This window comes from Pseudomonas sp. TYF_14, from assembly GCF_043105275.1.
In the GTDB taxonomy this organism is placed as follows: Bacteria; Pseudomonadota; Gammaproteobacteria; order Pseudomonadales; family Pseudomonadaceae; genus Aquipseudomonas; species Aquipseudomonas alloputida.
This window is the reverse complement of sequence record NZ_JBICLK010000002.1, coordinates 1-110521: the sequence shown is the minus strand read 5'-3', so window position 1 is coordinate 110521 and position 110521 is coordinate 1. Positions and strand designations below refer to the sequence as shown.

99 protein-coding genes and 1 tRNA gene are annotated in these 110521 nt (G+C 62.2%); 45 read left to right on the top strand and 55 right to left on the bottom strand.

The features are described 5' to 3' along the window. Positions 1 to 135: IS66 family insertion sequence element accessory protein TnpB (tnpB, locus tag ACF8O8_RS00635; protein WP_392509108.1), on the bottom strand; the 135-nt coding region annotated here is incomplete at its 3' end. A 199-nt stretch (positions 136 to 334) separates the two neighbouring features. Here tnpB and ACF8O8_RS00630 point away from each other — a divergent pair. The 4 genes from ACF8O8_RS00630 (at position 335) to ACF8O8_RS00615 (ending at position 3069) form a co-directional block, all read left to right on the top strand. Next, the gene (locus ACF8O8_RS00630) at positions 335 to 835 is read left to right on the top strand and encodes an RHS domain-containing protein (RefSeq protein ID WP_392509106.1); all 501 of its coding nucleotides are present in this window, start codon (positions 335 to 337) and stop codon (positions 833 to 835) included. A 28-nt stretch (positions 836 to 863) separates the two neighbouring features. Beyond that, positions 864 to 1430: a hypothetical protein gene (locus tag ACF8O8_RS00625; RefSeq protein WP_392509105.1), complete on the top strand. Its 567-nt coding sequence runs from the start codon at positions 864 to 866 to the stop codon at positions 1428 to 1430. A gap of 325 nt (positions 1431 to 1755) precedes the next feature. After that, the gene (locus ACF8O8_RS00620; protein ID WP_010954880.1) at positions 1756 to 2031 is read left to right on the top strand and encodes a hypothetical protein; all 276 of its coding nucleotides are present in this window, start codon (positions 1756 to 1758) and stop codon (positions 2029 to 2031) included. A 360-nt stretch (positions 2032 to 2391) separates the two neighbouring features. Then, the gene (locus ACF8O8_RS00615; protein ID WP_392509104.1) at positions 2392 to 3069 is read left to right on the top strand and encodes a DsbA family protein; all 678 of its coding nucleotides are present in this window, start codon (positions 2392 to 2394) and stop codon (positions 3067 to 3069) included. A gap of 158 nt (positions 3070 to 3227) precedes the next feature. Here the strand turns inward: ACF8O8_RS00615 and ACF8O8_RS00610 are convergent. The 7 genes from ACF8O8_RS00610 to ACF8O8_RS00580 form a co-directional block, all read right to left on the bottom strand. After that, positions 3228 to 3303: transfer RNA gene (locus ACF8O8_RS00610), tRNA-Gly, on the bottom strand. 63 nt (positions 3304 to 3366) lie between these two features. Continuing rightward, the gene (pgsA, locus tag ACF8O8_RS00605; RefSeq protein WP_010954882.1) at positions 3367 to 3927 is read right to left on the bottom strand and encodes a CDP-diacylglycerol--glycerol-3-phosphate 3-phosphatidyltransferase; all 561 of its coding nucleotides are present in this window, start codon (positions 3925 to 3927) and stop codon (positions 3367 to 3369) included. 33 nt (positions 3928 to 3960) lie between these two features. Then, a complete protein-coding gene (uvrC, locus tag ACF8O8_RS00600; protein WP_010954883.1) occupies positions 3961 to 5784 on the bottom strand; it encodes an excinuclease ABC subunit UvrC in 1824 nt (607 codons plus the stop codon). 6 nt (positions 5785 to 5790) lie between these two features. Beyond that, a complete protein-coding gene (gene uvrY / locus ACF8O8_RS00595) occupies positions 5791 to 6429 on the bottom strand; it encodes a UvrY/SirA/GacA family response regulator transcription factor (RefSeq protein ID WP_003251380.1) in 639 nt (212 codons plus the stop codon). Positions 6430 to 6492: 63 nt separating this feature from the next. Continuing rightward, on the bottom strand, positions 6493 to 6882 hold the full coding sequence (locus ACF8O8_RS00590; RefSeq protein ID WP_010954884.1) for a helix-turn-helix domain-containing protein: 390 nt from the start codon (positions 6880 to 6882) through the stop codon (positions 6493 to 6495). Positions 6883 to 6989: 107 nt separating this feature from the next. Then, complete coding sequence (locus ACF8O8_RS00585) at positions 6990 to 7433, bottom strand: GNAT family N-acetyltransferase (protein ID WP_010954885.1); 444 nt, start codon at positions 7431 to 7433, stop codon at positions 6990 to 6992. 10 nt (positions 7434 to 7443) lie between these two features. Next, the gene (locus ACF8O8_RS00580; protein WP_010954886.1) at positions 7444 to 7830 is read right to left on the bottom strand and encodes a DUF488 domain-containing protein; all 387 of its coding nucleotides are present in this window, start codon (positions 7828 to 7830) and stop codon (positions 7444 to 7446) included. A 128-nt stretch (positions 7831 to 7958) separates the two neighbouring features. Between ACF8O8_RS00580 and ACF8O8_RS00575 the strand changes: the two genes are divergently transcribed. Then, the gene (locus ACF8O8_RS00575) at positions 7959 to 9575 is read left to right on the top strand and encodes an inorganic phosphate transporter (protein ID WP_010954887.1); all 1617 of its coding nucleotides are present in this window, start codon (positions 7959 to 7961) and stop codon (positions 9573 to 9575) included. A gap of 180 nt (positions 9576 to 9755) precedes the next feature. Here the strand turns inward: ACF8O8_RS00575 and ACF8O8_RS00570 are convergent, their stop codons facing one another. The 3 genes from ACF8O8_RS00570 to ACF8O8_RS00560 form a co-directional block, all read right to left on the bottom strand. Next, positions 9756 to 10451, bottom strand: a complete 696-nt coding sequence (locus ACF8O8_RS00570) for a glutathione S-transferase N-terminal domain-containing protein (protein WP_010954888.1) — start codon at positions 10449 to 10451, stop codon at positions 9756 to 9758. 87 nt (positions 10452 to 10538) lie between these two features. After that, positions 10539 to 11036, bottom strand: coding sequence for a PaaI family thioesterase (locus ACF8O8_RS00565; protein WP_003251394.1), 498 nt, complete (start codon positions 11034 to 11036; stop codon positions 10539 to 10541). A 57-nt stretch (positions 11037 to 11093) separates the two neighbouring features. Continuing rightward, positions 11094 to 12476 (bottom strand): amino acid permease, encoded by a 1383-nt coding sequence (locus tag ACF8O8_RS00560; RefSeq protein ID WP_392509103.1) that lies wholly within the window; start codon positions 12474 to 12476, stop codon positions 11094 to 11096. A 255-nt stretch (positions 12477 to 12731) separates the two neighbouring features. Between ACF8O8_RS00560 and gcvA the strand changes: the two genes are divergently transcribed. Then, positions 12732 to 13628: a transcriptional regulator GcvA gene (gcvA, locus tag ACF8O8_RS00555; RefSeq protein WP_392509102.1), complete on the top strand. Its 897-nt coding sequence runs from the start codon at positions 12732 to 12734 to the stop codon at positions 13626 to 13628. A 179-nt stretch (positions 13629 to 13807) separates the two neighbouring features. Further along, the gene (locus ACF8O8_RS00550; RefSeq protein WP_010954890.1) at positions 13808 to 15058 is read left to right on the top strand and encodes an aspartate aminotransferase family protein; all 1251 of its coding nucleotides are present in this window, start codon (positions 13808 to 13810) and stop codon (positions 15056 to 15058) included. 3 nt (positions 15059 to 15061) lie between these two features. Here the strand turns inward: ACF8O8_RS00550 and ACF8O8_RS00545 are convergent, their stop codons facing one another. Then, positions 15062 to 15364: a hypothetical protein gene (locus ACF8O8_RS00545; protein WP_392509101.1), complete on the bottom strand. Its 303-nt coding sequence runs from the start codon at positions 15362 to 15364 to the stop codon at positions 15062 to 15064. A gap of 246 nt (positions 15365 to 15610) precedes the next feature. Here ACF8O8_RS00545 and ACF8O8_RS00540 point away from each other — a divergent pair, with 246 nt between their 5' ends. Both ACF8O8_RS00540 and fusA read left to right on the top strand, forming a co-directional pair. Further along, positions 15611 to 16036 (top strand): hypothetical protein, encoded by a 426-nt coding sequence (locus ACF8O8_RS00540; RefSeq protein ID WP_014755923.1) that lies wholly within the window; start codon positions 15611 to 15613, stop codon positions 16034 to 16036. A gap of 73 nt (positions 16037 to 16109) precedes the next feature. Then, a complete protein-coding gene (gene fusA, locus ACF8O8_RS00535; RefSeq protein WP_010954893.1) occupies positions 16110 to 18221 on the top strand; it encodes an elongation factor G in 2112 nt (703 codons plus the stop codon). A gap of 130 nt (positions 18222 to 18351) precedes the next feature. On the opposite strand, the gene ACF8O8_RS00530 is transcribed toward fusA, so the two are convergent. The 3 genes from ACF8O8_RS00530 to ACF8O8_RS00520 all read right to left on the bottom strand — a co-directional run bounded on the left by ACF8O8_RS00530 (position 18352) and on the right by ACF8O8_RS00520 (position 22816). Next, entirely contained in the window at positions 18352 to 19794 is a 1443-nt protein-coding gene (locus ACF8O8_RS00530) for a SulP family inorganic anion transporter (RefSeq protein WP_049588236.1), read from the bottom strand. An 83-nt stretch (positions 19795 to 19877) separates the two neighbouring features. After that, entirely contained in the window at positions 19878 to 21587 is a 1710-nt protein-coding gene (locus ACF8O8_RS00525; protein ID WP_392509100.1) for a S8/S53 family peptidase, read from the bottom strand. Between the two features lie 53 nt (positions 21588 to 21640). Then, positions 21641 to 22816, bottom strand: coding sequence for a hypothetical protein (locus ACF8O8_RS00520; RefSeq protein ID WP_392509099.1), 1176 nt, complete (start codon positions 22814 to 22816; stop codon positions 21641 to 21643). Positions 22817 to 22941: 125 nt separating this feature from the next. On the opposite strand from ACF8O8_RS00520, the gene ACF8O8_RS00515 reads away from it, so the two are divergent. The 16 genes from ACF8O8_RS00515 to nuoN all read left to right on the top strand — a co-directional run bounded on the left by ACF8O8_RS00515 (position 22942) and on the right by nuoN (position 41812). Then, the gene (locus tag ACF8O8_RS00515; protein ID WP_392509098.1) at positions 22942 to 23706 is read left to right on the top strand and encodes a secretin N-terminal domain-containing protein; all 765 of its coding nucleotides are present in this window, start codon (positions 22942 to 22944) and stop codon (positions 23704 to 23706) included. Positions 23707 to 24196: 490 nt separating this feature from the next. Beyond that, positions 24197 to 25522, top strand: coding sequence for an isocitrate lyase (gene aceA, locus ACF8O8_RS00510; RefSeq protein ID WP_010954897.1), 1326 nt, complete (start codon positions 24197 to 24199; stop codon positions 25520 to 25522). Positions 25523 to 25812: 290 nt separating this feature from the next. Beyond that, the gene (locus ACF8O8_RS00505) at positions 25813 to 26475 is read left to right on the top strand and encodes a lysoplasmalogenase (protein WP_392509097.1); all 663 of its coding nucleotides are present in this window, start codon (positions 25813 to 25815) and stop codon (positions 26473 to 26475) included. Between the two features lie 383 nt (positions 26476 to 26858). Beyond that, on the top strand, positions 26859 to 27272 hold the full coding sequence (locus tag ACF8O8_RS00500) for an NADH-quinone oxidoreductase subunit A (protein ID WP_003251427.1): 414 nt from the start codon (positions 26859 to 26861) through the stop codon (positions 27270 to 27272). A gap of 9 nt (positions 27273 to 27281) precedes the next feature. Next, positions 27282 to 27959 carry an NADH-quinone oxidoreductase subunit B family protein gene (locus tag ACF8O8_RS00495; RefSeq protein WP_003251429.1) on the top strand — a complete coding sequence of 226 codons (678 nt, stop codon included), beginning with the start codon at positions 27282 to 27284 and terminating at the stop codon, positions 27957 to 27959. Positions 27960 to 28038: 79 nt separating this feature from the next. Further along, positions 28039 to 29820: an NADH-quinone oxidoreductase subunit C/D gene (gene nuoC, locus ACF8O8_RS00490; protein WP_010954900.1), complete on the top strand. Its 1782-nt coding sequence runs from the start codon at positions 28039 to 28041 to the stop codon at positions 29818 to 29820. A 2-nt stretch (positions 29821 to 29822) separates the two neighbouring features. Further along, a complete protein-coding gene (gene nuoE / locus ACF8O8_RS00485; protein ID WP_003251433.1) occupies positions 29823 to 30320 on the top strand; it encodes an NADH-quinone oxidoreductase subunit NuoE in 498 nt (165 codons plus the stop codon). Beyond that, positions 30317 to 31678, top strand: coding sequence for an NADH-quinone oxidoreductase subunit NuoF (nuoF, locus tag ACF8O8_RS00480; RefSeq protein ID WP_010954901.1), 1362 nt, complete (start codon positions 30317 to 30319; stop codon positions 31676 to 31678). Before nuoE ends, nuoF begins: the two co-directional genes overlap by 4 nt. Before the next feature lie 132 nt (positions 31679 to 31810). Then, the gene (nuoG, locus tag ACF8O8_RS00475; protein ID WP_392509096.1) at positions 31811 to 34525 is read left to right on the top strand and encodes an NADH-quinone oxidoreductase subunit NuoG; all 2715 of its coding nucleotides are present in this window, start codon (positions 31811 to 31813) and stop codon (positions 34523 to 34525) included. Continuing rightward, a complete protein-coding gene (nuoH, locus tag ACF8O8_RS00470; protein WP_003251440.1) occupies positions 34522 to 35529 on the top strand; it encodes an NADH-quinone oxidoreductase subunit NuoH in 1008 nt (335 codons plus the stop codon). Before nuoG ends, nuoH begins: the two co-directional genes overlap by 4 nt. Before the next feature lie 11 nt (positions 35530 to 35540). After that, on the top strand, positions 35541 to 36089 hold the full coding sequence (nuoI, locus tag ACF8O8_RS00465) for an NADH-quinone oxidoreductase subunit NuoI (protein ID WP_003251442.1): 549 nt from the start codon (positions 35541 to 35543) through the stop codon (positions 36087 to 36089). Positions 36090 to 36099: 10 nt separating this feature from the next. After that, entirely contained in the window at positions 36100 to 36600 is a 501-nt protein-coding gene (gene nuoJ, locus ACF8O8_RS00460; protein ID WP_003251444.1) for an NADH-quinone oxidoreductase subunit J, read from the top strand. 3 nt (positions 36601 to 36603) lie between these two features. Next, the gene (gene nuoK / locus ACF8O8_RS00455; protein ID WP_003251446.1) at positions 36604 to 36912 is read left to right on the top strand and encodes an NADH-quinone oxidoreductase subunit NuoK; all 309 of its coding nucleotides are present in this window, start codon (positions 36604 to 36606) and stop codon (positions 36910 to 36912) included. After that, positions 36909 to 38762, top strand: coding sequence for an NADH-quinone oxidoreductase subunit L (gene nuoL / locus ACF8O8_RS00450; RefSeq protein ID WP_392509095.1), 1854 nt, complete (start codon positions 36909 to 36911; stop codon positions 38760 to 38762). The genes nuoK and nuoL overlap by 4 nt, the downstream gene beginning before the upstream one ends. A 40-nt stretch (positions 38763 to 38802) precedes the next feature. Next, positions 38803 to 40335 (top strand): NADH-quinone oxidoreductase subunit M, encoded by a 1533-nt coding sequence (gene nuoM, locus ACF8O8_RS00445; protein WP_010954904.1) that lies wholly within the window; start codon positions 38803 to 38805, stop codon positions 40333 to 40335. Positions 40336 to 40342: 7 nt separating this feature from the next. Beyond that, positions 40343 to 41812: an NADH-quinone oxidoreductase subunit NuoN gene (gene nuoN, locus ACF8O8_RS00440; protein ID WP_010954905.1), complete on the top strand. Its 1470-nt coding sequence runs from the start codon at positions 40343 to 40345 to the stop codon at positions 41810 to 41812. Positions 41813 to 41902: 90 nt separating this feature from the next. Here the strand turns inward: nuoN and ACF8O8_RS00435 are convergent, their stop codons facing one another. Further along, positions 41903 to 42166: an ogr/Delta-like zinc finger family protein gene (locus tag ACF8O8_RS00435; protein WP_010954906.1), complete on the bottom strand. Its 264-nt coding sequence runs from the start codon at positions 42164 to 42166 to the stop codon at positions 41903 to 41905. 179 nt (positions 42167 to 42345) lie between these two features. Here ACF8O8_RS00435 and ACF8O8_RS00430 point away from each other — a divergent pair, with 179 nt between their 5' ends. After that, positions 42346 to 42723, top strand: coding sequence for a helix-turn-helix domain-containing protein (locus ACF8O8_RS00430; protein ID WP_010954907.1), 378 nt, complete (start codon positions 42346 to 42348; stop codon positions 42721 to 42723). Here ACF8O8_RS00430 and ACF8O8_RS00425 read toward each other — a convergent pair. From ACF8O8_RS00425 to ACF8O8_RS00415, 3 genes are read right to left on the bottom strand one after another with little or no spacing between them, the layout of a single operon-like run. Further along, a complete protein-coding gene (locus ACF8O8_RS00425) occupies positions 42720 to 43082 on the bottom strand; it encodes a hypothetical protein (RefSeq protein WP_014590308.1) in 363 nt (120 codons plus the stop codon). The genes ACF8O8_RS00430 and ACF8O8_RS00425 overlap by 4 nt on opposite strands. Next, positions 43075 to 43422: a head completion/stabilization protein gene (locus ACF8O8_RS00420; RefSeq protein ID WP_064493164.1), complete on the bottom strand. Its 348-nt coding sequence runs from the start codon at positions 43420 to 43422 to the stop codon at positions 43075 to 43077. Before ACF8O8_RS00420 ends, ACF8O8_RS00425 begins: the two co-directional genes overlap by 8 nt. Before the next feature lie 11 nt (positions 43423 to 43433). After that, positions 43434 to 43682: a helix-turn-helix domain-containing protein gene (locus ACF8O8_RS00415; RefSeq protein WP_003251454.1), complete on the bottom strand. Its 249-nt coding sequence runs from the start codon at positions 43680 to 43682 to the stop codon at positions 43434 to 43436. A 220-nt stretch (positions 43683 to 43902) separates the two neighbouring features. Here ACF8O8_RS00415 and ACF8O8_RS00410 point away from each other — a divergent pair, with 220 nt between their 5' ends. Next, positions 43903 to 45975, top strand: a complete 2073-nt coding sequence (locus ACF8O8_RS00410; RefSeq protein WP_392509094.1) for a TonB-dependent receptor family protein — start codon at positions 43903 to 43905, stop codon at positions 45973 to 45975. A gap of 103 nt (positions 45976 to 46078) precedes the next feature. On the opposite strand, the gene chrR is transcribed toward ACF8O8_RS00410, so the two are convergent. Then, positions 46079 to 46639, bottom strand: coding sequence for a class I chromate reductase ChrR (chrR, locus tag ACF8O8_RS00405; protein WP_003251456.1), 561 nt, complete (start codon positions 46637 to 46639; stop codon positions 46079 to 46081). A gap of 156 nt (positions 46640 to 46795) precedes the next feature. On the opposite strand from chrR, the gene ACF8O8_RS00400 reads away from it, so the two are divergent. After that, positions 46796 to 47014 carry a hypothetical protein gene (locus ACF8O8_RS00400; protein WP_010954911.1) on the top strand — a complete coding sequence of 73 codons (219 nt, stop codon included), beginning with the start codon at positions 46796 to 46798 and terminating at the stop codon, positions 47012 to 47014. On the opposite strand, the gene ACF8O8_RS00395 is transcribed toward ACF8O8_RS00400, so the two are convergent. The 4 genes from ACF8O8_RS00395 to ACF8O8_RS00380 all read right to left on the bottom strand — a co-directional run bounded on the left by ACF8O8_RS00395 (position 46998) and on the right by ACF8O8_RS00380 (position 51438). Beyond that, the gene (locus ACF8O8_RS00395; protein ID WP_392509107.1) at positions 46998 to 49247 is read right to left on the bottom strand and encodes an Orn/Lys/Arg decarboxylase N-terminal domain-containing protein; all 2250 of its coding nucleotides are present in this window, start codon (positions 49245 to 49247) and stop codon (positions 46998 to 47000) included. The two genes, ACF8O8_RS00400 and ACF8O8_RS00395, sit on opposite strands and share 17 nt — an antisense overlap. Positions 49248 to 49393: 146 nt before the next feature. Continuing rightward, positions 49394 to 50152 (bottom strand): DNA polymerase III subunit epsilon, encoded by a 759-nt coding sequence (gene dnaQ, locus ACF8O8_RS00390; RefSeq protein WP_392509093.1) that lies wholly within the window; start codon positions 50150 to 50152, stop codon positions 49394 to 49396. Between the two features lie 50 nt (positions 50153 to 50202). Next, complete coding sequence (gene rnhA, locus ACF8O8_RS00385) at positions 50203 to 50649, bottom strand: ribonuclease HI (RefSeq protein WP_003251460.1); 447 nt, start codon at positions 50647 to 50649, stop codon at positions 50203 to 50205. Between the two features lie 15 nt (positions 50650 to 50664). Then, on the bottom strand, positions 50665 to 51438 hold the full coding sequence (locus ACF8O8_RS00380) for a class I SAM-dependent methyltransferase (protein ID WP_003251461.1): 774 nt from the start codon (positions 51436 to 51438) through the stop codon (positions 50665 to 50667). A gap of 85 nt (positions 51439 to 51523) precedes the next feature. Between ACF8O8_RS00380 and gloB the strand changes: the two genes are divergently transcribed. The 8 genes from gloB to ACF8O8_RS00340 all read left to right on the top strand — a co-directional run bounded on the left by gloB (position 51524) and on the right by ACF8O8_RS00340 (position 64764). Next, positions 51524 to 52303, top strand: a complete 780-nt coding sequence (gene gloB, locus ACF8O8_RS00375; RefSeq protein ID WP_392509092.1) for a hydroxyacylglutathione hydrolase — start codon at positions 51524 to 51526, stop codon at positions 52301 to 52303. A gap of 100 nt (positions 52304 to 52403) precedes the next feature. Further along, entirely contained in the window at positions 52404 to 53834 is a 1431-nt protein-coding gene (locus ACF8O8_RS00370) for a transglycosylase SLT domain-containing protein (protein ID WP_392509091.1), read from the top strand. 220 nt (positions 53835 to 54054) lie between these two features. Then, positions 54055 to 55884, top strand: a complete 1830-nt coding sequence (locus ACF8O8_RS00365; RefSeq protein WP_392509090.1) for an extracellular solute-binding protein — start codon at positions 54055 to 54057, stop codon at positions 55882 to 55884. Next, positions 55881 to 57716, top strand: a complete 1836-nt coding sequence (locus tag ACF8O8_RS00360; RefSeq protein ID WP_010954917.1) for an extracellular solute-binding protein — start codon at positions 55881 to 55883, stop codon at positions 57714 to 57716. The genes ACF8O8_RS00365 and ACF8O8_RS00360 overlap by 4 nt, the downstream gene beginning before the upstream one ends. A gap of 1 nt (position 57717) precedes the next feature. Further along, a complete protein-coding gene (locus tag ACF8O8_RS00355; RefSeq protein WP_010954918.1) occupies positions 57718 to 58791 on the top strand; it encodes a microcin C ABC transporter permease YejB in 1074 nt (357 codons plus the stop codon). Position 58792: 1 nt separating this feature from the next. Beyond that, complete coding sequence (locus tag ACF8O8_RS00350; RefSeq protein ID WP_010954919.1) at positions 58793 to 59812, top strand: ABC transporter permease; 1020 nt, start codon at positions 58793 to 58795, stop codon at positions 59810 to 59812. A 1-nt stretch (position 59813) separates the two neighbouring features. Continuing rightward, on the top strand, positions 59814 to 61421 hold the full coding sequence (locus tag ACF8O8_RS00345; protein ID WP_392509089.1) for an ABC transporter ATP-binding protein: 1608 nt from the start codon (positions 59814 to 59816) through the stop codon (positions 61419 to 61421). 412 nt (positions 61422 to 61833) lie between these two features. Next, the gene (locus tag ACF8O8_RS00340; RefSeq protein ID WP_049588229.1) at positions 61834 to 64764 is read left to right on the top strand and encodes an aminotransferase; all 2931 of its coding nucleotides are present in this window, start codon (positions 61834 to 61836) and stop codon (positions 64762 to 64764) included. Between the two features lie 3 nt (positions 64765 to 64767). Here the strand turns inward: ACF8O8_RS00340 and ACF8O8_RS00335 are convergent, their stop codons facing one another. Beyond that, positions 64768 to 65991 (bottom strand): FAD-dependent oxidoreductase, encoded by a 1224-nt coding sequence (locus ACF8O8_RS00335; protein WP_392509088.1) that lies wholly within the window; start codon positions 65989 to 65991, stop codon positions 64768 to 64770. Positions 65992 to 66081: 90 nt separating this feature from the next. Between ACF8O8_RS00335 and ACF8O8_RS00330 the strand changes: the two genes are divergently transcribed. Continuing rightward, complete coding sequence (locus ACF8O8_RS00330; protein ID WP_392509087.1) at positions 66082 to 66987, top strand: LysR family transcriptional regulator; 906 nt, start codon at positions 66082 to 66084, stop codon at positions 66985 to 66987. 60 nt (positions 66988 to 67047) lie between these two features. Here ACF8O8_RS00330 and ACF8O8_RS00325 read toward each other — a convergent pair whose 3' ends face one another. The 14 genes from ACF8O8_RS00325 to ACF8O8_RS00260 form a co-directional block, all read right to left on the bottom strand. Next, positions 67048 to 67743, bottom strand: a complete 696-nt coding sequence (locus ACF8O8_RS00325) for a response regulator (protein WP_392509086.1) — start codon at positions 67741 to 67743, stop codon at positions 67048 to 67050. Further along, complete coding sequence (locus tag ACF8O8_RS00320; RefSeq protein WP_064493156.1) at positions 67740 to 70394, bottom strand: sensor histidine kinase KdpD; 2655 nt, start codon at positions 70392 to 70394, stop codon at positions 67740 to 67742. Before ACF8O8_RS00320 ends, ACF8O8_RS00325 begins: the two co-directional genes overlap by 4 nt. A 149-nt stretch (positions 70395 to 70543) precedes the next feature. Next, complete coding sequence (kdpC, locus tag ACF8O8_RS00315) at positions 70544 to 71101, bottom strand: potassium-transporting ATPase subunit KdpC (RefSeq protein ID WP_003251480.1); 558 nt, start codon at positions 71099 to 71101, stop codon at positions 70544 to 70546. 10 nt (positions 71102 to 71111) lie between these two features. After that, the gene (kdpB, locus tag ACF8O8_RS00310; protein ID WP_049588226.1) at positions 71112 to 73166 is read right to left on the bottom strand and encodes a potassium-transporting ATPase subunit KdpB; all 2055 of its coding nucleotides are present in this window, start codon (positions 73164 to 73166) and stop codon (positions 71112 to 71114) included. A gap of 9 nt (positions 73167 to 73175) precedes the next feature. Continuing rightward, positions 73176 to 74870, bottom strand: coding sequence for a potassium-transporting ATPase subunit KdpA (kdpA, locus tag ACF8O8_RS00305; protein WP_010954929.1), 1695 nt, complete (start codon positions 74868 to 74870; stop codon positions 73176 to 73178). A 9-nt stretch (positions 74871 to 74879) separates the two neighbouring features. After that, positions 74880 to 74969 (bottom strand): K(+)-transporting ATPase subunit F, encoded by a 90-nt coding sequence (kdpF, locus tag ACF8O8_RS00300; RefSeq protein WP_003251485.1) that lies wholly within the window; start codon positions 74967 to 74969, stop codon positions 74880 to 74882. A 176-nt stretch (positions 74970 to 75145) separates the two neighbouring features. Continuing rightward, positions 75146 to 76198 carry an AI-2E family transporter gene (locus ACF8O8_RS00295; RefSeq protein ID WP_019750854.1) on the bottom strand — a complete coding sequence of 351 codons (1053 nt, stop codon included), beginning with the start codon at positions 76196 to 76198 and terminating at the stop codon, positions 75146 to 75148. A gap of 12 nt (positions 76199 to 76210) precedes the next feature. Next, positions 76211 to 77005, bottom strand: coding sequence for a DUF4892 domain-containing protein (locus ACF8O8_RS00290; RefSeq protein WP_010954931.1), 795 nt, complete (start codon positions 77003 to 77005; stop codon positions 76211 to 76213). A gap of 109 nt (positions 77006 to 77114) precedes the next feature. Then, the gene (locus ACF8O8_RS00285; RefSeq protein WP_392509085.1) at positions 77115 to 77969 is read right to left on the bottom strand and encodes an alpha/beta hydrolase; all 855 of its coding nucleotides are present in this window, start codon (positions 77967 to 77969) and stop codon (positions 77115 to 77117) included. After that, positions 77966 to 78754, bottom strand: a complete 789-nt coding sequence (locus tag ACF8O8_RS00280; RefSeq protein WP_049588223.1) for an alpha/beta fold hydrolase — start codon at positions 78752 to 78754, stop codon at positions 77966 to 77968. The genes ACF8O8_RS00285 and ACF8O8_RS00280 overlap by 4 nt, the downstream gene beginning before the upstream one ends. Before the next feature lie 92 nt (positions 78755 to 78846). Further along, positions 78847 to 79221: a hypothetical protein gene (locus ACF8O8_RS00275; RefSeq protein ID WP_010954933.1), complete on the bottom strand. Its 375-nt coding sequence runs from the start codon at positions 79219 to 79221 to the stop codon at positions 78847 to 78849. Between the two features lie 162 nt (positions 79222 to 79383). Beyond that, the gene (gene sixA, locus ACF8O8_RS00270; protein ID WP_010954934.1) at positions 79384 to 79842 is read right to left on the bottom strand and encodes a phosphohistidine phosphatase SixA; all 459 of its coding nucleotides are present in this window, start codon (positions 79840 to 79842) and stop codon (positions 79384 to 79386) included. Further along, the gene (locus ACF8O8_RS00265) at positions 79839 to 80186 is read right to left on the bottom strand and encodes a DUF4389 domain-containing protein (protein WP_003251499.1); all 348 of its coding nucleotides are present in this window, start codon (positions 80184 to 80186) and stop codon (positions 79839 to 79841) included. The genes sixA and ACF8O8_RS00265 overlap by 4 nt, the downstream gene beginning before the upstream one ends. 36 nt (positions 80187 to 80222) lie before the next feature. Next, complete coding sequence (locus tag ACF8O8_RS00260) at positions 80223 to 81248, bottom strand: NAD(P)H-dependent glycerol-3-phosphate dehydrogenase (protein ID WP_010954935.1); 1026 nt, start codon at positions 81246 to 81248, stop codon at positions 80223 to 80225. 227 nt (positions 81249 to 81475) lie between these two features. Between ACF8O8_RS00260 and ACF8O8_RS00255 the strand changes: the two genes are divergently transcribed. The 5 genes from ACF8O8_RS00255 to fabB all read left to right on the top strand — a co-directional run bounded on the left by ACF8O8_RS00255 (position 81476) and on the right by fabB (position 88363). Continuing rightward, a complete protein-coding gene (locus ACF8O8_RS00255; RefSeq protein WP_392509084.1) occupies positions 81476 to 83590 on the top strand; it encodes a TonB-dependent receptor plug domain-containing protein in 2115 nt (704 codons plus the stop codon). After that, a complete protein-coding gene (locus tag ACF8O8_RS00250; protein ID WP_392509083.1) occupies positions 83590 to 84480 on the top strand; it encodes an ABC transporter substrate-binding protein in 891 nt (296 codons plus the stop codon). Before ACF8O8_RS00255 ends, ACF8O8_RS00250 begins: the two co-directional genes overlap by 1 nt. Then, complete coding sequence (locus ACF8O8_RS00245; protein WP_392509082.1) at positions 84477 to 86408, top strand: ATP-binding protein; 1932 nt, start codon at positions 84477 to 84479, stop codon at positions 86406 to 86408. Before ACF8O8_RS00250 ends, ACF8O8_RS00245 begins: the two co-directional genes overlap by 4 nt. Before the next feature lie 207 nt (positions 86409 to 86615). After that, positions 86616 to 87131, top strand: coding sequence for a 3-hydroxyacyl-[acyl-carrier-protein] dehydratase FabA (gene fabA / locus ACF8O8_RS00240; RefSeq protein ID WP_003251509.1), 516 nt, complete (start codon positions 86616 to 86618; stop codon positions 87129 to 87131). Between the two features lie 11 nt (positions 87132 to 87142). Further along, positions 87143 to 88363: a beta-ketoacyl-ACP synthase I gene (gene fabB, locus ACF8O8_RS00235; protein WP_010954940.1), complete on the top strand. Its 1221-nt coding sequence runs from the start codon at positions 87143 to 87145 to the stop codon at positions 88361 to 88363. Between the two features lie 130 nt (positions 88364 to 88493). Here the strand turns inward: fabB and ACF8O8_RS00230 are convergent, their stop codons facing one another. Beyond that, positions 88494 to 89501, bottom strand: a complete 1008-nt coding sequence (locus tag ACF8O8_RS00230; RefSeq protein ID WP_392509081.1) for an amidohydrolase family protein — start codon at positions 89499 to 89501, stop codon at positions 88494 to 88496. 117 nt (positions 89502 to 89618) lie between these two features. On the opposite strand from ACF8O8_RS00230, the gene ACF8O8_RS00225 reads away from it, so the two are divergent. Continuing rightward, the gene (locus ACF8O8_RS00225; protein ID WP_392509080.1) at positions 89619 to 90482 is read left to right on the top strand and encodes a pirin family protein; all 864 of its coding nucleotides are present in this window, start codon (positions 89619 to 89621) and stop codon (positions 90480 to 90482) included. Positions 90483 to 90576: 94 nt separating this feature from the next. Here the strand turns inward: ACF8O8_RS00225 and ACF8O8_RS00220 are convergent, their stop codons facing one another. The 4 genes from ACF8O8_RS00220 to ACF8O8_RS00205 all read right to left on the bottom strand — a co-directional run bounded on the left by ACF8O8_RS00220 (position 90577) and on the right by ACF8O8_RS00205 (position 94295). Further along, positions 90577 to 91302 carry a dienelactone hydrolase family protein gene (locus ACF8O8_RS00220; protein ID WP_010954943.1) on the bottom strand — a complete coding sequence of 242 codons (726 nt, stop codon included), beginning with the start codon at positions 91300 to 91302 and terminating at the stop codon, positions 90577 to 90579. 63 nt (positions 91303 to 91365) lie between these two features. After that, positions 91366 to 93270: a molecular chaperone HtpG gene (gene htpG / locus ACF8O8_RS00215; protein WP_010954944.1), complete on the bottom strand. Its 1905-nt coding sequence runs from the start codon at positions 93268 to 93270 to the stop codon at positions 91366 to 91368. A 69-nt stretch (positions 93271 to 93339) separates the two neighbouring features. After that, positions 93340 to 93822 carry a PaaI family thioesterase gene (locus tag ACF8O8_RS00210; protein WP_003251519.1) on the bottom strand — a complete coding sequence of 161 codons (483 nt, stop codon included), beginning with the start codon at positions 93820 to 93822 and terminating at the stop codon, positions 93340 to 93342. Continuing rightward, the gene (locus ACF8O8_RS00205) at positions 93819 to 94295 is read right to left on the bottom strand and encodes a PaaI family thioesterase (RefSeq protein ID WP_010954945.1); all 477 of its coding nucleotides are present in this window, start codon (positions 94293 to 94295) and stop codon (positions 93819 to 93821) included. The genes ACF8O8_RS00210 and ACF8O8_RS00205 overlap by 4 nt, the downstream gene beginning before the upstream one ends. A 154-nt stretch (positions 94296 to 94449) precedes the next feature. Between ACF8O8_RS00205 and ACF8O8_RS00200 the strand changes: the two genes are divergently transcribed. Further along, entirely contained in the window at positions 94450 to 94722 is a 273-nt protein-coding gene (locus ACF8O8_RS00200) for a hypothetical protein (protein ID WP_019437947.1), read from the top strand. Between the two features lie 67 nt (positions 94723 to 94789). Here ACF8O8_RS00200 and ACF8O8_RS00195 read toward each other — a convergent pair whose 3' ends face one another. From ACF8O8_RS00195 to sdhC, 11 genes are all read right to left on the bottom strand, one after another. After that, complete coding sequence (locus ACF8O8_RS00195) at positions 94790 to 95539, bottom strand: DUF599 domain-containing protein (RefSeq protein ID WP_392509079.1); 750 nt, start codon at positions 95537 to 95539, stop codon at positions 94790 to 94792. Between the two features lie 235 nt (positions 95540 to 95774). Next, positions 95775 to 97088: a branched-chain amino acid transport system II carrier protein gene (gene brnQ / locus ACF8O8_RS00190; RefSeq protein WP_010954948.1), complete on the bottom strand. Its 1314-nt coding sequence runs from the start codon at positions 97086 to 97088 to the stop codon at positions 95775 to 95777. Positions 97089 to 97491: 403 nt separating this feature from the next. Next, entirely contained in the window at positions 97492 to 98376 is an 885-nt protein-coding gene (sucD, locus tag ACF8O8_RS00185; RefSeq protein ID WP_003254203.1) for a succinate--CoA ligase subunit alpha, read from the bottom strand. After that, a complete protein-coding gene (gene sucC, locus ACF8O8_RS00180) occupies positions 98376 to 99542 on the bottom strand; it encodes an ADP-forming succinate--CoA ligase subunit beta (protein ID WP_003254205.1) in 1167 nt (388 codons plus the stop codon). The genes sucD and sucC overlap by 1 nt, the downstream gene beginning before the upstream one ends. 171 nt (positions 99543 to 99713) lie before the next feature. Beyond that, the gene (gene lpdA, locus ACF8O8_RS00175) at positions 99714 to 101150 is read right to left on the bottom strand and encodes a dihydrolipoyl dehydrogenase (RefSeq protein ID WP_003254207.1); all 1437 of its coding nucleotides are present in this window, start codon (positions 101148 to 101150) and stop codon (positions 99714 to 99716) included. A 93-nt stretch (positions 101151 to 101243) separates the two neighbouring features. Next, complete coding sequence (odhB, locus tag ACF8O8_RS00170; protein WP_010954950.1) at positions 101244 to 102467, bottom strand: 2-oxoglutarate dehydrogenase complex dihydrolipoyllysine-residue succinyltransferase; 1224 nt, start codon at positions 102465 to 102467, stop codon at positions 101244 to 101246. A gap of 42 nt (positions 102468 to 102509) precedes the next feature. Beyond that, positions 102510 to 105341: a 2-oxoglutarate dehydrogenase E1 component gene (locus tag ACF8O8_RS00165; protein WP_010954951.1), complete on the bottom strand. Its 2832-nt coding sequence runs from the start codon at positions 105339 to 105341 to the stop codon at positions 102510 to 102512. Positions 105342 to 105587: 246 nt separating this feature from the next. Continuing rightward, positions 105588 to 106292: a succinate dehydrogenase iron-sulfur subunit gene (locus tag ACF8O8_RS00160; protein ID WP_003254212.1), complete on the bottom strand. Its 705-nt coding sequence runs from the start codon at positions 106290 to 106292 to the stop codon at positions 105588 to 105590. 11 nt (positions 106293 to 106303) lie between these two features. Beyond that, the gene (sdhA, locus tag ACF8O8_RS00155; protein ID WP_003254213.1) at positions 106304 to 108076 is read right to left on the bottom strand and encodes a succinate dehydrogenase flavoprotein subunit; all 1773 of its coding nucleotides are present in this window, start codon (positions 108074 to 108076) and stop codon (positions 106304 to 106306) included. A 3-nt stretch (positions 108077 to 108079) separates the two neighbouring features. Further along, positions 108080 to 108448 carry a succinate dehydrogenase, hydrophobic membrane anchor protein gene (sdhD, locus tag ACF8O8_RS00150; RefSeq protein WP_003254214.1) on the bottom strand — a complete coding sequence of 123 codons (369 nt, stop codon included), beginning with the start codon at positions 108446 to 108448 and terminating at the stop codon, positions 108080 to 108082. Next, complete coding sequence (sdhC, locus tag ACF8O8_RS00145; RefSeq protein WP_008091902.1) at positions 108442 to 108828, bottom strand: succinate dehydrogenase, cytochrome b556 subunit; 387 nt, start codon at positions 108826 to 108828, stop codon at positions 108442 to 108444. The genes sdhD and sdhC overlap by 7 nt, the downstream gene beginning before the upstream one ends. 352 nt (positions 108829 to 109180) lie before the next feature. On the opposite strand from sdhC, the gene gltA reads away from it, so the two are divergent. Continuing rightward, positions 109181 to 110470 carry a citrate synthase gene (gene gltA / locus ACF8O8_RS00140; protein ID WP_003254218.1) on the top strand — a complete coding sequence of 430 codons (1290 nt, stop codon included), beginning with the start codon at positions 109181 to 109183 and terminating at the stop codon, positions 110468 to 110470. Positions 110471 to 110521 lie beyond the last annotated feature (51 nt).

Here is a 110521-nt window from a genome sequence, read left to right as displayed (position 1 = left end):
GCGCTCCCAATACAACACCTTGATGCGGTTACGGGCTTTATTGAGGAAGACGAAAAGTACCGGGTCGAACACGGCGACCTTGATGTCCAGTTCGACCAGGGCAGTGAGGCCGTCGATGGACTTTCGAAAGTCCACGGGCTTGGGGTAGAGGTAGACTTTTCGACTTTGCTGTCGGGGCGCATCATGGCGGGCTGGCTCCAGAAAGAAATCGGGAGCACAGCATCGGGAATCAGGTGGACGGTTGGAATGTGGGGATGATGGATCACTTACGGTTTATCAGAGGGAGTATCCAGAGCCGCGTAGGCGGGTGTTGTTTCACTGGCAAGGGTTGCGCTTGCTTCAAGAGGTGCAGAGCGGGCTGGCTAGCTTGTATGTGTATGCCACTCCGGACAGCTATGAGCCGCTAGCACGCATTGACGGAAAATTGGGTAGTGAAACGACACATTACTTTCACACCAACTTGGCAGGTCTACCAGAGCAGCTAACTGACTCTAGTGGCCTGACTATCTGGACCGCTCATGAGTTACTACAAAATGCCTGGTTAAAAAATCACCAATTTATAACAAACAGAAAGTCAGGTATTGCAAATACAAATCCAGCAATAGCATTACAAGAAAACACAATGCACAAAAACATATCGAAGCCACAAGCAAAGTACAGCCTACACAACCCGGAGACTTTGAAAAAACAGAGCGCAATACAAAACATAAATAGAAACACTGCAATAACACGCAGAGGCATATACGAGGATCTAGTAAAAACAGAGGCTGGGACCCTCAAAACGCTAAAATATTTGCCACCGAAAAAGCAATGGAACTCAGACAAAAATCAATAAAATTCACTAACAAACATGGATTAACAAAATGCCCATAAACAACCTAATCGCCAAAATTGATAAAAATTCATTCGACAAGAAAACTGGCAGGATCGGAGGAAACATTCCGACCATCCTCACAGGCATGGAGCAAAGTTTTGAAAACTATAATTTCTACGCATCATTCCAAAACCCTGACGACAAAAATAAGTATATATCAGTTTTAATCCCGAAAGATTACTCAAACATGATTGACAAAAATATATACCCCAACTGCTCAATAAAAGTATTCTCCCACGACTTCTCAGAAGAAAGCGAAAACGAAAACCATACGATAAAGCACCTTAACAAATCATACATTACAGACTATTGCGAAGTAGCCTCGGATGAGTTTAACTTTATAACTCGAGCGGAGACCCCCTTGTTAATACAAGACGAACCATTCTACTATAACGACCTGAGAAGAGATAATTACAGCTTTTTCATACAAATTGATGAAGATTATTATCCAGACAACTTAATTAGCGGAAACTATATATTCGGATATGGCTCACTTTACTTGTATAGAAATAACGATACCGGAATCATAATCGCAGGGTTTTGGCAGTTCTCATAGCCACATGAACTACGTACGTTCGCGAGTCCCTAGAAATATTCCCAAAGAAACGTATGCGACTCATGAACCCCACCTACTACAAAATGGAGCAGTACCAGGTTAAAACTTCCGAACCTATTTCGTCGCTACCCCGCTAAAAAAAATCGTAAGGCACCACGACTCGCCAGCCCATCTCGGGGCATGTATAAAATGCCCGAAACGAACGACCGCCATCCGCCATGACTTCGAGCGGGACGCAATCGGCCGGCTTGTCAGCAAGTGCACTGAAGATGGCACTACCTAACAAAAATTCGAATACCAGCCCCCCGACAATACACGAGAGAGATTGAAAAAATATTCTCTGAAACCAAGCCCTCGTGAGCAAAATGGTCATTCGGCGATGGAGGAAGCGCTGTACGAACCCACCATCCTGCGCCAGTTTGCCCCGTCATCGCCTGGAAAATCCGTTGATTCGTGCGTCAATCCAGATACGCAAGACAAGGCAACAGGACCAGAGAGTAACGCTTCAGCCGCTTGCCCGATTCGCCTTGGCCTACCTGAGGAATCAAACCGTGAATCCCCTCGCCAGCAAAACCGAAGCTCAGAAAAGCAGGCTGATTGAGCAGGGCTTCCAGGTTCAGCCTTGCACCTGCGCTGACGCATGCTGCCTGCAGGCCATGCGTTTCAAGGGGTAGAGGGACATTGTGTGAATTTACTTCCAAACCGCCGCGGCGCCACTTCTATCGAAAGCGTTCAACCCCACAGCGTCCATCGTTGAAACAAAGGAGTAGCCGTTGTTCCGCACCGTGCCACCCGTTCATATCTGGCACTGGCGATGACGGAACCTGAAGAGCAAGCCAGCGTCATAGCCTCATGCAGCAACTCGGCATCAGTGGACTCGATGCCGCCCTCCGCATGACTCAGGATGGAAACGGCGCACCGGTTTCGAGCCGTTCGATCTGGAATTGCCAGGAGCAACAACATGCGCAAACGGATGAGTGCAACCAACCTAAAGTGGGCCTGCGGCTGGCTCGCAGCCGCGGTTTTGGCACTGTGCTGGTGGCTGCCGCTACCTTTTCGTTCCACCGCCGATGATGGCCCGCAGCAGATCTACGGCAACCCCGAAGCGCGCTTCACCATCACCCTCTACGCCGACCTCGAATGCCCGCGCTGCCAGGCCTACCTACCGCAACTGCAACGCTGGATCGTCACCAACGATCACGTCAACCTGGCCTGGCGTCACCTGCCCCTCCCCCAGCATGAACCGGCCGCAAGTCGGGAAGCGCGACTGATCGAATGCATGGGCCAGCGTGGGGGGCGCGAAGGCGTTTGGGGGGCGGTGCTCTGGGTCTACCTGCATGCTCAAGGCAACGGCCGTGGGTTGGCTGCTGGACACGACTATCCGGACATCGGCCCGTCCCTGCAACGCTGCCTGGCCGGCGAACGGGCTGCCCAAGTCGTGGACACGCAAAAAGCGCAAGCCTTGGAGAACGGATTCAACGCCACCCCCACGTTGCGCCTGACCGACAATCACACCCAGCACACCCTGATCCTGGAAGACCCAATCGATCCCGATGCCTTGCTGTCCGCAGTGGACCTGTTGAGCGCACCCGAGATCTTTGAAATGCCCGCTGACGTGATCAGCGATATGTCCAGGTAGCACACGACGTCACGGCCAGGGCGCCGCGTTGTGGTGTTTGTACTTGAATTTCGTGGAGGGCGGGGTATTGAGGCAGAATGCATTCGAACGAAAAAAGGCCCCGAAGGGCCTTTTTTCAACGACTTACAGACTTCGACTGAAACCTGTAGATCTTTATTTGGAGCGGGAAACGAGACTCGAACTCGCGACCCCGACCTTGGCAAGGTCGTGCTCTACCAACTGAGCTATTCCCGCGTCGTGATGGGTGCCATTCTAGCGATTTCTAAAACAGCGTCAACCCCTTGATTCAAAAAACTTTTATTTTTTTTCCGAGCCTTCGCGCAGGTGCGGCCAGGCGGCCAGCAGGTAGTGCACCATCGACCACAGCGTCAGCCCCGCTGCCACCAGCAGCAGCCCGTAGCCCAGGATCACCCAGAAGGTCACCACCGGCGGGTTGCCCAGCAGGATCACCAGCGCCAGCATCTGCGCCGCAGTCTTCCACTTACCGAGGTTGGACACCGCCACATGCGCCCGCGCGCCTAGCTCAGCCATCCACTCGCGCAGCGCAGACACCACGATCTCGCGGCCGATGATGACCGCCGCCGGCAGGGTCAGCCAGAAGTTGGCGTGGGTCTGCACCAGCAGCACCAGGGCCACTGCCACCATCAGCTTGTCGGCCACCGGGTCGAGGAAGGCGCCGAACGGCGTGCTCTGCTGCAGTCGACGGGCCAGGTAGCCGTCCAGCCAATCGGTGGCGGCGGCTACGGCGAATACGCTGCTGGCGGCCATGTAACTCCACTGATAGGGCATGTAGAACAGCAGAATGAAGCACGGAATGAGCAGGACGCGTAGAACGGTGAGCAGGTTTGGAATATTCATCGGTACGACTGGCTGCAAGTTGAGCCCGGCATTCTACTCGCTATGCAGGCTGGCATAAATCGACTCGGCAAGCTTTTTACTGATGCCGGGGGCTTTGGCGATTTCATCGATACTGGCGCGGTTGAGCTCCTGCAGGCCGCCGAAATGTTTAAGCAGGTCGCGGCGGCGCTTGGGCCCTACCCCGGCCACATCTTCAAGGCTGGAGACTCGACGAGCCTTGCCACGACGGGCCCGGTGGCCGGTGATAGCGAAGCGGTGGGCTTCGTCGCGGATCTGCTGGATCAGGTGCAACGCCGATGAATCGCCCTTGAGGGTGAATTCGTGATGCACATCGTTCAGGTACAGGGTTTCGAAACCCGCCTTGCGTGTGACGCCCTTGGCCACACCCAACAGGGTGAGGTCGGTGAAGCCCAGCTCCTGCATCACATCGCGGGCCATGTTCAGCTGGCCCTTGCCGCCGTCCACCAGCAGCACATCGGGCAGCTTGCCCTCGCCGTCCTTGATGCGCCCATAGCGGCGGGTCAGGGCCTGATGCATGGCCGCATAATCGTCACCTGCGGTGACGTCTTCGATGTTGAAGCGGCGGTAGTCGGACTTGATCGGCCCTTCGGGGCCGAACACCACGCAACTGGCCACGGTAGCTTCACCACTGGAGTGGCTGATGTCGTAGCATTCCAGGCGTTGCGGCACTTCATCCAGGCCCAGCACTTCGGCCAGGGCTTCGAAGCGCGCAGCCATGTGCTGGCGGTTGGCCAGGCGGGCATTCAACGCCTGCTCGGCATTGGTCACGGCCAGTTGCTGCCAGCGGGCGCGAGTGCCACGCACCCGGTGGCTGATGGTCAGTTCGCGGCCACGCAGCGTGTGCAGCGCTTCGGTGATGGCGTTGAAATCTTCGTGAACAACATTGACGATCAACTCGCCGGGTAGCTCGCGCTCTGCGTTGCCCAGATAGTACTGGGACAGGAATGCGGCCATGACCTCGGCCACCTCCTCCTCGATGCCCACCTGCGGGAAGAAGTTCTTGCTGCCCAGTACTCGCCCGCCGCGCACGCTGATCAGGTGCACACAGGCACCACCCGGGTTGACGAAGGCGGCGATGACGTCGACATCGCCGCTGCCGCCCTCGATGTACTGTTGGTCCTGCACGCGGCGCAACAAGGCGATCTGGTCGCGCAGCTCGGCGGCTTTTTCGAAATCGAGGGCCATGGCGGCCTTTTCCATCTCGGCGTTCAACTCATTGCCCAGTTGCTGGCTACGCCCTTCCAGAAACATCACCGAATGACGAACGTCCTCTGCGTATTCCTCGGCAGTCACCAGGTCGGTGCAGGGCCCTTTGCAGCGTTTTATCTGGTACTGCAGGCATGGCCGGGTGCGGTTGGCGTAGTAGCTGTCTTCGCACTGACGCACAGAAAAAGCCTTTTGCAGCAGGCTGAGGCTTTCGCGAATGGCCCCGGCGCTGGGGTACGGGCCAAAGTAACGGCCCTTGGCCTTTTTCGCCCCACGGTGAATGCCCAGGCGCGGGAACTCGCCATCGGACAGAAACACGTAGGGGTAGGACTTATCGTCGCGCAGCAGGATGTTGTAAGGCGGCCGCCACTCCTTGATCAGGTTCTGCTCCAGCAGCAACGCCTCAGTTTCGTTGGCGGTGATGGTGGTTTCAACCTGGGCGATGCGCGCAACCAGCGCGGCGGTCTTGGGCGCAAGGCCGGTCTTGCGGAAATAGCTGGCCAGGCGCTTCTTCAGGTTCTTGGCCTTGCCCACGTAAAGCAGCCGGGCTTCGCCGTCGAACATCCGGTAAACGCCCGGGCGACCGCTGCAGGTCGCCAGGAATGCGCTGGCATCAAAGACTTGGGACATGAGGTTTTACAGGCTTGCGTCAACCATACCGTGGCGAACGGCCAGCAAGGTCAGTTCGACGTCGCTGGTGACCGAGAGTTTTTCAAAGATCCGATAACGGTAAGTATTGACGGTCTTGGGCGAGAGGCACAACTTGTCGGAGATGATCTGCACTTTCTGGCAGCCGACGATCATCAGGGCAATCTGGATTTCCCGTTCGGACAACGCGTCGAACGGAGACCCCTGCGGCTGGAACGGTTTCAGCGCCAACTGCTGGGCGATCTGCGGGCTGATATAGCGCTGGCCGGCAAAGGCCAGACGAATGGCCTGGACCATTTCGTCAAGGCCTGCACCCTTGGTCAGGTAGCCGGCAGCGCCGGCCTGCAACAAGCGTGTGGGGAACGGGTCTTCCTCGCACACCGTCACCGCCACTACCTTGATGTCAGGGTGGCTGCGCAGCAGTTTGCGGGTGGCCTCCAGGCCGCCGATGCCGGGCATTTTCACATCCATCAGCACAACGTCCGGTTTCAGCTCCCGGGCCAGTTTCAGTGCCGACTCGCCGGAATCTCCCTCACCCACCACCTGCAGGCCGTCGATGTCGGCCAACATCCGTGTAATACCGGTTCGTACCAGATCGTGATCATCGACCACTAAGACCCTAATCAAGCACACACCTCGTCAGCAGGGCGATTGGATCCCGCCACCTTAACAAAATTTTTCACGGTGGGCCTAACGCATTGCTTCCTTCAGAAACGACTGACGTTCGACAGTAAGCGGCCGCACTATTTGCCGGGGCTTGGCGTCGTTGGCCAACCGCCCCAAAAGGTGCAAGAGCGCCGCCTGATCATCCGACCGCAATTTCCGAAAAGCCCCCAGCAAACCGGACTCATCCGTGTTCAAACCTTCGTGCGCTGCCGGGGTGCGCAGGCCGCTGAGGACATACAACGCATCCACGCCCCGGGTCGCCAATGCCGCCAGGTAATCTAGCCGCGGCGTGCGTTCACCGCTTTCGTACTTGCCTTGAGCGTTGGGCTCGACCCCACCGATATCGCCAAATACACGCTGGGTCATACCCAGCCGCTCACGTTCTTCCCGCAGCCGCATACCGATTCCGTTCATAGGGGCTTCTCCTTTTCCCTTATCTCCTCAAGTACGGGCTGCCCGCCTGCAGACAGCCGTAAAGGTGTGGATCCACTATGCCCATGCTCTGCGGTCGCGACAAGCCATCATTTAGCTACTATGTTGATATCTCGCTGCATCCGTACAAAGCATTCGTCTTCACCCATTTCGACGAAGCCATGACGCTGGTACAGCAGGCGGGCCGGGTTGCTGCGGAACACCATCAGCCGCAACAGGGGAAGGCGCCGCTGCCTGGCCCACAGCGCCAGTTCTTCCAGCACCCAGCTACCGACCCCTCGCCCACGGTGCTCAGGCAACAGGTGCAACTCGCGGATGAACAGCGCCTGGCGGTCCTGGCTGAGGCTGCAAAAACCCAACAGCGTGTCGCCTTCTATCACCAGCCACTGCTCGCGCCAGCCCCAGGCCGCGTCGAAGGCGTCCTCGATCCACAGCAGGTCGAATTCACGGTAGTAGGGCAACATGGCGCGGCGCGTAAGGTCGCGGGCGAAGGTGCAGTGGATGTCTTGGGCGGGAATCAACTGTAAGAACATCGCATCGCACTCATTGGGCATAACAAACTGGCGAACTGCCAGGGCCACTCCTGTCCAGTTCGTTTTCCAACCAGTCGGCCAGCACCCGGGCATTGTTGTGCTCGCTGTCCTTGCCGGCATAAAGCAATGTCAGCGTCCCCTTCCTGGCCAGGTCCAGCAGCGGATACCAGTGCTCGGGGTGGGCCGCCAGCGCTTGCTGGTAACGCTGGGTAAAACCGGCAAAATCCACGTCTCCCTGGTGGAACGCCTTACGCAATTCGTTCGAAGGTGCCACTTCGCGCAACCACTGCCCATGAAGGTCTTCCTTGCGTTTGTTGCGCGGCCACAGGCGGTCGACCAGTACACGCTGGCCATCTTCATCCTCAACCGCATCATAGACACGCTTGCAGCGAATCATGGGTGTCTCCTGCCATTACCGTCCGTCTTGAGCCTAGATAATTCATTGATCGAGGTCACGGCCGGGTTACGAATTGTTTCTATGCTCAAGGCCTTCGGCACTTTCGCCCAACGCCAACCGGAGCCCCCATGGCAACCCCGTCAGTGGCCAGCAGCCCACTACTGGCCAAACACGACGCTCGCCCGCAGCTCTCCCACAAACCTGGGCGTGCCACCTTAACGTTGTTCTTCAGCCTGCTGCTGGCTGGTATCGCCTACACCGCCTGGAGCCTCAAGCAGGATGTGACCGCAAGCGGTACGGTCATCACCACGGCCACACCGTTCCTTCTGCTGGGCCTGGCGCTGCTGATTGCCCTGGGCTTCGAGTTCGTCAACGGCTTCCACGACACCGCCAACGCGGTAGCCACCGTGATATACACCCATTCGTTGCCGGCGCCGGTCGCAGTGGTGTGGTCTGGGCTGTGCAACTTCCTGGGCGTGCTTTTTTCCAGTGGCGCGGTGGCCTTCGGCATCATCGCCTTGCTACCGGTAGAACTGATTCTACAGGTGGGTTCTTCGGCCGGCTTCGCCATGGTCTTCGCCCTGCTGCTGGCGGCGATCATCTGGAACCTTGGCACTTGGTGGCTGGGCCTGCCGGCATCGTCCTCGCACACCCTGATTGGCTCGATCATCGGCGTGGGCGTGGCCAATGCGCTGATGCATGGGCGTGACGGCACCAGCGGCGTGGACTGGGCCCAGGCCAGCAAGGTGGGTTATGCCCTGCTGTTCTCACCGCTGATTGGTTTTGCTTGCGCAGCCCTGTTGCTGCTGGCCCTGCGCGCGCTGGTCAAACGCAAGGCGCTGTACCAGGCACCGGAAGGCCAGACACCGCCACCGTGGTGGATCCGCAGCCTACTGATTCTGACCTGCACCGGGGTCTCTTTTGCCCACGGTTCCAACGATGGCCAGAAAGGCATGGGCCTGATCATGCTGATTCTGGTCGGCACCCTGCCGATGGCTTATGCGCTGAACAAGACCATGCCCAACGGGCAGGCCCTGCAGTTTTCCGCTGTCGCCGAGGTGACCCGCCAGGCACTGGTACGCAGCGACCCGCAAGCGGCCCCGGCTGACCCGCGCCAGGTACTGACCCTGTTCATTGCCGAGCCCAAGGCCAGCCCGCACCTGGTACCGGCGTTGGCGGCGCTGACCGGGATGATCGGCGAAGAGGTCAAAGGCTATGGCTCGCTCAAGCGCGTACCGGCTGAAGCCATGGCCAACGTGCGCAACGACATGTATCTGACCAGTGAAGCCATCCGCCTCATGGAGAAAAACCACCTGGTGACATTCGATGCCGACACCCGCAGCCAAGTGCAGTTGTTCAAGGCCCAGCTGGACGACGCCACCCGCTATATTCCGTTGTGGGTGAAGGTGGCTGTAGCCATCGCGCTGGGGCTGGGGACCATGGTTGGCTGGCGACGTATTGTAGTCACCGTTGGCGAGAAGATCGGCAAGACCCACCTCAGCTATGCCCAAGGCGCATCGGCCGAAGTGGTGGCGATGTGCACCATTGGCGCGGCGGATATGTTCGGGCTGCCGGTGTCGACCACGCATGTGCTGAGTTCGGGGGTGGCCGGCGCCATGGTGGCCAATGGGTCGGGGATTCAGAAACGCACTTTGTTCAATCTGCTGATGGCCTGGGTGCTGACCCTGCCAGCGGCAATGCTGTTGGCTGGCAGCCTGTACTGGCTGCTGAACCACATCTTCTGAACCCGTACGCCGCCTTCTGTAGGAGCGGGTTTACCCGCGAATACGGTAGCGGCGGCAACGGTGAACGGCGGGTGGAGATTGGCCAGCAGGCCCGGCCCTTTCGCGGGTGAACCCGCTCCTACGGGCGACCGCGCAGGCCTTTCAACGTTTGCACAAGGCAGTTGTCCCTACACAGGTTGATCAGCCCGGGATTTTCAGGCCACGCTGCACGGCTGGCCGTTCGAGGAAATTCGCCAGCACGCGCTGCACTTCCTTGAACTGGTCGAAGCCCACCAGGTCACGGGCGTTGTAGCGCTCCACCAGGTTACGCACCCAAGGGAAGATGGCGATGTCGGCGATGCTGTATTCCTCAGCCATCCACTGCCGACCTTTCAAATGCCGATCCAGCACGCCCAGCAGCCGCTTGGACTCGTTGACATAGCGGTCGCGCGGGCGCTTGTCTTCATATTCCTTGCCAGCAAAGAAATGGAAGAACCCGACCTGGCCGAACATCGGCCCGATGCCGCCCATCTGGAACATCAGCCACTGCAGGGTCTGGTAGCGCTGGGCGGGGTCCTGGCTGAGCAGCTGGCCGCTCTTCTCCGCCAGGTACTGCAAGATCGCCCCCGATTCGAACAGCGCCAGCGGCTGACCGCCCGGCCCGTTCGGGTCGAGGATGGCGGGGATCTTGTTGTTCGCGCTGAGCGAGATGAACTCGGGGCTCAATTGGTCGTCATTGTCGAAGCTCACCTTGTGCGCCTCGTAAGCCAAGCCAATCTCTTCGAGCATGATCGACACCTTCACCCCGTTGGGCGTCGGCAACGAGTACAACTGCAGGCGTTCGGGGTGTTTGGCGGGCCATTTGCGGGTAATGGGGAAAGCACTGAGTTCGGTCATGATCAACCTTGCCAAGGGAATGAACCTGTCACTCTAGAGACATCCCCAGCCGCTGACCATCACCGACCACTCATCAGCGTTGGCAGCTCAGGCCTGGCCGTGGGCCTTGAGCTTGAGCTTTTCGGTATCGACGCGGACAAACACGGAGTCGGCAGTCACAGTCAGTACATCCTCTGCCCAGACTTCGCAGATGACCCGGCTCTTGCGCCCCACTTCGCCTTCGACACGCGCCTTGAGCAACAGCTCGACGCCCATCGGCGTAGGTTTCAGGTAGGTCAGGTTGAGCGTGCCGGTAACGCAGTCGATACGCGGCAGGCTGCCCGGTTCTCGGCCTTCGTTACGGTAGTGGTAGGCCATCGCCGTCCAGTTGGAGTGGCAGTCAACCAGCATCGCCAGCAGGCCACCGTAAACCAGGCCAGGCCAGCCAATGAAGGTGCTGTCGGGCGAGTGACGGCACACCAGGTGAACACCGTCGGCGTCCCAGTGGCTTTGCAGGTGCAGGCCGCTGGGGTGGGAACAGCCGCAGCCATAGCAAGTACCCTCAGGGGCCGCGAGGGCTTGAAGGGAAAGTGTGTGATCAGTCATACGCTTCCTGTGCTTGTTGGAATGGGGGCGCGCAACGCCCCCATTAAAGCAGAAACATCAGGCCGTCTGGGCAACCATCTTCGCACGCCGCTGGGTCAGCGAAACCAGCAAAATGAACGCGGTCACCCCGGCAGTCATCAGCGTTTCGTAGCGATAGGCATCGCTGAACAGCATGTAGCCCAGCACCATGACGATGGTGCCTATCACCAGCCAGGTCAGCCATGGGAACAGCCACATCTTCAGTTCCAGCGGACGCCCTTCACGCTCGGCACGGGCACGCATGCGCAGTTGCGACACGGCGATGACCAGGTACACCAGCAAGGCGATGGCGCCGGTGGTCGACAGCAGGAAGCCAAACACTTTGCCCGGGAACACATAGTTGACGAAGCAGCCAGCGAAGCCCGCCAGGGTGGAGAAGATCACTGCCACGGTCGGCACGCCGGAACCGGAGATGCGCTTGGTCACGCTCAGCGCCTGACCACGCGCGCCCAGCGAATAGAGCATGCGCGACGCCGTGTAGAGCCCCGAGTTCATGCAACTTGTCACCGCCACCAGCACCACCAGGTCAACCAGCAACTTGGCGCCCGGCACGTTCAGCACTTCCAGTACACGCTGGAACGACCCTACCGCTTTGAGCCCGGGGTCGTTCCAGGCCACCAGCGACACCACCAGGAAGATCGACGCCAGGTAGAAGATGGCGATGCGGTACACCACCAGGTTGGTGGCGCGGCGAATCTTGTCTTTCGGGTTGGCGGTTTCGTCAGCCGCGATGGTGACAATTTCGGCACCGAAGAACGAGAAGATGGTGATCAGCACGCCCCCAAGCACCGTCCCGAACCCATTGGGCATGAAACCAGCGCTGTCCCACAGCCGGCTCACCCCGGATACCTCTGCCAGCGGCCAGAAGCCGAACACCGCCAAGGTGCAGACCCCGATGAAGCCAATGATCGCGACCACCTTGACCAGCGCGAACCAGTACTCGAAGGCACCGAAGTTCTTCACGCTGACCAGGTTGGTGCCCGACAGCACCAGCATGATCAGGAAAGCGAACAGCCAGGACGGCACGCCAGGGAAGTAGGCATGCAGGATGTCAGCACCGGCAATGGCCTCCACCGGAATGATCAACACCCAGAACCACCAGTACAACCAGCCAATGGTAAAGCCCGCCCAAGGCCCGATGGCCTCCGAGGCGTAGGTGGAAAAAGAGCCGCTATTGGGGTTTGCGATGGCCATTTCACCCAGCATGCGCATCACCAGCAAGACCAGCAGGCCAGTCATGGCGTAGGAGATGAGGATGGCCGGGCCGGCGGTGGCAATGGCGTTGGAGGACCCGATGAACAGCCCGGCGCCGATGATGCCGGCAATGGAGATCATGGAAACCTGACGGGAAGTCAGGCCGTGCTGCAGTGAGCGCTGTTTCTTGTTGTCTTGCGAAGCCATGAAGAACCCTCGAATGGGTCGGCCGCAGCAAAGCGGCTGAAGGTCTGAGCAGAATTCTTATAAATTTCTGATGTGTGTTGTTGTTGTTTTGCAGAGGACCGAAGCGGGTATTGACCTCCTCTTCGCATGACCGGTTGTAATCGTTGATCCAGGTCAGTATTAATCTATAGGCCGGGGTCAACAAACGACCTTTTCGAACCACATAATTCCTTTATGGAATGAACTCCTTCCTTTTTTGCTCGGTATTCGCCCGTCATGTCCAAACGCCTGATGCCTTCGACCACCGCCCTTCAGTGCTTCGAAGCGGCCGCTCGCCACCTCAGCTTCACCCGCGCGGCCCAGGAACTGCACCTGACCCAGAGCGCCGTCAGCAAGCAGGTCGCGCAGCTTGAGGACATGCTCTCGCACTCGCTGTTCCAGCGCATTCGCCGGCGCCTGCACCTGACCCCGGCCGGCGCGCTGTACCTCACCGAAGTGAACAAGATCCTCACCCAGATCGACATATCCAGCCGCTACATCCTCAGCTACGGCGACGAAACCGAAGTGCTGCGCATCGCCACCCAGCCGACCTTCGGCGCCCGCTGGCTGGTGCCCCGGCTCAAGGGTTTTAGTGACCGCTACCCACGCATTCACCTGGATGTGCGCAACGAGCTGGAGCCATTCGACCTGGTACAGGCCAAGGCGGACGTCGCCTTTTTCTTCGGCCAGGGCACCTGGCCCGGGGCGACCTGCATCGAGTTGTTCAGCGAAGAAGTGGTGCCGGTGTGCAGCCCGCAGCTGCTGGCCAGCCACCGTTTCGACAGCGCCCAGGCGCTGACTGAGCACCGCCTGTTGCAATGCGTGTCGCGGCCGGAGGCCTGGCATGAATGGTTCCTGGGGCTTGGGTTGCATAGCCAGAACAGCTACCACGGGCCGCGCTTCGACACGTTCTACCTGTGTATCCGCGCGGCCATCTCCGGCTGCGGCATAGCCCTGATTCCCCGCTATCTGGTGGCCGAAGAGCTGAGCGAAGGCAAGCTGGTGGTGGCCTGGGACCACCCTGTGGCAAGCAACGGGAGGCACTTCATCGCGCATGCCGAGCATGCGGCCGAAGTGCCCAAGATCAGGGCCTTCGTGCAGTGGATCCGGGAGCGGGTGGCTGAAGGCGATTGATTTGACCTGCCCCGGCCTCTGGCAGGAGCGGGCTTGCCCGCGAAGAGGCCGGCACAGCCAACCCAAAAAACCGGCTAGATCACGAATCCATGGAATGATCGCAATCGAATAATTCGTTTGCGGAATAACCCGCCGACACGCTTGGATAATAAGAAACTCGAACAAGGTCCGCGTGCCCCATGAACCAGGAAAGTATCAGCCAATCCATTGCCATCGTTCACCCGATCACACTTTCCCATGGCCGTAATGCCGAAGTCTGGGACACTGACGGCAAACGTTACATCGACTTCGTCGGCGGTATCGGCGTGCTCAACCTGGGCCACTGCAACCCCGCTGTGGTCGAGGCCATCCAGGCTCAGGCCACCCGCCTGACCCACTACGCCTTCAACGCGGCCCCCCACGGCCCGTACCTGGCCCTGATGGAGCAACTGAGCCAGTTTGTGCCAGTCAGCTACCCACTGGCCGGCATGCTCACCAACAGCGGCGCGGAAGCGGCGGAAAACGCCCTGAAAGTGGCCCGTGGCGCCACCGGCAAACGCGCCATCATCGCGTTCGACGGCGGCTTCCATGGCCGCACCCTGGCCACCCTGAACCTCAATGGCAAGGTCGCCCCCTACAAGCAGCGGGTCGGCGAACTGCCCGGGCCGGTGTATCACCTGCCCTACCCCAGCGCGGATACCGGAGTTACCTGCGAGCAAGCGCTCAAGGCCATGGACCGCCTGTTCAGCGTCGAGCTGGCGGTGGAGGACGTCGCGGCGTTCATCTTCGAGCCCGTGCAGGGTGAAGGCGGCTTCCTTGCCCTGGACCCGGCCTTCGCCCAGGCCCTGCGCCGCTTCTGCGACGAGCGTGGCATCCTGATCATCATCGACGAGATCCAGTCGGGCTTCGGCCGCACCGGCCAGCGCTTCGCGTTTCCGCGCCTGGGCATCGAGCCCGACCTGCTGTTGCTGGCCAAGAGCATCGCTGGCGGTATGCCGCTGGGTGCAGTGGTCGGGCGCAAGGAATTGATGGCGGCGCTGCCCAAGGGCGGCCTGGGTGGCACCTATTCGGGCAACCCGATATCCTGTGCGGCGGCCTTGGCCAGCCTGGCGCAGATGACCGACGAAAACCTTGCAACCTGGGGTGAACGGCAGGAACAGGCCATCGTCAGCCGCTATGAGCGCTGGAAGGCTTCGGGCCTGAGCCCGTACATCGGCCGCCTGACCGGCGTGGGCGCCATGCGAGGGATCGAGTTCGCCAATGCCGATGGCAGCCCGGCACCGGCACAACTGGCCAAGGTGATGGAGGCCGCCCGAGCCAGGGGCCTGCTGCTGATGCCCAGCGGCAAGGCGCGGCACATCATTCGCCTGCTGGCACCGCTGACTATCGAGGCCGAGGTGCTCGAGGAGGGGTTGGATATCCTCGAGCAGTGCCTGGCAGAACTGAACTGAGGCTTACAGGCCGAGTTCTTCCGGGGTAAGCATGTCGGACTCGAAGGCGATCCAGCCGCCTTCCAGTTCGGCATGGCCGTTGACGATCGGGCCGTAATAGGTCAGGCCGTTCTGCAGGGTCACGCAAATGTGCGTGGCCGGTTTCTCAGGGGCCGCGAGCGTACCGACGAAATGCACCTTCTTCAGGGTTTCGGTCACCGCTTCCAGGCCCACGCACATCTTGGGGTTTTCCGAAGCCTCGGTATCTCCGCCACGGTCTTCGGCGCTGATGGTCACAGTGGCGATGTACGGGTACTTGGTGCTCAAACGGGGTTACCTCGGTGGGTGTATAGGCGTACGGGCGCGTAGAGTACGGCAGGCCGTCTCTGTTGTCTCTACTGGCCTCTTCGCGGGCACGCCCGCTCCCACAGCGATCGCATGTTGCTTGGGGTATGCAGGGCACCTGTGAGGGGCGGGTCTGCCTGGGAAGAGCCGGGCCTGCAACAGGTGATCTGAATGCCCCGATCTGTTAGGGTGCCCGCCGATGCACGCCACACCACACGAGGATCCCGAGTGAGCGCCGAAGAACCCCTGATCGCCGACCTGTTCGAAGTCGACAAACGCCTGTCCCTCAAGCCCGTCGTGGACTTCAACAGCTACCTGCGCAATGCCTTCGGCGAGGGCCCATGCCGCTGCCACCGCTGCGTAGAAGGCGCCGACCAAAGCACCTACAGCCACGCACATAACTTCACCTTCGAAGGCCGCCAGTGGCACCGCCGGTTCGCCACCACCGCCGGCAGCGACGTCGCCCAGGTGTTGAAAAAAGCCTGGCTGTCGTACACCAAGGCTGATCTCAACCTGGTCGGCGCGCTGGACCTGACCACCCTCAAGACCTTCACCGAGGCCGCCCTGCACACGCGCCTGCTGGCCTTGCTGCCGGCCAGCGGCCTGGCCCGTGAAGTGGATGGCCAGTGGATGCTGCAAGCCCAGGCCGACTGACGGCCCGGTGGCAGGGCAGGATTCCACCGGTCTGCTAACTTGGTGGAATCCGTCCACCCACAGGTAGTCCGCCATGGCCCGCACAACGCCCATCGAGCTGTACCGCAATATCGGCATCGTCGCCCACGTGGATGCCGGCAAGACCACGACCACCGAGCGGATCCTGTTCTACACCGGGGTCAACCACAAGATGGGCGAAGTGCACGATGGCGCGGCGACCATGGACTGGATGGCCCAGGAGCAGGAACGCGGCATCACCATCACCTCGGCGGCGACCACAGCATTCTGGCAAGGCTCGACCAAGCAGTTCGCCCACAAGTACCGTTTCAACATCATCGACACCCCAGGCCACGTCGATTTCACCATCGAGGTGGAGCGCTCATTGCGCGTGCTCGATGGCGCGGTCGTGGTTTTCAGCGGCGCGGACGGCGTCGAGCCGCAGTCCGAGACAGTCTGGCGCCAGGCCAACAAGTACCACGTGCCACGCTTGGCCTACATCAACAAGATGGACCGCCAGGGGGCCGACTTCCTGCGCGTGGTCAAGCAGATCGATCAACGTCTGGGGCACCACCCGGTGCCCATCCAGCTGGCCATCGGCAGCGAAGAAAACTTCATGGGCCAGATCGACCTGGTGAAGATGAAGGCCATCTACTGGAACGATGCCGACCAGGGCACCAGCTACCGCGAAGAAGAAATCCCCGCCGAACTGAAGGCTCTGGCCGACGAATGGCGCGCGCACATGATCGAAGCTGCGGCCGAGGCCAATGACGAGCTGACCATGAAGTTTCTCGATGGCGAGGAGCTGAGCATCGAAGAGATCAAGGCCGGGTTGCGCCAGCGCACCATTGCCAACGAAATCGTGCCCACCATCCTCGGCTCATCGTTCAAGAACAAGGGCGTGCCGCTGATGCTCGACGCGGTGATCGACTACCTGCCCGCCCCGTCGGAAATTCCTGCCATCCGCGGCACCGACCCGGATGATGAAGAAAAGCACCTGGAACGGCACGCCGACGACAAAGAGCCGTTCTCGGCACTGGCTTTCAAGATCGCCACCGACCCGTTCGTCGGCACCCTCACCTTCGCCCGCGTTTATTCCGGCGTGCTCAGTTCAGGCAATGCGGTACTCAACTCGGTCAAAGGCAAGAAGGAACGCATCGGCCGCATGGTACAGATGCATGCCAACCAGCGTGCCGAAATCAAGGACGTGTGTGCCGGCGATATCGCCGCACTGATCGGCATGAAGGACGTGACCACCGGCGACACCCTGTGCGACATGGACAAACCGATCATTCTCGAACGCATGGACTTCCCCGACCCGGTGATTTCCGTCGCAGTAGAGCCGAAAACCAAGGCCGACCAGGAAAAAATGGGCATCGCGCTGGGCAAGCTGGCCCAGGAAGACCCCTCATTCCGCGTGCGTACCGATGAAGAGACTGGCCAGACCATCATCTCGGGCATGGGCGAGCTGCACCTGGACATCATCGTCGACCGCATGCGCCGCGAGTTCAACGTCGAGGCCAACATCGGCAAGCCGCAGGTGGCCTACCGGGAAAAAATCCGCAATACCTGCGAGATCGAGGGGCGTTTCGTGCGCCAGTCCGGTGGCCGTGGCCAATACGGCCATTGCTGGATCCGTTTCGCCCCCGGTGATGAAGGCAAAGAAGGCCTGGAGTTCATCAATGAGATCGTCGGCGGCGTGGTACCCCGCGAGTACATCCCGGCCATCCAGAAGGGTATCGAGGAGCAAATGAAGAACGGCGTGCTTGCCGGCTACCCACTGATCAACCTCAAGGCCGCCGTGTTCGACGGCTCGTACCACGATGTCGACTCAAACGAGATGGCCTACAAGATCGCCGCGTCAATGGCCACCAAGCAGTTGTCGCAGAAAGGCGGCGCAGTGTTGCTGGAGCCGGTGATGAAGGTAGAGGTGGTGACGCCGGAGGAATATCAGGGCGACATCCTCGGCGACTTGAGCCGACGTCGCGGCATGATCCAGGACGGTGATGAAACACCGGCTGGCAAGGTGATACGTGCCGAAGTGCCGTTGGGTGAAATGTTCGGCTACGCCACCTCGATGCGCTCGATGACCCAGGGCCGGGCCAGCTTCTCGATGGAGTTCACCCGCTATGCCGAGGCCCCGGCGAGCATTGCCGATGGCATCGTCAAGAAGAGCCGCGGGGAGTAAGCGGTTCTCCTGTGCCGGCCTCTTCGCGGGTAAACCCGCTCCTACAGGATGGCCGCAGGCCCAAACATTGTGCGCCCCCCTGTAGGAGCGGGTTTACCCGCGAAGAGGCCGGCACAGACCGCAACAGTTTTCAATGCTGCTCGCCCGCCCGCTTCAACAGCTTCTTGCACCGCTCCGACAAATGCACCACGCGCAAATGCTTGCCCGCCTTGGCATAGCGCTCGCGCAGGGTTTTCAGCGCCGCAACGGCCGAATAATCGACAAAGCTCAAATGCTGGCAATCCAGCGTGACCTGGGCCGGGTCCCCGGCCGTGTCGAACTGGTTGAGGAACGAGGTGGTCGAGGCAAAGAACAGCGTGCCATGCAGTTGATAACACTTGCCGCCCTCCGCGTCCTCATGGGTGTCGGCATACAGCTCCCGCGCATGCTGCCAGGCAAAGTTGAGCGCCGCGATGATGATACCGAACAGCACCGCCATGGCCAGGTCGGTCAGCACCGTGACCACAGTCACCGCAACGATCGCCAGCACATCATTCACCGGCACCTTGTGCAACACCCGCAACGACGCCCAGGCAAAGGTCTGCTGGGCCACCACGAACATCACTCCGACCAGCGCCGCCAGTGGAATACGCTCGATCAGCGGCGACAGGAACAGCACGAACAGCAGAATCATCACCCCGGCCACCACCCCCGACAACCGCCCCCGGCCATTGGAGCTGAGGTTGATCACCGTCTGCCCGATCATCGCGCAGCCGCCCATGCCGCCGCACAGGCCCGACACCATGTTCGCAGCGCCCAATGCCACACACTCGCGGTCCGGGAAGCCACGGCTCTCGGTGATTTCGTCGGTCAGGTTGAGGGTGAGCAGGGTTTCCAGCAGGCCGACCATGGCCATCAGCACCGCGTAGGGGGCGATGATCTTCAGGGTTTCCAGATTCCAAGGCACATCCGGCAGCGCCAGCCCCGGCAGGCCACCGGCGATGTGCGCCATGTCGCCCAGGGTGCGGGTAGGCAGCCCGAGCACGTACACCACCAGGCCAACACCGAGGATCGCCACCAAGGCCGGCGGCACCGCGCGGGTCAGTTTCGGCAGCACATAAACCACCGCCATGGTCAGCGCCACCAGGCCGATCATCAGGTACAGCGGCGTGCCACTGAGCCAGTGTTCGCCGTCCTTGAAATGCTCCAGCTGAGCCATGGCGATGACGATGGCCAGGCCGTTTACGAAGCCAAGCATGACCGGGTATGGCACCAGGCGCACCAGTTTGCCCAGACGCAGCAGGCCGAACAGGATCATCACCACACCGCCCAGCAGCACCGTGGCCAGCAGGTACTGCACGCCGTGCTGCACCACCAAGGCGACGATCACCACCGCCATCGAACCGGCAGCGCCGGAGATCATCCCCGGCCGCCCGCCGAACAGCGCCGTCAGGGTACAAATGATGAACGCGCCATACAGGCCCATCAGCGGGTTGAGGTGGGCCACCAGGGCAAAGGCGATGCACTCGGGGACCAAGGCGAACGAGGTGGTGAGGCCGGCGAGCAGGTCGGCGCGTAGTCGGGCGGGCTTCATGGGCTTCCTGTGGTGCAGTCCTGACGGACGTTAGAAAAACGAGGGGCGCGATGTTACGGAATTTGTCTGACAGCGGCCACCGCTCAACGCACCCGTTCCAGGCTCTGCACGGCCAGGTCCAGCGCACGCTGCATGTCCAGGCGCGCCGAACGGCCCAGGTCCGGGTCGTTCAGGCGGCCACCACGCTCTGAGGGCAGGATCGGCGCCGTCAGGTCTTCGGCATCCATCGCTTCGAAATCCTGTTCGGCGCCCAGGGTCAAGGCACTGCGCCGCAACAACATGCGCACCTGTTCCGGGGTAAGTGCCGGGTTGATCGACAGCATCGTCGCCACAGTGGCAGTCACCAAGGGTGTTGCGTACGACGTGCCGCAATGCGCAGCCTCGGCAGACACGGGGCGTATGCAGGCAGCAGCACTGACATCCACGCGCATGTCGATATTGGAACTGTGACGCTTGCGCACATGATCGTGGGCCTCAACTGCCGTAGCCTTGCCACTGCGCTGATGCCCGCCCACCACCAGCAATTGTTCGGTGATGAATGACGAAGGCAGGCGATATTCATCGGTCCCCGACCAGGACGCACCATTGCCCGCCGAATTCACCACCACCACATCAGGGTGCTCCTTGCGCAGCCAGAGGAAGAACTCCTCAAGCAACTCCTCGTAGCCACTCATTGCCAGCCCGGAGCGCACCAGCGAATCGACCTCATCACCCTTCACATTGCGTGCCCCGACCCGGTGAATGCCCCAGCTCCAGTTCAGCACCCGCACGCCATCTTCGACCAGGTTCACCGAGGCAGCGATGTTGGCGGTGATACCGGCATCCGAGTTGCGCTCTACCATCACCTCGAAGCCAGGGCTGTGCTTGCCCAGCCCCGGCAAAAAGCCCTCACCCTGCGCAGCGAGAATGCCTGCGACGTGGCTGCCGTGGCTTGCCGGGCGGTTACCGTCGCGAGCGTAGAGGCATGTCTGGCCTTGTTCGCAGCCCCCTCGATAATGGCTGAACCCCGGGGCGTCAAAGTCCACTTCGCGCTCGATTACCCCGACCCGCACGGGCTTCACCGGCAAGCCAGAGGCGGCAATCCGGCGCCGGTAGAAATACAGCGCGTCCATGAAGCGGTTGGCGGCCCATTCGTCCGCCTGGTCGATGGCCCGGGTGCCGCGCCCATTGCCCTCCTCCCCGCGCTCGGGGGCGGATTCTTCGACAATCACGGCATCCACGCTGACTTCACTACCCATGCGCAGGACCATCGCATCGCGCTGCACCAGGTCCTCTACCGGCAAGCGCAGCTGGTAGACATTCAGCGGCGGTATGGCACCGACAACCTGGGCGCCGTATTTACCGGCGATGCGCCGGGCCTCGCCGAGGCCGTCGTATTTTTCTTCGATCAACAAGCTGACCAGATCGACATAGGTGGTCAGGCCGTCCATGTTCTTCGCCACTTCATCGGGCCCTGCGGCGATCACATGACTGCGTTGGCGGCTCAGCCATACCGGGTTGCTGGTGCGGCCGCCATCGGCCAGCCAGAGCGGGGCGCTGCGCTGGGCTTCTCTCGCCAGTTTCAACGTTAGCCGGTCACCTTGGCGCTCGATGTCGGCTTCTGACAGCCGCGTACCGCCGAGCCATACCGTTGGCAGATTTGCCCGGAGCCCTTCGACACGCAGGCACCATCGCTGCTGGCTATCGCTGAACAAGTCGCCGCAACGCTGCAGCTGCTTGATGCGCAGCGTGTCCGCTGCAGCCTGTGCACCAAGACTGCAAAGCCACAACAGCAAGATCAGGACACCCTTCATGCAATCACCCCACGCGCTCCCTGTGAGTGCGACTTACGGGGCACCTCAAAGGTTCACCTGTGGCTGACAACTGCCTGGTCGCGGGCGAGCCATTCGGCCATGGAAGTATCCTCCAACGCGTACTCGCCACGATTGGCCTTCCATACCAGCTCCTTGTCGCGCAGGGCATCAAGGGCCTTCTGTACGTTTGCCGTGTTGACGTTGGCTACCGCCTGGGCCTGCTCCAGCTTGCGGCTGACCTCAACCAGGGTTTGCTCGGTAAACGGGGAAAACGGCTGCCGGCCCAGCGTGCGCTCGGCCATGACCTCTAGCACGGCCTGCTGCAACGGCGTAAGTTCGTTCCAAGCGCTTTCGTAGTCACTCCACACCCCAGCTTGATGGTTCAGCGCCCCATTGCGCAGCAGTTCACCCAGGTTGCCCGCCTCACCCAGGCCGACGCTAACTTCGGCCAACAGTTTGTTGAGCATTTCCGGGCGCCGGCCGACCAATTCGAACGCGTATGCCAGGTCCTCTACCTTGAACTGGTTACTGTCGGCCAGGCGACGGTTCCACAAGGCGGTGATGAATTCGACATATTCACGCCCCAGCAACGGAAATGGCGTGATGCTGGCACCAAAGAATGGCTGCTTGCTCTTGAGTACCAGGTTGGCCAGCTTGTCGCGACTAGAGCCCGTGAACACCAGGCGCAAGCCGTCCGGACGGTCGCCACGGTTAAGGTGGTCACGCGCGGCTTTCAGCGCGAACATCGCATTAAGGCCATCTTCGCTGTTAAGGGCGTGCTGAGCCTCGTCGATGATCAGTACTACCAACTGCCCTGATACTTGATGCAACACGGCAAGCGCCTGGGCCAGGGTAGTCCCCGCAGGCAGTTGCGGGCGGGTGAAATCCCAGCTCAGGGTGCGCAGCAGGTTGATCTTGTCGATACCGGCCTTTTTCGCGGTCCTGGCCAGCGCACCTTCGAATCTGGCCAGCGCAGTACCGATGGCGCCGCTGATGAGCTGCGCAGGGGCGGCGTCGCGATCCGACCACAGGTCGACGTAAACCGGTAGCCAGCCGCGCTGTACGCATTCCGGTATGAAGTCGTTGTTGAGGAAGGTGCTCTTGCCCGTACGCCGGGGCGCGGCCAGGAACATGCCCGAGCTGTAATCGACCAACGACTCGCCGGCCAGGTCTTGGGCCAGTGCGGTGGCCAACTGATTACGGCGTAGGAGCGGGCGAACGGGAGACATGCAATTAACCTCAATTATCTTGCCTACTATAATTTATAGCCTACAAGATAAACCAGGATAATACGACCGTCCGCAACAGTGCCGGCGTGATCCAGATCCGGCAAAAAGTCAGCAAATTTGCCATCATGTTGATTCCACCTGCGGAGATCATGGACATGCCGCTACGCCCCCTTTTCACCTCCCTGTTGCTGGTCGCCAGCCTCACCGCCCATGCCGCCACCGAGGTGGTGCCACTTCAGCATCGCAGCAGCGCCGAACTGCTGCCCGCCCTGCAGGCCTTCATCGGCAAGGACGGCACGGTCAGCGCCTTCGAGAACAAACTGATCGTCAACGCCAGCCCCGAGCGCATCGACGACCTGCGCGCCCTGCTGCAACAGCTGGACACCGCGCCCAAGCGCCTGCTGATCAGCGTCGACAACAACGACAGCAACTTCCAGGGCAACCGCGGCAACGCACGCGTCATTCACTACGGCACCAGCAACCGCGACGGCGGCATGCAACAGGTACAAGCCAGCGAAGGGCAACCGGCACTGATCCAGGTGGGCCAGAGCATCCCCATTACCAGCACCAGCACAGACGGCTATGGGCGCATTCAAAGCAACACCGAATACCGCAACGTGACCCAAGGCTTCTACGTAACCCCGAGCCTGAGCGGCGAAACGGTTCGTCTGCAAATAAGCAGCAATAATGACCGTATCAGCCATGAACGTGCAGATGTAGTGAAAGTACAAAGTACCGACACGACAGTCACGGGTAAGCTCGGCGAGTGGATCACCCTGGCGGGGTTCAACCAGCAGAGCCAAGCCGACCGCAGCGCGTCAAGCCACACGTACAGCACCCAACGGGGTGAAAACATGACATTGCGTGTCAAAGTCGACCTTGTCGACTGATCCCAGGCAATTCAAGGCTTCGACCAAAGGCCTTGAAACTGACTGCCAAGTCGCATTAGACCAAAGATGTAGTAAGTACAAAAAAGCACTACAAAACATTTGACAGGGTCTTTTTCCCAAGGGCATGATGGCCTCGCTCCCGCTAATCAGGGGCCCTGGCAAGGGCCTTCGGGGCGCGCTCCTTCCACCCCAGGAGGCGCCTCGTGTCTATACGGCCCACAAGGCGGTTCGACGGGATTGCGACTGCAACGAAGAAGTTGTCCCGAGGGACGGAAGCGCATCACCGCAGTACTGGCAATCGCGTAGCACCGCAGCAAGGCAACCACGAGCCGACCTGCCGGAGCGCACCTTCGCCTGGCCTGCCCAACCTTCCCCTTCGAGCCTTCGCGTTCGCCGCCGCATTCCTGCGAACAGGACAGCCGCCAGGCACCTGATCTGCTCCGAGCATCAGCACAATTAACCCAAGATCGATGCGACGAGGTTTATTTCCATGGCACTGACACGCGAACAGCAAATTGCAGCCCTCGAGAAAGACTGGGCCGAAAACCCGCGCTGGAAAGGCGTGACCCGTACCTACACCGCCGCTGATGTCGTTCGCCTGCGTGGCTCCGTGCAACCTGAGCACACCTTTGCGCGTCAGGGCGCAGAAAAACTGTGGAAGCTGGTCACCGAAGGTGCCCACCCGTCCTTCCGCCCCGACAAAGATTTCGTCAACTGCATGGGCGCCCTGACCGGCGGCCAGGCTGTACAACAGGTCAAGGCCGGCATCCAGGCCATCTACCTGTCCGGCTGGCAGGTTGCCGCCGACAACAACTCGGCCGAGTCGATGTACCCTGACCAGTCGCTGTACCCGGTCGACTCGGTACCGACCGTGGTCAAACGCATCAACAACGCGTTCCGCCGCGCCGACCAGATCCAGTGGAAAGCCGGCAAGAACCCGGGCGACGACGGCTACATCGACTACTTCGCGCCCATCGTGGCCGACGCCGAAGCCGGTTTCGGTGGCGTACTGAACGCCTACGAGCTGATGAAGAACATGATCGAAGCAGGCGCCGCCGGCGTGCACTTCGAAGACCAGCTGGCCTCGGTGAAAAAATGCGGCCACATGGGCGGCAAGGTGCTGGTGCCGACTCAGGAAGCCGTGCAGAAGCTGGTGGCCGCTCGCCTGGCCGCTGACGTGTCGGGTGTACCGACCATCATCCTGGCGCGTACCGATGCCAACGCCGCCGACCTGCTGACCAGCGACTGCGACCCGTACGACCAGCCGTTCGTGGTTGGCGAGCGCACCCGCGAAGGCTTCTACAAGGTCCGCGCCGGCCTCGACCAGGCCATTGCCCGCGGCCTGGCCTACGCCCCGTACGCCGACCTGATCTGGTGTGAAACCGCCAAGCCGGACCTGGACGAAGCCCGCCGCTTCGCCGAGGCGATCAAGAAGGAGTACCCGGACCAGATCCTGTCGTACAACTGCTCGCCTTCCTTCAACTGGAAGAAAAACCTGGACGACGCCACCATCGCCAAGTTCCAGCGCGAACTGTCGGCCATGGGTTACAAGCATCAGTTCATCACCCTGGCCGGCATCCACAACATGTGGCACGGCATGTTCAACCTGGCGCACGACTACGCCCGCAACGACATGACCGCCTACGTGAAGCTGCAGGAGCAGGAATTCGCTGATGCCAGCAAGGGCTACACCTTCGTGGCGCACCAGCAGGAAGTGGGCACTGGCTACTTCGACGACATGACCACCGTGATCCAGGGTGGCGCTTCGTCGGTGACTGCACTGACCGGTTCGACCGAGGAAGAGCAGTTCCACTGATAGTGGGTTGCCGTTGAACAAAGGCCCGGGGCTTGTGAAAGCTCCGGGCCTTTGTTTTTACCCGAGAAAGGGCCGGGCCTGCTGGCCAATTTTTACCAGCCGTTCACCGTTTCCGCCGCTACCGTATTCGCGGGTAAACCCGCACCTACACTGATCGGGAGGAGACACACATCGGCGATTGGGCGCAGGCCGCTGCAGGAACGGGTTCACCCGCGAAAGGGCCGGCACAGGCCACAGCAAAACCCCGGATCAGGGCTATGCTTGTGGCAGCCCAGCAGCAAGGACCGCCCATGCCTCGTCCAAGCCACCTGATGATTCTCGCCCTGACCGCCGCTGCCCTCTATATATATGCACTGGCCAGCGACAACACCATGCTCGCCCTGATGGCCAAACCCATCCCGGTGCTGGCCTTGATTGCCTGGCTGCGCAGCACCCCGGTTTCGCCTTATCGCACGTGGATCTCGATCGGCCTGGGCTTCTCGGTACTCGGTGACATCCTGCTGGCCATCCCCGCCGACCTGTTCGTGTTCGGCCTGGCCGCCTTCCTTTGCGCCCATCTTGCTTACCTGCGCGGCTATTGCGGCATTACCCTGCGCCCCGCCCTGCCCGCACTGATCTTCAGCGCAATCACTGGCATCGCGCTGCTCGGCGTACTGGCCAACAACGGCCTCGGCCCGTTGCTGATCCCGGTAGCACTCTACGCCCTGGCCATCAGCGCCATGCTCTGGCGCGCACTGGCCTGCGGGGGAGTGGCAGCACTGGGTGCCGGCCTGTTCGTGTTCTCCGACAGCCTGATCGGCATCGACCGCTTCATCAGCCCGTTCGCCGCCGCACCGTACCTGATCATCCTCGCCTACTGGCTCGGCCAATGGGCCATCGTTTCATCAGTCGGTCATCGCTCAACCGATAAAGTATTGACCCAGAGCGGTGCGCGCAGGACCGAGAGCTGCTAGAACAAGGGTTTTTTGCAATTGCAAGTAGGGGGAATCGCCAGATGAACTTTACAAGGCGCAGAACAGCGAAATTCGAGCGCAGCAGTTCAAATGATATTAATTATCATTACAGGGTTTGCAATTCGTTACCCGCTGCAAGAAACATAATTAACAAAACCGCGCGTAATGCCCGAATTTCAAGGCTCTCAGCCAGTTACGAACGGTTTTTGTACTTAATCCTACGAATAAATTTGCGACAGAAATTTTACTTGCACCAGGTTTACCCATAAAATCAGCGCGATTGATCCGGCTGCGACATTTGGTCACTGCATGTGCGACGCCAAGTCGCCGCTCTACACTTATTTCAGACTGCAGAGCTGGGTCTCTGTATAAGGATTTCTAGCATGTCCGATTCGGCAGGACTCATCGCCCACAACTGGGGCTTTGCCATCTTCCTCCTGGGTGTCGTCGGCCTGTGCGCCTTCATGCTCGGCCTGTCCAGCCTGCTCGGTAGCAAGGCCTGGGGCCGCGCCAAGAACGAACCCTTCGAATCCGGCATGCTGCCCGTCGGCAGCGCTCGCCTGCGCCTGTCCGCCAAATTCTATCTGGTCGCGATGCTGTTCGTGATCTTCGATATCGAAGCCCTCTTTCTCTTTGCATGGTCTGTGTCCGTCCGCGAAAGCGGCTGGACCGGATTCGTCGAAGCACTCGTTTTCATAGCAATTCTGTTGGCAGGTCTTGTCTACCTATGGCGCGTCGGGGCACTTGATTGGGCTCCCGAAGGTCGCCGCAAGCGGCAAGCGAAGCTGAAACAATGAGGCTTTGGCATGCAATACAATCTCACCAGAATCGATCCGGATGCGCCCAACGAGCAGTACCCGGTCGGTGAACGGGAAACCGTCACCGATCAACTGCTGGAGGACCAGGTCCACAAGAACATCTTCATGGGCAAACTTGAAGATGTGCTGCGTGGCGCGGTCAACTGGGGCCGCAAGAACTCCCTCTGGCCGTACAACTTCGGCCTGTCCTGCTGCTACGTGGAAATGACCACGGCCTTCACGGCACCCCACGACATCGCCCGCTTCGGCGCCGAAGTCATCCGGGCCTCGCCGCGTCAGGCCGACTTCATGGTCATTGCCGGTACCTGCTTCGTGAAGATGGCGCCGATCATCCAGCGCCTCTACGAGCAGATGCTCGAGCCGAAATGGGTCATTTCCATGGGTTCGTGCGCCAACTCCGGTGGCATGTACGACATCTACTCGGTCGTTCAGGGGGTCGACAAGTTCCTCCCCGTGGACGTCTATGTGCCTGGCTGCCCGCCACGCCCTGAGGCTTTCCTGCAAGGCTTGATGCTGCTGCAGGAGTCGATCGGCCAAGAACGACGCCCGCTTTCCTGGGTTGTTGGTGATCAAGGTATTTACCGTGCCGAGATGCCAGCCCAGAAAGACCTGCGTCGTGAGCAGCGCATTGCAGTAACCAACCTGCGCAGCCCCGACGAAGTCTGATCCAGCGACCTGCCGCCCGCTCCCGAAGGAGCCGGCGGCCTGGCTTCATTCTTAACGTTGACCCAAAGCGACCGAGACCATGACAGCGGACAACGCTATTTTCATTCCGCCCTACAAGGCTGACGACCAGGATGTGGTCGTCGAACTGAACAACCGTTTTGGCGCCGACGCATTCGTCGCCCAGGAAACCCGCACCGGCATGCCCGTGCTGTGGGTAAAACGCGCCCAGCTCAAAGAGGTGCTCAGCTTCCTGCGCGGCGTCGCCAAGCCTTACAGCATGCTGTACGACCTGCATGGCGTCGACGAGCGCCTGCGCACCCAGCGCCGTGGCCTGCCAGCCGCCGATTTCAGCGTGTTCTACCACCTGTTGTCGATCGAGCGTAACAGCGATGTGATGATCAAGGTGTCGCTCAGCGAAGGCGACCTGAACCTGCCGACCGTGACGGGCATCTGGCCAAACGCCAACTGGTACGAGCGCGAAGTCTGGGACATGTTCGGCATCGACTTTGCCGGCCACCCGCACCTCAGCCGCATCATGATGCCGCCGACCTGGGAAGGTCACCCGCTGCGCAAGGACTACCCTGCTCGTGCGACCGAGTTCGACCCCTACAGCCTGACCCTGGCCAAGCAGCAGCTTGAAGAGGAATCGGCACGCTTCAACCCGGAAGCCTGGGGCATGAAGCGCCAGGGCGCCAACGAGGACTACATGTTCCTCAACCTCGGCCCCAACCACCCTTCGGCGCACGGTGCGTTCCGTATCGTCCTGCAGCTGGACGGTGAAGAAATCGTCGACTGCGTACCGGACATCGGCTACCACCACCGTGGCGCCGAAAAAATGGCCGAGCGCCAGTCCTGGCACAGCTTCATCCCCTACACCGACCGTATCGATTACCTCGGCGGGGTGATGAACAACCTGCCGTACGTGCTTGCGGTAGAGAAGCTGGCCGGCATCAAGGTGCCGCAGAAGGTCGACGTGATTCGCATCATGCTGGCCGAGTTCTTCCGCATCACCAGCCACCTGCTGTTCCTGGGTACCTACATCCAGGACGTCGGCGCCATGACCCCGGTGTTCTTCACCTTCACCGACCGCCAGCGCGCCTACACCGTGATCGAAGCGATCACCGGTTTCCGCCTGCACCCGGCCTGGTACCGCATCGGTGGCGTCGCCCACGACCTGCCACGTGGCTGGGACAAGCTGGTCAAGGACTTTGTCGAGTGGCTGCCCAAGCGCCTCGACGAATACACCAAGGCCGCCCTGCAAAACAGCATCCTCAAGGGCCGTACCATCGGCGTTGCCGCGTACAACACCAAGGAAGCGCTGGAATGGGGCACCACCGGTGCCGGCTTGCGTGCCACCGGTTGCAACTTCGACCTGCGTAAAGCCCGTCCTTACTCCGGCTACGAAAACTTCGAGTTCGAAGTACCGCTGGCCCACAACGGCGATGCCTACGATCGCTGCATGGTCCGTGTCGAGGAGATGCGTCAGAGTATCCGCATCATCGACCAGTGCCTGCGCAACATGCCGGAAGGCCCGTACAAGGCGGATCACCCGCTGACCACGCCGCCGCCGAAAGAGCGCACCCTGCAGCACATCGAAACCCTGATCACGCACTTCCTGCAAGTCTCGTGGGGCCCGGTCATGCCGGCCAACGAGTCGTTCCAGATGATCGAAGCGACCAAGGGCATCAACAGTTACTACCTGACGAGCGATGGCGGCACCATGAGCTACCGCACCCGGATCCGCACCCCGAGCTACCCGCACCTGCAGCAGATCCCTTCGGTGATCAAAGGCAGCATGGTTGCCGACCTCATTGCGTACCTGGGCAGTATCGACTTCGTTATGGCTGACGTGGACCGCTAAGCATGAACAGCACGCTTATCCAGACAGACCGTTTCGCCCTGAGCGAAACCGAGCGCTCGGCCATCGAGCACGAAATGCATCACTACGAGGACCCGCGCGCGGCGTCCATCGAAGCCCTGAAGATCGTCCAGAAGGAGCGTGGCTGGGTGCCGGACGGCGCCATTCACGCCATCGGCGAAGTGCTGGGCATTCCGGCCAGCGACGTCGAGGGTGTCGCCACCTTCTACAGCCAGATCTTCCGCCAACCGGTCGGCCGCCACATCATCCGCGTGTGCGACAGCATGGTCTGCTACATCGGCGGCCATGAGTCGGTGGTCAGCCAGATCCAGAGCGAGCTGGGCATCGGCCTCGGCCAGACCACTGCCGACGGCCGTTTCACCCTGCTGCCCGTGTGCTGCCTGGGCAACTGCGACAAGGCTCCGGCACTGATGATCGACGACGACACCTTCGGTGACGTGCAGCCGGCTGGCGTTTCCAAACTGCTGGAGGGTTACGTATGACCATTACTTCCTTCGGCCCGGCCAACCGCATCGCGCGCTCGGCCGAAACCCACCCGCTGACCTGGCGCCTGCGTGACGACGGCGAGCCGGTCTGGCTGGCCGAGTACGAATCGAAGAACGGCTACGCCGCAGCCCGCAAGGCGCTGGCGCAAATGTCCGCCGACGACATCGTGCAGAGCGTCAAGGACTCCGGCCTCAAAGGCCGTGGCGGTGCAGGTTTCCCCACTGGCGTGAAGTGGGGCCTGATGCCCAAAGACGAATCCATGAACATCCGCTACCTGCTGTGCAACGCGGACGAAATGGAGCCGAACACCTGGAAGGACCGCATGCTGATGGAGCAACAGCCCCATCTGCTGGTCGAGGGCATGCTGATCAGCGCCCGCGCCCTGAAGGCCTACCGCGGCTACATCTTCCTGCGTGGCGAGTACACCACCGCAGCGAAAAACCTCAACCGTGCCATCGATGAAGCCAAGGCCGCCGGCCTGCTGGGCAAGAACATCCTGGGCAGCGGTTTCGATTTCGAGCTGTTCGTGCACACCGGTGCAGGCCGCTACATCTGCGGTGAAGAAACCGCGCTGATCAACTCGCTGGAAGGCCGCCGCGCCAACCCGCGCTCCAAGCCGCCCTTCCCTGCCGCCGTTGGCGTGTGGGGCAAGCCGACGTGCGTGAACAACGTCGAGACCCTGTGCAACGTCCCGGCCATCGTCGCCAACGGCAACGACTGGTACAAGTCGCTGGCCCGCGAAGGCAGCGAGGACCACGGCACCAAGCTGATGGGCTTCTCCGGCAAGGTGAAGAACCCAGGCCTGTGGGAACTGCCATTTGGCGTTACCGCCCGCGAATTGTTCGAAGACTACGCCGGTGGCATGCGCGATGGCTTCAAGCTCAAGTGCTGGCAGCCAGGCGGCGCCGGTACCGGCTTCCTGCTGCCTGAGCACCTCGATGCGCAAATGTACGCCGGTGGCATCGCCAAGGTCGGCACCCGTATGGGTACTGGCCTGGCCATGGCGGTCGACGACAGCATCAACATGGTGTCGCTGCTGCGCAACATGGAAGAGTTCTTTGCCCGCGAATCGTGCGGCTGGTGCACCCCATGCCGTGACGGCCTGCCGTGGAGCGTGAAGATGCTGCGCGCGCTGGAAAACGGCCAAGGCCGCGCCGAGGACATCGAGACGCTGCTGGGGCTGGTCAACTTCCTCGGCCCGGGCCGTACCTTCTGTGCTCACGCACCGGGTGCCGTCGAGCCGCTGGGCAGTGCCATCAAATACTTCCGCTCGGAGTTCGAGGCCGGCGTGGCGCCAGAAAGCGCTGCCACCCTGCGCCCCGACCTGGCGAAGCCGATCGTGGTCGGCGCATAACAAGATGATTAGGCGGGTGGTCCGTGCCACTCGCCAGCTTACCGGCAGGCCCGAGCAATCGAGGCGTGTCGCAAGCTCACCGATTTCCATTAGCCACGCCCGCTCACGCGGGCCAACGAAGAACTTTGAACAATGGCCACTATCCACGTAGACGGCAAAGCGCTCGAAGTCAACGGTGCAGACAACCTGTTACAGGCATGTCTGTCGCTCGGCCTCGACATCCCTTATTTCTGCTGGCACCCGGCGCTTGGTAGCGTTGGCGCCTGCCGGCAATGCGCAGTCAAGCAGTACACCGACGAGAACGACACCCGTGGTCGTATCGTCATGTCCTGCATGACCCCTGCTTCCGACGGCACCTGGATTTCCATCGACGATGAAGAGTCGAAGGCGTTCCGCGCCAGCGTCGTCGAATGGCTGATGACCAACCACCCGCACGACTGCCCGGTGTGCGAGGAAGGCGGTCACTGCCACCTGCAGGACATGACGGTAATGACCGGCCACAACGAGCGCCGCTACCGTTTCACCAAGCGTACCCACCAGAACCAGGACCTCGGCCCGTTCATCGCCCATGAGATGAACCGCTGCATCGCCTGCTACCGCTGCGTGCGCTATTACAAGGACTACGCCGGTGGTACCGACCTGGGCGTCTACGGCGCCCACGACAACGTGTACTTCGGCCGCGTCGAAGACGGTGTGCTGGAAAGCGAGTTCTCCGGCAACCTGACCGAGGTCTGCCCGACCGGCGTATTCACCGACAAGACCCACTCCGAACGCTACAACCGCAAGTGGGACATGCAGTTCGCCCCAAGCATCTGCCATGGCTGCTCCAGCGGCTGCAACATCAGCCCGGGTGAGCGCTACGGCGAACTACGCCGTATCGAAAACCGCTTCAACGGTTCGGTCAACCAGTACTTCCTGTGCGACCGCGGCCGCTTCGGCTACGGCTACGTCAACCGCAAGGACCGCCCACGCCAGCCACAACTGGCCGACGGCACCAAGCTGGGCCTGGACGCCGCCCTGGACAAGGCCGCCGACCTGCTACGCGGCCGTACCATCGTCGGTATCGGCTCGCCACGCGCCAGCCTCGAAAGCAACTACGGCCTGCGTGAGCTGGTCGGCGCCGAGTACTTCTACTCGGGCATGGAAGCTGGCGAACTGGCCCGCGTACGCCTGGCCCTGAACGTGCTGAACAACAGCCCGCTGCCCGTGCCGACCCTGCGCGACATCGAAGACCACGACGCCGTGTTCGTGCTCGGTGAAGACCTGACCCAGACCGCTGCCCGCGTCGCCCTGGCCGTGCGCCAGGCCACCAAAGGCAAGGCCGAGGCCATGGCCGAAGCCATGAAAGTGCAGCCTTGGCTCGACGCTGCCGTGAAGAACATTGGCCAGCACGCGCTGTACCCGCTGTTCATCGCATCCCTGGCTGAAACCAAGCTGGACGACGTCGCCGAAGAGTGCGTACACGCCGCGCCGGCCGACCTGGCCCGCATCGGTTTCGCCGTGGCCCACGCCATCGACCCGAGCGCCCCTGCCGTCGCCGGCCTGGACGACGAAGCCCAGGCCCTGGCCCAGCGCATCGCCGACGCCCTGGTCGCCGCCAAGCGCCCACTGGTCGTAGCCGGTACTTCGCTGGCCGACCCGGCGCTGATCGAAGCGGCTGCCAACATCGCCAAGGCCCTGAAGCTGCGCGAGAAAAACGGCTCGCTGAGCCTGGTGGTGCCTGAGGCCAACAGCCTCGGCCTGGCCATGCTCGGTGGCGAGTCGGTCGATGCCGCCCTAGACGCGGTCATCAGCGGCAAAGCCGATGCCATCGTGGTGCTGGAAAACGACCTGTACGCCCGCGTACCGGCCGCCAAGGTCGATGCTGCCCTGGCTGCGGCCAAGGTGGTGATCGTTGCCGACCACTCCAAAACCGCCACCGTCGACCGCGCCCACCTGGTGCTGCCGGCCGCCTCGTTCGCCGAAGGCGACGGTACCCTGGTCAGCCAGGAAGGCCGTGCCCAGCGCTTCTTCCAGGTGTTCGACCCGCAGTACCTGGACAGCAGCATCCAGATCCACGAAGGCTGGCGCTGGATGCACGCCCTGCGTGCCACCCTGCTGAACAAGCCGGTCGACTGGACCCAGCTGGACCACGTCACCAGCGCCTGCGCCGAAGCCGCTCCGCAACTGGCTGGCATCGTCAACGCCGCGCCGAGCGCTGCGTTCCGCATCAAGGGCATGAAGCTGGCCCGTGAGCCGCTGCGCTACTCCGGCCGTACCGCCATGCGTGCCAACATCAGTGTGCACGAGCCGCGCACCCCGCAAGACAAGGACACCGCGTTCGCCTTCTCCATGGAAGGCTACTCGGGTTCGGCCGAACCGCGCCAGCAGGTGCCATTCGCCTGGTCGCCGGGCTGGAACTCCCCACAAGCCTGGAACAAGTTTCAGGACGAGGTCGGTGGCCACCTGCGTGCCGGTGACCCAGGCGTACGCCTGATCGAATCGCAAGGCGACCGCCTGAACTGGTTCAACGCCATTCCGGGGGCCTTCAACCCGGCCCGTGGCACCTGGACTGCCGTGCCGTTCTTCCACCTGTTCGGCAGCGAAGAAAGCTCCTCGCGCGCCGCCCCGGTTCAAGAACGCATCCCGGCTGCCTACGTGGCCCTAGCCAAGTCCGAAGCCGACCGCCTGGGCGTCAACGACGGCGCCCTGCTGAGCCTGAACGTCGCCGGTGTGGCCCTGCGCCTGCCGCTGCGTATCAATGAAGAGCTGGGCGCTGGCCTGGTCGCGCTGCCGAAAGGCCTGGCTGGCATTCCGCCTGCCATCTTCGGTGCATCCGTCGAAGGTCTGCAGGAGGCAGCACAATGAGCTGGTTCACCCCCGAAGTGATCGATGTGATCCTCACCGTGCTGCGGGCCATCGTGGTCCTGCTGGCGGTGGTGGTCTGCGGTGCGCTGCTCAGCTTCGTCGAGCGCCGCCTGCTGGGCTGGTGGCAGGACCGTTACGGTCCGAACCGCGTCGGCCCGTTCGGCATGTTCCAGATCGCTGCCGACATGCTGAAGATGTTCTTCAAGGAAGACTGGAACCCACCCTTCGTCGATCGCGTGATCTTCACCCTGGCACCGGTAGTGGCCATGAGCGCCCTGCTGATCGCCTTCGTGGTCATCCCGATCACCCCGACCTGGGGCGTTGCCGACCTGAACATCGGCCTGCTGTTCTTCTTCGCCATGGCCGGCCTGTCGGTCTACGCGGTGCTGTTCGCCGGCTGGTCGTCGAACAACAAGTACGCCCTGCTGGGCAGCTTGCGTGCTTCGGCACAGACCGTGTCGTACGAAGTGTTCCTGGGCCTGGCGCTGATGGGCGTGGTGGTGCAGGTGGGTTCGTTCAACATGCGCGACATCGTTGAGTACCAGGCGCAGAACCTGTGGTTCATCATTCCGCAGTTCTTCGGCTTCTGCACCTTCTTCATCGCTGGCGTCGCCGTGACTCACCGTCACCCGTTCGACCAGCCGGAAGCAGAACAGGAACTGGCCGACGGCTACCACATCGAGTATGCCGGCATGAAGTGGGGCATGTTCTTCGTCGGTGAGTACATCGGCATCATCCTCATCTCGGCGCTGCTGGTAACCCTGTTCTTCGGCGGCTGGCACGGCCCGTTCGGCATCCTGCCGCAACTGTCGTTCCTGTGGTTCGCCCTGAAGACCGCGTTCTTCATCATGCTGTTCATCCTGCTGCGCGCCTCGATCCCGCGCCCACGCTATGACCAGGTGATGGACTTCAGCTGGAAGTTCTGCCTGCCGCTGACCCTGATCAATTTGCTGGTGACCGCTGCGATCGTGCTCTACAACACGCCAGCCGTCGCGGCCCAGTGAGGATTTGACCCATGTTCAAGTATATCGGCGACATCGTTAAGGGCACCGGCACCCAGCTGCGCAGCCTGGCAATGGTGTTCTCCCACGGGTTCCGCAAGCGCGACACCCTGCAATACCCCGAAGAACCCGTGTACCTGCCGCCGCGCTACCGCGGCCGCATCGTCCTCACCCGCGACCCCGATGGCGAGGAGCGCTGCGTAGCGTGCAACCTCTGCGCGGTGGCCTGCCCGGTGGGCTGCATTTCGCTGCAGAAGGCCGAGACAGAGGACGGCCGCTGGTACCCGGAGTTCTTCCGCATCAACTTCTCGCGTTGCATTTTCTGCGGCCTGTGTGAAGAAGCGTGCCCGACCACCGCGATCCAGCTGACTCCGGATTTCGAAATGGCCGAGTTCAAGCGTCAGGACCTGGTGTACGAGAAAGAAGATCTGCTGATCTCCGGCCCCGGCAAGAACCCTGACTACAACTTCTACCGTGTTGCGGGTATGGCAATCGCTGGCAAGCCGAAGGGCTCTGCACAGAACGAAGCCGAGCCGATCAACGTGAAGAGCTTGCTCCCATAAGGACAGAAAGATGGAATTCGCTTTCTACTTCGCATCCGGGATCGCCGTGGTCTCCACCCTTCGGGTGGTAACTGGCACCAACCCCGTGCACGCCTTGCTTTACCTGATCATTTCGCTGATTTCCGTGGCCATGATCTTCTTCGCCCTGGGTGCGCCGTTTGCCGGCGCCCTGGAAGTGATCGCCTACGCCGGCGCCATCATGGTGCTGTTCGTGTTCGTGGTGATGATGCTCAACCTCGGGCCGGCTTCGGTCGCCCAGGAACGGGGCTGGCTCAAGCCCGGTATCTGGGCAGGGCCAGTGATCCTCGGCACCCTGCTGCTGGCGGAACTGCTGTACGTCCTGTTCGTCGCCCCGAGCGGCGCCGGCATCAGCGGTACCACCGTGGGCCCGAAAGCCGTGGGCATCAGCCTGTTCGGCCCGTACCTGCTGGTGGTCGAACTGGCGTCGATGCTGCTGCTGGCTGCAGCCGTCACCGCCTTCCACCTGGGCCGCAACGAGGCGAAGGAGTAAATCATGGGTGCTATCCCTCTCGAGCATGGGCTGGCGGTCGCCGGCATCCTGTTCTGCTTAGGTCTGGTTGGCCTGATGGTCCGCCGCAACATCCTCTTCGTGCTCATGAGCCTGGAAGTCATGATGAACGCCTCTGCCCTGGCGTTCGTCGTCGCCGGTGCCCGTTGGGTCCAGCCCGACGGTCAGGTGATGTTCATTCTGGTGATCAGCCTGGCAGCCGCCGAGGCCAGCATTGGCCTGGCCATCCTGCTGCAGCTGTATCGCCGCTTCCACACTCTCGACATCGATGCTGCCAGTGAGATGCGCGGATGAAACTTCTCTTCCTGACTTTCGTCTTTCCCCTCATCGGCTTCCTGCTGCTGTCGTTCTCGCGCGGACGGTTCTCGGAGAACCTGTCCGCCCTGATCGGCGTCGGCTCGGTAGGCCTGTCGGCCGCCACGGCCGCCTACGTCATCTGGCAGTTCAACGTCGCCCCGCCTGAGGGCGGCGCGTACAGCCAGCTGCTGTGGCAGTGGATGTCGGTGGACGGCTTCGCGCCGAACTTCACCCTGTACCTGGACGGCCTGTCGGTCACCATGCTCGGCGTGGTGACCGGTGTCGGCTTCCTGATCCACCTGTTCGCATCCTGGTACATGCGTGGCGAAGCCGGCTACTCGCGCTTCTTCTCGTACACCAACCTGTTCATCGCCAGCATGCTGTTCCTGATCCTTGGCGATAACCTGCTGTTCATCTACTTCGGCTGGGAAGGCGTGGGCCTGTGCTCGTACCTGTTGATCGGTTTCTACTACAGCAACCGCAACAACGGTAACGCGGCACTCAAGGCATTCATCGTCACCCGTATCGGCGACGTGTTCATGGCCATCGGCCTGTTCATCCTGTTCGCCCAGCTGGGCACCCTGAACGTGCAGGAACTGCTGGTGTTGGCACCGCAGAAGTTCCAGGCTGGCGACACCTGGATGGTGCTGGCCACGCTGATGCTGCTGGGTGGTGCGGTCGGTAAATCGGCGCAGCTGCCATTGCAGACCTGGCTGGCCGACGCCATGGCGGGCCCGACTCCGGTTTCGGCACTGATCCACGCCGCAACCATGGTGACCGCGGGCGTGTACCTGATCGCCCGTACCAACGGCCTGTTCCTGCTGGCGCCGGAAATCCTGCACCTTGTAGGTGTGGTCGGTGGCGTGACCCTGGTACTGGCAGGCTTCGCTGCGCTGGTACAGACCGATATCAAGCGTATCCTCGCCTACTCGACCATGAGCCAGATCGGCTACATGTTCCTGGCCCTGGGCGTGGGTGCCTGGGACGCGGCGATCTTCCACCTGATGACCCACGCCTTCTTCAAGGCCCTGCTGTTCCTTGCCTCCGGTGCGGTGATCGTTGCCTGCCACCACGAGCAGAACATCTTCAAGATGGGCGGCCTGTGGAAGAAACTGCCGCTGGCCTACGCCAGCTTCGTGGTCGGTGGTGCGGCACTGGCGGCCCTGCCGATCGTGACCGTAGGCTTCTACTCCAAGGACGAGATCCTCTGGGAAGCCTTCGCCAGCGGCAACACCGGCCTGCTGTATGCCGGCCTGGTAGGCGCGTTCATGACCTCGCTGTACACCTTCCGCCTGATCTTCATCGCCTTCCACGGCGAAGCCAAGACCGAAGCCCACGCTGGCCACGGCATCAGCCACTGGCTGCCGCTGGGCGTGCTGATCGTGCTGTCGACTTTCGTCGGCGCCTGGATCACCCCGCCGCTGGCCGGTGTGCTGCCGGAAAGCGCCGGCCATGCCGGTGGCGAAGCCAAGCACGCGCTGGAGATCACCTCGGGTGCCATCGCCATCGCCGGTATCCTGCTGGCCGCCCTGCTGTTCCTGGGCAAGCGCCGCTTCGTCAGCGCCGTCGCCAACAGTGGCATCGGTCGCGTCCTGTCGGCCTGGTGGTTCGCTGCCTGGGGCTTCGACTGGATCTACGACAAGCTTTTCGTCAAACCGTACCTGCTGATCAGCCACATCCTGCGCAAGGACCCGGTTGACCGCACCATCGGCCTGATTCCTCGGATGGCGCGTGGTGGCCACGTGGCCATGAGCAAGACCGAGACTGGCCAACTGCGCTGGTACACCGCCTCTATCGCCGTGGGTGCCGTGCTGGTGCTCGGTGCCGTGGTAGTGGCTGCGGTATGACTATGAATCTTGCGACTTTGCCAAAGGAAACCAACCCGTCATGATTTTGCCTTGGCTGATCCTGATCCCCTTCATCGGCGGCTTCCTCTGCTGGCTGGGTGAGCGCTTCGGCGCCACCCTGCCGCGCTGGATCGCGCTGCTTACCATGTCCCTGCTGCTTGGCATCGGCCTGTGGCTGTGGGGTACCGGCGACTACACCCTTGCTCCCGCACCGGGCGCCGAACCGGCCTGGGCACTCGAATACAAAGTCGAGTGGATCAAGCGTTTCGGCATCAGCATCCACCTGGCCCTGGACGGCCTGTCGCTGCTGATGATCCTGCTCACCGGCCTGCTCGGTGTGCTGTCGGTACTGTGTTCCTGGAAAGAGATCCAGCGCCACGTCGGCTTCTTCCACCTCAACCTGATGTGGATCCTCGGCGGCGTGGTCGGTGTGTTCCTGGCCCTGGACCTGTTCCTGTTCTTCTTCTTCTGGGAAATGATGCTGGTGCCGATGTACTTCCTCATCGCGCTCTGGGGTCACAGCTCGGCAGACGGCAAGAAGACCCGGATCTACGCGGCGACCAAGTTCTTCATCTTCACCCAGGCCAGCGGCCTGATCATGCTGGTGGCGATCCTGGGCCTGGTGCTGGTCAACTACAACACCACTGGCGTGCTCACCTTCAACTACAGCGACCTGCTCAAGGCCGAGTTGCCAGCCGGTATCGAGTACGTGCTGATGCTGGGCTTCTTCATCGCCTTCGCGGTGAAGCTGCCGGTGGTGCCGTTCCACTCCTGGCTGCCTGACGCTCACGCCCAGGCACCGACCGCAGGCTCGGTGGACCTGGCGGGTATCTTGCTGAAGACCGCGGCCTACGGCCTGCTGCGCTTCGCTCTGCCGCTGTTCCCGAACGCCTCGGCCGAGTTCGCGCCGATCGCCATGACCCTGGGCCTGATCGGTATCTTCTACGGTGCCTTCCTGGCCTTCGCACAAACCGACATCAAGCGCCTGATCGCCTTCTCCAGCGTCTCGCACATGGGCTTCGTGCTGATCGGTATCTACTCCGGCAGCCAGCAGGCCCTGCAAGGTGCGGTGATCCAGATGCTGGCCCACGGCCTGTCGGCTGCGGCGCTGTTCATCCTGTCCGGCCAGCTGTACGAGCGCCTGCACACCCGTGACATGCGTCAGATGGGTGGCCTGTGGCACCGCATCGCCTACCTGCCGGCCATCAGCCTGTTCTTCGCAGCGGCATCGCTGGGCCTGCCAGGCACCGGCAACTTCGTCGGCGAGTTCCTGATCCTGATCGGCAGCTTCGTGCATGTACCGTGGATCACCGTGATTGCCACCACCGGCCTGGTGTTCGGTTCGGTGTACTCGCTGATCATGATCCACCGCGCCTACTTCGGCCCGGCCAAGACCGACACCGTGCTGGCCGGCATGGACGGTCGCGAACTGATCATGGTTCTGGGTCTGGCGGTATTGCTGATCCTGCTGGGCGTGTATCCGCAGCCGTTCCTCGACACCTCTGCCGCCACCATGAGTGGTGTGCAGCAGTGGCTCGGATCCGCTTTCACTCAACTCGCTTCGGCCCGGTAAGAGCGCTATGGAATTCACCACTCAACACTTCATCGCATTGGCGCCGATGCTGATCACCACCATCACCACGGTGGTGGTGATGCTGGCGATCGCCTGGAAGCGCAACCACTCGCAGACCTTCCTGCTGTCCACCGTGGGCCTGAACCTGGCCCTGCTGTCGCTCCTGCCGGCGCTGAAGGTCGCGCCGCTGGCGGTCACATCGCTGATCACCATCGACAAGTTCGCCTGCCTGTACATGGCGATCATCCTCGTGGCGACGCTGGCCTGCGTCACCCTCGCCCACGCCTACCTCGGCGAGGGCGCCAAGGGTTTCCCGGGCAACCGTGAAGAACTGTACCTGTTGCTGCTGATGTCGGCCCTCGGTGGCCTGGTGCTGGTCAGCGCCAACCACCTAGCCGGCCTGTTCATCGGCCTGGAGCTGTTGTCGGTACCGGTCTACGGCCTGGTGGCGTATGCCTTCTTCAACAAGCGATCGCTGGAAGCTGGCATCAAGTACATGGTGCTGTCGGCCGCAGGCTCGGCTTTCCTGCTGTTCGGCATGGCCCTGCTGTACGCCGACGCCGGCAGCCTGAGCTTCGACCAGATCGGCAAGGCCCTGGCTACCACCAGCATGCCAAGCCTGGTGGCCCAGCTGGGCCTGGGCATGATGCTGGTTGGCCTGGCCTTCAAGCTGTCGCTGGTACCGTTCCATCTGTGGACCCCGGACGTGTACGAAGGCGCTCCGGCGCCGGTCGCCGCGTTCCTGGCAACCGCCAGCAAGGTGGCAGTATTCGCCGTTGTCGTACGCCTGTTCATGCTCTCCCCTGCTGCCAGCAGCGGCGTGCTCAGCACCGTATTGGCGGTGATTGCCGTAGCCTCGATCCTGATTGGTAACCTGCTGGCGCTGACCCAGAGCAACCTCAAGCGTCTGCTGGGTTACTCGTCCATCGCCCACTTCGGTTACCTGGTCATCGCGTTGGTCGCCAGCAAGGGCCTGGCCCTGGAAGCCATGGGCGTTTACCTGGTCACCTACGTGATCACCAGCCTGGGCGCCTTCGGCGTCATCACCCTCATGTCCTCGCCATACGGCGGCCGTGACGCCGATGCCCTGTACGAGTACCGCGGCCTGTTCTGGCGCCGCCCGTACCTGACAGCGGTACTGACCGTGATGATGCTGTCGCTGGCGGGTATCCCGCTGACCGCCGGCTTCATCGGCAAGTTCTACATCATCGCTACCGGCGTCGAATCGCACCTGTGGTGGTTGGTCGGTGCGCTGGTGATCGGTAGCGCCATCGGCGTGTACTACTACCTGCGCGTCATGGTTACCCTGTACCTGGTCGAGCCGAACCTGCGTCGTCACGACGCCCCGCTCAAGTGGGAACAGCGCACCGGCGGTGTCATGCTGCTGGCTATCGCCATTCTCGCTTTCGTACTGGGTGTGTACCCGCAGCCCCTGCTGGAGATGGTTCAGCAAGCGGGCCTGCAACTGATCGGTTGATCACCCCGGCAGCCCCGGTAACAGAAAACACCCCGCCTAGGCGGGGTGTTTTTTTATCTGCACGTTTTGCTACCTGCGCCCACGGGTGCCTCACTCACTCGGACTGCCCTGGCCTGCGCCCGGCAAGGCGGCCTTGCGCAAATCACCATTGGCCGAAGGCAGGTACACTTCCGGGTTGGGCATGCCGCTGGGGGAGAGTTCATGGGTCATTTCGAATTCGGCGCGCACTGACCAGCCACACGCCTCGGTGGTGCATTGCAAATAAGCGATTCGCAGGAAAATATGGCGCCCTTCGCTAGTACGTATGCGCATCCGGCTGTGGCAATGCGGGCAAACCAGCTTGTAAGTACTCACGGCAAGTACCTGCTAGCATTGTCCAGGCTAGCCTGTGTGTCAGTATTGGCTGCAACTGTGGGTGTATTCTTCAATTTGATGGTTCTCATTGCAGAAGTGCTCCTTAAAACGCAGGGCTGTATTCATAACGAGTAGTTTAAGCCCATGGAATATCATTAAACCAGTCATGGATATTTGTTATGAGTACTCACATACTTGCTGAGGTGCTCACGCGCCTTAAGCTTCTTACTGGCGCAAACACTGATGCCGAGCTGTCACGTGCACTGTCGGTCAGCCCGCAAACGCTGAGCAGCTGGAAGGTTCGCGAAAGCATTCCTTACTCACTTTGCATAGATATCGCCAAAAAGCATGCATGCTCACTGGACTGGCTATTGCTGGGCCAAGCCGAGCACAACGCCGCCCCAAGTGATGTGGGTTGGGAGTGCGACATGCTCGAACGGCTGCGCACGCTCTCGCACAGCGATCGCCAGGCCATCCTGCTGTTCATCAAGGACAAACAGCGCATCCAGCAGTTGGAACAGCAACTGAGCGAGCTCGGCGGCGCAACCAGTGGCTAACCCCGACGGCGCCAGCGCTGGATGAGTTCGCGTGGGTCGAGTGTATCCAGCCAGACCATGACCTTGAGGCTGATGGGGATCACCACCACAGCGGCCACGAATGCCGCCATGCCCCGGGTCAGCAAAGGCACCAATGACGAAACCAGTGGCTCGAACAAATGGCCCACGCCCACGGTCACGAATAGCAGCAGGAGTTTCTTGGCCAGTGTCAGGCGCCTGGCCTCACTGGTGATCAATCGATCGCGTGCCGCGCTCACCAACAATGCTCCCAGCAGCGCGGCGAACAGCACATCGCCATCAACCCCCAGGAACGTCACCAATGCCGGGGCCAGGTGGTCGAAAACAGATCGCTCAGGCATGGACTTGCCCTCCGCGCGGAACAGGCAGGCAGGCGGTTGACCCCAGGCTATACATGACCGCCGCTTCGACAAAACGGATGTAGCACACCCGCAAGGCACGCCCATGATCATGCCCGGCCACATCCTCGAGCCGCTTGTAGCCCCGCTCTCGCAGCACTGACCGCCAGCGGGCGAATTCCCTTGCTGCCTCGATGGCTGCGCAGCGCGCGGCCACTTCCAAAGCCGCGTCACTGACAGACCGCGGCAGTTGCAGGTGCTCACGCAACCTGCCCAGATCCACCCGCGGCCAGAACGGGTCATGGCAATCGGCAAAGCGCGGTAGCCGAGGATCGTTGCTCATGCGCTACCCCCTTACTGCTCGGCCAGCATGCCGTAGCGAATGGCCTTGATCACAGCGGCCACCCGGGTAGGCACTTCAAATTTGCGCAGGATGTTGGATACGTGAAAATTCACCGTCGACTCCTTGCATTCAAGGATCTGGCCGATCTCCCACGAGCTCTTGCCATAAGCACACCACAACAGCACTTGCTGTTCACGTGGCGTCAGGCGAACCGGGGCGTCCGCCAGGGGTTGCTGCGAGTGTCGAGCGTTGTCAGTCATGTTTGAACTCCACGGGTGATTGAGCGGGGCATTGCTGCCTACCTGCAGTCACCTTACGAAGCACAGGCCACCTGCCTCCACCGCCGTGGTTTGTAAAGAACTTTCGTACAAGACCGTATGACGAAGGATGCGCACGATTTGCTGACTTTCTGCGTGCTCCAAGCCGCATTTCGCTCGTCTCAACGCCGTTGTCCATTCGCCTTTCGCCTGGAGTCGTACAATGCGTTCCGATTTACCCCTCTCATCCTGCCTCGGCCTGCTGGCGGCACTGGCTGCCACCCAGCCCGCCCTGGGGGCATCCGCGGTCGAACTGGGCCGGGTGCTGATCACCGATGAGGAGCAGAACGAGCTGACGGCAGCCGGCGAGCGCCTGCGTGAAATACCGGGAGCCAGCAACCTGGTGGACATGCAGCGCGTGGGGCAAGGCCGAGTGGCCAGCAACCAGGACGTGCTGGCCTACCAGCCAGGGGTGTTCGCCCAATCGGCAGGTAACGATGGCATCAAGCTGTCGATACGCGGCTCGGGCCTCAACCGTGCGCCGGGGGCGCACGGTTCCGGTGTCTACACCATGTTCGACGGCCTGCCGTTGACCGGCCCGGGCGGCACGCCTTACGAACTGTTCGAACCGCTGTGGCTGAGCCGTGCCGAAGTGCTGCGTGGCGCCAATGGCTTTGACCAAGGCTCCCTGGCCTTGGGCGGTGCGATCAACTACGTCACCCACACCGGCTACGACGCGCCTGCACTGCAAGTACGCTACGAAGTCGGTAGCCGCGGCTATCAGCATCGGCACATCAGTTCGGGCCAGGTGCTGGGCAACCTTGACTATTACGTGGCCCTGACCGATTCGGAATATGACGGCTACCAGGCGCACAGCAGCGGCAGCGCCAAGGGCATTGCCGCCAATGCCGGTTACCGCTTCAACCCCAACCTGGAAACCCGCTTCTACCTGCGCTATCGGGAAACTGAAAACGAACTGCCCGGCCGCCTGACCAAGGACCAGATCAAGCACCACCCGCGCGCGGCCAACCCCAACTATCTGGCACGCGACGACAGCCGCCCGCAACCAGGCAGCACCTGGGTGGGCAACAAGACGACCTTCTACCTCGAAGACGAGGCACGCCTGGAAGCCGGCCTGGTCTATCACGACTACCCGATGGACCTGCGCGAAGGCCCCATGCGCCTGAAGGTCGCCTATACCGATGTCAGCGGCACGCTGAACTATTTCCGCCGCGACACACTGTTCGGCCGCGAGAGCAAGACCACCGTCGGTTGGCGTACCACCAAGCACCTGCCCAACAGCGGCGCTTCGCAATTTACCCGCAATGGCGATGTGTTCGGCGAGCGCACCCGAGACTTCACCTACCAGGGCTCGGACACCGTGCTGCATGTTGGCAACGACCTGGAACTGGTCCCCAACCTGTGGCTGAGCACCGGCCTGGCCATGATCTACACGCGCCGCGAAAGTGACGTGACCTACCCCTCTGAAGGCGGCAAGGTGAGCATGCATGACTGGGACTATGCCCCCCGCCTGGGGCTGCGCTACGACATCCGCCCGGACTTGCAGGTGTACGGCAACCTGAGCCGCTCGGTAGAGCCGCCACACCCGTGGTCGCTGATCTGGAGCGCGCCCAGCACAGGCGGCAAGCAGATCCAGCCGATCGAGATGCAGAACCAGACAGCCACCACCCTGGAACTGGGCGCCCGTGGCGACTCGGCGCTCGGCCGCTGGGACCTGGCCTGGTACTACTCGCAAGTACGCCACGAACTGCTGGCCGTTGAGGTAGTGCCGAACTTCACCTCGGAATTCAACGCCAGCGCTACCGTGCACCAAGGCGTGGAAGCCGGCCTCGACAGCACCCTGTGGGAGCGCGCGGGCACTGGCAAGCTGAGCTTGCGCCAGGCCTACACCTTCAGCGACTTCCACTACCGTGATGACGACACGTTTGGCGACAACCGTCTGCCCGGCATCCCCATGCACTACTACCAGGCCGAGCTGCGCTATGACTGGCCGAACGGCTTCTATGCCGGGGTCAATACACAAATGGCCTCGAAGGTGCAGGTGGACTATGCCAATAGCTTCCACGCCGATGAATATGCCTTGCTCGGTGCGCGCGTTGGCTGGGACTCACCGAAACAGGACTGGCAGACCTGGCTGGACCTGCGCAACCTGACCAACCAGCGCTATGCAGCGACCGTGACGCCGGCCTACAACGACGCCGGCAAGGACAATGCCCGTTCGACACCGGGCGAAGGGTTTGGCGTATACGCGGGGGTTTCCTACAGCTTCCGCTGACGGGTGGGCGCGGGTTTACCCGCGAATGCGTCATTGAATTTGCCGACGCATTCGCGGGTAAACCCGCTCCTACACAGGGGCGTTGCACAGCAGGATTAGGGGTTCAGACCGCCCTGTTCAACTTCACCCATGACGCAAACCTGTCGACAAACGCCTGCAAGAACGGTCGCGTCTTGTCGTTGAGCTTGCCCGAATCCTCGAACAAGCTCGCCGCACCGCCAAGGTAAGCCTCGGGCATCTGCATGCAGGGCATGTCGAGAAACACCAGCGACTGGCGCACCGCATGGTTGGCGCCAAAGCCACCAATCGCCCCCGGCGATACACTCACCACCGCCGTCGGCTTGCCGCTCCAGGCACTTTGCCCGTAAGGACGCGAACCCACATCGATGGCATTTTTCAGGCAGCCTGGCACCGAGCGGTTGTATTCCGGGGTGACGAACAACACCGCATCACTGCGGCGGATTTCATCGCGAAAACGCTTCCAGGTTTCCGGCGGTGCCTCGGCCTCGATATCTTCGTTGTACAGCGGCAGGTCGCCAATCTCGACGATCTTCAGCGCAAGGCTGGACGGCGCCAGCTCCGAAAGTGCGCGGGCGACCTTGCGGTTGTAGGACTCCTTGCGCAAGCTGCCCACGACGACTGCTACCGAATACACCTGGCTCATGGCAATTCCAACCTTTGCGGGTTAAATAGACGTTGTAGTTATAGATGACCGTTCTCCGGCGCCTGAGTTTTTTTTCCGCAGGGCGAAAACTTCCACGTCTGTTTCACGGTCTATGCCTTCATACATTTCCTACGTAATTCAGAGGTTTCCACCCAAATGGCAGCAGTAATGGTCGGCCAATTCCACGCCCGTGACGCCGAAGGCCGCATCTACCCCGTGCACGAGTTTCAGGAATCCACCCTGCAACTCGACGGCAGCACGCTGGGCGCCCCCATCACCACCTACCGCCTGGCCATCGGCGACAAGGTCAACCACCTGGGTGAAAACCGTTTCGAACTGGCACGCTCCGGCGTCGAGATCACGCGCATTCCGTGATGCAATCCACCGTGTAGCGGCCCCCTTCGTGCTGCAGGCCGTGCACATCGGCGACAAACCCGGGAAAGCCCTGGTTGAATGCTTGGGCGAATGCCAGGTAATCAAGGATCGAGCGGGTCGCCTCGGTGAACCGCTCACCCGGCATGATCAACGGGATGCCAGGCGGGTACGGCACCAGCATCACCGCCGCCACACGCCCCAGCAGTGCCTCGATCGGTACCGCCTCCACCTCGCCACGCACCATCTTGTCATAGGCCTGGGCCGGGCTGACGGCCACCTCCGGCAAGCGGGTGAACAGCCGCTTCAGCTGCTTGGCCGTGGCATTGGCGCGGTAGCAGTCATGTAACTGGTCGCACAGGTCGCGCAGGCCCATGCCCTGGTAGCGCAAGGCGTCGGCAGCCCCCACACTGGGCAGGCAGCTGCTGAGTGGGGTGTTGCCGTCATAGTGGCGCTTGAACTCCAGCAGCTCGGTGAGCAGGGTGCTCCACTTGCCCTTGGTGATGCCCATGGAAAACAGTACCAGGAAGCTGTACAGGCCCGTTTTTTCCACCACCAGCCCGCGTTCCCAGAGAAACTTGCTGACTACCGCTGCCGGGATACCGCGCGCGCCCAGCACACCGTCTGCGCTCAGGCCCGGCATTACCAAGGTCACCTTCAGCGGGTCGAGCAGCACATAGTCGGTCACCACTTCACCAAACCCATGCCATTGCGCCCCCGGCTGCAGCAGCCAGTCCTGCGCGGCCAGACGGGGGATGCCCTCGGCACTTGGCGGCTGCCAGATGCTGAACCACCAGTCCGCTGCGGCAATGTGCTCACGCAGGTTGGCCAGGGCACGACGAAAACTCAACGCCTCGTCGAACATCTCCTGCAGCAGCGAGCGCCCGGCCGGCCCTTCCATCATGGTCGAAGCCACATCCAGCGAGGCGAGAATGCTGTACTGCGGCGAGGTAGAGATGTGCATCATGAACGCTTCGTTGAAACGGTCCCGGTCCAGCTGCCGCCTGGCCCCGTCCTGCACATGAATCATCGAGGCCTGGCTGAACGCCGCCAGCAGCTTGTGGGTGGAATGGGTACTGAACACCAGCGGGCTGTCTGCCGCGCAGGCGGTGCCCATGGCGTAGCGCCCGGTGAAAAAGTCGTGGAACGCGGCATAGGCAAACCAGACCTCGTCGAAGTGCAGCACCTCGACACTGGCACCCAGGGCCTGCTTGATCAGCCCGGCGTGGTAACACAGCCCGTCGTAGGTGGAGTTGGTCACTACCGCCAGCTTGATACGCTGCCCACGATCACGGGCAAGGGGGTTGGCCTGAATCTTCGCGGCGATCGCCTCGGGGCTGAACTCGCTGAGCGGGATCGGGCCAATGATGCCCAGTTCGTTGCGCTCCGGGCAAAGGTACAACGGGATGGCACCCGTCATGATGATCGCGTGCACCACCGACTTGTGGCAGTTGCGGTCCACCAGCACCAGGTCGTCACGGCCGACCATGGCATGCCAGACGATCTTGTTGGCCGTGGAGGTGCCATTGATGACGAAAAAGGTGTGATCGGCGCCGAAGTTGCGCGCCGCCCTGGCCTCGGCTTCGGCCAGCGGGCCTGTGTGGTCGAGCAGCGAACCCAGCTCCGGCACGGAAACGGACAGGTCCGAGCGCAGGGTGTTTTCCCCGAAGAACTGGTGAAAGGCTTGGCCTACCGGGCTTTTATGATAGGCCACACCGCCACCATGGCCCGGGGTGTGCCAGGAATAGTTGGACTGCGCGGTGTGCTGTACCAGCGCCTTGAAGAACGGCGGCAGCAGGCCGTCGAGGTAGGTGTGTGCAGCACGCGCCACCTGGCGGGCGAGAAACGGCACGGTGTCTTCGAACAGGTAAAGGATGCCACGCAGCTGGTTGAGCTCGCTCATGGCTTCGGCGGGGGCATTTTCCAGGGTCACCTGCTCGCCCAGGGCGAAGATCGGCAGGTTGGGTGCACGCAGACGGGCCAGGCGGATCAGCTCGGCCATGTTCTGCAGTAAATGGGTATTCTCGCCAGCGCCTTCGGCCGCGATGAGCATGCAGGCCAGGCCGTGGTGGGTGGCGGCGACCAGGCGCGCTTCGGCGTGGTCAGCGGCGGCGAGAATGGCAAAGCCATCCTGGCGCAATTCCTCGGCGATGCCCCGCACGCGCTCGCCGGCAACACTGTCGGCCTTGATGGCGCGGTGGACGATGAGGATCGGGAACTTGAGGTCCTTGTACATCAGGTGGCTACCTCCGAAGGACATGGCGTCCATTTCAGGGTAGTTGACGTGCCTGCCTTGGGTGTTGGGGTGGAGTGTAAATCGAGCGCCGCCCGCGCGGCGCTCGATCTCAGCAACACCCTATAACCCACGGCAAGCCCAACACCTCAACCCGCAGATGCCTCAGTCAGGGCCTGCCACAGCGAAGGCCCACCCGCCGACTTGGCAATGGCCGCCAGCCGCTCGGCATGCGCCTCCAGCTCTTCAGCGCTGGCCATGATCACCCGCCCTGGCGCACGCCCGACAATCCGGCGGATCTCGCTGCCGCCAGCGCCCTGCCCGTCCTCTTCGGTATCTGCGCCATTCCCAGCCAACGACAGGCTGGTCTGGCCACCGGTCATTGCCAGGTAAACGTCGGCCAGCAGTTCCGAGTCGAGCAGTGCGCCGTGCAACTCACGGCCCGAGTTGTCGATGTCGTAGCGTTTGCACAGCGCATCTAGGCTGTTGCGCTGCCCCGGGTGGCGCGAACGTGCCAGCAGCAGGGTGTCCAGAATGGTGCAGTGCTGCGAAATGTCAGCGCGGTCCTGCTGGCCCAGCAAGGCGAATTCGTTGTTGATGAAGCCAACGTCGAACGCCGCGTTGTGGATGACCAGCGTGGCGCCTTGGATGAACTGGAAGAACTCCTCGGCGACATCGCCAAAACGTGGCTTGCCGACCAGGAAGGCATCCGTGATGCCGTGAACGTTGATCGCGCCCTCGTCACTCTCGCGGTCGGGCTGCAGGTAGACGTGGAAGTGCCGCCCGGTCAGGCGCCGGCCGATGACCTCGACACAGCCGATCTCGATGATCCGGTGGCCTTCGCCAACCGGCATACCCGTGGTTTCGGTATCGAGAATGACGAACCGTTTATCTTGCTGCTGCTCCACGCGGGCGCTCCAACTTGCATCCGTTACAAAGGCCGCGATTGTACCCCAGCTCAACGCTGGGCGCGCACCTCATCGACCCCACGGTTGGCCAGCTGGTCGGCGCGTTCGTTGCCGGGGTGGCCAATATGGCCGCGCACCCACTTCCAGGTTACCTTGTGGCGGTTGACCTGCTCATCGAGCTGCTGCCACAAGTCAGCGTTCTTCACCGGCTCCTTGGCGGCGGTCTTCCAGCCACGCTTCTTCCAGTTGACCATCCATTCGTTGATGCCCTTCATCACGTACTGCGAGTCGGTGGTCAGCACCACCTCGCATTCACGCTTGAGCGACATCAGGCCCTGGATCGCAGCCATCAGCTCCATGCGGTTGTTGGTGGTCTCACGTTCGCCGCCCCACAGTTCCTTCTCGACGCCCTTGTAGATCATCAGCACGCCCCAGCCACCCGGGCCAGGGTTGCCCTTGCAGGCACCATCAGTAAACATCTCGACGCTATCGCTCATGTACCACTCTTGAATTCAGTGCTTGTCAGTTTCGGGGTTGGCTGCGGTGCGGTTGACCTTCGCCAGTGGCAGCGGCAGCAGTTTGCCCATTGGCTCGCGACGTTCCGGCCGCAAAGGCCGCAGGCCCACCACCATCTTGCGCGCCACCAGCAGGTACACCCCACCACCGGAACCCTGCCAGCCGCCAGCCAGTCGTTCCCAGCCCTCCAGGCGTTGCTGCCAGGCAGGTGAGGCAAGCGGCGGACGATAGCACCCGAAGCGGCGTTTCTCCAGCGCGAAGCCCAGCAGGTTGAGCCAGTCGCCCACCCGGGACGGCGAGATGCAGCGCGCCTTGCGCAGAGCACCGTGACTGAAGAAATGGCGCATGCCCCAGCTGCTCCAGGGGTTGATCCCTACGATCAGCAGGTGCCCGCCCGGGCGGACGGCACTGGCGGCCTCGCGCAGCAGACCATGGGGCGACAGGCAGAAGTCCAGGCCATGCTGCAGCACCACCACGTCGGCAGCGTGCTCGCTCAACGGCCAGGCTTGTTCTTCGCAGACAATCTCCACACCCGGCAAGGGCGCACCAAGGCGCACGTTACGCTGCACCTGGGGGGCTCTGGGCGGTGGCTCGGCGCAGGGTCCGTAATGCACGAGATAGCCGCCAAAGAAGCGCCCGAGCTCTTCTTCCAGCAGTTTGTCCTCCTCCTTGAGCATCAGTTGCCCAAGTGGGCCGTTGAACCACTCACGGGCCAGGCTGATCAGCTCGACCCAGTCCGGGTCGGCCTGGGCAAAGGCTTGGTCGGTCATTGCGCTCTCCCTCGAAGGTTCTCCCACCGCGCCATCGCGGCTAAGATGCCCTCATGTGCCACGCTAGGCGAATCGGATCCGCACCATGATACAGATCGAAGCTCTCCCCGCTTTCTCCGACAACTACATCTGGTTGTTACAGGATACTGCCAAACGCCGTTGTGCGGTGGTCGACCCGGGCGATGCCGGCCCAGTGGAGCGCTGGCTGGCTGCCAACCCCGAGTGGGTGCTGAGCGACATCCTCGTCACCCACCACCACAATGACCATGTCGGTGGGGTGGAACGGCTCAGGCAATTGACCGGCGCACGGGTCTGTGGCCCTGCCAACGAGCGCATTCCCGGCCGCGACCTGGCACTGGACGAAGGCGTTAGGGTGGACGTGCTGGGTGTGACGTTCCAGGTAATGGCGGTACCCGGCCACACCCTGGGGCATATCGCCTTCTTCAGCGACCAGCCAGCAACGCCCATCCTGTTCAGTGGCGACACCCTGTTCGCCGCCGGTTGCGGGCGCATGTTCGAAGGTACACCCGAACAGATGCAGCCCGCCCTCGCCCGCCTGGCGGCCCTGCCAGAGCAGACACAAGTGTACTGCGCCCATGAATACACCCTCAGCAACCTGCGCTTCGCCAAGGCTGTGGAACCGACCAACCCGCACGTTCAGCAACGCTTCGAGGACGTTACCCGTTTGCGCGCCGAAAATCGCATCAGCTTGCCCTCAACGATCGGCCTGGAGCGCCTGACCAACCCCTTTCTGCGTACCGCTGAAACATTAGTTAAACAAAAAGCAGACGAATGGAAGGGACATTCAAACAACTCGCATGTCGCTGTTTTTGCTGCCTTGAGGTCTTGGAAGGACACCTTCTGATAACCGCAAGATATATCGCAAGTGATGGTCAAAGGTTGACCAGGCCCGGAGCGGTTTCTAGAATCGCCGAACTTTTTCGCCCGGATACCTGTATCAGCCGATGTCTTCCCGTAGCCGCAGAACCTCTCATTCCGTCGCCCTGACGCGCCTGGCCCAAATCAGTGCGCTGGCCCTGGCAGCCACCTTGGTGGGCTGCCAGAGCACCCGTCAGCTCGACGAATCCGATAGCGTTCGCGCGCACAACTACCAGGCACGGATCAAGCACAAACCTTCCCCGCTGCTGGTCAAGCCGGCCGAACAGGCGCCGCAGGATGTCTGGGAGCGCATGCGCCAGGGCTTCGCCCTGCAGGACAGTATCGATGTCAACCCGCGCATCGAGCAGCAGCGCTTGTGGTTCGCCAGCAACCCGACCTTCATCGAAAGCGCCGGGGAACGTGGCAGCCTCTACCTGCACTACATCGTCGAGCGCCTTGAAGAACGCGACATGCCGCTGGAACTGGCCCTGCTGCCAGCCATCGAAAGTGCCTACAACCCCATGGCCTACTCACGCGCCAGCGCTGCCGGCATGTGGCAGTTCATGCCGGCTACCGGTCGCCACTTCAACCTGCGCCAGACCAACTTCTATGACGGCCGCCGCGATGTCACCGCGTCGACCAACGCCGCGCTGGACTACCTGACCCGCCTGCACGACATGTTCAACGGCGACTGGCTGTTGGCCCTGGCGGCCTACAATGCCGGCGAAGGCACCGTCAGCCGAGCCATCGAGCGCAACGAAAGGCTCGGCCTGCCGACCGACTACTGGAACCTGCCGCTGCCACAGGAAACCCGCGACTACGTACCCAAGTTGCTGGCACTGTCGCAGGTGGTGTCCACGCCAGAAGCCTATGGTGTCAATCTCACCCCGATCGCCAACGAACCGTACTTTGAAGCGGTGGCGATCAATGACCGTCTGGACCTTTCCCGGGTCGCGGCCTTTGCCAACATCGACGAGGACGAGCTGATCCAGCTCAACCCGGCATTCAAGAAACGCATGACCGTCGATGGCCCGAAACAGCTGCTGGTGCCCACCGCCAAGGCGCAGTTGCTCAGTGCCAGCCTGTCCAACCTCAACCCGGAGCAACTGGTCAGCCTGCAACCCCCGAAAGCAGCGTTTGCCCGGGCCGTGGCCGAAGCCAAGGCACCGGTGGGGGCACGCAGCTACCGGGTCAAGCGTGGCGATAACCTGAGCGCCATCGCCAAGGCCAACCGTGTATCGGTCAAGGACATCAAGCGCTGGAACCGCTTGTCCGGCAACAGTCTGCGCGCTGGCCAGGTTCTGGCCCTGCGTGGTGGCAGTGCGCCAAGCGCCGCCGGCAACCGGGTTGCTGCCTCCGGGAAGCGCTCCACGCAATACAAGGTCCGCAAGGGCGATTCTCTGTACCTGGTGGCCAAGCGCTTCAATGTGGAAATGAAGCACCTCAAGCGCTGGAACCCACGCAGCGGCCACGCCCTCAAGCCAGGCCAGACCCTGACCGTCTACCTCGGGCATTGAGTCGTTACAGGGGCTGCTTTGCAGCCCATTCGCGGGCACGCCCGCTCCCACAGTTTTTTCACAGCCCTCAAAGCCGGTGCCCTACCTGTGGGAGCGGGCGTGCCCGCGAATGGGCCTGAAAACCCAGCCACTGGAAAACCCCAGCCCCTCTCTTTTTCCAACCCCACCAAGCTGTTACTGTACTCGATCAAAGCCCAACGCCTCTGGATCGGATGCCGATTTGATACGTCCCCTCCTGCTGTCACTCAGCCTGGCCTTGAGCTTTCCCGCAGCCGCGATCGTGAGCGAAAGCCACGGATACGCGCAGTTCGGCACGCTCAAGTACCCAGCCACCTTCACCCACTTCGACTGGGTCAACCCGCAAGCGCCCAAGGGCGGCACGTTGCGGGCCATGGCTTTTGGTACCTTCGACACGCTCAACCCCTACACCTTCAAAGGGTCGAGCCCGATTACCACGCCCAATTTCCAGCAGTACGGCATCAGCGAGCTGAACGAGCCACTGATGATCGGCACGGGCCAGTACGACCCGTCCGGTGACGAGCCAACCTCCAGCTATGGCCTGATCGCCCGCTCGGTGGAGTACAGCGAGGACCGCAGCTGGGTGGTGTTCAACCTGCGCCCCGAAGCCCGCTGGCATGACGGCCAGCCCATCACCTCGGCTGACGTGGCCTTCTCGTACCGCACGCTGCTCAAGGATGGCCACCCGATCTACCGCACCAACCTGCAGGAAGTGCAGCGGGTAGACATCCTCGGCCCGCTACGCATCCGCTTCGTGTTCAAACGCGCCGGCAACCCGCTGCTGATCCTGCGCCTGGGCGAAATGCCGGTACTGCCCAAACACTACTGGCAGAAGCGCGACTTCAAGGCCACCACCTTCGAGCCCCCCTTGGGCAGCGGCCCCTACCGCATCACCCAGGTACAACCCGGACGACGCCTGGTGTTCGAACGGGTGAAGAACTACTGGGGCAAAGACCTGGCGGTCAACCGTGGCAAGTACAATTTCAATCGGGTCGAATACGAGTTCTATCGTGACGCGACGGTGGCCTTCGAAGCCTTCAAGGCCGGCGAGTTCGACATCTATATCGAGCACCAGGCAAAAAACTGGGCCAACGGTTACAACTTCCCTGCCGTGCGCCGCGGTGAAGTGATCAAGGCACAAATCCCGCACAGCATTCCCACGCAAACACAGGGCCTGTTCATGAACAGCCGCCGGGCCGCGTTCAGTGACCCGCGGGTACGCCAGGCGCTGGGGCTGATGCTGGACTTCGAGTGGACCAACCGCGCGCTGTTCAGCAGCGCCTACCGCCGCTCGACCAGCTACTACCCAAACAGCGAGTTCGCCGCCAGCGGCCTGCCCACCGGCAAGGAGTGGCTGCTGCTGGCGCCATTCCGTGACCAGTTGCCCGCCAAGCTGTTCAGCGAACCGTACAAGGTCAGCCACACCGATGGCAGGGGTATCAGCCGCCAGACCCTGCGCCAGGCTCTGGGCCTGCTCGCCGAGGCCGGCTGGAAGCTGCACGGCCAGCGCCTGGTCGACAGCAAGGGCCAGCAATTGCGCATGGAACTGCTGCTGGTAAACCCCAACCTTGAACGCATCCTGCAACCTTATGTCGAAAACCTGTCCAGCATCGGCATCGATGCGCGCTTGCGCACCGTGGACCGTGCCCAGTACAAACAACGTCTGGACCAGTTCGATTTCGACATGATTCTGATGACCCTGAACCAGACCCTCAGCCCCGGCCTCGAACAATGGCTGTACTTCCATTCCAGCCAGGCCGCGACAAAGGGCAGCAAGAACTATGCTGGGGTCAAGGACCCGGTGGTCGACCACCTGCTCGACACCCTGCTCGCCGCCCGCACCCGCGATGACCAGGTCGCCGCTGCCCGCGCCCTGGACCGCGTGCTCTCATGGCACTACTACATGATCCCCAACTGGTACCTCGACAACCATCGCCTGGCCTACCGCAACCGGTTCGCCTTCGTCACCACGCCGCCCTACACCCTTGGGCTGAATAGCTGGTGGATCAAGACTTCGGAGAAAGCCCAATGACGCCAACGCACCGTCTGCGCCGGCTGGCAGGCAGCCTGTTGCTCGCCTGCCTGAGCCTTCCCGCGCTGGCCGCACCGCAGCACGCGCTCACCCTTTACGATGAGCCACCCAAGTATCCCGCCGACTTCAAGCACTTCGACTACGTCAACCCGGATGCGCCCAAGGGCGGCACCTTCCGCCAGTCCAGCTTTGGCGGCTTCGACAGCCTCAACCCGTTCATCAACAAAGGCGTGGCGGCCGAGAACATCGGCATTATCTACGACACCCTGATGCGCCAGAGCCAGGATGAACCGTTCACCGAATACGGCCTGGTTGCCGGCAAGATCGAAAAGGCCCCGGATAACAGCTGGGTGCGCTTCTACCTGCGCCCCGAAGCGCGCTTCCATGACGGCCATCCGATGCGCGCCGACGACGTGGTGTTCACCTTCAACGCCCTGATCAAGGACGGCGCCCCACTGTACCGCCAGTACTACGCCGACGTTGCCGAAGTGGTCGCCGAAGAACCGCTGAAGGTGCTGTTCAAGTTCAAGCACAAGAACAACCGCGAGCTGCCACTGATTCTCGGCCAGCTGCCGGTACTGCCCAAGCACTGGTACGAAAACCGCGAGTTCAACCGCGGCAATCTGGAAATCCCGTTGGGCAGCGGCCCGTACAAGGTCGCCAAGGTCAAGGCCGGGCGCTCGGTGCGCTACGAACGGGTCAAGGACTACTGGGCCAAGGACCTGCCCATCAACCGCGGCTTCTACAACTTCGATGCCATGACGTTCGACGCCTACCGCGACACCACCGTCGCCCTGGAGGCCCTCAAGGCCGGGGCATTCGACTATGGCCTGGAAGTCAGTGCCAAGAACTGGGCCACCGCTTACAACGTGCCCGCCGTGCGCGAAGGTCGCCTGATCAAGGAAGAGCTGCCCAACGGCAACCCCACCGGTATGCAGGGCTTCATTTTCAACATCCGCCGCCCGGTTTTCCAGGATGTGCGTGTGCGCCAGGCCCTGAGCCTGCTGCTGGACTACGAGTGGACCAACAAGCAGCTGTTCAACGGCGCCTACACCCGTACCGGCAGCTACTTCGAGAACTCGGAAATGGCCGCCCGCGGCCTGCCCAGCCCCAACGAGCTGAAAATCCTCGAACCACTGCGCGGCAAAGTGCCCGAGCAAGTATTTACCGAGGTCTTCCACAACCCGGTTAGTGACGGCAGCGGCATGATCCGCGAGCAACAGCGCCAGGCTTACAAGTTGTTGCAGGAAGCCGGCTGGAAAATCGTCGACGACAAGATGGTCGACGCCCAAGGCAAGCCGGCAAGCATCGAGTTCCTGCTGGCGCAGACCGAGTTCGAACGCATTCTGCTGCCGTTCAAGCGCAACCTTGCCGACCTCGGTATCGAGCTGAACATTCGCCGCGTCGACGTTTCGCAGTACATAACCCGCCTGCGCTCGCGTGACTACGACATGATCGTTGGCGGCTACCCGCAATCCAACTCGCCAGGCAACGAGCAGCGCGAGTTCTGGTCCAGCGCCGCCGCCGACAACCCCGGTAGCCGCAACTTCATCGGCCTGCGCGACCCGGCCATCGACCAACTGGTGGACCAGCTGATCAACGCCGACTCTCGGCAGAGCCTGATCGACCACTGCCGCGCCCTCGACCGCGTGCTGCTGTGGGGCTATTACGTGATCCCCAACTGGCACATCAAGACCTGGCGTGTGGCCTACTGGAACCACATCGGCCACCCGAACGTGTCGCCCAAGTACGACATCGGCATCGACACCTGGTGGATCAAGCCCGATGTAACCCCGGCGGTCAGCGAAGCGCCTGCGGACGAGGCCAACTAAGATGCTGGCCTACATCCTGCGCCGCCTGCTGCTGATCATCCCGACCCTGTTCGGCATCCTCATCATCAACTTCATCATCGTCCAGGCCGCCCCCGGTGGCCCGGTCGAGCAAATGATCGCCAAGCTCGAAGGCTTCGAAGGCGCCACCAGCCGCATTGCCGGTGGCGGTGCCGAGGTTTCCGTGGCCGGCTCCAGCTACCGCGGCGCCCAGGGCCTGGACCCGGCGCTGATCGCTGAAATCGAACGCATGTACGGCTTCGACAAGTCGCCGCCCGAGCGCCTGTGGATCATGGTCAAGAACTACGCCCAGCTGGACTTCGGCGACAGCTTCTTCCGCGACGCCAAGGTGATCGACCTGATCGCCGAGAAGATGCCGGTTTCGATCTCGCTGGGGCTATGGAGCACGCTGATCATGTACCTGGTGTCGATCCCGCTGGGGATCGCCAAGGCCGTGCGCCACGGCAGCCACTTCGACGTGTGGACCAGCTCGGCAATCATCGTCGGCTACGCCATCCCGGCGTTCCTGTTCGCCATCCTGCTGATCGTGCTGTTCGCCGGTGGCAGCTACTTCGACTGGTTCCCGCTGCGTGGCCTCACCTCCAACAACTTCGACGAACTGAGCACCACCGGCAAGGTGCTGGACTACTTCTGGCACCTGGTGCTGCCGATCACCGCGCTGGTCATCGGCAACTTCGCCACCATGACCCTGCTGACCAAGAACAGCTTCCTCGACGAAATCAACAAACAGTACGTGGTCACCGCCAAGGCCAAGGGCCTGAGCCGATCACGGGTGCTGTACGGCCACGTGTTCCGCAACGCCATGCTGCTGGTGATCGCCGGCTTCCCCTCGGCGTTCATCGGCATCTTCTTCACAGGCTCCTTGCTGATCGAGGTGATCTTCAGCCTCGACGGCCTGGGCCTGATGAGTTTCGAAGCGGCCATCAACCGCGACTACCCGGTGGTCTTCGGCACCCTGTTCATCTTCACCCTGCTAGGGCTGGTGGTGAAACTGATCGGCGACCTGACCTACACCTTGGTCGATCCGCGCATCGACTTTGCCAGCCGGGAGCACTGACATGGCCTTGTCCCCCCTCAACCGCCGGCGCTTCGAGCGTTTCAAGGCCAACCGCCGTGGCTGGTGGTCGCTGTGGCTGTTCCTGATTCTGTTCGGGCTGAGCCTGGGCGCCGAACTGATCGCCAACGACAAACCGATCGCCGTACGTTACGACGGCCAATGGTACTTCCCGGCGTTCAAGCGTTACCCGGAAACCACCTTCGGCGGGGAATTCCCGCTGGAAGCCAACTACAAGAGCCCCTACATCCGCGAGCTGCTGGCGAAGAAAGACAGCTTCGTGCTGTGGGCACCCATTCCGTTCAGCTACCAGAGCATCAACTATGACCTGCGCGTCCCCGCCCCCGCCCCACCTTCGGCGGACAACTGGCTGGGCACCGACGACCAGGGCCGCGACGTGCTGGCGCGGGTGATCTACGGCTTCCGCATCTCGGTTCTGTTTGCCCTCACCTTGACCGTGGCCAGCTCCATTGTCGGCGTCATCGCAGGCGCCCTGCAGGGGTTCTACGGTGGCTGGGTCGACCTGGCCGGGCAACGCTTTCTGGAAATCTGGTCCGGCCTGCCTGTGCTGTACCTGCTGATCATCCTGGCCAGCTTCGTGCAACCCAACTTCTGGTGGCTGCTGGGCATCATGTTGCTGTTCTCGTGGATGAGCCTGGTGGATGTGGTACGCGCCGAGTTCCTGCGCGGGCGCAACCTGGAATACGTGCGCGCCGCACGCGCCCTGGGCATGCGCAACGGCGCAATCATGTACCGGCACATCCTGCCCAACGCGATGATCTCGACCATGACCTTCATGCCGTTCATCCTCACCGGCGCCATCGGCACCCTCACCGCCCTGGACTTCCTCGGCTTCGGCCTGCCCGCCGGTTCGCCCTCGCTGGGCGAACTGGTGGCGCAGGGCAAGTCCAACCTGCAAGCGCCATGGCTGGGCATCAGCGCCTTTGCCGTGCTGGCGCTGATGCTGAGCCTGCTGGTGTTCATCGGCGAATCCGCCCGCGACGCCTTCGACCCGAGGAAGTGACATGAGTGAACAGAACCTGATCGAAGTGCGGGACCTGGCCGTGGAGTTCGTGACCGGGGACCAGGTCAACCGAGTGGTGGACGGCGTCAGCTTCGATATTCGCAAAGGCGAGACACTGGCCCTGGTGGGCGAAAGTGGCTCGGGCAAATCGGTCACCGCGCACTCGATCCTGCGCCTGCTGCCCTATCCCCTGGCCCGGCACCCCAGCGGCAGCATCCGCTACGAAGGCAAGGACCTGCTGCAGCAGAGCGAGAAGACCCTGCAGCGCATTCGCGGCAACCGCATTGCGATGATCTTCCAGGAGCCGATGACCTCGCTCAACCCGCTGCATTGCATCGAAAAGCAGATCAACGAAATCCTCCTGCTGCACAAGGGCCTGACGGGCAAGGAAGCGACTGCGCGCACCCTGGAGTTGCTGGATATGGTCGGCATTCCAGAGCCGCGCAAGCGCCTCAAGGCCCTGCCCCACGAATTGTCGGGCGGCCAGCGCCAGCGGGTAATGATCGCCATGGCGCTGGCCAACGAGCCCGAGCTGCTGATTGCCGACGAGCCGACCACGGCGCTGGATGTGACCGTGCAGCTGAAGATCCTCGAGCTGCTCAAGGAATTGCAGGCGCGTATGGGCATGGCCCTGTTGCTGATCAGCCATGACCTGAACCTGGTGCGCCGCATCGCTCACCGCGTGTGCGTGATGCAGCGTGGGCAAATTGTCGAGCAAGCCGAATGCGCGACGCTGTTCAGCTCGCCACAGCACCACTACACACAGATGCTGATCAATGCCGAGCCCAGCGGGCTGCCGGCGCACAACCCGGTGGGCGCGCCGTTGCTGGAGGTGGATGACCTCAAGGTCTGGTTCCCGATCAAGAAGGGCTTTCTGCAGCGCACGGTCGACCATGTGAAGGCGGTGGACGGGGTCAACTTCAGCTTGCCCCAGGGCCAGACGCTGGGCATTGTTGGCGAATCCGGGTCGGGCAAGTCCACATTGGGCCTGGCGATCTTGCGGCTGATTTCCAGCCAGGGCGGCATTCGCTTTCATGGGCAGAACCTCGAAGGGCTGAACCAGAAAGCCGTGCGCCCCCTGCGGCGGGAAATGCAGGTGGTGTTCCAGGACCCGTTTGGCAGCCTGAGCCCGCGCATGTGCGTGGCGGACATTGTCGGTGAAGGGCTGCGCATTCACCGCATTGGCACCGCGCAGGAACAGGAAGCGGCGATTATCGCGGCCCTGGAGGAAGTAGGCCTGGACCCGCGCACCCGCCATCGCTACCCCCATGAGTTTTCCGGCGGGCAGCGCCAGCGCATTGCCATTGCCCGGGCGCTGGTGTTGAAGCCAGCACTGATTCTGCTGGATGAACCCACGTCCGCACTGGACCGCACTGTACAGCGGCAGGTGGTGGAATTGCTGCGTAACCTGCAGCAAAAGTACAACCTGACCTACCTGTTCATCAGCCATGACCTGGCAGTGGTCAAGGCGTTGAGCCATCAATTGATGGTGATCAAGCATGGGCATGTGGTGGAGCAAGGGGACGCGCAGGCGATCTTCCATGCGCCGCAGCATCCGTATACCCGGCAGTTGCTGGAGGCGGCGTTTTTGGAGGTTGAGGGTTCGTAGGGAATGGGTGGGTGTTCGCCTTGATTCTTGCGGTGTTGCGTAGATCGAGCGCCGCCCGCGCGGCGCATCGCGAGCAAGCTCGCTCCTACATTTGTTTCGGGCCAATTATTCCTGGGGCAGACGCGCGCGTCCCCTTGGCGCTCAACTCGACATCGTGGGGAACAAACAAGGCGGTCGCGCGCGCAGGCACAGGCGATACTGGCCCGAAACAAATGTAGGAGCGAGCTTGCTCGCGATGCGCCGCGCGGGCGGCGCTCGATCTACGCAACACACACAAAAACCAAGGCAGGCGCCTTGCCGCCCTGACGCAATGCAGCTGTGATCAATTTTTCTGACAATAATCGTCTTCCATCATCAGCCGAATCGGGCATAAATTCTCCGCCGTCAACTCCCAGTACCCACGGTAGAGCCCATGTCCAGTCCACAACACCAGCCCGCTTCCCCTGCCCTGGCCACCCTGATCCAGCGCTCCGGCCAGCCCAGCCCAACGCTGAGCGAAGCCCAGGCACACGCCGTGCTGCAGGCCCACTATGGCCTTGCCGGCAACCTTTCGGTACTGGGCAGCCAGCAGGACCTGAACTTTCGCGTGGTCACACCGCAGGGTGGCTATGTGCTGAAGGCCTGCCACGGCAGCTACGCCCAACTGGAGCTTGAAGCCCAGCACGCCGCCCTGGCCTTCCTGCGCGATCAAGGTTTGCCGGTACCCGCCGTGCGCTCAGCCCACAACGGCATGGGGTTGCTGGAACTGGACATCGACGCGCAACCACTGCGCCTGCGCCTGCTCGATTACATCGAAGGCCAACCGCTGACCCGCCTCAAGCACATGGAGCCGCGCTTGATGGCTGAACTGGGCGGGCTCTGTGCAAAGCTGGACAAGGCGCTTGCCCATTTCGATCACCCGGGCCTTGCGCGCACCTTGCAATGGGACCCGCAGCATGCCGGGGCACTGATCGATCACCTGCTACCGGTGCTGCAGGACGGCGGGCAGCGCGCCCGCATCGAACACGCCACGCGACAGGCCAACGAGCACCTGATGCCGCTGGTCGATCAACTGCCCAGTCAGGCCGTGCACCTGGACATCACCGACGACAACACCGTGTGGGCCCGTGATGCCCAGCGTCAGTGGCAACTGCAAGGCGTGATCGATTTCGGCGACCTGCTGCGCACCTGGCGTATCGCCGACCTGTCGGTGACCTGCGCTGCGCTGTTGCACCACGCCGAGGGCGACCCCCTGCGCATCCTGCCAGCCGTGCAGGCCTACCAGGCGCTCAACCCGCTGACCGAGGCCGAATTGCGCGCCCTGTGGCCGCTGGTGCTGAACCGCGCTGCCGTGCTGGTGCTGAGCAGCGAACAACAGCTAACCGTCGACCCGGGCAACCAGTACACCCGCGACAACATTGCCCACGAATGGGAAATTTTCGACACGGCCACCGCCGTGCCTTTCGCCCTGATGGAGGCGGCCATTCTGCAGGCTGCGGGCCTGCAACCCGCGGCGCCGGACTGGAACGACTGTGCCCCCCTGCTCCCCGAGCTGGCCGGGCTGGCTGTCACACGGGTGGACCTGGGAGTACTCAGCAAACACTTCGAGGCCGGCAACTGGGAGCAACCCGGTTACGACCAGCATCTGCTGACTTCGCAAGCCGCCCCGGCCTGCAGCCTGCACGGGCAGTATCGCCTGTCGCAAACCCATATCGATCGCCCCGAGGAGCCTGCCACCTGCGCCCTTTTCGTCGAGCTGCATGTGCCCAACGGCAGCCCGGTGCAAGCGCCGGCAGCCGGCACCTGGCAGCACAGCGGCGACGGCCGGGGCTGCCTGCGCACCCCGCATTGGGCTTTGTGGCTGCAAGGCCTGGAAGACGCACCGGCAGACGGCCAGGCCGTGGAAAAAGGCCAGGCCCTGGGCAGCAGCTGCGGCTTCCTCAGCGTGCAGGTATGCCTGGACAATGGCAGCCAGCCGCCGCGCTTCGCCACGCCGTCACAAGCCGCCGCCTGGCTGGCCCTGTGCCCGTCACCAGCCGCACTGCTGGGCTTCGATTGCGATGCCGAGCCGCTACCCGATCCGCAAGCCCTGCTGGCCCGCCGCGATGCCAGCTTCGCCCGCTCGCAGAAGCACTACTATGCGCAACCGCCGCACATTGAACGTGGCTGGCGCAACTACCTGATCGATATGCAGGGCCGTTCCTACCTGGACATGCTCAACAACGTCGCAGTGCTGGGCCATGGCCATCCACGCATGGTTGCCGAGTCGGCGCGGCAGTGGTCGCTGCTGAACACCAACTCGCGCTTCCATTACGCAGCAATCACCGAATTCTCCGAGCGCCTGCTGGACCTGGCCCCCGAAGGTTTCGACCGGGTGTTCATGGTCAACAGCGGCACCGAGGCCAACGACCTGGCGATTCGCCTGGCCTGGGCCTACAGTGGCGGGCGCGATCTGCTCAGTGTGCTGGAGGCCTACCACGGCTGGTCGGTGGCCACCGATGCCATCTCCACGTCGATCGCCGACAACCCGCAAGCCCTGGAAACCCGCCCGGACTGGGTTCACCCGGTCGAAGCACCGAACACCTTCCGCGGCCGCTTCCGCGGGGCCGACAGCGCCGCCGACTACCTGCAAGACGTCGACGCCAAGCTGGCTGACCTCGACGCCCGTGGCCGTCAGCTGGCGGGCATCATCTGCGAACCGGTGTACGGCAATGCCGGCGGTATCTCGCTGCCCGCAGGCTACCTGCGCGCAGCCTATGCCAAGGTCCGCGCCCGCGGCGGGGTGTGCATCGCCGACGAAGTGCAGGTGGGCTATGGCCGCCTGGGCGAGTACTTCTGGGGCTTCGAGGAACAGGGCGTGGTGCCGGACATCATTACCATGGCCAAGGGCATGGGTAACGGCCAGCCGCTGGGCGTGGTCATCACCCGTCGCGAAATCGCCGAGGCGCTGGAGGCCGAGGGCTACTTCTTCTCCTCGGCCGGTGGCAGCCCGGTCAGTTGCCGCATCGGCATGGCAGTGCTGGATGTCATGCAGGAGGAAGGCCTGTGGGACAACGCCCGTGACACCGGGCGCTACTTCAAGGCACGCCTGCAGGCGCTGGTCGACAAGCACCCGCTGGCCGGCGCGGCACATGGCTCGGGCTTCTACCTGGGGCTGGAACTGGTGCGCGACCGCACCACCCTGGAGCCGGCCACCGAAGAAACCATGATGCTGTGCGATCGCCTGCGTGACCTGGGCATCTTCATGCAGCCGACCGGCGATTACCTGAACATCCTCAAGATCAAGCCGCCGATGTGCACCAGCCGTGCGAGCGTGGACTACTTTGTCGACAGCATTGACCGGGTGCTGGGCGAAGGCCTGTAAGTGTCAAGGCGTGGGCCCGACGGCTGCGGCCCACGCCTGTAATGCCTCACACGCGGCCATGGCCACCTGCTCATCGGTGCGCCCGGTGAACTGCCGCTCGATCGCATCGGCGGCAATCAGCCCGGCAATGGTGGGCTTGCCGACAGCATCGGTCAGGTCCAGCCATTCCCCCCAACTGGCGGGTACGTCGTACCAGCGCAGGTAGCCTGAGGGTGAACACGGCCACCATCGCTCATCGAACTGCAGAATCACTTTCTCCAGCTTGCCCATCCCCAGATGCGCCAACGCTCCCTGCTGTGTTTCAGGTAACGCAGGGGTAAAGCGCAACGTTTTCAGAACCCCCACCGGGACTGTGCAAATGCAGAAGTCGCACACGTCTTCATTCACCATGACGCGCGCGCTCGACCAGTCGATGTGGGTGACAGGACTGTTCAGGCGGATATCCAGGTGCTTCGACAGCAAGTCGACAAGCTCGCTGTAGCCGCCTGGCAGCATACGATCACCATGCCCGACCCCCTCTTCATCCAAGGCACAGGCCGACAGTTGCTCGACGGGCAAACACGCTTCCAGTACAAGGTTGGCGTCGATGGCGAACTGCGTGGCACGCGCGAGCGCGGGGTCGAGTGTGGCCATGTAGCCATCGATCGCGTCAGACAAAGGTTGTTGCCGATCGAGACGCCTGGTCAAGGCATCCCAGGCGGCGTCGATATCCGGCAACGCCCCGCCGCGTGCCGCTGCAAGCGGGCAACTGAAATCGGTCTCGACGCAAGCCAAGCCATGTTGAAGTGCAACAGCGGCCAATGGGTTCTCGGCAAAATGCTGAAGCCATGCCGCACCTTCATCTGCTTTCACGCCGCCCAACTCGACAGTGTGCGTGCGCCCACCCGTTCGCCCACGCGCCTCCAGCACAGTGCAATCGACACCCCTTTCCCGCAAGCGTTGAGCGGCAGCCAAGCCTGCACACCCCGCACCGATCACGATCACCTTGCTCGCACCGGCACTCACGGCTGCCTCGGCGGCACGCAGCCCATCATTCCACGCACCATGAGTCATTGCCGGAGCGCTGGCATTACAAGCTTCTCCAGCGATGACCAAGCGCCCATGCAGCACTTGGCCCAGGGCGCTTCGATGCAACGGCGATCCGCCAGGCAGCAAGGCACTGTAGGCACCGAGGCTGAACGGGTCGCTACTCCAGTGGGTGACATGCCACGCGGTTGGTCTGTGCACGCTTTTCTCCGTTGAGGGGACTGTCCTGCAGGTGCATTAATGTTCATAATTTTTAGCAATAAAAGATGATCATCATCAGGTTTACTGACAATGGCCTTTACCAGCGACTCCCTGGCGATTTTCCTCGCGGTGCTCGATGCCGGCTCGTTCTCCGCCGCCGCCCGCAAGCTGGGCCGTGTGCCTTCAGCCGTGAGCATGGCAATCGCCCAACTGGAAGCGGAACTGGACCTGCCCCTGTTCGACCGGGCCACGCGCAAAGCCTTGCCCACCAACGCCGCCCTGGCGCTGGAGCCCCAGGCCAGGCAGGTCATCTGCCAACTCAACCTGCTCGATGCCCAGGCCCTGCAATTGCACAAAGGCCTGGAAAAGCGCCTGACCATCGCCATGGCGCCCGAGTTGCAGACCGGCCGCTGGAGCCAGCCGCTGGAAATCCTCGCCCAGGCATTTCCCAGCCTGGAAGTCGAGGTACGTTCGGCCACCCAGACCGAAGCCATTCGCCTGCTGCATGACGGCAGTGTGCAATTGGCCCTGGTGTTCGAACGGCCCGGCATCGATGAGCGCGAGTCATTCCTCGAGGCCGGCAGCCAACTGCTGGTGGCCGTTGCCTCACCGCGCCATCCAGCCGGGCAGAACAGCGGTACGCCATTGCCTGAAGAGGCCTTTGCCGAACAACGGCAGATCATCGTGGCTTCGGGCAAGGCCACCGGATCGGACCCACGCATGGTGCTGTCCCGGCGCATCTGGCTGACCGACAGCTACCTGGCGACGCTGGACCTGGTGCAGTCCGGGCTGGGCTGGGCCTACCTGCCGCAGCCATTGGTCGAACCGCTGATTGCCTCGGGCGCACTGGCCGAGGTGCGCTTCGACAACATGGCCAACCGCCTGCGCTTGTGGGTAGACATCATCTGGATCAAGTCGCGCCCGTTGGGCCTGGGCGCGCGACGCTACCTGGAAGTCATGCGCCAGCTGTTCGAGAAGGAGCCCCCCAGGGCCTGACCCCCTTGCGCGCGTCCAGGCCCTGCAGGCGTTCGCCCAGCCCTTTGGGCTGTGTGCGGGTTATGCTGTCGGCGCCACCAACCTGTAGCCAACCCCCGCCTCGGTAATGATGAACCGCGGCGCCGTGGGGTCATCGCCCAGCTTCTGTCGCAGATGCCCGACCACGATGCGCAGGTAGTGGGTATCCTCCGCATGGGTCGGCCCCCAGATATCCTTGAGCAACTGCTGCTGGGTAATCACCCGCCCGGGGTGCCCGGCCAATATCGCCAGCAAAGCATACTCCTTGCGTGTCAATGCCACCTCCACACTGTCGAGCGTCACCCGGCGGAAGGCAAAATCCACCGTCAACGGACCAAAGCTGGCTGCCACTTCCGAGCCGCCGGCTTGTGGCACCTGACGCAGCAACGCCCGCACACGCGCGAGAAACTCCTGGATACCGAACGGCTTGGTCACATAGTCATTGGCACCACCATCCAGCGCATCGACCTTCTGCACTTCACTGGCACGCACCGACAACACCATCACCGGCACTGCACTCCATTCGCGCAACTCACGCAGTACCTGCTGGCCGTCCATGTCCGGCAGCCCCAGGTCGAGCACCACCAGGTCCGGCTTGCCCAGTGCCGCCTGGGACAACCCTTCGGCACCGGTGGCGGCCTCCAGCACCTTGTAGCCTTGCGAGGCCAGGCTGATACGCAGGAACTTGCGGATCTGCGGTTCATCGTCGATGACCAACAGGGTGGCGGACTGGCTCATGGGGTTTCGCTTTCGGCTTCAGGTTGAGGAGGCAGCGGCAAGCATAGAGTGATGCTGGTGCCTTGGCCATCAATGCCTTCGCCCACCAGAATCTGCCCGCCATGGGCACCGATCATGCCCTGGCAGATAGCCAGGCCCAGCCCGGTACCCTGCCCGCCGCGGTCGCCACGGGCGGCGGTGTAGAACATATCGAAGATTTTCTCGCGGTCGGCTTCAGGAATGCCGGGGCCCTGGTCGCTGACGGTCAAGCGCAGTTGGTCGTCATGCACCGCCACCTGCAGCTCAAGCCGACCATTGGCCGGCGAAAAGCGTGCGGCGTTTTCCAGCACGTTGACCAGTGCCTGCTCGATCAACGCCGCATGCACGAACAGCAATGGCAGCTCGGCCGGCACGTCCGTGTGCACACGCAGCGGCGCCAGCACCACCCGCAGGCGGTTGAGCGCACTGCCGACGATATCCGCCGGGGCCACCCAGTCGCGGGCCAGCTTGAGGCCGCCATGGCCCAGGCGGGTCATGTCCAGCAGGTTCTGGATGTAGCGATCGAGGCGTTCGGCCTCGTTGCGGGTGCCCTCCAGCAGCTCGCGGCGGTCTTCAGCCGGGATCGCGTCGCCCAACGCCAGCAGGCTGTCGATGCTGCCACGCATGGCGGTCAACGGCGTGCGCAAGTCATGGGATACGGAAGCCAGCAGGGCGCTGCGCAGTTGCTCGGTTTCGCCGTGCAGGCGTGCGGCTTCCAGCTGTTCAGCCAGGCGTGCGCGGGCCAGGGCCTGGGCCAGGGGCTGGCCTAGGGCGGTGAGCAGGCGCCGGCGTGGGTCGCTGAGCGGCTGCCCGTTGCGCGGGCGCACACCCAGCAGCGCCAGCGGCTGATCGTCTACCGCCAATGGCCACCACCACCAGCGGCCATTAGGCAGGGTATCGCTGCCGTGACCGGCGGCCTGCCCATGCTGCCAGGCCCAATCGGCAGCCGCCCGTTCGGTGTCGCTGAAGGTGCAGGCTTCCCCGCTGGCCACTTGCAACTGGCCTTCGGCGTTGCGCTCCAGCAAGCACACCTGGGCGTCCTGCCAGCCGTCCAGGTGCTGGCCGGCAGCCTTGAATATGGCTTGGCGGTCGGTGGCTACCGTCAACCGGCGAGACAGGTCGAGCAACTGGCTGGTCTGTGCCTGGGTCTCGCGCAGCGCCTGCAACTGGCGACGCTGGCGCGCGGCCAGGTTGCCGGTAAGCGCAGCCATCAACAGAAAGAACACCAGTGTCAGCACGTCTTCTTCGCGCTGGATGGTGAACGAGAAGTTGGGCGGTATGAACAGGAAGTCATAGACCAGGAACGACAGCGCGGCGCAAGCCAGCGCAGGTCCCAGGCTACTGCGCACCGCGACCAGCAACACCGCCGCCAGGAACACCAGCGAGATATTGGGCAACGCGAGCACACTGGACACCGCCCAGGCCAGACCCGCAGCCATCACGGTGGCCAGCAGCGCAAGCAGGTAATGACGCCACACCCACACCCGCCGCACGGCTGAACGCGGCGCTGGCGGCTGCACGTCGCGGTCCAGCACGTTGATTTCCAGGCCACGGCTTTCGCGCAGCAGCCGCGCCGCCACACCCGCGCCGAACAAACGCCTACGCAGGCGGTTGCGGGACTGCCCGACCAGCACCAGGCTGGCCCGCCGCTCGACAGCATGCTGGATCAGCGTACGGGCCACTTCGCCAGCACGCAGCAGTACCACCTCCCCGCCCAGTCGCTCGGCCAGTTGCTGCGCGGCTTGCAAACGATGCCGTGCGGTTTCGTCACGCAGGCGGCCGTTGTCCACATGCACCAGGCTCCAGGGCAGGTGGCGGCGCTGGGCCACGCGGCTGGCATGGCGCACCAGGCGTTCGGCCTGGTCGTCACCGTCTATGCCCACCAGCAACCGGCCGCGCAAGGCCGGCGCCTCCTGGCCGCGCTGACGATAGCCGTGGGCCAGGTCGGCATCGACCTGAGCAGCGGCGGTCTGCATGGCCAGCTCGCGCAGGGCGGTGAGGTTGGTTTGCGAAAAATACGCATCAATGGCCGCCCTAGCCTGCTCGGGCACGTACACCTTGCCTTCACGCAGGCGTTCGAGCAGCTCTCGCGGAGGCAGGTCGATCAGCACCAGCTCGAACGCTTCCTGCAGCACCCAGTCCGGCAGGGTCTCGCGCACTTGCACGCCGGTAATGTCACGGACCTTGTCGTTGAGGCTTTCCAGGTGCTGGACGTTGACCGTGGTGTACACGTCGATGCCCGCGGCCAAGAGCTCTTGTACGTCCTGCCAGCGTTTGGCGTGGCGGCTGCCGGGGGCGTTCGTGTGGGCCAGTTCGTCCACCAGGGCCAAGGCCGGCGCGGCACGCAGCAGGCCGTCAAGGTCCATTTCCTCAAGGGTGACGCCACGGTACTGGCTGCGCAACAAGGGCTGCTGATGCAGCCCTCCGAGCAACGCTTCGGTTTCGGCGCGGCCATGGGTTTCGACCACCCCGGCCAACACCTGCACGCCCTGGCGTTGCTGGGCGTGTGCGGCCTGGAGCATGGCGAAGGTCTTGCCGACGCCGGGGGCAGCGCCCAGGAACACCTTCAGCCGGCCCCGGCCGGTGCGTGGGAGGTTGGCCAACAGCGCATCGGCGCGGGCGGAGTCACTCATGTTTCATCCTTTACTTTGTCCAACAGTCCGCCGCTTCAGGGAAAGCCCCCTTAACGTGTAGGAGCGGGTTTACCCGCGAATACGTCAGTGGCACCACCACCGCATTCGCGGGTGAACCCGCTCCTACAGGCTTCCTGCCAGCGCTTCGATTACCTGACAATGGCGAGCTTTTCCAAGGCCTGGTTCAACGCCAGCACGTTGACCACCGGCGGGCCGATCAATGGGTGGAGGGTGGCCTGTTCCAGCAAGGCTTGCAAGCGCTCGACCGGCAGCTGCCGTGCCGCCGCCACCCGCGGGATCTGATAGGCCAAGGCCTCCGGTGGCAAGTGCGGGTCCAGGCCGCTGCCCGAGGTGGTCAGCAGCGCCTGCGGCACTGGCCCCTGCTGCGCCTGATACAACGTGGCCGCATCGCCCTTTACCCGCTCAGCCAGCGCCGGGTTGCTCGGCGACAGGTTGCTGGCGCCGCTGGCCACGGTCGCGTAGGCACCTGCCGAGGGCCGCGAGTGGAACCAGCCATCGCCCTGGAAGTCCTGGGCGATCAATGCCGAACCCCGCACCTGGCCTTGCGCATCGCGTACCAGGCTACCGTTGGCCTGGTTCGGGAAAGCGACTTGGGCAATACCGGTCACCGCCAGCGGATACAGGGCGCCCGTCACCAGGGTCATCAACAAAGCCAGGCTCAATGCCGGGCGTAGATAAGCAGTCATGGCGGCCTCCTCAGACCAGGTTCAGGGCGTTGAGCAGCAGGTCGATCAGCTTGATCCCGGCAAACGGCACCACAATGCCACCCAGCCCGTAGATCAGCAGGTTGCGCCGCAACAGGTGCGCCGCACTGGCCGCCTGCACGCGCACCCCACGCAGCGCCAGCGGGATCAGCACGATAATGATCAGCGCGTTGAACACGATCGCCGACAGGATCGCGCTCTGCGGGCTGGCCAGTTGCATCAGGTTGAGCACACCCAGTTGCGGGTAGATGGCTGCGAACAGCGCCGGCAGGATGGCGAAGTATTTGGCCACGTCGTTGGCAATGGAGAACGTTGTCAACGCACCGCGGGTGACCAGCAGCTCCTTGCCGACCTGGACTACGTCCAGCAGCTTGGTCGGGTCGCTGTCCAGGTCGACCATGTTCGCGGCCTCCCGCGCAGCCTGAGTGCCGTCGTTCATGGCCATGCCTACGTCAGCCTGGGCTAGTGCCGGGGCGTCGTTGGCACCGTCGCCACACATGGCAACCAGGCGGCCGTCATTCTGCTCCTGGCGAATGCGCGCCAGCTTCTTCTCGGGCGTGGCCTCGGCCAGCACGTCATCGACCCCCGCTTCGGCGGCGATGGCGGCCGCAGTCAACGGGTTGTCGCCGGTCACCATGACCGTGCGGATGCCCAGCTTGCGCAGCTCGGCGAAGCGCTCGCGGATACCAGGCTTGACCACGTCCTTGAGGTGGATCACGCCCAGCAAACGCTTGTCGACGCACACCAGCAACGGTGTGCCGCCACTCTGCGCGATGCGTTCGACTTCACGGGCCAGCGCCGCCGGCATTTCCAGGCGTTGCATACCGACGAATGCCAGCACCGCATCGACGGCGCCCTTGCGGTAGCGGTGCTGTTCGAAGTCGATGCCCGACAGGCGTGTCTCGGCACTGAAAGCCACCGCTTCGAACTGCCCGGCAGGCGGGTCGACGAAGTCGTGCAACTGGCGCAGGTATTCGACAATCGACTTGCCTTCGGCGGTGTCGTCGGCCAGCGAGGCCAGCAAGGCGCCCTCCCCCAGTTCCTTGGCGGTAATGCCCGGTGCAGCATGCAGTGCGCTGCAGCGGCGGTTACCGAAGGTGATGGTGCCGGTCTTGTCGAGCATCAGCGTATGCACGTCCCCGGCCGCCTCGACGGCGCGGCCCGAGCGGGCAATGACATTCAGCCGTACCAGCCTGTCCATGCCGGCGATACCGATGGCCGACAGCAGGCCGCCGATGGTGGTCGGGATCAGCGTCACCAGCAGCGCGGCCAGGAAGATCAGCGGCAGGCTGCCACCCGCGAAGTGGGCGAACGGCTGCAAGGTCACCACCACGATCAGGAAAATCAGGGTCAGGCCGATCAGCAGGATGTCGAGGGCGATTTCGTTTGGGGTCTTCTGCCGCTTGGCACCTTCGACCAGGGCGATCATGCGGTCCAGGGTCGACTCGCCCGGGTTGCTGGTGATGCGGATAAGCAGCCAGTCGGAGACCAGCCGCGTATTGCCGGTCACCGCCGAGCGGTCGCCACCTGATTCGCGTATTACCGGTGCGGATTCGCCGGTAATGGCGGCCTCGTTGACGGCCGCAATGCCTTCAATCACCTCGCCGTCGCCGGGGATCATTTCGCCGGCGACCACGCGTACCACGTCGTCCTTGCGCAGCGCGCTGGCAGCCACCGTCTCGTAGCTGCCATCACGCAGACGACGCTGGGCGGTCAGGCCCTGGCTGCCGGCCTTGAGGCTGTCGGCGCGGGCCTTGCCACGGCCTTCGGCCAACGCCTCGGCGAAGTTGGCGAACAACACGGTGAACCACAGCCACAGGGCAATCTGCACCGCAACGCCGATGCTCACGCCGCCGCCGGGGGCGAAACACAGCACGGTGGTCAGCACCGCGGTCAGGGCCACCACCAGCATTACCGGGGAGCGCTTGAGCTGACGCGGGTCGAGCTTGACGAACGCCTGCACCAGCGCCGGGCGCCACAGCGCGGCGAAGCGGGTCTGGTCCTTGGCACTGTGCCGGCTATTCACTTCAGGAATGGGCATGTTCATGATCGGTCCTCAAAAACCCAAGCTAAGGTGTTCGGCGATTGGCCCAAGGGCCAGGGTCGGCAGGAAGGTCAGGCCACCGACCAGCAGGATGGTCACCAGCAGCAAGCCGGTGAACAGCGGGCCGTGAGTCGGGAAGCTGTTCTGCCCCAGCGGCGCGCTTTTTTTCGCCGCCAGGCTGCCGGCCAACGCCAGTATCGGCAGGATGTAGCCGAAGCGGCCGATGAGCATGGCCAGGCCGATCATCAGGTTGTGGTACACGGTGTTGGCGCCAAACCCGGCAAAGGCCGAGCCGTTGTTGGCCGAGCCCGAGGTATAGGCGTACAGCAACTGGCTGAAACCATGCGCCCCCGGGTTGGTGACCGCCCCGGCCGGGCCGGGCAGGCTGGCGGCGATGGCGCCAAGTACCAGCACGCCAACCGGCATCACCAGCAGGGTTGCCACCAGAAGCTGCACTTCACGGGCCTGCAGCTTCTTGCCCAGGTATTCCGGGGTACGGCCAATCATCAGCCCGGCCAGGAACACCGCGATAAGGACGAACAGCAGCATGCCGTAGAGGCCCGCGCCGACGCCGCCGAATATCACCTCGCCGACCATCATGTTGACCATCGCCACCATACCGGTCAGCGGGTTCAGGCTGTCGTGCATGGCGTTGACCGAACCGTTGGAGGCAGCGGTGGTGGTGACCGCCCACAGCACCGAACCGGTGGTACCGAAGCGGCTTTCCTTGCCCTCCAGAGGGGCGGTCTGTTGCACCTGCGTGCTTTCCAGGGCCGGGTTCGGCTGATGCTCGGACCACAGCGCCGTGCTGCCACCGATCAGGAACAGGGCAAGCATGCAGGCGAGGATGGCGCGGCTCTGACGCAGGTCCTTCACGTAGTGACCGAAGGTGAACACCAATGCCACTGGAATGAGGATGATCGATGCCACCTCGAACAGGTTGCTCCAGGCCGTTGGGTTTTCGAACGGGTGCGCCGAGTTGACGCCGAAGAAGCCACCGCCATTGGTACCCAGCTGCTTGATGGCGATCTGGCTGGCGGCCGGCCCCAGCGGAATGGTCTGGTCGGCCCCTTGCAAGGTCAGCGCGTGGGCGTAGTCGGCAAAGGTCTGCGGTACGCCCTGCCATACCAGCAGCAGCGCCAGCAGCAAGCAAAGCGGCAGCAGGCCGTAGAGGGTGGCACGGGTCATGTCGACCCAGAAGTTGCCCAGCGTCGTCGCGCTGCGCCGGGCGATACCGCGGCACAGGACAACCAGTACGGCCAGGCCGGTGGCAGGGCTGACAAAGTTCTGCACGGTCAGGCCAAGCATCTGGCTCAGGTAGCTGACCGACGCCTCACCGCTGTAGGCCTGCCAGTTGGTGTTGGTAACGAAACTGACGGCGGTGTTGAACGCCAGTGACCATTCCTGGCCAGGCAGGTTCTGAGGGTTGAGTGGCAGGTAGCCCTGCAACAGCAGCACGGCGAACAGCAGCAGGAAGCCGACCAGGTTGAACGCCAACAGGGCCAGGGTGTATTGCCGCCAGTTCTGCTCCTGGCTGGCGTTCACACCCGCCAGCCGGTAACAGCCCTGCTCGACCGGCCCCAGTACAGGCGTCAGCCAGGTACGCTGGCCTTCCATGACCTTGTAGTAGAACCGCCCGAGCCAGGGTGCCGGTAGCAGCACGATGACAAAGAATGCCAAGAGCAAGGCGAAATCGTAACTGTGCATGGCCGCTCCCTAGCTGCGATCGGCGCGCAGCAGCGCCACCAGCAGATAAAACGCCAATGCCACTGCCAGCAGCAGTGACAGCCCGTCGAGCATGTTCATGTGTGGATCTCCCCGTGTTACGGCTTGGGCCGCTTTGGGGAAATTGTCCGAGGGAGAGGCGTAAAGGGGCGAGATCGGGGGGTGGGGGTGGGTATAAAGAATGCGTAAAAATCAGCGTTGTGGTCTGCCTGTAACGGCCTCTTCGCGGGCTTGCCCGCGAAAGGGCCGTTACAGGCTTATTGTTGTGGCGGCTGCTGCGCCGCGTTACGGCTCCAGTCCAGCAGCAGGCTGTAGCCTACCGCCAGCAAGGTCGGCCCGATGAAAAGGCCAATGAAGCCAAAGGCAAGCAAGCCGCCGAACACGCCCAGCAGCACGATCACCAGCGGCAGGTTGCCGCCACGGCTGATCAGGTACGGTTTGAGCACGTTGTCCACGCCGCTGATGACGAACGTGCCCCACACACCCAGGAACACCGCCATGCCGTATTCGCCCTTCCACACCAGCCAAGCGGTGGCCGGGATCCAGGCCAGTGGCGGCCCCATGGGGATCAGGCTGAGCATGAAGGTGACCAACCCCAGCACGATCGCCCCGGGCACCCCGGCGATCAGGAAGCCGATCAGTGCCAGCAGGGCCTGCGCGGCCGCCGTGCCGATCACCCCGTTGACCACCCGCTGCACGGTAGCGGCTACCAGGTCCAGGTAATACTCGGCGCGCTCGCCCACCAGCCGGTGCAGCAAGCGCAGCACGAATGCCGCCAAGCGTGGTCCGTCGCGGTAGAAGAAGAACACGAACACCAGGCTCAGGGTCAGTTCCAGCACGCCGCTGCCGATCTGCGCGCTGCGCGCCAGCAACCAGTTGCCCACCTGCCCAAAGTAAGGCTTGATCGAGGTAAGCAAGGCTGCGCCTTGCTGGTCCAGCGATTGCCAACCGTTGACCAGACGCTCGCCAACGAAAGGAATGCCACCCAGCCAGGCCGGTGCATCGGGCAGGCCGTCGACCTGCACGTCACGCACGAACGCCGTAGCGTCGCGAATGTGATCGGCCAGGTTGAACCCCAGCCACACCAGCGGCAGTGCCACGATCAGGATCCAGGCCATGGTCAGCAGGCCGGCGGCCAGCGTCTCGCGACCGCCCAGCAGGCGCGTAAGAAAGCGCATCAACGGCCAGCTGGCAAAGGCCAGGATGGCGCCCCACAGCAATGCCGATATGAAGGGTGCCATCACCCACAGGCCGGCCCCCAGCAATGCCACCAGCAGAATCTGGACCAGCAGGCGATCATTGTTAACCATGAGGGTGCTCGTTCAAGGGATCAGTTCAAGGTGCAGGCCGTCTGTAGGCGCGCTGCCGACTTCAAGACGGCGATTGCGCACCCCGGCCTTGACCAGCGCCTCGCGCCAGGCCTCAGCCTGGGCGCCACTGAGGCTGACGCGCAAGGTGCTGTCAAGGTTCAGGCTGCGGGCCAGCAGGTTTACCCAGGCGTCTTGCGGTGCAGCAAGGTCAGGGTAGTCGAGCTTGCCGGTGTCACGCATTTCGCGCAGCACCGTAGCGGCGGTTGGCAGCAGCTCGCCCAGCGGGCTGCCTGAGATGAACTCTTCCACATGCAGATAGGCACGGCGGTTGCCACGGGTAACGCTGTACAGCGCGACCAGGGTGTCGGCCTCGTCTGCCGAGCGGCGCAGCAGGATGAACGCCTGCTGCTCGTCGCCTCCGTTGAGGCGGGCATTGGCGAACACATCATTGGCCCACAGGCTGGCCTCACCGCAATCACGCCCCTGACACCAGAACAACGGGTAGCCACCCTCGCGTACAAGTGCTTCGCGGGCACTGGTGAAGGCCTCGCGTGCAGTACGCTCGACGGGCAATTCGTAGGTCACCGAGCTGACCTGACCGCGGCTCTCGACTTTGTCATCGACCCGCAGGCGGCCACTGATCTTGCGTAGCGGGCCCATCGGGTAGACCCGCTCCTGCTCCGTCGCCGGGCGTTGATCGACCACCTTGGCGTCCTGCGGGACCGGTAGGCTGCCGGCCCACGACACGGGGGTGGCGAGCACCAGGCAGGCAGCCAAGGCAGTGCGAATGGAAACGGGTACGCTCATTGGCGAACCAGGCGGCGCTCAGCGCCGAATTGAAGCTCCAGGATGTCTGGCAGTTGCATGGTTGTCTCCCTGTTCAACCCGCCAAGCCTCGACACTTGTCCGGTGCAAGTCAAGCAAAGCCAAAGAAGCGATTGATACAGTCTGCAACAAGGGCCGCGCCCTGCGCATCGTTCAGGTGCAGGTGATGGCCGCCGGGTAGTGTCACCTGTTCAAAGGGTAGCTGCTCCAGCAACCCGGTGTGGCGCGCCAGCATACCGTTGGCGGCCACCACCAAGAGCGCCGGGCAACTCACCCGCCGCACATAGGCCATGGCCTGGGCCTCGCTCAGGCGCACCGGCGAGGGCAGGGTCAGCCGGCTGTCGCTGCGCCAGCTATAGCCACCGGGCACTGGCATCAGGCCACGCTGGGCCAGCAGCTCGGCCGCTTCACGGCTGACCGCGACCATGCCTTTCATCCGGGCTTGTACCCCTGCTTCCAATGTCGCATACACCGACTTGCGCTTGCCATCCAGCCGCAACTGGGCTTGCAGTGCCATCCCTAAGCGCTCACCTGCGTCCTGCTCGGCGCCAGTCGGCGGGATGACGCCGTCGATAAGCGCCAGGTGACTGACCCGATCGGGCAATGCACCGGCCAGTTGCACCGAAATGATCGCGCCCAGCGAATGCCCCAGCAGGGCGAAACGCGGCCAACCCAGTTGCTCGGCCACGCGCAGCACGTCATGAGCATAGTCGGCCAGGGCATACCCGGCGCCGAGCGGGCGGTGCTCGGAATAACCATGGCCGGCCAGGTCCAGGGCGACGAGGCGTAGACCTTTCAGCTGCGGTGCCAGGCGGGCAAAGCTGTTGGCGTTGTCCAGCCAGCCATGCAGGGCAATCACCGGCAGCCCGTCTTCGGGGCCGAACAGGTGTGCAGCCAGTTCGATATGGCCCAGGCTCAGGCGAATTTCCTCAACGTGTGCGCTCATGCCTGGCTCCAGCGGTCGAACAGGCCCTTGATCAGGCTGGCAGTGTCGGCCGGGCGCTCCAGGGGGAACATGTGCCCACCCGGTACACTGTGGTATTCACCTTTGGGCATACCGCGCACAGCCAAGGTGTGGTGGCGACGAATGACGTTGCTGCGGTTGCCGCGCACCATGGCCAGCGGCACCTGCAACTGGCGCGCGGGGGCGGGGCTGGTATGCGGGATGCTGCGGTAGATGCTGATTTCAGTGGCAGGGTCGAAGCGCAACTGCAGCCCTTGCCCCACCACCTGCAGGCCGTGTTCTACATAAGCGTCGAGGCAATCGGGATCGAAATGGCGGAACAGTGATTTGCCAGCGAAATAGTCCCGGGCGCTGTCGCGGTCATTGAACGTTTCGCGACGCCCCAGGGTGCGCCCGGCCGGTGTGATACGGTCGATGAAACCAAAGCGCTTGGCTGTGCGCAGCAGCCATTGATCAGCGCGGGTGAGCACCGGAGAGTCGAGCATCACCAGCCCCCGGTAGTACTCGGGGCAGCGCAATGCCGCGTGCAGGTGCAACACGCCACCCAGCGAATGGCCAACGCCCCAGACCGGCTGATCCTGCTGCGCCAGGTGATGCAACAATTCATCGACCAGGCTTTGCCAGTTTTCGTCCACGGGAAAACGCGGGTCATGCGCATGCTGGGCCAGGTGCTGCACCTGATAGTCCGGCGCCAGCGCGGCAAACAGCTTGCCGTAGGTGGCCGATGGGAAACCGTTGGCATGGGCGAAGAAGATCTGCTGCGACATGGCGCCTGGTCCGGACCGGAATGATGGCCCATTGTCGGCATCGCGGGGCAGTTCGGCAATGTCCATAAAGGTCATCGGCGAGGGGGATCAGGTCATGCCGAGCGGTCGAAACTGCTCAGCGACCGACGCAGGCAGGCCTGCATGTAGGCCACTTGGCTCTCCAGCGCCTCGCGGGCCAGACGCTGGTCCTGGTAGTCCAGTTGCAGGCGGCGCAAGGCCAGACAACTGGTTTGCAGCAGGTGCGAGACCCGCAGGCAGGCATCCTGCAGCGTACGCAGGTCCTGCTCGCATTGTTGCCTCGCAGCAGGGTCCAGCCCAGGGTTGTCGTTCACCTTGCGCATCAGGTGGTAAAGCTTGGCATCGGCCGATTCACGCAGCAGGCTGTATTGGGCGAAATCCAGCGAAGTACCTTGGTCAACCTGTTCCAGGGTGGGTTGCAGGTCCAGGGAGCGCAACAGTTCCAGCATTTCACCCCTCATTCGCCGTTCCCTGATGTTTGCCATGTGGCAACGCTAGCAAGCGGTGGTGAAGCGCGACAACTGACAAAAATGCCAGTTGCCTTATCGATCTTTACCCATGCCAGCATGCAGACGCGAGCGAAACATTGGCCTGCACAAGCCATGGGAAGTTCACGCGGGTGAGTGGATGGCCCGAAGCGTCATCAACCCGGCCAGCGGCCACTCCCCTTCCAGCTCCGCCAGGCTGGCAGTGCTCATGGCTGCCGGCTGTTGCCTGTCGCCGTGCTCCAGTGCACCGACCAAGGTACCTACCAGCGGCTGGTGGCTGACCAGCAGCACATGCTCGAGCCCCAGTCGCTCGATTTCGCCGATGACCTGCTGCACATCACCCTCGGGCGTCAGCCAGGGCACGGTGCGCACCGGTTCGGCGAAGCCCAGGGTGTCATGCACCAGCGCGGCGGTCTGCTGGGCGCGTACGTAAGGGCTGGCAACAATCGCCTGCAATGGCTGCCCGATCAGGTAAGCCGCACTGTGCAGCACCTGCTCGCGACCATGGGCAGTCAACCGGCGCTCGGCATCCGTCTTGGCCCGCGGCTCAGCTTCACCGTGGCGCAGCACCCACAGCTTCACAGCTTGGGTTCCTCGTCACGCACCGGATGCGCGGCCGGTGCCACGGCGTGCGCTGCTTCACCTTCCGGCGCACGCGGGGCCGGCCAGTCTGCGAACGGCCACGGCTTCTGGTCGCTGTGGAAACTGCCGAAGCGGCCGATCTGTGCCAGGTACTGGCTCAGACTGTCGCCGAAGTTCATCAGGCTGGCGCTGGGCGCGCCATACACCAGTCGGTAGATCAGCTGTACCAGCACCAGGCCACCCAACAGCAACTCGGCCAGTTGCCAGACCACCAGGAACACCAGCATCCACAGCACCCGCAGGATGATCGACTCGCGCTGGGCGCGTTCGGGCGTATCGTTCATGTGTTGCTCCTTGCTCGTGTCAGAGCCGCCAAGGGCTCAGTTGAAACCGCTGATGGAAATGAAATCGACATCGGTCTTGGGCTCGGCGCGCATCAGGTGCTCGATCACCTGGTTCAGCGTGCGCCCTTCGAACAGGATGGCATGCAGGCCAGCCACCAGCGGCATGTACACCTGCACTTGCTGGGCCTTGGTCTTGAGCACCTTGAGCGTGTTGACCCCCTCGGCCACTTCGCCCAGGCGGTTGACCGCCTCTTCCAGGCTTTGGCCCTGCCCCAGTGCGTAGCCAACCTGATAGTTGCGGCTCTTGGGCGAGGAGCAGGTGACGATCAGGTCACCGACACCGGCCAGGCCGAGGAACGTCATGGGGTTGGCGCCCTGGCTGACGGCGAAACGGGTCATCTCGGCCAAGGCCCGGGTAATCAGCATGCTCTTGGTGTTCTCGCCCATCCCCAAGGCCACCGCCATGCCGGCGATGATCGCGTAGACGTTCTTCAGTGCACCGCCCAGTTCGACGCCGAAACGGTCGGCACTGGCGTAGACGCGGAAGGTGCGCCCGTGCAGTACGGCCTGTACCTGCTGGCACAGGTCTTCGTGCTCACTGGCCACCACTGTGGCAGTCAGCGCATGTTCGGCGATTTCGCGCGCCAGGTTGGGCCCCGACAAAACGCCGATGCGCGCCTCGGGGGCGATCTCTTCGAGGATCTGGCTCATCAGCTTGAAGCTTTGCGCTTCGATGCCCTTGGTCAGGCTGACCAGGCCCTTGCCGCGCAGCAGCTCGGCATGCGGTGCCAGCACGCTGCGCAAGGCACTCGATGGCAGGGCAACGAAGATCAGCTCGCTGGCCTGCAGGGTGGCCAGCAAGTCGTTGACCGGCTCAACCCCATCGTGCAGGCGGATACCCTTGAGATAGCGCGGATTCTCGCGATTCACACGCATGGCCTCGGCCTGCGCCGGGTCGCGCATCCATTGGCGCACCGGCACACCGTTTTCCGCCAGCAGGTTTGCCACGGCGGTGCCGAAGCTGCCGCCGCCCAGAACCGCAACAGGTTGCTGTTCAGTCATATCCAATCCATTAAAGCCAAAAGTTAAGTGGCGACCCGGCCATTATACGGCTCGCCTGCTACAGAACCAGTGTCTGGGCGTTTGCGGTATTTGCCATGGCATTTTCGGAGCCGTCGAGATCGAGCACCGCCACGCGGTACTTTTCAAGACGTACGCCCGACACCCACTGGCAAAACCCCCACGGTCAGTTACCATGCCTGTTTCAATCCTGAAACAAAGGCCGCTCCGTGTTCCCTGGCACGCCCCCGTACCCGCGCCTGCTGTTATTGACCGCCCTGCTCGGCGGTCAGGCCGTGGCCGACGACCTGTTCATCGACAACACCGACCTGCCACAGGTTCTGACCGCCACACGCCTGAAACAATCCCCCGCCGCTGTCCCGGGCAGCATGACCGTACTCGACAGCGAACTGATTCGCGCCAGCGGTGCCCGTGACATCCCCGAACTGCTGCGCCTGGTCCCGGGCATGATGATCGGCTACGGTGCCGGTAATCAACCCACGGTCAACTACCACGGCAGCAACGTCAACGACGCACGGCGCATGCAGGTATTGATCGATGGCCGCTCGGTATACCGCGCAGGCCTGGCCACGGTGGACTGGAGCGACATCCCCTTGGCCATGGAGGACATCGAGCGCATCGAGGTGTTCCGCGGCCCGAACACCGTCAGCTATGGCGCCAACGCGCTGATGGCAGTGGTCAACATCCTCACCCGCAACCCCGCCGACAGCCATGGTACACGGCTGAAAGTGACGCGCGGCCAGGACGGCATCAACGACTTCTATGCCAGCCACGGCTTCGGCTGGGACGGTGGCGACATGCGCCTGTCGCTGTCGGGCCAACAGGACGACGGCTTCGATGAGAACCAGTTTGGCCAGGACTACCGCGACAGCCGCCGCCTGACCCGCTTCAACCTCAGCGCCAACCACAACCTGGCGGTCGACCAGACCCTGGAGTGGCAACTGGCGGCCAAGGAAGGCAGCAATCAGCGGCCCTACACCTACCAGCCGGTGTTCCAGCAGTACGAGTCCGGGAACAATGCCGACGTCAACGCCAAGGACTATGCCGGCTCGTTGCGCTGGACCAAAGACTTCAGCGCTGAACACAGCCTTTATATCCAGGGCTCAGCCCAGCATTTCGATCGCCAGCAAGTGTGGCGCGCCTGTGATGCCTTGCAGTCGTTCAGCCCCGAACTGACCCAGCTCTGGCAGATGAACCCCGACTTCGCGGAAAAAGTGGCGCGCGGTATTGCGACCGGCGCCCCCCTTTCCACTGACGACCCAGCCCTGAAAGGGCTTCTGCAGAAAGTGCAGCAGCAATGGGAGCAGGGAGGGCGGGAGCAGGTCTGCGGCGATGTCGATCAGAGCACCCGTGAAACCCGCTATGACCTGGAAATCCAGGACACCCTGAGCCTGACCGATAGCCTGCGTCTGCTCAGTGGCATGAACTACCGCTATGATCGCGCCGACTCGCAGACCTACTTCAACGGCAGCATCGACGACCAGACCTGGCGCCTGTTCGGCCAGCTGGAATGGCGGGCCGACGAGCACTGGATATTGCAGGGTGGGGCCATGTTCGAAGACTCGCGCCTGTCAGGCAGTTCGCTGACCCCACGCGTCGCGGTCAACTACCTGATCACCCCACGCCACGGCCTGCGTGCGGTGTACTCCGAAGCGGTGCGCTCGCCCGACATGTTCGAGAACAACGTCAACTGGAGTTACACGGTCAAGAACCTCACCCCCAATTCATTCGGCCTGCAAAACGGCGAATACTTCGTCAAGACCCGTGGCCCTGGCGACCTTGAACAGGAGCGCATGCGCTCGCGCGAGCTGGGCTACAACGGCTACTTCAGCGACATCGACCTGAGCCTGGATGTGAAGCTGTTCTACGACGAGATCACCGGCATGATCAGCGAGCCGCTGAGGAACAACCAGTACATCGCCAGCAACGCCAACAAGGCCCGTTTCAGCGGCAGCGAGGCGCAAATGGACTGGCGCCCCACCCTGCGCGACCGCCTGCGCCTGACCTATGCCTACGTCGATGCCTGGGCCAGTAACCCCGACGACCGTCGCCTTAGCGCCCGCAACAGCGGCTCGGCCGGGTGGATGCGCGAATGGGGTGCCGGCTGGTCGAGCGCGCTGTTCTATTACGGTGACGATGCCCTCAACCAGTACCGCTACGAGCGTCTGGACCTGCGCCTGGCCAAGCGTTTTCGGGTGTATGGCAGCAACCTGGAGCTGGCGGCGCTGTGGCAGCAGCGCCTGGACGATGAACCCACCTCGGCCCTGCAGAACCGCTACGACAGCCGTCACCGCCTGAGCGTGAGCGCGGAGCTGGAGTTCTGATGGCCCTGCTGCTGCGCCTGTTGCTGCTCTGCCTGTGGCCGTTGGGGCCTTTGTCCGCCAGCGAAGTCCTGCTGGTGGGGGCTGAGGACCAGCCCGGTGTCCGCAGCTTCATCGCCGCCCTGGAAAGCCGCCGGCCGCACGATCATGTGCAGTTTCAAACCACCGCCAACCTGCCGCGCCCGAGCAAGCTCAAAGCCGACCAACGCCTGATCCTGCTCGACAACGCAGCACTGGAATGGCGCCTGGGAGAAACCGCCGGCCCGCCGGCGCTGGTCATGCGGGTCAGCCGGGTACAGGCTGAACAGCGCCTGGGAAAGTCGCGCCCCGCGTTCCTCACACTGCTGTGGAGCGACGCACCGCTGGGACGGCAACTGCGCCTGGCACGTTACCTGTTGCCGCAGGCCAGGCGCATTGGCGTGCTGTACGGCGAGCACAGCAGCTTTCTGCTGGACGAACTGCGCCATGCTGCGCGGCCGCTAGGCCTGGAGATCGTGGCCCAGGACTGGTCCGACCCGCGTGACAACAGGCCCCTGCAGCACCTGCTGGGCAACAGCGATGTGCTCCTGGGCCTGGACGACCCTGACTTGTACAACTCCAAGACTGCAAAGAACCTGCTGTTGAGCAGTTATGGCCGGCAGATGGCACTGATCGGCCCGAACGCCGGCTTCGTTCGCGCCGGCGCCCTGGCCAGTACCTACAGCGACCAGGACGACTGGCTGTGGGTGCTCGACCAGTTGCTCGACCAGCCGCCGACGCGCTGGCCGCGCAGCCTGTACCCGGTGCGTTACGGCGTCAGTGGCAACCAGCAGGTGGCCCGTGCCCTGGGTCTTGAACCAATCGATCAGAACGCCGCCGTCAAGGCCCTGGCCGAGGGAGAACCCACCCCATGAGCAAACGCTTGAGCTGGGACATTCATACCCGCACGCAGATCATCAGTCTCGGCCCCGCCCTGCTACTGACCTTGCTCTTGATCAGCTTCTTTACCTTCGTACGCATCCAGGACCTGCGCCAGGAACTCAACCACACCGGGCAACTGATCGCCAACCAGTTGGCACCGGCGTCGGAATATGGGGTGATCTCGGGCAACAACGAAGTGCTTGAAGGGCTGATGCGTGCCACCCTCAGCATCCCGCACGTGCGCTTTCTGGAAGTGCAGGACAGCCGCAACCACATCCTGGTGTACGTCGAGCAGTCCGACGAAAGTGCCAACCGCGCGCAACAGGTCGAGGTGTTCCAGGCGCCCATTCGCCTGCAGCAAATCCGCCTGGACAACGACTTCCTGCAACAGGGCAAAGCCACCAGCCCGGCCATCGGTGACGACTACCTGGGCCGCGTGATCGTCGGCATGTCCGATGACGCCTTCAGTCAGCGCCAGCAGGAAATCGTGATCAAGGCCGGAATCCTGGCGTTGTTCGCCCTGCTGTTCACCTTCTTGCTGGCACGCCGCCTGGCCCTGAGCCTGGCCAAGCCGATCAGCGACATGGGCCATGCGGTCAAGGCGATTCAGCAAGGCGAGTACAACACCCCCTTGCCGGTCGTCGACGACAGCGAGCTGGGCCACTTGGCCCGCCACATCAATAACCTGGCCAGCGCCCTGGAGCAGGCCAGCGATGAACAGAAGCAGGCCATCGCCGAACTGATCCAGGCCCGCGAGGAGGCCGAACAGGCCAACCGTGCCAAATCGGATTTCCTGGCGATGATGAGCCATGAGTTGCGCACCCCGATGAATGGCGTGCTGGGCATGCTGCAACTGCTGGAAACCACACCGCTGAGCAGTGAACAGGCCGATTACACGGCAGTGGCCAGCGAGTCCACCGGGCATTTGCTCAAGGTCATCAACGACATCCTCGATTTTTCGCGCATCGAACGCGCTGCGCTGCAGCTGGAGCACATCGACTTCAACCTGGGCGAGCTGATCACCAACAGTGTCCAGTCGTTCCAGCACAGCGCCCAGCAACGCGGCCTGGGCCTGCACCTGCAACTGCCGGCCGGCATCGAGCAGTTGCAGGTGAACGGCGACCCCACGCGCATCCGCCAGATCCTGCTGAACCTGATAGGCAACGCCCTGAAGTTCACCGAACGTGGCCAGGTGCAAGTCGACGCACGCTGGCAGGTGCTCGACCGGCAGTTGATCTGGCTGACCTGCAGCGTGCGCGACACCGGCATCGGCATCGACAGCGACCGCCTGGAAATGATGTTCGTCGCCTTCCAGCAGGCCGACAGCTCGATTTCCCGTCGTTATGGCGGCACCGGGCTGGGGCTGTCGATCGCTCGTACCCTGGCCGAGCGCATGGGCGGCAAGCTACGCGGTGAAAGCCGTGAAGGCCTGGGTTCGACCTTCACCCTGGAGATGCCGTTGGCCCTTGCCAACCCTGCCCCCGTCCCGTTGACGCCGCCAACGACTGTACGAACGACGGTGCCGGACAATGATCAGGTACTGCTGGTGGAGGACAATCCGGTCAACCGGAGTGTCGTGGAAGCCATGCTGCGCAGCCTGGGGCTGGCAGTATGCACGGCAGAAGATGGCCTTGAAGCCGTCGAGCGGGTCGGCCGGCAGCGCTTTGCTGCCGTGCTGATGGATTGCCGCCTGCCTCACCTGGACGGCTATGAAGCCACCCGACGCATCCGCCAGTTGCCCAACGGCGCCGGGCTACCGATCATCGCCCTGACCGCCAACGCGTTGCAGGGCGACCGCGAACGTTGCATGGCCGCCGGTATGGACGATTACCTGAGCAAACCCTTGCGCCGCACCGAATTGCAGCAGGTGCTGCAGCGCTGGTTACCCGGTCAGACAACCGCGACTGGCGATAAATGCTAAAGTGCGGCAGTCTTAAACACTGGACAGGACCTTCATCGGACCTGAAAATAGACGTTTCAGTGCACACCTGTACTTCTTTCGCCAGGTGCGCTGTGACTTTCACCACAACGCAATAGTCTACCTGTAGGCTGCCGTCTCGAAGCGCTTGGTTTTCGGGCCGGCCGGGAAGATTCATCCCCTGCCGCAGGGGGTTATTGAGGAGCTCGCATGACCAAACAACACGCCTTTACTCGGGAAGACCTGCTGCGCTGCAGTCGCGGTGAGCTGTTCGGCCCAGGTAATGCGCAACTGCCCGCGCCGAACATGCTGATGGTCGATCGCATCACCCATATCAGCGAAGAAGGCGGCAAGTACGGCAAAGGTGAATTGGTCGCCGAGCTGGATATCAACCCGGACCTGTGGTTCTTCGCCTGCCATTTCGAAGGCGATCCGGTAATGCCGGGCTGCCTGGGCCTCGACGCCATGTGGCAGCTGGTTGGCTTCTTCCTCGGCTGGCAGGGCCTGCCGGGCCGTGGCCGCGCCCTGGGTTCGGGCGAGGTGAAATTCTTTGGCCAGGTACTGCCTGAAGCCAAGAAAGTCACGTACAACATTCACATCAAGCGCGTCCTGAAGGGCAAGCTGAACATGGCCATCGCCGATGGTTCGGTCAGCGTCGACGGCCGCGAGATCTACACTGCCGAAGGCCTGCGGGTCGGCGTGTTCACCTCCACTGACAATTTCTAAGGGTTATTCGCATGCGCCGCGTCGTTATCACTGGTCTGGGCATCGTATCGTGCCTGGGCAATGACAAAGCTACCGTCACCGAAAACCTGCGCAACAGCCGTCCGGGTATCCGTTTCAACCCGGAATACAAGGAAATGGGGCTGCGTAGCCAGGTTTCCGGGTCCATCGACCTCAACCTCGAAGAACTGATCGACCGCAAGGTTTACCGCTTCGTCGGCCATGCGGCTGCCTACGCCTACCTGGCCATGCAGGACGCGATCAAGGACGCTGGCCTGACCGAAGAGCAGGTTTCCAACCCGCGTACCGGCCTGGTGGCGGGTTCCGGCGGCGCCTCGACCCTGAACCAGATGGAAGCGCTGGACACCCTGCGTGAGAAAGGCGTTAAGCGCGTCGGCCCATACCGCGTTACCCGCACCATGGGCAGCACCGTTTCGGCATGCCTGGCCACCCCGTTCAAGATCAAGGGCATCAACTACTCGATCTCGTCGGCCTGCGCCACCTCGGCTCACTGCATCGGTACCGCACTGGAGCAGATCCAGTGGGGCAAGCAGGACATCGTCTTCGCCGGTGGTGGTGAAGAAGAGCACTGGAGCCAGTCGTTCCTGTTCGATGCCATGGGCGCCCTGTCGACCAAGCGCAACGAAACCCCGGAACTGGCCTCGCGCGCCTACGACGCTGACCGTGATGGTTTCGTCATCGCTGGCGGTGGCGGCATGGTCGTGGTCGAGGAACTGGAACACGCCCTGGCCCGCGGCGCCAAGATCTACGCCGAAATCGTTGGCTACGGTGCCACTTCCGACGGCTACGACATGGTTGCACCGAGCGGCGAAGGCGCCATCCGCTGCATGCAGCAGGCGCTGTCCACTGTCGACACCCCGATAGACTACCTGAACACCCACGGCACCTCGACTCCCGTCGGTGACGTGGCCGAGATCAAGGGCGTGCGTGCCGTGTTCGGCGACAAGGCTCCGAAGATCAGCTCTACCAAAAGCCTGTCGGGTCACTCGCTGGGCGCTGCCGGCGTGCACGAGGCGATCTACTGCCTGCTGATGATGGAAAACAACTTCATCGCCGGCTCTGCCAACATCGACGAGCTGGACGCGGAAGTCGCCGACTTGCCAATCCTGCGTAAAACCGAAGAAAACGCCAAGATCGACACGGTCATGAGCAACAGCTTCGGCTTCGGCGGCACCAACGCCACCCTGGTGCTCAAGCGCTGGGAAGGCAAGTAAGACGCTGCTGCTGTAAATGAAAACGCCCCGACTGGTTCGGGGCGTTTTTGTTTGGGTTGCCTGTGCTGGCCTCTTCGCGGGTAAACCCGCTCCTACACAGGTCATTTGCAGTGCTTGTGGCCATTGCAGGCTAATGGCGCGCCTTGGGCAACACCGCCAGAAAATTCTCCCGGGCCACCTTGTGCGCCACCGACTCCGGCAAGGCATCCAGAAACGGCTTGAACCCGTGCATCTGCTCCCCCAGGCTGCCAAACCGCCCCACCACATCCGACCCCAGCATGAACCGCTCCGGGTACTTCTCGACCAGCGCCAGCCATTCCTTGCGCGGCGCGCCCTGCTCATCCAGCAAATACGGTTGCAGCACACTCCACGACAAATCGACATACAGGTTCGGGTAGTCCTCCAGCAATCGCGTCAGCACCGGCAGTAGAAAGTCCATCTGCGTCTGGTGGCGGTGTATCTCCATGCTGCTGCCCGCGTGCGCCCAGATGAATCGCGTATGCGGGTGATTGCGCAGCGGCTCTTCGATCTCCGCCAGGTACAGCGGGTTGCGCTCGCGCTTGGAGGTGATGTTGGAATGCAGCAGCACAGGCAGGTCGCGCTCGGCCGCCAGATGGTAGATACGCGTCATGGCCTCATTATTGGCACGTGGCGTGTCGCCACTGGTCAGCGCTGTCAGGTCATCATGTCGGGTGAACACCTCGCCGATGCCCTGCCAAAGGCCCGGGTACAAATCGAGCATGCGCTCGATATGGCTGACCGCATTCTTGTCCACCGGGTTGAAACCGCTGAGGAACGGGTGGAAGCGCTTGCGCTGATCACTTGGCAATTGCTGCAGCGCCGCCGCCACGTAAGTATCAGTGGCGCTGTACCAGTAGGCATCAGCGTCATCACCGGCGTAGTAGCGCGGGCGCTTGGGTTCGTCTTCGTGCCATTTCTTGGCCACCGGTATGCCTGAAATCATCGACTGCTCAACCCCTGCGGCATCCATGGCCTTGATCAGCGCCGGCATGCCTTCACTTTCCTGGAAGAAGTCCACGTAGTGCAGATGGGCATCACTGTAGCGGTACTCGCGCGCCTGGGACGCCTGGCACAGCCAGCCGAACAACAGCACACAAGCCAGCGCTCTGGCGGTCATGGTCATCCTCCTCATGCAAGTACGAACCCAGTAGACCAGGCGGCCGCCAAGACGGTTCAGCCACGGCGGGCAAACCGCTATGCTTGAGGCACTTCCACCGTGCCTGGAGCCTTCCCCATGAGCAGCCCACTGGTCATCCACCCCCGAGCCGAGACGGTCGAGGGCCAGCCGATCCTGCGCCCGCTGCCGTCAGCCCAGTGCCGCAGCGTCGGCCCGTTCGTGTTCTTCGACCACATGCTCGAAACAGACTATGCCCCGGGGCATGGCATGGACATCCGCCAGCATCCGCATATCGGCTTGTCGACGCTGACCTACCTGTTCGAAGGCGCAATCCTGCACAAGGACAGCCTCGGCTCGGCGCAGCGGGTGCTGCCCGGTGATGTCAGCTGGATGACCGCAGGCAGCGGCGTCGCCCATGTCGAGCGCACCCCGGAAGATGCCCTGGCCCATGGTTCACGCCTGCATGGGCTGCAGGTATGGCTGGCATCGCCACGCGAGTTTGAGCAAGGCCCGGCAAGCTACAGCCATCACCCCGCCGCGAGCTTGCCCGTCAGTGACAGCCTGGGTGTGCGTATCTGCATGATTGCTGGCAGCGGGTTCTGCCTGGCGTCACCGGTGCCGGTGCTGTCCCCTACCCTTTATGCGCATGTCCGGATGCAACCGGCGACCACCTTGCTGGTACCGACCGAGCATGTGCAGCGAGCGCTGTACGTACTCGATGGTGAGTTGATGATGAACGATGAAGACGTGGAGCCGTGCAGCCTGGTGGTACTGCCGGAAGGGGAAGAGGTGACGTTGTATGCGGAGGGTGAATGCCAATTGGTACTGATTGGCGGCGCACCGCTGGATGGGCCGCGTCGGATGAACTGGAATTTCGTGGCCAGCGACCCGGAACTGATCGAGCGGGCCCGGGCCAGGTGGGCTGCGGGGGATTGGCCGGTGGTGCCGGGGGAACATTCGAGGATCGAGTTACCTCGGTGATCGGGGATGGGCACAGGTCGGCGGTTGGGCGCAGTCCACCGTCGCGTAGGAGCGGGTTCACCCGCGAAGGGCTGCAAAGCAGCCCCCTGCAATCTCAGCGCTGGAACACTTCACTCAGCAGATTATGCATCGAACGGAACGCTCGCTCGGAAGTGCGCCGGTCATACTGCATCTTGCCCGGCATATTGGCATTCGGGTCGGTAAACGAGTGCACCGCGCCACCATAACTGAGCAACTGCCAGTCCACCTTGGCTGCGTTCATCTCGTCTTCGAATGCCGGCAGCTGCTCTTTAGGCACCAATGGATCGGAGGCACCATGCAACACCAGCACCGAGCCCTTGATGCGCTTGGCATCTTCAGGATTCGGCGTGTCCAGGGTGCCGTGGAACGACACGGCCGCACGCAGGTCGGCGCCGCTACGGGCCAGTTCCAAGGCACAGCAGCCACCGAAGCAGAAGCCGAAGGTGGCCACCTTGCCAGGCTCCAGCAACGCCTTCGACTGCCCCAGCAATTGCGCCAAGGCCTCCTGCATGCGCTTGCGCAGTTCGCCACGGTCATTCTTCAGCGGCATCATCGCCACGCCTGCCTCATCGGCATTGGACGGGCGCACCGATTGCCCGTACAGGTCGGCGATCAGCACCACATAGCCCTTCTCGGCCACTTCCTTGGCAATGCGCTCGGCACCTTCACCAATGCCCATCCAGTTCGGCGCCATCACCAGCCCTGGGCGGCCCAGCGCACCCGGCTCATAGACCAAACGGCTTTCGTAGGTCTTGCCAGACAGGTGATAAACCAGCGATTCGACGATTACTTTGCTCATCAAGCACTCCTTTGGCACTCGTCATAAAAAAGCCCGCCGAAGCGGGCTTTGCTGTGCATCAACTCAAGCAGACAGCTCGACCAGTAGCTTGTTCAGGCGACGAACGTAAGCCGCCGGGTCCTTCAGGCTGTCACCGGCCGCCAGGGCCGCCTGATCGAACAGGATGTGCGACAGCTCGGCGAAACGGTCTTCGCTCTGCTCGTGATCCAGCTTCTCGATCAGCGGGTGGCTCGGGTTGAACTCGAAGATCGGCTTGGACTCCGGCACTTTCTGCCCGCTGGCTTCCAGGATCTGGCGCATCTGCAGGCCCAGGTCCTGCTCGCCAATGGCCAGGATCGCCGGCGAGTCGGTCAGGCGGTGCGATACGCGTACTTCGGCCACGCTGTCACCCAGCGCACCTTTCAGTCGCTCGACCAGACCTTCCTTGTCCTTGGCGACTTCTTCCTGGGCTTTCTTGTCTTCCTCCGAATCCAGCTTGCCCAGGTCCAGGTCGCCACGGGCAATATCGACAAAGGCCTTGCCGTCGAATTCGTTGAGGTAGCTCATCAGCCACTCGTCGATGCGATCAGTGAGCAGCAGCACTTCGATGCCTTTCTTGCGGAAGACTTCCAGGTGCGGGCTGTTCTTGACCTGCGCGTACGACTCGCCGGTGAGATAGTAGATCTTGTCCTGACCTTCCTTGGCGCGGGCCAGGTAGTCGGCCAGGGCGACGCTCTGCTCGCCGCTGTCGTCCTGGGTGGACGCAAAGCGCAGCAGACCGGCGATTTTCTCCTTGTTGGCGAAGTCTTCGGCCGGGCCCTCTTTCAGCACCTGACCGAAGTTTTTCCAGAAGCCCTTGTATTTCTCGGGTTCGTTCTTCGCCAGCTTCTCCAGCATGTCCAGCACACGCTTGGTCAGCGCGGTCTTCATCGAATCGATGATCGGGTCTTTCTGCAGGATTTCACGCGACACGTTCAGCGACAGGTCATTGGAATCAACCACACCCTTGATGAAGCGCAGGTACAGCGGCAGGAACGACTCGGCCTGGTCCATGATGAACACACGCTGCACGTACAGCTTCAGGCCGCGCGGCGCTTCGCGCTGGTACAGGTCGAACGGCGCACGGGCCGGCACGTACAGCAGCGAGTTGTATTCGAGCTTGCCTTCGACCTTGTTGTGGCTCCAGGCCAGCGGGTTTTCGAAGTCATGGCCGATGTGCTTGTAGAACTCCTGGTACTCCTCGTCCTTCACTTCGGTGCGCGAACGGGTCCACAGGGCGCTGGCGCGGTTGACGGTTTCCCACTCTTCGGCCGGCTGCTCTTCACCTTCGGTGGCGGCCTGCTCTTTCGGCAGTTGAATCGGCAGGGCGATGTGGTCGGAGTATTTCTTGACCACGTTGCGCAGGCGCCAGCCATCGGCGAACTCCTGCTCGTCCTTCTTCAGGTGCAGGACGATACGGGTACCGCGCTGTGGTTTGTCGATGGTGGCGACTTCGAATTCGCCCTCGCCTTTCGACGACCAGTGCACACCTTCGGCCGCTGGCTGGCCGGCACGGCGGCTGTACACGTCGACCTTGTCGGCAACGATGAACGCGGAGTAGAAGCCCACGCCGAACTGACCGATCAGGTGCGAGTCCTTCTTCTGGTCACCGGTGAGGTTCTTCATGAAGTCGGCAGTACCGGACTTGGCGATGGTGCCCAGGTGGGCAATGACGTCTTCGCGGCTCATGCCGATGCCGTTGTCCTCGAGGGTCACGGTACCGGCGTCCTTGTCGAAGCTCAGGCGAATCTTCAGGTCAGCATCGCCCTCGAACAGCTCTGGCTTGGCCAGGGCTTCGAAACGCAGCTTGTCGGCGGCGTCGGAAGCGTTGGAAATCAGCTCCCGCAGGAAGATTTCCTTGTTCGAGTACAGCGAGTGAATCATGAGGTGCAGCAGTTGCTTCACCTCGGTCTGGAAGCCCAGCGTTTCCTTTTGTGTTTCCACAGTCATGGTCTTCGAAACTCCGATCTGATGGCGTTGGCGCCTGGCGGCCGGTTCGGCCAGCGTTAACGGCGGATGTCATGCAGATGGGGGCTGCCCGGATGATTTCAAGGGCTTTTCCGGTTCGATCTTGAAATGCGCACGGGCCGTGGCAATCGGCGACTGCCTGTCGCCCTGCCAGGCGGTGATGGCCACATTGGTCACCCGCCGGCCCTGGCGCCACAGCTGGCACTGGGCGTAGGTATCGCGAAAATGCCCGGCGCGCAGGTAGTCGATGGAAAAGTCGATGATCTTCGGAATGCTTGCGCTCTCGCTGTAGATCAGCAGGTACAGCGCTGCCGACAGCTCCATGAAGCCGGCGATCACGCCGCCATGGATGGCCGGTAGCAGTGGGTTGCCGATATTGTCCGGGCTGGCCGGCAGGCGGAACAACACGTCATCGCCCTGACGCTCGCATTCGATGCCGATCAGCCCGGCATAGGGAATCAGTGCCAGCAACGGTCGATAGTCGCCCACCGCATGGGCGGCGTTGAGCTGCTGGCGTACCGCGTGCGGAATCATGCCTTGCCCTCCTTCAGACTGTCGCCGAAACGGATGCCGCCCTTGATGTCCTGGCCCAGGCGCATGAACGTGCCCACCACCTGGCAGATGGGCTGGTCGGGGTCGTCCTGGTAGGCGGTGCCACGGGTGAAGATCACGTCGCGGGTAACACGGTAGCACTGGGCGTGGCCATAGATGTCCTTGCCGGCCTCAGCCGGGTGCATGTAGTCGATACGCAGGTCCAACGTCGGGCACACTTCGAAGCGCGGCAGCACACACAATGTGGCCATGCCACAGGTGGTGTCCATCAGCGTGGTCAGCGCACCGCCGTGCACGGCACCGGTTTGCGGGTTGCCGACAATCGCCGGCGACCACGGCAGGACCAGGGTCATGCCATCGCCATCAGCCTGCGCCACGCGCATCTGCAACAGCTGACAATGTTTTAACGCCGAGAGAAAGCGCTCGGCCATTGCCATCAAGGTTGAATCGCTCATCGGCTGTTCCCATCGGCCGCAGGGCAGCGGCATAAATTCGTTAAAAAGTCCATGTAGAACGGGACGTTATATATCTGTAATCTTCGTTGAACTTATTCCGCGTAGTTGTACTCGAAGGAACAAGTCACTTATTCCACCAAGGAGAAACACCCCCATGCGTAAACCTTTTGCTTTTGCTCTGATGCTGGCCGCTGCCATGGGCCTGGCTGCTTGCGATAAAGCGAGCGAAGACAAAGCCCAGGACGCACAGCAACACGCCGAGCAAGCCCAGGAAAAAATGGGTGAAGCTCAGGATAAGATGAACGAAGCCGCCGAGGAAAACGCCGAAGCTGCCAAAGATCAGGCCGAAGCCGAGCAGAAGGCTGCCGAAGAAGCCGCTCCGGCTACTCCGGCTCCTACTACACCGGCAGAACCTGCCAAGCAGTAATTGGCTAAAACAAAAAAACCCGACGATGTCGGGTTTTTTTGTGCCTGCGAACTTTCGATTAATCGTTTCAGTTGGAAACAACCGAGCTTTCCTTGGCCGGCTCCGACACTACACTTTCGGTCGGTGTGAACACCATCACATCGAGTACATCCGAATGGAACTCTCGACGGTACAGAATCAGCACTACTCCCACACTCATCGCCATGAACAACCATGGGCTGATAAACCAGCTCAACATGGCCATGCCGAAGTAATACGAACGCAGCCCCAGGTTGAACTGGTTAGCCGCCAACGACAATACCCGTGCCGCGCGGGAAGCGAACGCCTTGCGCTCCAGCTCATTGACCAGCCGTTCGCCGATCATCGGCGCCGAGCCCACCAGCACAGCGGCAAAGTTGTATTGGCGCATGCACCAGCTGAACGTGAAGAAGGCATAGACAAATACCATGGCCAGGCACAGCAGCTTGATCTCCGACATGCCCTGGGATGTTTGCTGAACCAGCGGCAGGTCGGCCAGCAATGACAGTGCCCGGTCGGAGGCACCGAGCACGGTGAGGATGCCAGCCAGAATGATCAGGGTGCTGGAGGCGAAGAACGAAGCGTTGCGCTCCAGGTTACCGATCACGCTGGCATCGGCGATGCGGTTGTCGCGCAGCAGCATGCGGCGCATCCAGTCTTCGCGGTACAAGTGCAGCACGCTGGCCAGGCACGCGGTGTCGCGCCCCTTCCAGATCGCATAGCGGGTATAGCCACCCCAGCACAGGGCGAACCAGGCGATGGCCAGCAGGTTGTTGAGGTTGCTTTGGATGAAGTTCATGCAGGGTTACCGAAAGGGCCATGTGCCTAAAGGATAGGGACCGGATTTCGACGCTGGCAAGCGGCAAAAGGCACACCTGCACACTGAAAAATGCATTACCTGCTGCGAAGCGGCCGAAACCGGCAAACAGCAAAAAGCCCCGCATCCTTTCGGAGACGGGGCTCTCTTGTTTTCACCCTTGGCGGGCACCCTTCGGCTTGTGGCCGGTGCCGCCCTCAGGCTTCCACTTGTCCGGTCAGGCCAGCGCCTCGCGCGGCTTGCCGAGCATGCGGTCGCAGGCCACGGCACCCACCAGGGTCACCACCGAAGGTACCAGCCAGGCCATGCCGGCATCACTCAATGGCAGGTGCGCCATGAAGTCTGGCAACACGTGGGCAAGGCTGCTGCCCTTGATCGCATCGACCATGCCGAACAACAGCGATACCAGCATCACGGGTGCCAGGATGCGCGTTGGCGAGTTCCACAGGTCTTTCACGAAGCTCAGGCCAACCACCACGATGCACGGCGGATAAATGGCGGTGAGCACCGGGATCGAGAACATGATCAGCTTGGTCAGGCCAAGGTTGGAAATCAGCAGCGAGAAGCCGGCGAGGATCACCACCAGCGCGCGGTACGACAGCGGCAGGATCTGGCTGAAGTACTCGGCGCAGGCACAGGTCAGGCCAACCGCGGTCACCAGGCAGGCCAGCGCGATCAGCACGGCCAGGAAGCCGCTGCCCAGGGAGCCGAAGGTATGCTGTACGTAGGCATGCAGCACCGCCGCACCGTTGGTGGCGTCAGCCGCGATGTCGTGGCTGGTGGCACCCAGGCGGAACAGGCTGATGTAGACCAGGGCCAGCCCGACACCGGCGATCAGGCCGGCGATGATGGCGTAGCGGGTAATCAGCCTCGGCGACTCGACACCGCGCGAGCGAATGGCATTGACAATGACGATACCGAACACAAGGGCACCCAGGGTATCCATGGTCAGGTAGCCATCAGAGAAGCCCTTGGAGAACGCAGCGGCAGCATAGGCAGGCTGTGCGTCACCAATGCTACCGGCGGGCAGCGCGAAGGCAGCGATGCCCAGTACGGCCAGGGCAATGATCTTCAACGGTGCCAGGAAGCGGCCCACGGTGTCGAGCAACTTGCCAGGGTACATGGACACGGCCAGCACGACGATGAAGTACACCAGGCTGTAGATGAACAGCGCCAGCGGGCTTTCACCGGTCAGCGGTGCAACGCCCACTTCGAACGACACGGTGGCCGTACGCGGGGTGGCGAACAATGGGCCGACCGACAGGTAGCACACGGCTGCCAGCAGGCCGCCGAAGAACTTGCCGATCGGGCTGCTCAGTGCATCCATGCCGCCACCGACCTTGGCCAGGGCGACCACCGTGATGACCGGCAGGCCCACGGCAGTGACCAGGAAGCCCAGGGCCGCCATCCATACGTGCGGGCCAGACTGCAGGCCGACGATAGGCGGGAAGATGATATTGCCTGCACCCACGAAAAGCGCAAACGTCATAAAGCCAAGCGCCAGGATATCCTGGCCTTTGAGAACTTTCATTTAAGGTAGTACCACACTGCTGAAATCGGGATTCGAGAGGGGATTTCCCTTTGGGTAAGGGGAAATGCTGCCCGGCTTGATAGGCCAGACCCGTTTAGCGTGTCGTTCCCTTTTGGGGTACGGGCACAGAGTGAACGCGTAATGTAACTGGTTTGTCAGTCAAACGCACTGGCACAGTGCTGCTTGTCCGATGTGCGTACATGTTTGTCGTCTGTGTGACCGAGGACGGCAGGTATTATCCTCGGATTGAAACATTCGTCTACGTGAAAATTCCTATCAAACCTATCGAAGAGTCTCTATTGCCAGCACCGACCTCTTCGCGGGTAAAACCGCTCCTACAAACCCCACATACGACAAAGGCCACCCGAAGGTGGCCTCTGTGCGCGTGGGGGGTGTAGCAGTATTACTTCTTGGCTTCCCAGCCAGTCAGCTCGGCCAGGGCCTTGCCGATGTCAGCCAGGGAACGCACGGTTTTCACACCCGCGTCCTGCAGGGCGGCGAACTTCTCATCCGCAGTGCCCTTGCCGCCGGAGATGATGGCGCCAGCGTGGCCCATGCGCTTGCCTGCAGGTGCAGTAACACCGGCGATGTAGGAAACGACAGGCTTGGTGACGTGGGCCTTGATGTAGGCCGCAGCTTCTTCTTCAGCCGAACCGCCGATCTCACCGATCATGACGATCGCTTCGGTCTTCGGGTCTTCCTGGAACAGCTTCAGGATGTCGATGAAGTTGGAGCCCGGGATTGGGTCACCGCCGATGCCGACGCAGGTCGACTGGCCGAAGCCGGCGTCGGTGGTCTGCTTCACAGCTTCGTAGGTCAGAGTGCCGGAACGCGAAACGATACCGACCTTGCCTGGCAAGTGGATGTGGCCTGGCATGATGCCGATCTTGCACTCGCCCGGGGTGATGACACCTGGGCAGTTAGGGCCGATCAGGGTCACGCCCAGCTCGTCGCACTTGACCTTGGCATCCAGCATGTCCAGGGTAGGAATGCCTTCGGTGATGCAGACGATCAGCTTGATGCCGCCAAAGGCAGCTTCCAGGATCGAGTCTTTGCAGAACGGAGCCGGTACGTAGATGACCGAAGCGTCAGCGCCGGTCGCTTCCACGGCTTCCTTGACGGTGTTGAACACCGGCAGGCCCAGGTGGGTGGTGCCACCCTTGCCTGGGGTTACGCCGCCGACCATCTTGGTGCCGTAGGCAATGGCCTGTTCGGAGTGGAAAGTACCCTGCGAGCCGGTGAAGCCCTGGCAGATGACTTTGGTATCTTTATTGATCAGGACGCTCATTACTTGCCCTCCGCAGCTTTGACAACTTGTTGAGCAGCGTCGGTCAGGCTGGTTGCCGCAATGATGTTCAAACCGCTTTCTGCCAGTACTTTAGCGCCCAGTTCGGCGTTGTTGCCTTCGAGGCGAACGACGACCGGAACTTTAACGCCGACTTCTTTCACTGCACCGATGATGCCTTCGGCAATCATGTCGCAGCGAACGATGCCGCCGAAGATGTTGACCAGAACGGCCGCGACATTGCTGTCGGACAGAATGATCTTGAACGCTTCGGTAACGCGCTCTTTGGTAGCACCACCGCCAACGTCGAGGAAGTTGGCCGGCTTGCCGCCGTGCAGGTTGACGATGTCCATGGTACCCATGGCCAGGCCGGCACCGTTGACCATGCAGCCGATGTTGCCTTCAAGGGCAACGTAGTTCAGTTCGAACTTGGCAGCGTGGGCTTCACGGGCGTCGTCCTGCGACGGGTCGTGGAAGGTTTTCAGCTTCGGCTGACGGTACATGGCGTTGGCGTCGATGTTGATCTTGGCATCGAGGCAGTGCAGGTCGCCATCGGCCTTGATCACCAGCGGGTTCACTTCCAGCAGCGCCAGGTCATGATCCTTGAACAGCTTGGCCAGGCCAACGAAGATCTTGGCGAACTGTTGAACTTGCTTGCCTTCCAGGCCCAGCTGGAAAGCCAGCTCGCGACCCTGGAACGGCTGAGCGCCGACCAGTGGGTCGATGGTGGCCTTGAGGATTTTCTCAGGCGTTTCGTGAGCGACTTTCTCGATGTCCACGCCACCTTCGGTGGAAGCCATGAACACGATACGGCGGCTCGAACGATCGACTACAGCGCCCAGGTACAGCTCTTTGGCGATGTCAGTGCAGGATTCGACCAGAATCTTGGAGACGGGTTGACCGTTGGCATCGGTCTGGTAGGTAACCAGATTCTTGCCCAACCACTGTGCAGCGAACGCCTTGGCGTCTTCCTTGCTGCGAACCAGCTTTACGCCGCCCGCTTTACCGCGACCACCCGCGTGAACCTGGGCTTTTACAACCCACTCGTTCCCGCCGATCTTGTCGCAGGCTTCTGCAGCTTGCTCAGGGGTGTCGACTGCGAAACCCTTGGAAACTGGCAGGCCGTACTCAGCGAACAGCTGCTTACCCTGATACTCGTGAAGATTCATGCTTTTTACCGTCTTCGTTAGGTACTGCGCTTCGGCGCTGCGCCATCAGTGGCGCCGCACCACCTGTGACCGTTGACCCCGGGTTTCCCGTGTGATCCGGTCCGGCGGACTTTCCGCGGTGAGTCATGCACGCAAGACTCACGACGGGCAGCCCGCCGTGGTTTCTTATAATTAACGCTTCTTACGGTTGGCCACGTGAATGGCGCCGCCATTCACCGCCAGCGCTGCTTCATGCAACGCTTCGGACAGGGTTGGATGGCTGAAGACCATCATGCCCAGATCCTCGGCACTGGTGCCGAATTCCATTGCGATTGCGCCCTGCTGCACCAGTTCGGCAGCCGATGGGCCAATCACGTGAACACCCAGAACGCGGTCGGTCTTGGCATCGGCGATGACCTTGACGAAACCACCGGTGTCGTTGGCAGCCATCGCACGGCCGCTGGCCGCGAACGGGAAGGTGCCCACGTTAACCTCAACGCCCTCGGCCTTCAAGGCCTGTTCGGTCTTGCCGACCCACGCGATTTCCGGGTGGGTGTAGATGACCGATGGGATCAGGTCGTAGTTCATCTGGGCCTTGTGGCCCTTGATGCGCTCGACGACCATGATGCCCTCTTCCGAAGCCTTGTGGGCCAGCATCATGCCGCGTACCACGTCACCGATGGCGTACACGCCCGGAACGCTGGTGGCGCAGTAATCGTCGACGAAGATGTAGCCACGCTCGTCGATGGTCACGCCGCTGTCGGCAGCCAGCAGATCGGTAGTCACCGGGCGACGGCCGACGGCAACAATCAGCTTGTCGAAGGTGATCTTCTGCTCGCCTTCGGCGTTGGTGTAGGTCACTTCGACTTCGTTGCCGTTGACTTTCGAGCCGGTGACGCGAGCGCCCAGCTTGATGTCCAGGCCTTGCTTGGTCAGGGTCTTCTGGGCTTCTTTCGACACGGCGGTGTCGGCAGCCATCAGGAAGGTGTCCAGGGCTTCCAGGACGGTCACTTCAGCACCCAGGCGAGCCCAAACCGAACCCAGCTCCAGGCCGATCACGCCTGCACCGATAACGCCCAGGCGCTTCGGTACGGCCTGGAATTCCAGGGCGCCGGTGGAGTCGACGATGACGTTCTGGTCGACCGGGGCCGGCGGAATGTCGATCGGGCGCGAGCCGGAAGCCAGGATCACGTTCTCGGCTTCGATGACTTCGGTGGTGCCGTCAGCCTTGGTGACTTCGACTTTCTTGCCGGCCAGCAGCTTGCCGTGGCCCTGGATCGAAGTGACGCCGTTGGCCTTGAACAGGGTGGCAACGCCACCGGTCAGGTTCTTGACGATGCCGGCCTTGCGGCCAACCATCGCGGCGACGTCCATCTTCACTTCGCCCGTGGAGATACCGTGGACGTTGAAGCTCTCTTTGGCTTCCTTGTACTTCCAGGAGCTGTCCAGCAGCGCCTTGGAAGGAATGCAACCTACGTTCAGGCAGGTGCCGCCCAGGGCCAGTTTGCCCTCGGCGTCGGTGTACTTCTCGATACAGGCAGTCTTCAGACCAAGTTGGGCAGCCTTGATGGCAGCCACATAGCCGCCTGGGCCTGCACCGATTACCACTACGTCGAATTTCTGGGTCATAAAAGATTCCTTATCAGCTACAAGCTACAAGCCGCGAACCGCGCGGCCTGGCTTCTTGCGAAGCCAGGCCCGGCACGGTACGCAGCCAGAGGGTTAGATGTCCAGCAGCAGGCGGGACGGATCTTCCAGCAGGTTCTTGATAGTGACCAGGAAGGTTACCGCTTCCTTGCCGTCGATCAGGCGGTGATCGTACGACAGCGCCAGGTACATCATCGGGCGAATCACGACCTGGCCATTGATGGCCATCGGGCGCTGGATGATGTTGTGCATGCCGAGAATGGCGGCCTGCGGCGGGTTGACGATCGGGGTCGACATCATCGAACCGAAGGTGCCACCGTTGGTGATGGTGAAGGTGCCACCGGTCATCTCTTCGATGGACAGTTTGCCGTCACGGGCCTTCTTGCCGAAGGTAGCGATGCCGTTCTCGATTTCAGCCAGGCTCATCGACTCGGCGTTACGCAGCACCGGCACCACCAGGCCACGGTCGCTGGACACGGCAACACCGACGTCGGCGAAGCCGTGGTAGACGATGTCGTTGCCGTCGATCGAGGCGTTGACGGCCGGGAAGCGCTTCAGCGCTTCGGTAGCGGCTTTGACGAAGAACGACATGAAGCCCAGGCGCACGCCATTGTGGGTCTTCTCGAACAGGTCCTTGTACTTCGAACGCAGGGCCATGACTTCGGTCATGTCCACTTCGTTGAAGGTGGTCAGCATCGCCATGTTCGACTGGGCTTCGACCAGGCGCTCGGCGATCTTGGCACGCAGGCGGGTCATCGGCACACGCTTCTCGGTACGGTCGCCAGCGGCGACGACAACCGGGGCAGCGGCAGCAGCGGCAGGCTTGGCAGCCGGTGCAGCGGCAGGTGCCGACTTCTTCTTGGCAACAGCAGCAACCACGTCTTCCTTGGTGACGCGACCGCCTTTACCGGTACCTGCAACGGTAGCCAGGTCGATGCCGTTTTCTTCAGCCAGCTTGCGCGCGGCCGGGGCTGCGATCGGGTCATCTTCGCCGGCGTCAGCGGCAGCAGCGGCCGGAGCAGCTGCAGGTGCGGCTGCCGCGGCAGGCGCAGCGGCAGCACCGCCCTCAACGATCGAACCCAGCAATTCGTCGGACAGGACGGTGTCGCCCTCGCCCTTGACGATGTCGCCCAGCACGCCATCGGCAGTAGCCAGTACTTCCAGGACAACCTTGTCAGTCTCGATGTCGACGATCAGCTCGTCACGCTTGACGGCTTCGCCCGGCTTCTTGTGCCAGGTGGCAACGGTGCCATCGGCAACCGATTCCGGGAAGGTTGGGGCTTTGATCTCGATAGCCATTATCTGTGTTTCCTTAAATTCGGTTTCAGGTGCGCGAAGGCGTTAGACAGTGAAGGCGTCTTGCAGCAGTTTTTCCTGCTGTTCGGCGTGCTTCGAAGCGTAACCACAGGCTGGCGCGGCAGAAGCGTCGCGACCGGCGTATTCCAGGACCAGTGCCTTGTTGTGGCGGCCCAGGATACGGCGCATGTGGTGCTGGCTGCTGTACCAGGCGCCCTGGTTCATCGGCTCTTCCTGACACCAGACCGCATGCTTGAGGTTGGTGTAAGGGGCGAGGATTTCGACCAGATCGTCCTCAGGGAACGGATACAGCTGCTCGATACGCAGGATGGCGATGTCTTCGCGGCCTTCGGCACGGCGTTTTTCCAGCAGGTCGTAGTAGACCTTGCCGCTGCACAGCACCAGACGCTCGACCTTGGCCGGATCGATTGCGTCGATTTCCGGGATCACGGTCTGGAACGAGCCTTCTGCCAGGTCTTCCAGGGTCGAGATGGCCAGCTTGTGGCGCAGCAGCGACTTCGGCGTCAGGACTACCAGCGGCTTGCGCAGCGGGCGAATGACCTGGCGACGCAGCAGATGGTAAATCTGTGCCGGCGTCGTCGGTACGCAGACCTGGATGTTGTGCTCGGCGCACAGCTGCAGGTAACGCTCCAGACGCGCGGAGGAGTGCTCCGGCCCCTGCCCTTCATAGCCGTGTGGCAGCAGCATGGTCAGACCGCACAGGCGGCCCCACTTGTGCTCACCACTGGTGATGAACTGGTCGATCACCACTTGCGCACCGTTGGCGAAGTCGCCGAACTGGGCTTCCCAGATCACCAGCGCGTTCGGCATGGTGGTGGAGTAGCCGTATTCGAAGGCCAGTACCGCTTCCTCGGACAGGAACGAATCGTACAGATCGAAACGTGGCTGGCCTGGGAACAGGTTCTGCAACGGAATGTAGGTGCTGGCGTCCTTCTGGTTGTGCAACACCGCGTGACGGTGCGAGAAGGTGCCACGGCCGATGTCCTGGCCGGTCATGCGGATCGGGTGACCTTCGAACTGCAGGGTGGCGTAAGCCATGGTCTCTGCATAACCCCAGTTGATCGGCAAGCCACCGGCCTGCATCTTCTGACGGTCTTCGTAGATCTTCGACACCTGACGCTGGACCACGAAACCTTCCGGCAGCTCGAGCAGCTTGGCCGACAGATCCTGCAGGGTCTTGAGGTCGAAACGGGTGTCGTGACGCGCGGTCCAGGCATGGCCCAGGTACGGACGCCAGTCGACGAACAGCTCGCGGTTCGGCTCCTTGACCAGGCTTTTTACCACGTGCAGGCCATTGTCCAGCGCGTTGCGGTACTCGTCGATCTTGGCCTGAGCGCGCTCGGCGTCGATGCGACCGGCCTGGATCAGCTGCTCGGCATACAGCTCACGGGTAGTGCGCTGCTTGCTGATCTGCTGGTACATCAGCGGCTGGGTGCCGTTAGGCTCGTCAGCCTCGTTGTGGCCACGGCGACGGTAGCAGACCAGGTCGATGACCACGTCACGCTTGAACTGCATGCGGTAGTCGATGGCCAGCTGGGTAACGAACAGCACGGCTTCCGGGTCATCGCCGTTCACGTGCAGGATCGGTGCCTGGATCATCTTGGCAACGTCGGTCGCGTACTCGGTGGAGCGCGCATCCAGCGGGTTGCTGATGGTGAAACCAACCTGGTTGTTGATCACGATGTGCACGGTACCGCCGGTCTTGAAACCGCGGGTCTGCGACATCTGGAAGGTTTCCATGACCACGCCCTGGCCAGCGAACGCAGCGTCGCCGTGGATCGAGATCGGCACCACCTTGTCGCCAACGGTGTCGTTGCGGCGGTCCTGACGGGCGCGCACCGAACCCTCGACCACCGGCGAAACGATTTCCAGGTGGGACGGGTTGAACGCCATGGCCAGGTGCACTTCGCCACCCGGGGTCATCACGTTCGAGGAGAAGCCCTGGTGATACTTCACGTCACCGGAGCCCAGCTCGTTCATCTTCTTGCCTTCGAACTCGTCGAACAGCTCGCGCGGGTTCTTGCCGAAGGTGTTCACCAGCACGTTCAGGCGGCCACGGTGGGCCATGCCGATCACGACCTCCTTGGCGCCGTAAGAGCCGGAACGCTGGATCATTTCATCCAGCATCGGAATCAGGCTCTCGCCGCCTTCAAGGCCGAATCGCTTGGTGCCCGGGTACTTGGTGCCCAGGTACTTTTCCAGGCCCTCACCGGCGGTTACGCGCTCGAGCAGGTGGGCCTGCACGTCAGCGGAATACTCCGGACGGCCGCGCACGCTTTCCAGCCGCTGCTGGAACCAGCTGCGCTGCTCGGAATCGACGATGTGGGTGAATTCGGCGCCAATGGTGCGACAATATGTCTTCTGGAGTGCATCGAAGATGTCGCGTAGGCTCGCCTCCTCTTTGCCGATGAACAGGTCGCCGGCACGGAAGGTCGTATCAAGATCGGCATTGGTCAAGCCGTAGTGATTGATCGACAGGTCTACGGGCGCAGGACGCTGCCACAACCCCAACGGGTCGAGCTTGGCAGCCTGATGGCCGCGCATACGATAGGCCTGGATCAGTCGCAGAACTTCAACCTGCTTCTTCTCGTGTTCACTGCTCACGCTCCCGGCGGAAACCGGTTGGGCGCGGCGCTGGTTCTTTGCCAGCAGTACGAAATGGTCGCGGATTGTCGAGTGCGATACATCAGTAGCGGTGCTGCCGTCGGCTGGCAACTTCTGGAAGTAAGTGCGCCACTCTTCTGGCACAGCGTTAGGGTCGTGCAGGTAGAGCTCGTAGAGCTCTTCCACATATGCAGCGTTACCACCTGAAAGGTGGGCGCTATCCCACATGCGCTGCATCACGCTTTCTTGCATGCTTGGTCACCCTCGATTAGGGGACTGATCGGCGAGAGCCACAGCAAACCTGGAAAAGTCCGAAAACAGCGACTGAACCACGCCACTTGGATCCTGCTGATTTTCCGGGTACCAGCCCGGAAAGCCCCTGCTGGTCTCATATCTTCATAGGTAATGAACGCGGGCTTTGTGGGCCCTTGTTCGGGTTTTACCTCAGTGCGGGCTCACCACCCGCACCTCGGCTTACTGCAGGTACAACGCTTTGTATCAGGTGCCGCTTTGCAGCAGCATGTTACGTACGTGACCGATTGCCTTGGTCGGGTTCAGACCTTTCGGGCAAACGTTTACGCAGTTCATGATCCCGCGGCAGCGGAATACGCTGAACGGGTCATCCAGGGACGCCAGGCGCTCCTGAGTCTTGGTATCGCGGCTGTCGGCAAGGAAGCGGTAGGCTTGCAGCAATGCTGCCGGGCCCAGGAACTTGTCCGGGTTCCACCAGAACGACGGGCAGGAAGTCGAGCAGCAAGCGCACAGGATGCACTCGTACAGGCCGTCCAGCTTGTCACGGTCTTCCGGCGACTGCAGGCGCTCGATGGCCGGGGCCGGGGTGTCGTTCTGCAGGAACGGCTTCACCTTCTCGTACTGCTTGTAGAAGATGCTCATATCGACCACCAGGTCACGAATGACCGGCAGGCCTGGCAGAGGACGCAGAACCAGCTTGCCGCCCTTCACCACCGCCGACAGCGGGGTGATGCAGGCCAGGCCGTTCTTGCCGTTCATGTTCATGCCATCGGAACCGCAAACGCCTTCACGGCAGGAGCGACGGTACGAGAAACCCTCGTCCTTTTCCTTGATCAGTGCCAATACATCCAGCACCATCAGGTCCTTGCCGCCGGTATCGACGTCGAACGACTCCATTTTTGGCGCCGAGTCGGTGTCCGGGTTGTAACGATAAACTTCGACTTTCAACATAGCAGCCACCCTTAGTAAGTCCGGACTTTTGGTTCGAAGGCTGGAACAGTCTTCGGCGCAAAGTTGACGCCGCGCTTGGCAACGCGCTTCTCACCCGGGTAGTACAGGGTGTGGCACAGCCAGTTTTCGTCGTCACGGTCTTCGAAGTCTTCACGGGCGTGAGCGCCGCGGGACTCTTTACGGGCTTCGGCCGCGATGGCGGTAGCTTCGGCGACTTCCAGCAGGTTCTGCAGCTCCAGCGCTTCGATACGCGCGGTGTTGAAGGCCTGGGACTTGTCGTTGATCTTGACGTTGGCGATACGGTCACGCAGACCGGCCAGCTGCTCGATACCCTTCTGCATGTATTCGCCAGTACGGAATACACCGAAGTAGTTCTGCATGCAGCTCTGCAGCTCGCGCTTCAGGCTGGCAACGTCTTCACCGCTGGTACGCTCGTTGAGCTTGTTCAGGCGGTTCAGGGCAACATCGACGTCGGTGTCGCTGGCGTCGCGGTATTCCACGCCTTCGCTCAGCGCCTTCTCCAGGTGCAGGCCGGCAGCACGGCCGAACACCACCAGGTCGAGCAGCGAGTTGCCGCCCAGGCGGTTGGCACCGTGAACCGATACGCACGCCACTTCACCTACGGCGAACAGGCCCGGGATGATGTGATCCTGGCCGTCGGCGTCCATGGTGATGGCCTGGCCATGAATGTTGGTGGCAACGCCGCCCATCATGTAGTGGCAGGTCGGCACGACCGGCACCGGCGCGACCACAGGGTCGACGTGGGCGAAGGTCTTGGACAGTTCGCAGATACCTGGCAGGCGGCTGTGCAGCACTTCCTCGCCCAGGTGGTCCAGCTTCAGCAGTACGTGGTCCTTGTTCGGGCCCACGCCGTTGCCGGCGATGATTTCCTTGACCATGGAACGGGCAACCACGTCGCGGCCGGCCAGGTCTTTGGCGTTCGGCGCGTAACGCTCCATGAAGCGCTCGCCGTGGGCGTTGATCAGGTAGCCACCTTCACCGCGGCAACCCTCGGTGACCAGTACACCGGCGCCGGCGATACCGGTCGGGTGGAACTGCCACATTTCGATGTCCTGCACCGGCACGCCTGCACGCAGGGCCATGCCGATACCGTCACCGGTGTTGATCAGGGCGTTGGTGGTGGACGCGTAGATACGGCCCGCACCGCCAGTGGCCAGCACGGTGGCCTTGGACTTGATGTACAGGGTTTCGCCGGTTTCGATGCAGATGGCGATCACACCCACGAATGCGCCGTCCTGGTTTTTCACCAGGTCAACTGCGTAGTACTCGTTGAGGAACGTGGTGCCCGCCTTCAGGTTGCCCTGGTACAGGGTGTGCAGCAGCGCGTGACCGGTACGGTCGGAAGCGGCACAGGTACGGGCGGCCTGGCCACCTTTACCGAAGTCCTTGGACTGACCACCGAACGGGCGCTGATAGATGCGGCCGGTTTCGGTGCGCGAGAACGGCAGACCCATGTGGTCCAGTTCGAAGACCGCAGCCGGGCCTTCCTGACACATGTATTCGATAGCGTCCTGGTCACCGATGTAGTCGGAACCCTTGACGGTATCGTACATGTGCCAGCGCCAGTCGTCGTTCGGGTCGGCCGAAGCGATGGCGCAGGTGATGCCGCCCTGGGCGGATACGGTGTGCGAACGGGTCGGGAAGACCTTGGTGACTACGGCAGTCTTGTGGCCGCCTTGAGCCAGTTGCAGCGCTGCGCGCATGCCGGCGCCGCCGCCACCGATGATGATGGCGTCGAAGGAAATGGTTGGAATGCTAGCCATGGATCAGATACCCCAGAGAATCTGCACACCCCAGACGAAGTAAGCGAACATCGCAACGCCGCATACCGCCTGGAACAGGAAACGAATCGCAGTTGCCGACTTGCCGAACGACATAGGCGTCAGGTAGTCGGTTGCAATGGTCCACATGCCGACCCAGGCGTGAGCGCCCAGGGCAACGAGGGCCAGCAGACTGAAGATCCGCATCGCGTTGTTGGAGAACAGACCATGCCACTGGGTGTAGTCGATGCCTGGGTGGGCGACCACGTAGCCGATCAGGAAGAGGAAGTAAGCCGCGAGAACGACCGCAGAAACGCGCTGCGCCATCCAGTCATAGAGGCCCGAACGCGACAGGTTCGTGACATTGGTTACCATACCCAAACTCCCACCAGAACGATCAGCACCACGGAGATGACGATCACGATTTTCGAGCCCAGCTTGCCGCCTTCCAGCGTCTCACCGATACCCATGTCCATGATCAGGTGACGAACACCTGCCACGAGGTGATAAAGCAGGGCGGACAGCAGGCCCCAGGTCACGAACTTGGCCAGCGGGCTGGTCAGACACGCCTTCACCTCACCGAAGCCTTCCTCGGAACCCAGCGACTTGCCCAGTGCATAAAGCATGATGGCAAGGCCGATGAACAGGATGACGCCGGAGATACGGTGCAGGATGGACGTGTACGCAGTGACGGGGAGCTTGATGGTCCTTAGGTCTAGGTTTACAGGTCGTTGGCTTTTCACGGCTTTTTTCACACTGAAGAGCCCCTAGCGAATCAGGGCAAAGTTGTTGGTAAGTGTACTGGTCAGGTACCCACCACCCAGGGAACGGCGACCCCCAGCAGTTCGGGCTTGCAAGCCCCTGGCGGTCGGGTGCCGAGTATAGACAGTTAGGCTGCTTATGACAACGTGACGGGGTAGCCCAAATAGCGCATTGCCTTTAATGAACAAAAGGCGTAAATGGGCGAGAATTTCGGGAAAAATCAGGCTTGAATGCCTGATTCAACAAGCCTTTAGGCAAATTGACATCTGAATTTATCCCTCTATAGTGGTGCGGGCCCTGCGTGGGGGGTCTGTCTGATGATTTCAAGCATTAATAGGAGGCCACATGGCTGACAAAAAAGCGCAGTTGGTCATCGAGGGCGCTGCCCCCGTCGAGCTGCCCATTTTAACCGGCACCGTTGGTCCTGATGTAATCGACGTCCGCGGGTTAGGGGCCACTGGTCACTTCACCTTCGACCCAGGTTTCATGGCGACTGCCTCGTGCGAGTCGAAGATCACCTATATTGACGGCGACAAAGGTATCCTGCTGCACCGCGGCTACCCGATCGAGCAACTCGCCGAACAGTCCGACTACCTCGAAACCTGCTACCTGCTGCTCAATGGCGAACTGCCGAATGCCGAGCAGAAGGCCCAGTTCGTCAGCACCGTCAAGAACCACACCATGGTTCACGAGCAGCTGAAGTCCTTCTTCAACGGCTTCCGTCGCGACGCTCACCCGATGGCGGTGATGTGCGGTGTAGTCGGCGCCCTGTCGGCGTTCTATCACGACTCCCTGGATATCAATAACCCGCAACACCGCGAAATCTCCGCGGTGCGCCTGGTCGCCAAGATGCCGACCCTGGCTGCGATGGTTTACAAGTACTCCATGGGCCAGCCGATGATGTACCCGCGCAACGACCTGTCGTACGCGGAAAACTTCCTGCACATGATGTTCAACACCCCGTGCGAGATCAAACCGATCAGCCCGGTGCTGGCCAAGGCAATGGACCGGATCTTCATCCTCCACGCCGACCACGAGCAGAACGCCTCCACCTCCACCGTTCGTCTGGCAGGCTCGTCGGGTGCCAACCCGTTCGCCTGTATCGCCGCCGGTATCGCCGCACTGTGGGGCCCGGCCCACGGCGGTGCGAACGAAGCCGTACTGACCATGCTGGATGAAATCGGCGATGTCTCGAACATCGACAAATTCATCGCCAAGGCCAAGGACAAGAACGACCCGTTCAAGCTGATGGGCTTCGGTCACCGCGTGTACAAGAACCGCGACCCGCGCGCCACCGTGATGAAGCAGACCTGCGACGAAGTCCTGCGCGAGCTGGGCATCAAGAACGACCCGCAGCTGGAACTGGCCATGCGCCTGGAAGAGATCGCCCTGACCGATCCTTACTTCATCGAGCGCTCGCTGTACCCGAACGTCGACTTCTACTCGGGGATCATCCTCAAGGCGATCGGCATTCCGACCAGCATGTTCACCGTGATCTTCGCCCTGGCACGTACCGTGGGCTGGATCTCGCACTGGAAAGAAATGCTCTCCAGCCCGTACAAGATCGGCCGTCCGCGCCAGCTGTACACCGGCGAGCAGAAGCGCGACATCGTTGCCCTGAAAGACCGCAAGTAAGCTGCAGTAGCCGAACGCAAGAAGGCTGCCCTCGGGCAGCCTTTTTTATTT

Coding starts and splice junctions, on each gene's coding strand:
- ACF8O8_RS00625 (WP_392509105.1), top strand. CDS start 864: ATGCCCATAAACAACCTAATCGCCAAAATTGATAAAAATTCATTCGAC.
- ACF8O8_RS00615 (WP_392509104.1), top strand. CDS start 2,392: ATGCGCAAACGGATGAGTGCAACCAACCTAAAGTGGGCCTGCGGCTGG.
- pgsA (WP_010954882.1), bottom strand. CDS start 3,927: ATGAATATTCCAAACCTGCTCACCGTTCTACGCGTCCTGCTCATTCCG.
- uvrC (WP_010954883.1), bottom strand. CDS start 5,784: ATGTCCCAAGTCTTTGATGCCAGCGCATTCCTGGCGACCTGCAGCGGT.
- ACF8O8_RS00590 (WP_010954884.1), bottom strand. CDS start 6,882: ATGAACGGAATCGGTATGCGGCTGCGGGAAGAACGTGAGCGGCTGGGT.
- ACF8O8_RS00585 (WP_010954885.1), bottom strand. CDS start 7,433: ATGTTCTTACAGTTGATTCCCGCCCAAGACATCCACTGCACCTTCGCC.
- ACF8O8_RS00580 (WP_010954886.1), bottom strand. CDS start 7,830: ATGATTCGCTGCAAGCGTGTCTATGATGCGGTTGAGGATGAAGATGGC.
- ACF8O8_RS00575 (WP_010954887.1), top strand. CDS start 7,959: ATGGCAACCCCGTCAGTGGCCAGCAGCCCACTACTGGCCAAACACGAC.
- ACF8O8_RS00570 (WP_010954888.1), bottom strand. CDS start 10,451: ATGACCGAACTCAGTGCTTTCCCCATTACCCGCAAATGGCCCGCCAAA.
- ACF8O8_RS00565 (WP_003251394.1), bottom strand. CDS start 11,036: ATGACTGATCACACACTTTCCCTTCAAGCCCTCGCGGCCCCTGAGGGT.
- ACF8O8_RS00560 (WP_392509103.1), bottom strand. CDS start 12,476: ATGGCTTCGCAAGACAACAAGAAACAGCGCTCACTGCAGCACGGCCTG.
- gcvA (WP_392509102.1), top strand. CDS start 12,732: ATGTCCAAACGCCTGATGCCTTCGACCACCGCCCTTCAGTGCTTCGAA.
- ACF8O8_RS00550 (WP_010954890.1), top strand. CDS start 13,808: ATGAACCAGGAAAGTATCAGCCAATCCATTGCCATCGTTCACCCGATC.
- fusA (WP_010954893.1), top strand. CDS start 16,110: ATGGCCCGCACAACGCCCATCGAGCTGTACCGCAATATCGGCATCGTC.
- ACF8O8_RS00530 (WP_049588236.1), bottom strand. CDS start 19,794: ATGAAGCCCGCCCGACTACGCGCCGACCTGCTCGCCGGCCTCACCACC.
- ACF8O8_RS00525 (WP_392509100.1), bottom strand. CDS start 21,587: ATGAAGGGTGTCCTGATCTTGCTGTTGTGGCTTTGCAGTCTTGGTGCA.
- ACF8O8_RS00520 (WP_392509099.1), bottom strand. CDS start 22,816: ATGTCTCCCGTTCGCCCGCTCCTACGCCGTAATCAGTTGGCCACCGCA.
- ACF8O8_RS00515 (WP_392509098.1), top strand. CDS start 22,942: ATGTTGATTCCACCTGCGGAGATCATGGACATGCCGCTACGCCCCCTT.
- aceA (WP_010954897.1), top strand. CDS start 24,197: ATGGCACTGACACGCGAACAGCAAATTGCAGCCCTCGAGAAAGACTGG.
- ACF8O8_RS00505 (WP_392509097.1), top strand. CDS start 25,813: ATGCCTCGTCCAAGCCACCTGATGATTCTCGCCCTGACCGCCGCTGCC.
- ACF8O8_RS00500 (WP_003251427.1), top strand. CDS start 26,859: ATGTCCGATTCGGCAGGACTCATCGCCCACAACTGGGGCTTTGCCATC.
- ACF8O8_RS00495 (WP_003251429.1), top strand. CDS start 27,282: ATGCAATACAATCTCACCAGAATCGATCCGGATGCGCCCAACGAGCAG.
- nuoC (WP_010954900.1), top strand. CDS start 28,039: ATGACAGCGGACAACGCTATTTTCATTCCGCCCTACAAGGCTGACGAC.
- nuoE (WP_003251433.1), top strand. CDS start 29,823: ATGAACAGCACGCTTATCCAGACAGACCGTTTCGCCCTGAGCGAAACC.
- nuoF (WP_010954901.1), top strand. CDS start 30,317: ATGACCATTACTTCCTTCGGCCCGGCCAACCGCATCGCGCGCTCGGCC.
- nuoG (WP_392509096.1), top strand. CDS start 31,811: ATGGCCACTATCCACGTAGACGGCAAAGCGCTCGAAGTCAACGGTGCA.
- nuoH (WP_003251440.1), top strand. CDS start 34,522: ATGAGCTGGTTCACCCCCGAAGTGATCGATGTGATCCTCACCGTGCTG.
- nuoI (WP_003251442.1), top strand. CDS start 35,541: ATGTTCAAGTATATCGGCGACATCGTTAAGGGCACCGGCACCCAGCTG.
- nuoJ (WP_003251444.1), top strand. CDS start 36,100: ATGGAATTCGCTTTCTACTTCGCATCCGGGATCGCCGTGGTCTCCACC.
- nuoK (WP_003251446.1), top strand. CDS start 36,604: ATGGGTGCTATCCCTCTCGAGCATGGGCTGGCGGTCGCCGGCATCCTG.
- nuoL (WP_392509095.1), top strand. CDS start 36,909: ATGAAACTTCTCTTCCTGACTTTCGTCTTTCCCCTCATCGGCTTCCTG.
- nuoM (WP_010954904.1), top strand. CDS start 38,803: ATGATTTTGCCTTGGCTGATCCTGATCCCCTTCATCGGCGGCTTCCTC.
- nuoN (WP_010954905.1), top strand. CDS start 40,343: ATGGAATTCACCACTCAACACTTCATCGCATTGGCGCCGATGCTGATC.
- ACF8O8_RS00430 (WP_010954907.1), top strand. CDS start 42,346: ATGAGTACTCACATACTTGCTGAGGTGCTCACGCGCCTTAAGCTTCTT.
- ACF8O8_RS00425 (WP_014590308.1), bottom strand. CDS start 43,082: ATGCCTGAGCGATCTGTTTTCGACCACCTGGCCCCGGCATTGGTGACG.
- ACF8O8_RS00420 (WP_064493164.1), bottom strand. CDS start 43,422: ATGAGCAACGATCCTCGGCTACCGCGCTTTGCCGATTGCCATGACCCG.
- ACF8O8_RS00415 (WP_003251454.1), bottom strand. CDS start 43,682: ATGACTGACAACGCTCGACACTCGCAGCAACCCCTGGCGGACGCCCCG.
- ACF8O8_RS00410 (WP_392509094.1), top strand. CDS start 43,903: ATGCGTTCCGATTTACCCCTCTCATCCTGCCTCGGCCTGCTGGCGGCA.
- chrR (WP_003251456.1), bottom strand. CDS start 46,639: ATGAGCCAGGTGTATTCGGTAGCAGTCGTCGTGGGCAGCTTGCGCAAG.
- ACF8O8_RS00400 (WP_010954911.1), top strand. CDS start 46,796: ATGGCAGCAGTAATGGTCGGCCAATTCCACGCCCGTGACGCCGAAGGC.
- ACF8O8_RS00395 (WP_392509107.1), bottom strand. CDS start 49,247: ATGTACAAGGACCTCAAGTTCCCGATCCTCATCGTCCACCGCGCCATC.
- rnhA (WP_003251460.1), bottom strand. CDS start 50,649: ATGAGCGATAGCGTCGAGATGTTTACTGATGGTGCCTGCAAGGGCAAC.
- ACF8O8_RS00380 (WP_003251461.1), bottom strand. CDS start 51,438: ATGACCGACCAAGCCTTTGCCCAGGCCGACCCGGACTGGGTCGAGCTG.
- gloB (WP_392509092.1), top strand. CDS start 51,524: ATGATACAGATCGAAGCTCTCCCCGCTTTCTCCGACAACTACATCTGG.
- ACF8O8_RS00370 (WP_392509091.1), top strand. CDS start 52,404: ATGTCTTCCCGTAGCCGCAGAACCTCTCATTCCGTCGCCCTGACGCGC.
- ACF8O8_RS00360 (WP_010954917.1), top strand. CDS start 55,881: ATGACGCCAACGCACCGTCTGCGCCGGCTGGCAGGCAGCCTGTTGCTC.
- ACF8O8_RS00355 (WP_010954918.1), top strand. CDS start 57,718: ATGCTGGCCTACATCCTGCGCCGCCTGCTGCTGATCATCCCGACCCTG.
- ACF8O8_RS00350 (WP_010954919.1), top strand. CDS start 58,793: ATGGCCTTGTCCCCCCTCAACCGCCGGCGCTTCGAGCGTTTCAAGGCC.
- ACF8O8_RS00345 (WP_392509089.1), top strand. CDS start 59,814: ATGAGTGAACAGAACCTGATCGAAGTGCGGGACCTGGCCGTGGAGTTC.
- ACF8O8_RS00340 (WP_049588229.1), top strand. CDS start 61,834: ATGTCCAGTCCACAACACCAGCCCGCTTCCCCTGCCCTGGCCACCCTG.
- ACF8O8_RS00330 (WP_392509087.1), top strand. CDS start 66,082: ATGGCCTTTACCAGCGACTCCCTGGCGATTTTCCTCGCGGTGCTCGAT.
- ACF8O8_RS00325 (WP_392509086.1), bottom strand. CDS start 67,743: ATGAGCCAGTCCGCCACCCTGTTGGTCATCGACGATGAACCGCAGATC.
- ACF8O8_RS00320 (WP_064493156.1), bottom strand. CDS start 70,394: ATGAGTGACTCCGCCCGCGCCGATGCGCTGTTGGCCAACCTCCCACGC.
- kdpC (WP_003251480.1), bottom strand. CDS start 71,101: ATGACTGCTTATCTACGCCCGGCATTGAGCCTGGCTTTGTTGATGACC.
- kdpB (WP_049588226.1), bottom strand. CDS start 73,166: ATGAACATGCCCATTCCTGAAGTGAATAGCCGGCACAGTGCCAAGGAC.
- kdpA (WP_010954929.1), bottom strand. CDS start 74,870: ATGCACAGTTACGATTTCGCCTTGCTCTTGGCATTCTTTGTCATCGTG.
- kdpF (WP_003251485.1), bottom strand. CDS start 74,969: ATGAACATGCTCGACGGGCTGTCACTGCTGCTGGCAGTGGCATTGGCG.
- ACF8O8_RS00295 (WP_019750854.1), bottom strand. CDS start 76,198: ATGGTTAACAATGATCGCCTGCTGGTCCAGATTCTGCTGGTGGCATTG.
- ACF8O8_RS00290 (WP_010954931.1), bottom strand. CDS start 77,005: ATGAGCGTACCCGTTTCCATTCGCACTGCCTTGGCTGCCTGCCTGGTG.
- ACF8O8_RS00285 (WP_392509085.1), bottom strand. CDS start 77,969: ATGAGCGCACACGTTGAGGAAATTCGCCTGAGCCTGGGCCATATCGAA.
- ACF8O8_RS00280 (WP_049588223.1), bottom strand. CDS start 78,754: ATGTCGCAGCAGATCTTCTTCGCCCATGCCAACGGTTTCCCATCGGCC.
- ACF8O8_RS00275 (WP_010954933.1), bottom strand. CDS start 79,221: ATGCTGGAACTGTTGCGCTCCCTGGACCTGCAACCCACCCTGGAACAG.
- ACF8O8_RS00265 (WP_003251499.1), bottom strand. CDS start 80,186: ATGAACGATACGCCCGAACGCGCCCAGCGCGAGTCGATCATCCTGCGG.
- ACF8O8_RS00260 (WP_010954935.1), bottom strand. CDS start 81,248: ATGACTGAACAGCAACCTGTTGCGGTTCTGGGCGGCGGCAGCTTCGGC.
- ACF8O8_RS00250 (WP_392509083.1), top strand. CDS start 83,590: ATGGCCCTGCTGCTGCGCCTGTTGCTGCTCTGCCTGTGGCCGTTGGGG.
- ACF8O8_RS00245 (WP_392509082.1), top strand. CDS start 84,477: ATGAGCAAACGCTTGAGCTGGGACATTCATACCCGCACGCAGATCATC.
- fabA (WP_003251509.1), top strand. CDS start 86,616: ATGACCAAACAACACGCCTTTACTCGGGAAGACCTGCTGCGCTGCAGT.
- fabB (WP_010954940.1), top strand. CDS start 87,143: ATGCGCCGCGTCGTTATCACTGGTCTGGGCATCGTATCGTGCCTGGGC.
- ACF8O8_RS00230 (WP_392509081.1), bottom strand. CDS start 89,501: ATGACCGCCAGAGCGCTGGCTTGTGTGCTGTTGTTCGGCTGGCTGTGC.
- ACF8O8_RS00225 (WP_392509080.1), top strand. CDS start 89,619: ATGAGCAGCCCACTGGTCATCCACCCCCGAGCCGAGACGGTCGAGGGC.
- ACF8O8_RS00220 (WP_010954943.1), bottom strand. CDS start 91,302: ATGAGCAAAGTAATCGTCGAATCGCTGGTTTATCACCTGTCTGGCAAG.
- htpG (WP_010954944.1), bottom strand. CDS start 93,270: ATGACTGTGGAAACACAAAAGGAAACGCTGGGCTTCCAGACCGAGGTG.
- ACF8O8_RS00210 (WP_003251519.1), bottom strand. CDS start 93,822: ATGATTCCGCACGCGGTACGCCAGCAGCTCAACGCCGCCCATGCGGTG.
- ACF8O8_RS00205 (WP_010954945.1), bottom strand. CDS start 94,295: ATGAGCGATTCAACCTTGATGGCAATGGCCGAGCGCTTTCTCTCGGCG.
- ACF8O8_RS00200 (WP_019437947.1), top strand. CDS start 94,450: ATGCGTAAACCTTTTGCTTTTGCTCTGATGCTGGCCGCTGCCATGGGC.
- ACF8O8_RS00195 (WP_392509079.1), bottom strand. CDS start 95,539: ATGAACTTCATCCAAAGCAACCTCAACAACCTGCTGGCCATCGCCTGG.
- brnQ (WP_010954948.1), bottom strand. CDS start 97,088: ATGAAAGTTCTCAAAGGCCAGGATATCCTGGCGCTTGGCTTTATGACG.
- sucD (WP_003254203.1), bottom strand. CDS start 98,376: ATGAGCGTCCTGATCAATAAAGATACCAAAGTCATCTGCCAGGGCTTC.
- sucC (WP_003254205.1), bottom strand. CDS start 99,542: ATGAATCTTCACGAGTATCAGGGTAAGCAGCTGTTCGCTGAGTACGGC.
- lpdA (WP_003254207.1), bottom strand. CDS start 101,150: ATGACCCAGAAATTCGACGTAGTGGTAATCGGTGCAGGCCCAGGCGGC.
- odhB (WP_010954950.1), bottom strand. CDS start 102,467: ATGGCTATCGAGATCAAAGCCCCAACCTTCCCGGAATCGGTTGCCGAT.
- ACF8O8_RS00165 (WP_010954951.1), bottom strand. CDS start 105,341: ATGCAAGAAAGCGTGATGCAGCGCATGTGGGATAGCGCCCACCTTTCA.
- ACF8O8_RS00160 (WP_003254212.1), bottom strand. CDS start 106,292: ATGTTGAAAGTCGAAGTTTATCGTTACAACCCGGACACCGACTCGGCG.
- sdhA (WP_003254213.1), bottom strand. CDS start 108,076: ATGGCTAGCATTCCAACCATTTCCTTCGACGCCATCATCATCGGTGGC.
- sdhD (WP_003254214.1), bottom strand. CDS start 108,448: ATGGTAACCAATGTCACGAACCTGTCGCGTTCGGGCCTCTATGACTGG.
- gltA (WP_003254218.1), top strand. CDS start 109,181: ATGGCTGACAAAAAAGCGCAGTTGGTCATCGAGGGCGCTGCCCCCGTC.